The organism is Microbulbifer maximicatervae (SeqCode) (genome assembly GCF_052467615.1).
This window is the reverse complement of sequence record NZ_CP174319.1, coordinates 3,242,501-3,357,843: the sequence shown is the minus strand read 5'-3', so window position 1 is coordinate 3,357,843 and position 115,343 is coordinate 3,242,501. Positions and strand designations below refer to the sequence as shown.

Genomic DNA, 115,343 nt, shown 5'->3' with positions numbered 1-115,343 from the left:
ACGTTACTGTTGAGTTACGCAGTAACGTTGCATAGGTTTATAAGTAGATTAAGAAACTGATTTGGTTTGCCCTGATAGATAGTCTACTGAACTGTGCCTCTTTAGGTTCAGCACACCTTGTGTTACTTGCCATGTGGTAGCCAGTGCACCGACGATAAACACCACATCACCAATAGTTCGTATCCATCTTAGAGTAACTAGCGCTCCACTTTGCATTAGGGTTTCACTGCGGGCATACCAAAGGCCTTCTGAAGCGCTCGCCATAAACTGGATAATACCGACAGGTAAAAGGCTGGTGAACAACATTAAAGCCAAACCTATATTCATCCACCAGAATGCCGTTCTCATTAATTTCTCGCTAAATATAAACTGGGGACGAATATATCTAAGAACGAGTAAACTAAAGCCCAATGCCAAGAACCCATATACTCCAAACAATGCACCATGGGCATGTGTGGCCGTGGTATTTAAGCCCTGAAGATAATATAACGCTATCGGTGGGTTAATGGTAAAGCCAAGTACGCCTGCTCCTAACATATTCCAGAAAGCAACAGCCACAAAAAACATCAAAGGCCATTTGATTTTTACCATCCAGGGTGCACGATTTTTTAAGCTATAGTGATCCCAGGCTTCATAACCCAATAAGATAAGTGGGACCACTTCGAGCGCACTAAATGTGGCCCCTACCGCCATAACTGGTGTTGTCGTCCCTGAGAAATATAGGTGGTGAAAAGTTCCCGGTACCCCCCCTAGTAGAAATAATGACGCTGATGCTAGAGAAGTCACAGTAGCCATGCGTTTAGATACAAGGCCCATACTGAAGAAGATAAATGCAAGCGCAGTTGTAGCAAAAACTTCAAAGAAACCTTCTACCCATAAGTGCACTATCCACCAGCGCCAAAACTCCATGACCGATATGTGTGTGCGCTCGCCATAAAAGAAGCCTGCACCATAAAACAATCCTATGGCAATTACGGAGGCAGTAAACAGGGCTAGCAGGTTTTTATCACCTTTTTGCTTTAATGCTGGAACAATGCCGCGCAGCATTAATGCCAACCATAATACGATGCCGGTAAATTTACCGATTTGCCATAGTCTGCCAAGATCTACAAATTCATATCCTTGATGACCTAGCCAAAAGCTGAGTTCTGGTGGCAGAGTTTGCGCAATGGCTAGATAATTGCCGACAAATGATCCAATAACGACTGCTATTAATGCCCAAAACAATATATCAACACCAAGTTTTTGGAACTTAGGATCTTTACCACCGTTGATAATTGGAGCAAGAAATAGTCCGGCAGCTAAAAATCCTGTAGCTATCCAAAATAGAGCAGCCTGTATATGCCAGGTGCGTACCAGGCTGTATGGAAACCACTCCGATGTTTCTATCCCATAGAACCCTTGTCCTTCGACAGTATAGTGGGCAGTAAAACCACCCAAGAAAACTTGGAAAGTAAATAGTCCTACTATAGCTAGTAAGTATTTTCCAAGAGCTTTCTGTGAGGGGGTTAATTTGAAGGTGCTGATTGGATCTTGCTTGGGGGCAGTAGGGTGTTTGTCTTCAGTGCGTAGGAACGCCCATGCCCAAACTAGGGCGCCAATACCGGCAATCAATAAGACCACGCTAATAATAGACCAAATAATATTTTCGCTAGTTGGCTTATTATCAATTAATGGTTCGTGGGGCCAATTGTTAGTGTAGGTTGCGCCACCTGTTGAACGCTCGGTTGAAGCTACCCAGGATGTCCAAAAGAAGAACTCAGTAAGTCGCGCTCGGCGATCCGCATCGGGCAGTGTAACCTCTTTCATTGCGTAATTTGCGCGGGTTGGCTGTAAAGCGGGGTCACCTCCAAAAAGTGCATCATAATATTTTGCGGTTTGCTCTATAGCTGTGACTCTTCGCTTAGATAAAGTGGCAATTCCAGATTCGCTGCTATAGGTGTTGGTTCTATAATCTAATTTAAGATCATAGAGAAGTTTGTGTTTTTCCCTTTTGGATAAAGATTCATATGGGAGACCAAATTCCGCTTTTGACGCTATTGATAACCAATTAATTAGCTCTCGATGTAACCAATCAGCGGTCCAGTCTGGGGCCTGGTAGGCACCATGCCCCCAAATAGATCCCAGTTGCATTCCTCCAACGGATTGCCAAGAAGTTTGGCCATCTAAAATTTTATCTTTAGTGGTCAGTATTTTGCCATTTTCTGAGACAAATGCCTCAGGTATCGGGGGTGCCTTCCGATATATTTCACTGCCAAAATATCCGAGTATTGAAAAGGTTACAACTAAAACGCCGATCAATGTCCACCAAAGAGATTTGTAAGTTCTCATCAGAATTATCCTTGCCAATATAAATTGGCTTTTTTAGCAATATGCTATTTAAACTATTAATTTTCGTATATCCCCCTAGGCTGCTTGTAAAACAAAACATCGTAAACATCGGGTGTCTGTAATTATTCGGAGTGGATTTATGATGCCTGATTGAGTGTTAATAGGTTTTAAGCTTGACTCTTCGCATTCTTGCTTAGCTGTGTTGAACTCATGAGGTTGACCTCCAGTAGAGGCGTTAACTTGCAACAGAAAAAACATAAACTCTCCTTTTCCTTGTGTTGCTTGAATAAATCAAATTGAGAATGGGCTTCTCAAAATAATGTTTGGTCGTGTAATACATTGATTTTTAGGTGACCGATACCTTGTATTTGGGTAATAAAAAGTGGCCAATAATCGTTGTTAACCTGCCGCCCCTAGGCAGAGTTTCCGTAAGCGAACATGTCGATGTTCATTGCTTGGCCTCTTGAATTAATTGGCGGCCTTAAATTCAGGAAAGCAGCCTCTGAAATCAGGGCGCTTTCGCTCGAATCGCCTCTAATAGCTTTTGGGTCAGTCATGAATAGCACATTCGGCTGTAACCGTAGCCTAAGGGCTAGGTTGAACGAGCATTTGAGACTGAGCATTCTCTACCCCTTTATCTATACATGCATATAAGATGCATCTTTTGCATGGCAATTTACACCTAAATTTCAATGATGTAAACTAGATGCATCTTTAAATTTTCAAGGGATGAAAATTCTTGGCTTCACAATGAGGGACTTTGCCAATGAAGATCACGCAATTTACTGACTACTCTTTGCGAGTGTTGATGTACCTTGCTATACAGGATCGAGAGTTAGTAACCATCAGAGAAGTTGCTGAGCGCTACCAAATATCTAAAAACCACCTAATGAAGGTGGTACAAGAGTTGAATCTCAAAGGCTACTTGATTGCAACCCGGGGTAAATATGGTGGCATTCGGCTAAGCCGAGCTCCTGAAGACATTAATGTTGGAGAGTTAGTTCGATTATTGGAGCAAGATACCGTGTTAGTAGAATGCTTTGGGACAAATAATCAATGTGTCATAACTCCTGCGTGTAGGTTGAAGATAATGTTCGCCGAGGCTATGGAAAGTTTTTTTATTTGTTTGGAGCAATACACCTTGGAAGACCTGGTATCCGGCCCGAATCAGACTGACCTTATCAATATACTAGCTTTTCCTGCGAAAATTGAGAGGGCGTAGCAAGGTCCCTAGGTTAGGCTCATCTTATATTTGCTTGAGGGAGAAAAAGTACAGTTTTCTATTTAAAACCTGGAAGATTCATACTCCAGGGCCCTTATTACATAAAGGGCTTTGTTTTCCGCCAGGTGAAAAGCCTATCTTCAATTTCCTCTCACCCTATATCAGGTAGCCACCCAATGCACGTTGGTCTGACTTTTAGGTTTTAGGGGGTATTGGGAATGCTTCCTGGAGTAAGGAAATACTCAGCACAAATTTATTGCTCCTGCTCAAGCGCAATGCCTTTATCTGAGAGATGGTTACTGAATATCGTTATGAATGCTGTGGTAAAACGAAAGCGAGGATTGTGTCAATTTTGTCTTATAGAAACCAGTTTAATTGGGAGTCGGCTTCCCTGCCTGCCTCAGTAGTGCGAGTATCGAAGTACAATGATACCCGCAACATACTGATTAAAAACTTAAAAACAGCAGCGAATTAATAACGATAGTAGCGACCGCGATAACGATAGTAATCTCTGCGCTTTCTTTCCCTATCATAGAGGTAGCCTGCACCTGCACCAATAACCGCACCTGCGGCAGTGCCACCGGGGCGTCCGCCACTAATCAAGGCACCTGTTACTGCGCCTATACCGACGCCGGTGCCGATTCGGCGGTCGGTATCACTCATATTGGCGCAGCCCGTACCTCCAAGGCTTGCAGTCAATACTGCGGCCAAGCTGAGATATTTGATAGCTTTGATACGCATAGACACCTCTGTTACTGGAAGGTTGAGGTATAAAGAATCGGCGCAGGCCGACTATTTCGGAGCCAGTGTAGAGTCCGCATGCACTGGCAACAAATCCAAATTGGGAGTTTCATTCCCTTTTTTTGTCGATATTTAGGTGGTTGTTAAGGTGTTCGAAAAACAAGACTTGGTAGAACTGGCTCGACTCAAAATGCCATTTGGAAAATACTCGGGCCGGGTTTTAATAGATTTGCCTGAGGAGTACCTGCTTTGGTTCGCAAAAAAGGGGTTTCCAGAGGGGCGTCTAGGACAGTTGATGGCATTAGCCCTGGAGATAAAAGTAGAGGGATTGCAGGGGCTTATTGATCCACTGCGCTGACCTTTTAGCAGGTTTTCCCAGTATTGCAATCACCTTGGTCGGTTTGCTCTGCGGGACTTTGACATTAATATAGTAATGCCTAGGTGTGCTTTGCGGAGCGAAGCCCAAGAAAAAGCGGGCCGTAATGGAGACTGGACTGACCCGGAAATAGGCCCACAGCGGGTAACCACTGGTCTGAATGATTTCAGCGAGGTAGTAGCGGGAGTAGAGCCAGTCAGCTTAAAAGAGGGAGCGGTCGAAACGAATTCGGCCGCCACTCTTTTAAATTATTCTAAACTCAGTTCTCACCGACTAATATCCGCCGGCAATATTTTGTGAGAGAGTTGCCCGACTCGAAAGTCGGACGTAGCTATCTACTGACTAACTGATCAGAGTGGGATTCGGATAACAACACCACCCATAGTGTGGCCCAGCTCAAAGTCAGTGCGCGGGCTGTCTACGTGATCGTTGTGACAGCTCACGCAAGCAGGTGAAACACCTACATCCGCATATACTGCAGTGAAGTACTCGGTATCACCTAGTTTTTCGCGGCCGTAAAAGTTTTTCCCTGGGTTGTCGATTACGTACTGCAAGCCCTCTTTTTCCATCTCAGTGCGCGGTTTGTTTTGCTTGTTGATTGGCCACAGGGAGAGCAGGGCATAGTTAAAGCCAGACTCATTTTCGGCAACACGCTCAGCTCCCATACGCATCATCTGCGCGGGGAGTGGTAGCAATTTCTTATCTTGCCAGTGCTCATCAGCGTCGAGGATTTTCTCCTCGTTCTGCAGGCGGTTTACAACCTTGTTGGTGTAGTTGGCCCTGTCTGCCTCGATAACGGCAAAGATGGCATCCGCCATTCGCTCCGGAGCAACTCCCTGGTTTTTCTCACAGCCGGTGAGCAGTGCCAGTCCAGCGATAATACAAGCGGCAATACGCATATTTTCCCCTCCTATTGGGATTGATTTTGCTTGTTTTTGCTTTTGGTAATCCTTGCAATACGCTCGCGGATCAGCTCGAAGGTTTCATGCTTCTCTGCGGGTTTATGCTTGAAATTATTGTTAATCAGAGTTTTGTCAGCCAGGGCAGCCAGGGAGAATTCGGCTCCATGACAGCTCAGGCAAACGGGCATCATTTTTTCATTGGGGCGAAGGTTATGATTTTGATTATGGTTAACTACAACCTGTTCGCCATGGGTTTCCCGTGGTAAATGGCAGCTGGCACAGCTTACGCCACCCTCTGGGTTTGAATTCCAGGTATCGAAGTGAGGGGACTCTTTGTAAGAGAGACTGTGCTCATCACTGTGGCAACCCAGGCAAGCCTCTACAGCGGCAAATTGCAGATTTACTTCATGGGGCCCGTGACAACTAACACAGCTCAATTCATCCGTTGCGCTGGTATTCATGGGAAGGCGGGCCTGTTGTGGGGAGATGGCGCCGACCTGCTGGATAAAGCCCTCTTCCAGCTTGTTGGACATGCGCATTCCATGTTTTCCTTGAGTGAAGGATTCTTTTTGATCGCTGTGGCAACTAGCACATTGCTCGACAATCTCAACACTACTGAATTGCATTTGCCCATCGACGTGACAGCTGCTGCAGTTCACCTCTGTTTGTGCGTGAATACTCTGTGCCCAGACCGTTGCGATTTCTGCAGTCTGGCTAGAGCTACTAATGTCTGCTTCGCTAACTTTTAAAGGGGCTTTATCTGAATGCTCATTTAGCCAGGACTGAACTGCTGTACGAGCGGGAAGCTTTGCAGTTTCCAATAGATCAGGTTGATCAACATGGGCGATAAGGAAGTCTTCATAGAGGGAGCCATTATCGTGATAGTTGTGGCAGCCCGCACTTGCGCAGGTTTCAAATCCCAGGTCTTTGTGACTACTGCGCTCTTCGGCAATATCGCTGTGGCAGTGAAAGCAAAAGTCGCCCGCCAGGGTTACTCCCATCTCTCCGGTGATTTGTGGTTTGTGCTCAGTGTGACAACTTACACATAGCCGGGCGTCAAGAGTCTCCAGAAGTACAGCATTGCGCGGATCTAAAAATTTCTGCCGGGGGTGTGAGTCGTCTACAAGCTCCAGTTCTTCCGCATGGCAATTCAGGCAAGCTTGCTGAACAGCATCCTCACCGGCAAAGCCATCGGTATGGCAGGAAGTACAAGCCAGCTCAATTTGATGGTGACCGTGCGTGGCATCTCCACTGATAAATAGAGATTTATCGTCAACGTTAAGGTTGTATGCCACCGCAGAGCCGATAGCCAGCGTTAGCAATACACCGTAATGCCAGAATTTAAATTGATATGATTTCATCTAGAAGTAATAAACCGCAAAAATATGGTAGGCGAGAAGGACCGGTAAGGCCCAGAGCAGGGCATAGTGAACTCGGGACCACCATTTTCGGTGTTCGCGAAGTTTCAGGTCAGTCCAATGGTGGTTGCGCGCCATAAAAACGCCGACGAGAGAACCAGTTGCGGTTGCAGTTAGAAATACCAGCATCAATGCTAAATTCAGGTTTTCACCAAGGCGGAAGCCTGAATGTACAGCGAGTGCAAGTAGAGCGATTAAACCTGTAACGCTGTGTGCATAGCGCCAGTGATCGACATGCCCAAGGCTAAGTTTATTCCAACGTTTCCTGATACTGAGAGCGGCAGTAAACAGGCACATAGCGAGAATGGTATAGCCCGTAACCTGCTTCCAAAAATTGTCGTACCAGAGCTTTTCCCAAAAAAGTGCAGTCTGCACTGAGGAGGAAACTGGAGCTGGCGGCATCAGGAAAGCCAGGGCTATCAGGATTAATGACAGAACAGAAGTTATCAATATCCCCTTGGAGTGTCGCATTACCAAGTTGGGAGCTGGCACATCCAGAAGCTCAGCCATTAGCGGGCGGCAACTACCGCAAACAGACCCGGCTGTTGTCGCTTGTTGCAATTCGTTTAAATTGCGCTTCCCAGCGGAAATAGCCTTGCATAATTCCCCTTTGGTGACAGAGTTGCACTGGCAGACCAGATAACTATCGGGAAAATCTTTAATGCTATTGCCGCTTTTTTTGGCAAAAACTCGCCCTTCGCTTTCAAAGTCTTTCAGTGTGCGCAGAGAGATTTTTTGCTCCTGTGCTACGGTCTGGCGTAATTCATTGGCTTCATCCCAGCTGCCAATATAAATGGCCCCAACGATGTATTCGCCTTTGATAAATAAGCGTCTATAGATCCCCTTAAAGCGATTGCGATAGACATGGCTCTCAACGCCCTCTTGCTGATTGAGGTTTTCCGGGGTTACCTCTCCCATTATTCCGCAGGGAATATGGGCAATTTTCAGCTGAATATCGGTATAAGTGCCGGAGTAGGGCTGCGAGAGAGATTTACCGCTATGGTTGCGACGAATATGTGAGCAGCAGCTTTCAGCTTGTTCATAGCCCGGTCGGACCAATTGGTAGACTTTCTTGTCAAACTCAGCGCACTCGCCTACGGCGTAAATATCCGGGTCGGAAGTTTGCATCCATTCATTGACTACGATTCCGCGTTTAGTTGAAAGTCCGCTCTGTTCGGCCAGGCTAATTTCCGGCTTAATCCCTGTGCACAACACGATAGCGTCGACGGGAATTTTTTCGCCACTTTCAAAAGTGAGTAGGCGCTTGCTATCGCTCTCTTCAATGGATGTTAGGGAGTCCGAAATTTTTAACTCTACACCCAGTGCAGTGAGTGCGGACTTTAGGAACTCCTCTCCTTCTTCACCCAGGAGCCCGCTGAGTAAGTGTCCTCTGGATTGTAAAGTGATGTTGTTTTTAGGTGTTTTTAACGCGGTTGCAGCTTCAAGGCCCAGAGCACCAGCACCGATAACACAGATGTCTGCATTCTGCTCCCTTAACTCAAGTAAATCATTGGTGTTACGCAGACTTCGAAAAGGGTAAACACCAGGCAGATCCGCACCCGGAATCTTCGGAATAATAGGATTTGATCCAGTCGCTATTATTAGCTTGGAATAAGGTTGTATATTCCCTGCAGCATCGGTGACTGTTTTTTGGGAGCGATCAATAGAGACTATTTTACGGTCAATATATTCTGCCAGGCGGTGGTCACTTTGACTGAGAATAGGGTTATCAAGCTCCTCCAACTCTACATGGCTTGATAGATATTGAGAAAGTTTAACCCGGTTGTAGGGAGACTCTGTTTCTGCTCCATAGATAACAATTTGAGCTTCATCACAGAATTCTAATAATTTTTGTGCGCAACGCACACCCACCGGACCAGTACCGATAATTACATAAATTGGGTAACTGTTATCATTAGTGTGGATGCCGCTTGGTAATTGCTCGACAAGTGTGTCGTCTAGCTCAGTCATACCTCCCCCCGACTGCTTTGATTTTCTATTAGTCTTTGTATTTTTAATTTGTCTGCCAGATGGCCTGCTAATTTTCTTAGACTAATATCCCACTCTTTGGTGTTTTTTTGAATTCTAATCCCTATATGTTTAAACAAAATTAAATAAACGTCTAGTACCGATTAGAACATGACGATAGAGAATTGGGTGTAAAGTAAGGTCAGGTCGGAAAATAAGGCTGGATTTAACTGATGCGCACAGTTTTTTTGGGGGGCTAAATGTATCTTGCCCAAATTCAGTGCTTAAATTTAATTTGGCTGTGAAAAATTGGCGGGGTGAGGGGAGTGCTTTCCAGTTACTTTGTGACCGCTGAGCGGCCAAAAAATATGCGGCCCCGTCCTTGTGGGCTGCGGACTGTAAAATAGTATGCCTATTGTAAAGATTTGTTTCTTATCGGCATTCCTAGGTTAAATATCTCACTACTCCTGATAAAAAAACTAAACGTTGCTTTTAGGAGGGTTGGTAAAGGACGTAGAGTTCTTTTTCTTCTAGGGCAGTACGACGAGTTAGTGCTTCACCGATTTTCTGATAATCCATTTTGAAGTCGCGAACCATTTCAGGAGTGAAGGCTTCGTGGTTATAGCGCTTGCAAAATTGCACAACAGCATTTGCAATTTCATTCATATCGGTGCGGAAATCTTTAACTACTTGCAGTGTGTGGGCATCGCCAGCCAGTGCTTGCTCCAGGTATACGTAAAAACGTACATTTTCTTTGATTAGATGGGCCTGGAAGCCAGATTTAAATTGGGTCAGTAGCTGCGACAGCTGGCGGTAGTTCTGCTTCTCATAACCCTCTGACCACATGCGCTGAAAAATACTGATCAAGGTGCGGTGATCGTCTTCAAGGGCTTTAATTAGAGTGGGATCGTAAGAGATTGTGCGGGCACCTTTAGCTCCTGCATAAGAGCTGCGAGTATATTTTTCCTCAAGGTCCGCCGCGTCTTCTGTTTTGTTACTTCGGAACATTCCAGAAATAAAACTAAGCATGAATTTAGTCTCAGTAAATTTAAAGGTTTGTTATTAGGTCTGATCGCGCCGCGAAGTTGGGGGTAACTTAAAGAAAGCAAAGCTATTTGGGTCCCGGCGGGCGTGGCGGATTTTACATTGGATGACAGTTGGTTTAACTGTTATGGAAGGGGCGAGTAAAGCAAAATTTTCAAAGTGGGACTTGTGTCACATTTTAGGTCTTTGCTTTTTAATTTTTATCGAAATTCAGTTGATTATCGCCAGTGGAATCAAAATAAATTTAAATATCTAATTAATAAAAAACCCGGCATAGCCGGGTTTTTTAAATTGCTTTGAGCTTAGCGTTGCTCGAGCGGTACATAATCGCGCTGAGGGTAGCCGGTATACAGCTGGCGAGGACGACCAATTTTGTACGGATTGGAAATCATTTCATTCCAGTGTGCAATCCAGCCTGAAGTACGGCCGGTGGCGAAAATTACGGTGAACATATCGGTGGGGATACCGATAGCCTTCATAATAATGCCGGAGTAGAAATCTACGTTCGGGTAGAGTTTCTTCTCTACGAAGTAATCGTCCTCAAGGGCGATTTTCTCCAGCTTCTTGGCGATCTTCAGCAGAGGATCATTTTCTGCACCCATGGCGCCCAAAACTTCATCACAGATGCCCTGCATTACGCGGGAGCGAGGATCGAAGTTCTTGTAGACGCGGTGACCAAAGCCCATCAGGCGGAAGGGGTCATTCTTATCTTTGGCGCGCTTCACGAATTCGTCGATACGGCTTTCGTCGCCAATTTCCTGCAGCATGTTCAATACCGCTTCATTGGCACCGCCGTGAGCGGGTCCCCACAAAGTGGCAATGCCGGAAGAAATACAGGCGAACGGATTGGCACCAGAAGAGCCAGCCAGGCGAACAGTGGAGGTGGACGCATTCTGCTCGTGGTCTGCGTGTAGCAGGAAGATGATGTCCATTGCCTTGGCGACAACCGGGTCTATCTTGCTGGGCTCGCAGGGGTTGCCAAACATCATGTGCAGGAAGTTCTCGGAATAGCTGCGGCTATTGTCCGGGTACATGAAGGGCATGCCCTGGGAGTGCTTGTAGCACATCGCTGCCAGGGTTGGCATCTTGGCAATCAGGCGGTGGGCGGAAATCTCGCGGTGCTCCGGATTAGTGATATCCAGGGAGTCGTGATAGAAGGAAGCGAGGGCACCGACTACGCCACACATCATCGCCATTGGGTGGGCATCGTAACGGAAGCCTTTAAAGAAGCTCACCAGGGATTCGTGAACCATGGTGTGAGACATAATGGTGTCTACATACTTCTTCTTTTCTTCTGCGTTGGGCAGTTCGCCATTCATCAGCAGGTAGCAGGTTTCCAGGTAATCGGATTTTTCTGCCAGTTGCTCGATGGGGTAGCCGCGGTGCAGCAGTTGGCCCTTGCCGCCATCAATAAAGGTGATCTTGGAATCACATGAGGCGGTAGATACGAAGCCCGGGTCGTAAGTAAATAAGCCTTTACTGGTCAGACCGCCGACATCAATAACATCGGGGCCGAGGGTGCCGGAGCGAACTGGCATCTCAAGGGCGCCGTCGATACCATCGACTGTGAGGTGCGCTTTTTTATCGGACATTGCGGACTCCTAAAAATGTTCTTATGCCGGCCTTTTCCCGCTGTTTTCGGGAGCTAGCGGCCTTTTGAGCGGGGCCAAACTTAAGTGCCGCGCCGCAAATTGTCAAACCAAAAGGAATGGACGACCAGTCTATTGGCGACAGGATATCCGGTTCCGCTCCATACTCGTAGAGTATTTGTCTAGATAATGCACAGGAAAGTCTGAGGAAATCCCGCGATTCCCGATTTACTACGCGATACTGGTGGGAACCCGGCGTAATCGCAGGCGTTCGTTGTGTTTTGACTAGTGAATGCCTATAATCCGCGCGGCTTGCGCCATGGTACGGCTACTTTGTATAAGGCTTCATCAGGTCGAGTGCAAAGTAATCAGCAAGCAGCTCGTCCCTCCATTGAAAAGCTAACGGGCGCCCGGTCGTTCAGGGCAACAAGGTGTTTTTCCTGTGAACAAAAACAGACCTGTCAATTTAGACATTTCCACTATAAAGCTTCCCGCTACCGCTGTGGTTTCCATTTTGCATCGTATTTCCGGTGTAGTGCTCTTCGTTGTTGTTGCACTACTACTGTGGATGCTCGATGTCAGTTTGGAATCCGAGCAGGGATTCGCCGAAATTGCAGCGGTATTTAACAGTATCCCTGCCAAGCTCATTCTCTGGGCATCGCTGGCGGCACTTATTTATCACATTCTGGCAGGTGTTCGTCATCTGTTTATGGATATGGGAGTAGGTGAAAGTCTCGAAGGCGGCCGTCGCAGCGCTGTGTCAGTGCTGGTGCTGGCTGTAATCCTTATTCTTCTGGCGGGAGTATGGTTGTGGTAAAAACAGTAACAAGCTTTGGCCGTAGCGGTACTTTCGATTGGCTCTACCAGAGAGTCACTGCGGTAATATTGCTCGCCTATACCCTCTTTATAGTGGGTTTTATCTTTTTTAGTAAAGACTTCGGCTACCAGGCCTGGTCCGAACTGTTCGCCCAGCGCTGGATGCGTGTTTTCAGCCTGGTTGCCTTGCTGTCCACCATTATTCACGCCTGGATTGGCCTCTGGTCCGTGGTAACTGACTACATCACCAACCGGATGATGGGCGGTAAAGCCACTGTTCTGCGCTTGTTCGTAGAAGTGATTCTGGCTGCCGTTGCCGTGTTGTACGCGGTGTGGGGCATTGAAATTCTTTGGGGTGTATAAGCAATGGCGAACATGCGTACTATTTCATTTGACGGGATTGTAATTGGTGGAGGCGGTGCCGGTATGCGCGCTGCCCTGCAGATGGCCCAGTCCGGCTATAAAACTGCGGTTATTACCAAGGTATTCCCGACTCGTTCTCACACAGTATCTGCCCAGGGTGGCATTACCTGTGCAATTGCCAGTTCAGATCCCAACGATGATTGGCGCTGGCATATGTACGATACCGTTAAGGGTTCCGACTATATCGGTGACCAGGACGCTATTGAATATATGTGTTCCGTAGGTCCGGAAGCGGTATTTGAGCTGGAGCACATGGGCCTGCCTTTCTCCCGTACTGAGGAAGGTCGTATTTATCAGCGCCCCTTCGGCGGTCAGTCTAAAGATTTCGGCCGCGGTGGCCAGGCTGCACGTACTTGTGCTGCCGCTGACCGTACCGGCCATGCACTGCTGCACACCCTCTATCAAAACAACGTTAAGCACAAAACCGAATTCCTGAACGAATGGTTTGCGATTGACCTGGTGAAGAACCAGGACGGTGCTGTTGTGGGTGTGATCGCCATGTGCATCGAAGATGGCGAAGTGGTTTATATCAAATCCAAAGCGACTGTATTCGCTACCGGCGGTGCCGGTCGTATCTTCGCTTCCACCACCAACGCACACATCAATACCGGTGACGGTGTCGGTATGGCCCTGCGTGCCGGTATGCCGGTCCAGGATATTGAGATGTGGCAGTTCCACCCCACTGGTATTTACGGTGCCGGTGTACTCGTGACCGAAGGTTGTCGCGGTGAGGGTGGCTACCTGATCAATAAAGATGGTGAGCGTTTTATGGAGCGCTATGCGCCCAACGCCAAAGACCTCGCTTCCCGCGACGTTGTGGCTCGCTCTATGGTTCTCGAGATTCTCGACGGCCGCGGCTGTGGCCCGGAAGGCGATCACGTATTCCTGAAGCTTGATCACCTGGGTGAAGAGCTGCTCAACAGCCGTCTGCCCGGTATCTGTGAGCTGTCCAAGACCTTCGCCCACGCCGACCCAGTTAAGGTGCCGATCCCGGTAGTACCTACCTGTCACTATATGATGGGTGGTATTCCCACCAACGTTCACGGTCAGGCTCTGACCCAGGACGCTGCGGGTAACGACCAGATTGTTGATGGCTTCTACGCCTGTGGCGAAGTTGCCTGTGTGTCCGTACACGGAGCCAACCGCTTAGGCGGTAACTCCCTGCTGGACCTGGTGGTATTCGGTCGCGCTTCCGGCCTGTTTATTGAGAAGTCCCTGCGCGAAGGTATCGAGCACCGCGAAGCTTCCGAGTCTGATCTCGAAGCCGCTATGGCTCGCTTGAATCACCTGGAAACCAATGAGAAGGGTGAGAAGGCTGCCGACCTGCGCAAAGAGCTGCAGGGCGTGATGCAGAACCACTTCGGCGTATTCCGTCGCGGCGACTTTATGGCCGAAGGTGTGAAGAAGCTTGCAGATCTGCGCGAGCGTATTGAAAATGTGCGCCTCGAAGACAAGAGCCGCGCGTTTAACACCGCCCGTGTTGAAGCGCTGGAGCTGCAAAACTTACTGGAAGTTGCCGAGGCCACTGCAGTTGCTGCAGAGACCCGCACTGAGAGCCGCGGTGCTCACGCCCGTGAGGACTTCCAGGAGCGCGATGATGAAAACTGGCTGTGCCACTCTATGTATTTCCCCACGGAAAAACGTGTTGGCAAGCGTGCAGTAAACTTCGCGCCTAACACTATGGAAGCCTTTGAACCGAAAGCTCGGACTTACTGATTCGGGAGCGGAATAGAGTATGTTGAAAGTAAGCATTTACCGTTACAACCCGGAAACCGACAAAGCGCCTTATATGCAGGACTATGAACTGGACACCAAGGGCAAGGACCTGATGGTGTTGGACGTTCTGGAGCTGCTGAAAGCCGAAGATCAGACCTTGTCTTTCCGTCGTTCCTGCCGTGAGGGCGTTTGTGGCTCCGACGGTATGAACATTTCCGGTCGCAATGGTCTGGCGTGCACTACGCCACTGTCTGAAGCTGCCCCCAAGGGTAAACTGGTTCTGCGTCCGCTGCCGGGCCTGCCTGTTATCCGCGACTTGGTTGTGGATATGGAGCAGTTCTACGAGCAGTACAAGAAGATTGAACCGTACCTGCAAAACGATACTCCGGCTCCGGCCATCGAGCGTCTGCAGTCTCCGGAAGATCGCGAAAAGCTCGACGGTCTGTACGAGTGTATCCTGTGCGCCTGCTGCTCCACTTCCTGTCCGTCTTTCTGGTGGAATCCGGACAAGTTTATTGGCCCAGCTGGTTTGTTGCAGGCTTACCGCTTCCTGGCAGATAGCCGCGACCTGGCTACTGATGAGCGCCTGTCAAATCTGGATGACCCCTTCAGTGTATTTCGTTGTCACGGTATTCAAAACTGTGTCAATGTTTGCCCGAAAGGACTGAATCCGACGCGCGCGATCGGCCATATCCGCAATATGCTGCTGACCCGCGCCGTGTAGGGGATGCTGCGGCCGGTTATCGGCCCGCTGGGGTTCGCGCTCTGCGAACCCGGTGCCAGGTAGGGTGCCAAGCAAACGACAAAAAGCCGGTTCTAACCGGTAAAAAACTGAAAAGGGGAGGTGGCTTTGTGCGCCTCCCCTTTTGTGAGTGAAAGGAAAGCGCAGTGGCTCAAGAGAAGATAAGCACACTGCAATTGAGGTAGGCATCAACATGCACGAAAGTACCATGGAGCAGCTGTGGCGTAGCTCCCATATCTCCGGGGGCAATGCTGCCTACGTGGAGGAGCTTTACGAGACCTATCTGCACGACCCCAACGGTGTCCCCGAGGAGTGGCGCAATTATTTCGATAGCCTCCCCCGCGTTGAGGGCAGCAGCGATGTTTCCCACGCCGCTGTTCGCCAGCACTTTGAGCTGCTCAGCAAACACCGCGCGCGTCCGGTGGCCGCTCCCGGTGCGGCCGGCTCTGCCAATATTGAGCACGAGCGCAAGCAGATTAAAGTTCTGCAACTGATCGATTCCTACCGCCATCGCGGCCATAAAAAAGCGACCCTTGACCCCCTGGGCTTGATGGCTCGCGAACAAGTGCCCGACCTGCAACTGAGCTACCACGGCCTGACTGAGGGTGATTTCGATACCACCTTCAATACCGGTAGCCTGTTCCTCGGTAAAGAAGAGGCGACCCTGCGTGAAATCGTCGAGGGTCTGGAGAATACCTACTGTGGCAATCTGGGTGCGGAGATCATGCATCTCTCCAACCTGGAAGAGCAGCAGTGGTTCCAGCAGCGCCTTGAGCGCAGCCAGTCTAAAGCCAACTTCGGCACCGACATCCAGATTGAAATCCTGCAGCGTCTTTCCGCCGCCGAAGGCCTGGAGCGCCACCTGGATTCCAAGTACCCCGGCACCAAGCGCTTTGGTGTAGAGGGTGGTGAGAGCCTGATCCCGATGATGGACGCTCTGATCCGTCGCTCCGGCACCTACGGGGTGAAGGAAGTGGTGATCGGTATGGCCCACCGCGGCCGCCTGAATACCCTGGTTAATATCCTCGGTAAAAACCCTGCGGATCTGTTCCAGGAGTTTGAAGGCAAGAAGACCCTCGATACTTCCGGTGACGTGAAGTACCACCAGGGCTTCTCTTCCAACGTGATGACTCCCGGTGGGGAAGTGCACTTGGCCCTGGCCTTTAACCCGTCGCACCTGGAAATCAGTGCGCCCGTGGTAGTGGGTTCCGTACGCGCCCGCCAGGATCGCCGCAAAGATGCGACCGGTGAGAAAGTAATGCCGATCAACATCCATGGCGACGCGGCTTTTGCCGGCCAGGGTGTGGTGCAGGAAACCCTGCAGATGTCCCAGACCCGCGGTTACTACACCGGCGGTACTGTGCACATCGTACTGAACAACCAGGTGGGCTTTACCACCAGCAAGCGTGAAGATGCCCGCTCCACTGAGTACTCCACCGATCCCGCTAAGATGATCGATGCGCCGGTGCTGCACGTAAATGGCGACGACCCGGAAATGGTCGTATTGGCCGCGCTGCTGGCGGTGGACTACCGCTACGAATTTAAGAAAGATATCGTTATCGACCTGGTCTGCTACCGTCGTCGCGGCCACAACGAGACCGATGACCCCTCTGGTACCCAGCCGCTGATGTACCAGACCATCCGCAAGCACAAGACTACCCGCACTCTCTATTCCGAGAAGCTGGTGGGCGAGGGCATCCTGGACAAGGTTGCCGCAGACAAGCTGGCCAACGATTACCGCGATAAGCTGGATGCCGGTGAAGACGTTGCTACCGGTCTTGTGAAGAAGCCGGACTCCTCCATGTTTGTGGACTGGAGCCCCTATCTGGGCCACGACTGGCAGGTGCCTGCAGATACCGGCTATGCGCTGCCGAAGCTGCAGGATGTCGCCACTCGCATGACCAACGTGCCCGATGGCGTGGTAATGCAGCGCCAGGTCTCCAAAATTTATGAAGACCGCCGCAAAATGGCCGGTGGCGCCCTGCCTCTGAACTGGGGCATGGCGGAAACCCTGGCTTACGGCACTCTGCTGGAAGAGGGCTTTATGGTCCGCTTTACCGGTGAAGATGTGGGTCGCGGTACCTTCTCCCACCGCCACGCGGTGGTTCACAGCCAGAAAGACGGTCAGAGCTATGTGCCTTTGCAGCATATGTTTGAAGACCAGCCGCCTTTCTATATCTACGACTCGCTGCTGTCCGAAGAGGCGGTGTTGGCGTTTGAATACGGCTACGCCACCACGACACCAAAGTCCCTGGTGGTGTGGGAAGCCCAGTTTGGTGACTTCGCCAACGGTGCCCAGGTTGTGATCGACCAGTTCATCACTTCCGGTGAGCACAAGTGGGGCCGTATGTGCGGCCTGGTAATGCTGTTACCGCACGGTTACGAAGGCCAGGGCCCAGAGCACTCCTCTGCGCGTCTTGAGCGCTTTATGCAGCTGTGTGCGGAGCACAATATCCAGGTGTGTAACGCCACTACCCCGGCACAGATCTTCCACCTGCTGCGTCGCCAGGCGGTGCGCCCAATGCGCCGTCCTCTGGTGATTATGAGTCCAAAGTGGATTCTGCGTCACAAGTTGGCCACCTCCAGCCTGGAAGAGCTGGCAGAAGGTCGCTTCCACAACGTGATCCAGGACCAGGGTGTAGATCCAGACAAAGTGAAGCGTGTGGTTCTGTGTTCCGGCAAGGTTTACTACCACCTGCTGGAAGCCCGTATGGAGCGCGAACAGGAAGATGTGGCGTTCGTACGAATCGAGCAGCTGTACCCATTCCCGGACGAAGAGTTTGTGGAAGCGGTTTCCGCATTCAAGAAGATCAAGAGTGTTGCCTGGTGTCAGGAAGAGCCCATGAATCAGGGCGCCTGGTACTCCAGCCAGCACCACTTGCGTCGCCTGTTGTCGGAAACCCACCCGAAGCTGGATCTGGAATATGTGGGCCGCGCCCCATCCGCAGCACCTGCGGCGGGCTATATGTCCACGCACCTTGAAGAACAGAATAAGTTCATCAACGAGGCGCTGACCGTCAAATAACCGGCGGCAGTAATAAGTGAAGAGTCAATCTCAGGAAACAGAAAAAATGACGATCGAGATTAAAGCGCCAACTTTCCCTGAATCAGTTCAGGACGGAACTGTCGCCACCTGGCATAAACAACCAGGTGAAGCTGTGTCCCGCGATGAACTGATCGTGGATATCGAAACCGATAAAGTTGTGCTGGAAGTTGTTGCACCTGCCGATGGTGCCCTGACTGAAATCATCAAGGGTGAGGGCGATACCGTTCTCTCCAATGAGGTGATTGCCAAGTTTGAAGCGGGCGCTGGCGCAGCTGCTGCCCCGGCGGAAGAAAAAGCAGAAGCTCCGGCTGCCGAAGCCGCAGCTCCTGCGGCTGGCGACAAAATTGCCATGCCATCTGCCAAGAAAATGGCTGCTGAGAAGGGCGTAGACCTGGCCGGTGTTGAAGGCACTGGCAAGGGTGGTCGCGTTCTCAAGGAAGACGTAATGAAAGCGGGCACTGCGCCGGCTGCCGCTGCTGCACCTGCCGCCGCTGTTGCTGAAGTTGCGGTTGCTCCGGGTGAGCGCGTAGAGAAGCGCGTTCCCATGACCCGTATGCGCAAGCGTATCGCTGAGCGCCTGCTGGACGCTTCCCAGTCCACCGCCATGCTCACCACCTTTAACGAGGTGAACATGAAGCCGATTATGGACCTGCGCAAGAACTACAAAGACCTGTTCGAGAAGACCCACAACGGCACTCGCCTGGGCTTTATGGGCTTCTTCGTGAAAGCTGCAGTAGAGGCGCTGAAGCGTTACACCGCAGTGAACGCGTCTATCGACGGCAACGATATCGTTTACCACGGTTACCAGGATATCGGTGTAGCGGTTTCCTCTCCGAAAGGCCTGGTCGTGCCGATTCTGCGCAATGCGGAGAACATGGGCCTGGCGGATATGGAAAACAATATCCGCGATCTGGGTGTTCGCGCCCGGGATGGCAAACTGTCTATCGAAGAGATGACTGGCGGTACCTTTACCATCACCAACGGTGGTGTATTCGGTTCCCTGCTGTCCACTCCGATTTTGAATCCACCGCAAACTGCAATTCTGGGTATGCACAAAATCCAGGAGCGCCCGATGGCGGTAAATGGCAAGGTGGAAATCCTGCCGATGATGTACCTGGCGCTGTCCTATGACCACCGTCTGATCGATGGTAAGGAAGCGGTTGGCTTCCTGGTAGCGATCAAGGAAATGATCGAAGATCCAGCGCGTATCTTGCTCGAAGTTTAAACAATAAATCTTGGGGCCTGCGGGCCCCCTCGATCACACTGCATTAGAAATATCTGGAACTGATCATGTCCGAAAAATTTGACGTAATCGTAATTGGCTCCGGTCCTGGTGGTTATGTCGCTGCCATCCGTGCCGCTCAGTTGGGCTTGAAAACGGCTTGTATCGAAAAGTGGAAAAACAAGGAAGGTAAATACGTAAATGGCGGTACCTGCCTGAACGTTGGCTGTATTCCTTCCAAGGCACTGCTGGACAGCTCCTGGAAATACCACGAAGCCAAAGATGCTCTCGACGTGCACGGCATTGAAGTCGGCAAGGTCAAGATGGATGTGAGCAAGATGATCGAGCGCAAAGGCGAGATCGTTAAGAAACTGACCGGTGGTGTAGCAGGTCTGTTCACCGCCAATAAAGTGACCTCCATTTTCGGCACCGGCAAACTGCTGGCGAACAAGAAAGTGGAAGTAACCGACGACGAAGGCAACAGCACCGTTTACGAAGCTGAAAATGTCATTCTGGCTTCCGGTTCTGTACCGGTAAATATTCCGCCCGCTCCGGTAGACAACAAAATTATTGTCGATTCCACCGGTGCACTGGAATTCGCTGAAACTCCAAAGCGTTTGGGTGTTATCGGTGCCGGCGTTATCGGTCTGGAGCTGGGTTCTGTATGGAACCGCCTGGGCTCCGAAGTGGTTGTTCTTGAAGCGATGGACAAGTTCCTGGCGATCATGGACCAACAGGTTGCCAAAGAGTCCCAGAAGATCTTCAAGAAGCAGGGCCTGGATATCCGCCTCGCTTGCCGCGTAACCGGCTCCGAAGTGAAAGGCGAAGAAGTGGTTGTTACTTACCAGGACAAAGATGGTAAAGAGCACCAGGAAACTTTCGACAAGCTGATCGTTTGCGTTGGTCGTCGCCCTTACACCGAAGGCCTTCTGTCTGAAGATGCCGGTGTGAAGATGGACGAGCGTGGATTCATCTATGTCAACGACCTGTGCATGACTTCTGCACCGGGCGTATGGGCGATTGGTGACGTGGTACGCGGCCCGATGCTGGCACACAAGGCCTCAGAAGAAGGTGTTGTGGTTGCCGAGCGTATCGCTGGCCAGAAGCCGATGATGAACTACGACGTGATTCCCAACGTTATTTACACTCACCCGGAAATCGCTGCGGTTGGTCGCACCGAAGAGCAGGTGAAGGCCGATGGCGAGCCCTACAACGTAGGCAGCTTCCCGTTTGCTATCAACGGCCGCGCTATGGCCGCCAACGATACCCAGGGCTTTGTGAAAATCATTGCTCACGCGGAAACTGACCGCGTACTGGGTGCCCATATTGTTGGCCCGTCTGCCGCAGACCTGGTTCAGCAAGTGGCGATCGCGATGGAATTCGGCTCCAGTGCTGAAGACATCGGTATGACGGTATTTGCGCACCCGACTCTTTCCGAAACTGTGAAAGAAGCGGCGCTGGGAGTGAACGGCCATGCGATTCACACCGTAAATCGCAAGAAGCGCAAGTAAGAATATTTTTCGATTTCGGGGCACTAATTATTGATTAATTAGCGCCCCGGTTTCATTTGTGGAATTTGAAATTTGCAACGACGGAAATTTTAAATTTCTCTTTCAGGTGCAGAGTGATCTGCAATTAGTAAACACATTTTATATGTGAATTGGTATTGACTATGAACTTGCATGAGTATCAGGGCAAACAACTGTTTGCGGAATACGGATTGCCGGTTTCCAAAGGCATTGCAGCGGAAACCCCGGCAGCGGCAGCAGCAGCGGCTGACGAAATTGGCGGTGATAAGTGGGTAGTAAAGGCCCAGGTACACGCTGGTGGCCGCGGTAAGGCTGGCGGTGTAAAGCTGGTAGATTCCAAGGCAGAGATTGAAGAGTTTGCCAAGAAGTGGCTGGGCGAGCGTCTGGTAACTTATCAAACAGACGAAAATGGCCAGCCGGTTTCCCGTATCCTGGTTGAAAGCTGCACTGACATCGACCAAGAACTGTACCTTGGCGCCGTTGTTGACCGCTCCACCCGTCGTATCGTTTTCATGGCTTCCACCGAAGGCGGCGTTGAGATCGAGAAAGTAGCGGAAGAGACTCCAGAAAAAATCCTGAAAGCCACCATCGATCCACTGGTAGGCGCTCAGCCTTACCAAGCGCGCGAGCTGGCTTTCAAACTGGGCCTGAACCCGACTCAGGTTAAGCAGTTCACCAAGATCTTCCTCGGCCTGGCAAAAATGTTCCAGGAAAAAGATCTGGCCCTGCTGGAAATCAACCCGCTGGTAATCACCACCGAAGGCAACCTGCACTGCCTGGACGCCAAAGTGGTAATCGACAGCAACGCGCTGTACCGCCACGCTGACCTGCGTGAAATGCACGATCCTTCCCAGGAAGATTCCCGTGAAGCGCACGCTGCCAAGTTCGACCTGAACTACGTAGCTCTCGATGGCAACATCGGCTGCATGGTAAACGGTGCTGGTCTGGCCATGGGTACCATGGACATCGTAAACCTGCACGGCGGCAAGCCAGCTAACTTCCTGGACGTTGGCGGCGGCGCGACCAAAGAGCGCGTTGTTGAAGCGTTCAAGATCATCCTGTCTGACGAGAACGTAAAAGCCGTACTGATCAACATCTTCGGTGGTATCGTTCGCTGTGACATGATCGCCGAAGGCGTTGTGGGCGCAGTAAAAGAAGTTGGCGTTAAAGTACCGGTTGTTGTTCGCCTGGAAGGTAACAACGCAGATCTGGGCGCCAAGGTTCTGAGCGACAGTGGCCTGAACATTATCGCGGCTACCAGTCTGACCGATGCGGCTCAGCAAGTGGTTAAAGCTGCGGAGGGTAAATAATCATGTCAGTATTGATTAACAAAGACACTAAAGTAATCTGCCAGGGCTTCACCGGCTCCCAGGGTACTTTCCACTCCGAGCAAGCGATTGCTTACGGCACCAAGATGGTTGGTGGTGTAACTCCGGGTAAAGGCGGCCAGACTCACCTGGGCCTGCCAGTATTCGACACCGTTAAAGAAGCGGTAGAGAAGACCGGCGCTGAAGCTTCCGTAATCTACGTACCTGCGCCTTTCTGTAAGGATTCCATCCTGGAAGCGGCCAACGCTGGTATCAAGCTGATTGTTTGTATCACCGAAGGTATTCCGACTCTGGATATGCTCGACGCTAAAGTGAAGTGCGACGAGCTGGGCGTGCGCCTGATCGGCCCGAACTGCCCGGGTGTTATCACTCCGGGTGAGTGCAAGATCGGTATTATGCCAGGTCACATCCACAAGCCGGGTAAAGTGGGCATCGTTTCCCGTTCCGGTACCCTGACCTATGAAGCGGTTAAGCAAACCACCGACTACGGCTTTGGCCAGTCCACCTGTGTGGGCATCGGTGGTGACCCCATCCCGGGTTCCAACTTCATCGATATCCTGGAAATGTTCCAGAACGATCCGCAGACCGAAGCAATCGTTATGATCGGTGAGATCGGTGGCACTGCTGAAGAAGAAGCAGCTGCTTACATCAAGGAAAATGTTACCAAGCCTGTAGTTTCCTACATCGCTGGTGTAACTGCTCCTCCCGGCAAGCGTATGGGTCACGCGGGCGCGATCATCTCTGGTGGTAAAGGCACCGCCGATGAGAAATTTGCTGCTCTGGAAGACGCTGGTGTTAAAACCGTGCGCTCCCTGGCTCAGATCGGCGACGCTCTGAAGGAAATTACTGGCTGGTAAGGAATTGCCAACTTTTAGTTTTCAAAAAAGCCACCCATTGGGTGGCTTTTTTTATGGCTGTATAAAGTCGGGTCAAATTAGGCAGGGTTGCGCTGGGCTCCCCCAGTAAATATTTTTACCTATCTTTACATTTTCATGGTGTTTACAGTTTTATCTGTTGTTAAGTTTTCTTTTTTTCGCTGAAAGTTGATTTTCATTCTCTCTTCATTTTTGTACTTCTATCTATAGGTCACGTAAGTCTGCGTTTTGTAAGGCTTTTCTTGTGGTTCCTAGCTCTTTTGGTTGCTTGTTGAAAATATTTGAATATTTTTTATTACAGAAATCGATTTTGGTTTTGGTGTTTGGAAAAGGTTTTTTGTGATCTCTCCCCTCTTTTTGTTTTCTATTTCTGTCGGGTGAGTTTTGACTTGCCGAATTTGGTGCGGCAGTGTTGGTTCTCGTTATGGCAGCGAAAATAACTTTTCAGGAGGTGCGTCAGCATGGGGCTAGCTATAGATAAAAATATTCGAAAAATATCCTATAAGATAGACTTTGGTGGATTTTCTTTGGATAGGAATGAAGAGGTAGGTGGGGTTTGGCCGAATGGTGTGGTGAAATATTATGTGCCCTCCAATTTAGATTCCGGTTATGTTAATTCGGTAAAAAAGGCTATGTCTCATTGGGAAATTTGCATTTATCGAAAGTTCAGATTTGCAGCGATTAAGTTTCTGCAGGTTGGAGCGGCAGGCCGTGGAGTGGTTACCATTAAGGACGACCGCAGTAGTGCGACGGTAGGGTTTACCAATAAAACCGATCAATATTGTGGTGTAGATTGGAAAACTAATAGAGCAGCGATTGCCTCCCTTCCCCATGAAATCGGTCATACACTGGGTTTGGCCCACGAACACATGCGTGCCGACGCCCCTCTGTCAGTGAAGAACACACTGGACTCCTTGCAAAAGCAAACTCGGGTGCAAACCCTCACCCGGTTTTTAACACACAATTCTGCTTTTGATGGAAACTCCATCATGATGTATGACGACCAGGCAAGGGCACTGGGGATTGTAAAAAACACTCGTGAGGGAGGCTGTAAAATATCGGCCAATCAGGTGAATAGTTCTACCTGGAATCCCAGTGCTGGGGATTTGGATATGCTTTCTTATCTCTATGATGGCAAGCGTCAGACTCTGCCGAGATCTTTTGCCGGGCCTTTGATGTAGCCGAAAGAACTAGGGTGCGATGCGATTATTTTTTTTGAAATAAAAATAAGGGAGTTTTTTGCTCCCTTTTTTATGTTGCTACATGGTGTTGGGCTGAGCTGTAGCGGCTTCTTTAAAGTTCAATTTCATATCTATTAATTAAGAAAAGACTTTGTTGGGTTTTGCTAGGAAAAGATTGTCTTTTCGGGGCGGACAGATTATTAACTGTCAGCTCTTAATGTGGTGGATAAAAATTCATTATCGTAAGCCGTAAATCGTGGCGTCCTATTGATCTAAATTCTAAAGCGTAACTCTAGCTCATCTGTAAAATTTTAGCGGTCGGGGGTATAGGTAATATAGATGCCGCTGCTTTGCTAATTCTCCTTTGTTGTAGCTGGTGATATACACGACTTGCCCCCACTCCTATACTGCCGAAAACCAATTGTTTAGGAGCGAATATGACCAGGGCATTGATTGGGGTGATTGGAGGAAGTGGTCTTTACGATATGCCGGGGCTGACTGAGGTGGAGGAGGTCCATATCGACACTCCCTTTGGCAGGACTTCGGACGCCATTGTCTGCGGTAAGCTCTCAGGTGTGCCAGTAGCTTTCCTGGCCCGTCATGGTCGCAATCATCACCTGATCCCCTCCCAAGTGCCTTATCAGGCAAATATCCATGCCCTGCGCCAGCTCGGCGTGTGCTACATCCTGTCTCTCTCGGCTGTGGGCTCCCTACAGGAAGAAGTACGGCCACTGGATATGTTAATCCCCGATCAGTTCATTGATATGACTCGCCGGCGGCAGAGTACCTTTTTTGGAGATGGTGCGGTTGCCCATGTGTCCATGGCCGACCCTGTATGCTCTGCTGTCGCTGATAGTTTGGCGCGCGCTTTCACGCTGACCCAGGCAGAGCAGCCAATTGAGTTACACCGGGGTGGCAGTTATATCTGTATCGAGGGTCCCCAGTTTTCCACCCGTGCCGAGTCCCACTGGTATCGAAGTATGGGGGCGTCGGTTATCGGCATGACCAATATGCCTGAGGCCAAGTTGGCCCGGGAGGCACAAATTGCTTACGCCACGCTGGCCATGGCTACTGACTATGATTGTTGGCACCCTCGTGAGGAGGCAGTAACCGCAGAGGTAGCGATTGCGAATCTTCAACAAAATGCCACGCGCGCGCAGCAGATTGCGATGGAAGCCATACGTATTTTAGGCGCTGAGCAACCGGAGTCCTCCGCTCATACAGCACTGTTGAGCGGTCTGGTGACTCCCCTCGAAGCTATGCCTGAGGAAACACAAGCTGTAATAAAACCACTGCTTGCTCCGACAGAACCAGAGCTTGAAGAAATGGAGCAGTGATATCGATGCGTGAGACCTTACCCCTGCTGGAGCTATCGGACTTCCCCTCTCTGCACCGAGGGGCCATTGAGACCTTACAGGTCAATATTGGTTACCGTTGTAATCAGCGCTGTTTACACTGCCACGTCAATGCTGGACCTAATCGAACCGAGATGATGTCGGACGAAAATTTGGCGCTGTTATTGGAAGTTCTCACGGTCCGTAAACCCCGTGTGCTGGATGTGACTGGTGGGGCCCCGGAATTGCACTGGGGCTTTCGATCCCTTGTAAGAGGGGCGCGAGAGCGCGGAGTACATGTAATAGATCGCTGTAACCTGACAGTTCTTTTTGAGCCGGGCCAGGAAGATACTGCTGAATTCCTCGCTGAAAACCAGGTTGAGGTCGTTGCCTCCCTGCCGTGTTACTCAATCGATAATGTCGATAAGCAACGAGGTAAAGGGGTATTCGATAAGAGTATTGCGGCGCTACAAAAATTAAATGCATTGGGCTATGGCAAGCCCGGCAGTGGCTTAGAGCTCAACTTGGTCTATAACCCCCAGGGACCCTTTTTACCCCCGGAGCAAAGTGCTTTGGAGGCGGACTACCGAAGAGAGTTGGCGAACCACTTCTCCATTAAATTTAATCATTTGTTCGCTCTCGCCAATATGCCAATCAAGCGTTTTGGTTCCATGTTGGTTTCCAAGGGGCAGTTTCACGATTATATGGCGCTACTAAAAGACAGTTACAGTGCGGATAATCTCGCTGATGTTATGTGTCGCAACTTGGTTAGTGTCGATTGGCAGGGAAACCTATTTGATTGTGATTTTAACCAACAACTCAACATGCCTATTCCTGGCCGATTACATTTGCGAGATTTAATCGAGGTGGATCTGAAGGGGGCGGCAATTTGCGTTGCAGATCACTGTTACGGTTGTACAGCCGGGCAGGGCAGTAGTTGTGGTGGGGCTCTCTAGCTTTTTGTTATGGCGGATGGAGCCTGAAAACGATGAGTAAAAAAATCCTGCTGGTAGCCGCCATTGTTGTATTGGTGGTGGCTTTCTACGTGCTTAATCTGCACCACTGGTTGAGCCTGGAAAAGTTAAAGGATGGAGCGGAGGACTTTAAGCGCTGGCAGATGTCGTCGCCGCTTTTAGTCGGATTTTTGTTTCTGGTCTTCTATATTTTGGTGACTGGCTTATCACTTCCCGGGGCAGCAATTCTAACTATTGCAGCCGGCGCATTGTTCGGTCTTTTCTGGGGTACTGTAATCGTTTCTTTTGCTTCCAGTATCGGTGCCACCCTGGCCTTTTTAATGGCTCGATATTTATTTCGAGACTATATTCAGGGGCGTTTCTCAGAGCGGCTTCAAGTCGTCAATAAGGGAATTGAGCGGGAGGGGGCATTTTACCTTTTTGCGCTGCGATTGGTGCCGGCTTTCCCTTTTTTCCTAATTAATATCCTGATGGGGCTCACCCATATTAAAGTCTGGACTTTCTATTGGGTTAGCCAGCTTGGGATGCTGGCGGGTACGATAGTTTACGTAAACGCGGGAACTCAATTGATGAGAGTGGAAAATCTCAAGGATATTTTATCTTTGCCACTGTTGTTATCTTTTGTTCTCTTGGGTGTATTTCCCTTAATTGCAAAATATGCGCTCAACTGGCTTAAGCGCAGGCGTCAGGCTGGATGATCTAATTATGCAGAAACCTAAGAAGTTTGATCGTAACTTAATTGTCGTTGGTGGTGGTGCGGCGGGCCTGGTTACGGCTTACATCTCTGCGGCGATAAAAGCAAAAGTCACTTTGATCGAAGCAGGTAAAATGGGGGGAGATTGTCTCAATACCGGCTGTGTACCCAGTAAAGCATTGATTATGTGTGCGCGACAGGCCCATAGGGCAAGATGTGCGGGCGAATTTGGGGTTGTACTCCATGAGCCAACAATTAATTTTCCCCAGGTTATGCAACATATCAGGGAGTCGATTAAAACTATTGAACCCAATGATAGTGTGGAGCGCTATAACGAGCTGGGGGTTGAAGTGCTCAAGGGAACTGCAGAGCTTATCGATCCTTGGACAGTTAAAACCCAATTAAATAGTGGAGGGGAGAAAACCCTAACGGCAAGGGCTATTGTACTAGCCACTGGCGCCGAGCCGAGTGTTCCGCCTTTTCCTGGGCTCGATCAAGTGAATTACCTCACCAGTGATACTTTATGGGAGCGGTTTTCTCAGTTAAAAACCCCTCCCCACAGGCTGGTATTACTGGGTGGGGGAGCTATTGGTTGTGAGCTGGCACAAGCCATGGCCAGGTTGGGTTCGGAAGTGGTTCTGGTGGAGAGGTCCGACACTATATTATTGGAGTTGGATGCTGACGTATCTGCGGCCGTCGCTGAGGCGCTTACTCTGGATGGCGTTAAAATTTTGACAGACCACGAAGCTGTTGAGTTTGAAGGTGTTCCTGATCGAGAAGGAGGCATACTCATTGTAGAAAATAAGGGCGATAGGGTTAAGCTCGAGTTTGATGAGGTGATACTAGCTCTCGGCAGAAAGGCGAAAGTAACCGACGAAGGTCTCGAGAACCTGGACTTGCTGGATAATGGCAGGTTGAAACTTGATGGCTACCTGCGAACTCGCTATCCACATATCCTTGCAGCTGGGGATGTGGCAGGGCCATACCAATTTACCCATATGGCCTCACACCAAGCTTGGTATGCAGCGGTAAATGCCCTTTTTGGTGATATTAAAAAATTTGCCGTAGACTACTCTCTGGTTCCCAGTGCTGTATTTGTCGATCCGGAAGTGGCGACTGTGGGCCTTTCTGAAAAAACTGCTAGTGAGCAGGGAGTGAATTACGAGATAACCCGCTATGATATCGAGCATTTGGACCGAGCTATAGTCGATGGTGCGCGGCGAGGATTTGTCAAAGTCCTTACGGTGCCGGGAAAAGATAAAATACTAGGTGTTTCTATTGTTGGGGAAAATGCTGCAGAACTAATTGCGGAGTTTATTTTGGCGATGAAACATGGGCTGGGATTGAATAAGATACTCTCAACGATTCATATCTATCCCACGATGAGTGAAGCCAATAAATTTGTCGCGGGCAATTGGAAACGTGCTCACGCACCAGCAGCTATTTTACGTTTCTTAGAGGTTTTTAACCGCTGGAGGCGCAACTAATGCAATTCAGTGTGATAGTCCCTCTATTAAATGAAAAGGAACAAATAGCCTCTTTACTGGAGCACTTGCAGCAATTGAACGCGCAGGAAGATTGTGAGGTTATTGTCGTAGACGGCGGCAGTACCGATGGTAGTGTTGAGATCTTAGAGCAGTCTGGTTTGCAGCTGGTCCACGCCACTCGGGGTAGGGCGGTCCAGATGAATGCCGGTGCGTTAATGGCTAAAGGTCAGTGGTTAGTGTTTTTGCATGCCGATAGCCGTCTACCCGCAGATGCCCTCAAGTCCATCGCAAACCTCGAAAAGGAGAATGCCCACTGGGGGCGTTTTAATATTCAAATTGTCGGACACAGTTTTTGGTTTCCCTTGATTGCGACTCTAGTTAATTTGCGCTCTCGTTTTAGTGGTATTGCTACAGGGGATCAGGCCATTTTTGTGCGCCGTGGTTTGTTCGAAGCTATCGGTGGATTCCCTGCGCAGCCGTTGATGGAAGATATTGAGCTGAGTCGTCGTTTGCGCGGTTATTACTGGCCCTATTGTTCTCGGGAAAAAGTAGAAACCTCAGGGCGTCGCTGGGAAAAGTACGGCGTATTGAGAACTATTTTATTGATGTGGCGATTGCGTTTTGATTACTGGCGGGGCGTATCAGCAGAGAGTTTGGCAAAGCGCTATGAGTAGTTTTCTATTGCCGCCCATGCGTCTTGTAGTGATGGCCAAGGCTCCGTTGCCAGGGTATGCAAAAACTCGGTTAATTCCTACTTTGGGAGAGAAGGGCGCAGCCGCTCTCGCATTACAGTTATTACAGGATACATTGGCAGAAGCGGTGAAGGCAGATCTGGGCCCTGTCGAGCTACATGTTGCGCCTAACTCCCGGCACCCTTTCTGGCAGGAGTTTAAATTGCCTCAGGGGGTAAAGCTTTACAGCCAGTCAGAAGGTGATCTCGGTCAGCGCTTGTGGCGGGCTGCAAAAAGTTCTTACGCCGCTGGCCAGGGGCTCTTTTTGATGGGGACAGATTGCCCGGCATTAAATGCAGAAAGACTCCGAGCTGCGGATGTGGCCTTAGTGCACACGGACTCTGTTATGTATCCCGCAAATGATGGTGGCTACACCCTGTTGGGCTTGAAGTACCTGCATTCTCGCTTGTTTGAAGATATATGTTGGAGTACTGAAGTCGTTGCCCAGCAAACCCTGGAGCGATTTCAGGAATGTGATATGCAGTGTCAGCAATTGGATGTGCTTGCGGATATTGATGATCCTGAGGATTTGCAGTTTTTACCTAGAAATCTTTCGAGGCGTCTGGCAGATTTTCGGGAAGCAGATTAAAAGTAATCGAGAGTAAGAAGTATTTCTAGCTTGAACCAGGAAGTGCTGGCTCTAGGAATATAACTTCCCGCGTGACCTGCCAGCGCCCATCTTCATACACCAAATCTATCGCCAGTTTTAACAGTTGCTCCTGGCCAGCCAAATTATTTTTCCGCGAGAAGATTACTAAAGCACTGTTTTCATTTGCCACTATGTGGTGAATTTTTTTCCAGTCGTTGAGAGGTAGTTCACCCGCGTCACGCTTGGCTTTAAACATATTGATGAAGGCCGTTTTGTCTGCCACCGTAACCCGGTCCGAAGGGTCTAGTATGAAGACCTGCATTTCCCGGTGGTAGATACTTTCCAGTTCGTCTTCTCTGCAGTACACCCCGGCCTGCACGAGGTAGTCAATAAACTGCTCGATCTCTCTTACCATATCTGGATTATCCATCGCTCAGGCACTCCAATCGGGACCAGATGAATATAGATTAAGGTGGAGATATTTGGGGCTTTCTTCGGCCAGGCTAAGCTGGCCTAGAGGGGGATTAGAGAGCGGGGGCGGCGCTGGCTTCGGAATTCACTGCGCTGTTCTCAGCAAGGATCCCGCCGTTTTCATCATTGGCTGCGGCCAGTCGTTGTTCCTCGATGCGGCTACTCCAGCTCAGAAGGGCTTGATAGTGGCGGATATTCTGTACATAAGTCACCGGTTCCCAGCCTCGGGCATAGCCGTGTTTGGTGGTCTTATAATACTGACGCTTGGCCAGAAGGGGCAGGTGTTCGCGCACATCGGGCCAAAGATCTGGATTGCCGCCCATTCGTTCTGTCAGTACCCGGGCATCCTCAAGGTGGCCATAGCCTACGTTGTAGGCAGCCAGTGCCATCCAGGTTCTGTCGGGTTCGCGAATGCGATCCGGCAGTTTGTTGCGGATTTGTACGATATAGCGGGCACCACCCTCAATGCTCTCTTCGGGGTTTAGGCGGTTTACACCGAGATCTTTTGCGGTGTTCAGAGTCAGCATCATCAGGCCGCGTACACCGGTGCGAGAGCGGGCGCGCGGATTCCAATAGGATTCCTGGTAGCTGAGGGCCGCGAGTAAGTGCCAGTCGAGGTCATATTGGTCGGCAACCTTTTGCATGGTGCCGCGCCACTGGGGCAGGCGCTCGCGGCTGCGCTTGGCAAAGGCCTTGGCGCCGCCCACATTTAGGTCGCTGACGTGGCCGAAAAATTCTTCCCGCAACTGGGCAATCATGCCATTGGTATTGGCGCGCAACATAAAGCGGCGTGCACTGCGATAGAGGCTGTCGTCATCACTTTGTGGGAAGGCCCAGGAAACCGGCTGAAACTGGGTGAGGTTGAACGCAACCGCAGTGTTTGGGTAAAGGCCGCGGTGAACTGCATAGGCGTTGGAATCGACAATTGCATAATTGTATTTTCCTTCCTGCACCATCTCTACCAATTCCATGGCGTCCACGTCGGAAACTTCCTCCCAATCCAACTCGGTATAGCGGGCGGAGAGTTTCTTCATTTCTTCTGCGTGAGCACTGCCGGCAATGACGGCGACCTTTTTTCCTTCGAGATCGCTAGTTTTGCGCGGCCGCTGTTCGCCAACTCGGTAGATAACCTGTTGGCGAATCTCAAAATAGGATGGGGTAAAGCGGACTTGTTCGCGACGCTCTGGAGTTACCGTGAGGCCGGCAGCTGCGAAGTGCGCGCCACCCTCCGGGTCGCGCAGCTGATCGAACATTTCGTCCAGATCGTGCACGTCGCGAATTACCAATTTCACCCCCAGCTCCTCAGCAAATGCACGCAGCATGCCGTATTCAAAGCCTGTCGGGTTGCCGGAGGCGTCTTCGTAATAAGTGGTGGGGCCGTTTTGTGACAGGACAACCAATTCACCGGTGGCTTTGACACGCTCGAGTGTATTCGGTGCTTTACTGGCAACCAGCAGGGAGGCGCAGCAGGACAGGGCGATCCCTTTGCACACACGGCGGACGTAGCGCAGCATACGGCTTTTCATCATCATAGGCTGTCCTCTCTAGCTAGTCCGTTGGTTTATTTGCTGTTGTGCCTAAGGCCCTGTATGTCGATTTCGCTCTCAAATACGAGGGCAAAATTTGACGCAGTCCGCCAATTTTACATTATTTGACGACAATCTGCCCAGTTTGTCTTTTGAACACTGTGATCTGCGCGCTTGCAAAGCATTACAGACTTAGGTAGGCGAGCCTGGATTTGATACAAAGTTGGTTTATTTACAGCCAAGCTTGCTGGTCTTTTGAACATTCAGGTTACTAATTAGTTCATGTGTACCCAAGTGTCGGGCGGGTGTGTTGGAGTAGCGATGCTTCAGGTACAATTGCGCCTCTCAAATTTCCGGGGCCTTGTGCGAAATCCCATTCGCGCAATCTTTCTCATTTAGACAAGAGGCTATCTCCCGCAATGTTAGTTCTGCGTGGTGCTCCTGCACTGTCGAAATTCCGCCATAAAAACCTGCTCAATCAACTGCGCGCGCTGCAACCGACCATCGACGATCTCTACGCTGAGTTCGTTCACTTTGCAGACAGCGACTCACTGGATAACCAGGAGATGGCCCTGCTGGAGCGATTGCTCCAATACGGCCCAACCGAGGAAAAGCACGAGCCGAAAGGCGAGTTGATCCTGGTAGTGCCGCGTCCGGGCACAATTTCTCCCTGGTCTTCCAAGGCTACTGACATTGCTCATAACACTGGCCTGAACAAAGTTCATCGCCTGGAGCGTGGCATCGCCTACTACGTTACCGGTGTCGAGTTAACTGAAGCTGAACGCCTTGTGCTGGCCTCCCGCTTACACGATCGTATGGTTGAAGCGGTATTCACCGATTTTGCTCAAGCTGAGCAATTATTTGTGGAAGAAGCGCCGCGCCCGTTGCGCGGTGTGGATATTCTCGAGGGCGGTCGCGAAGCTCTGGAAGATGCCAATGTCACCTTGGGCTTGGCCTTGGCCGAAGATGAGATTGATTACCTGCTCACCAGTTTCCAAGAGCTGGAGCGCAATCCCACAGATGTAGAGCTAATGATGTTTGCCCAGGCAAACTCCGAGCACTGCCGCCACAAGATCTTCAATGCCTCCTGGACCATCGACGGCGAAGAAATGCCGCACTCCCTGTTCGGCATGATTAAGAATACGTACCAGAAGGGTGGTGACAATGTGTTGTCCGCCTATGCGGATAATGCAGCCGTCGTTACTGGTAGCGAAGCGGGGCGTTTCTACCCGGATCCTGACAGCAAGGAATACGGTTTCAGCACTGAAGCCATTCATCTGCTGATGAAAGTGGAAACCCACAATCACCCTACCGCGATTGCTCCTTTCTCCGGTGCTGGTACCGGGGCCGGTGGTGAAATTCGTGATGAAGGTGCAGTTGGCCGTGGCTCCAAACCAAAAGTGGGCCTGACCGGTTTTACGGTTTCCAACTTGCGCATTCCCGGCTGGGAGCAGCCTTGGGAAGCCAACTATGGCAAGCCTGAGCGTATTGTTACCGCTCTGGATATTATGATCGAAGGCCCGATCGGTGGTGCAGCATTTAACAATGAGTTTGGCCGCCCGAATATCTGCGGTTACTTCCGTACCTTTGAAGAAAATTTCGATGGCGAGCGTCGCGGCTATCACAAGCCGATCATGTTGGCTGGTGGTTACGGCAATATCCGCGAAGAGCATGTAGACAAGCCCGAGTTTTCCCCTGGCGCCAAACTGGTAGTGCTGGGTGGCCCGGCGATGTTGATTGGCCTCGGTGGTGGTGCAGCCTCCAGTATGGCCAGCGGCTCCAGCTCTGAAGATCTGGATTTCGCTTCAGTACAGCGCCAAAATCCGGAAATCGAGCGTCGCTGCCAAGAGGTGATCGACCAGTGCTGGCAGTTGGGTGAAAGCAACCCCATTGCCTTTATCCACGATGTGGGTGCGGGCGGTTTGTCCAATGCTTTCCCCGAGTTGGTGAAAGATGGCGGTACCGGCGGTAATTTTGAACTGCGCAATGTGCCCTGTGATGAGCCGGGTATGAGCCCGCTGGAAATTTGGTGTAACGAGTCCCAGGAGCGCTATGTACTGGCAGTGATGCCGGAAGATCTGGAGCGCTTCGAGCAAATCTGTGAGCGTGAGCGCGCGCCTTACGCCGTTGTCGGTGAAGCTACCGAAGACAAGCACCTGCTGTTAAATGACAAGCAATTCGAATCCAAGCCAGTAGACCTGCCGATGTCGGTGTTGTTCGGCAAGCCGCCGCGCATGCACCGTGAAGCAGAAACTCGCCAGGTGGAAAGTAAGGCATTTTCCACAGTAGATATCGACCTGAATGAAGCGGCTGAGCGGGTGCTGCGCCTGCCCACAGTGGCTAGCAAGAGCTTCCTGATCACTATCGGTGACCGCACTGTAACCGGTCAGGTTTCCCGCGACCAGATGGTTGGTCCCTGGCAGGTGCCGGTGGCCGATTGCGCGGTAACTACCGTTGCCTATGACAGCTACGCCGGCGAAGCCATGTCTATGGGTGAGCGCACCCCGGTGGCATTGCTGGATGCACCGGCCTCGGGCCGTCTGGCAGTGGGTGAGGCAATCACCAATATCGCCTGTACCCCGGTGAAGCAACTATCCGATATCAAACTCTCCGCCAACTGGATGTGCGCTGCGGGCCATCCGGGTGAAGAGGAAAAACTTTATCGAACCGTAGAAGCGGTGGGTATGGAGTTGTGTCCAGAATTGGGCATTACCATCCCGGTGGGCAAAGACTCCATGTCTATGCGCACTGCCTGGGAGGAAGAGGGCGAGCAGAAATCGGTTACTGCACCGCTGTCTCTGGTAATTTCTGCCTTTGCTCCGGTAACTGATGTCCGCAAGACAGTGACACCGCAGCTGCGCACCGATAAAGGTGAAAGTGAGTTACTGTTTATCGATCTGGGTGCCGGCAAAAATCGCTTGGGCGGCTCCTGTCTGGCGCAGGTCTACAACGAGCTGGGTGACAAGCCCGCAGACCTGGACGATGCCAAGAAGCTGAAAGGTTTCTTCGAGGTGGTACAGCAGGCTCTGAATGAAGACCTGATCATGTCCTACCACGACCGCGCTGACGGCGGTTTGTTTACAACCCTGGCGGAAATGGGCTTTGCCGGCCGCGTGGGTATGGATGTGGAAATCTACGAATTGGGTGAAGACCCGATTGCGGCGCTGTTCAGTGAAGAGTTGGGTGCGGTATTGCAGGTTCCCGCCTGTGAAGCGGATATGCTGGTACAGCGCTTTGCCGCTGTGGGTGTACCCACCCACAAGATCGGTTACCTGAACAATAACGAACACCTGTGCATCACCAATAACGGTGTTGAAATCTTCAAGCGCTCCCGTGCTGAATTGCAGCAGATCTGGTCGGAAACCAGCTTCCGTATCCAGTCCCTGCGTGATAACGCCGAGTGTGCCGAGCAGGAATTCGCTGCCATTGCCAAAGAAGACCCGGGCCTGACAGTAAACCTCACTTTCGATATCAACGACGATATCAGCGCACCTTATATCGTTAAAGGTGTTCGCCCGAAAGTTGCTGTACTGCGAGAGCAGGGCGTGAATAGCCAAGTGGAAATGGCGCACTCTTTCCACCGCGCTGGCTTTAACGCTGTCGACGTACATATGAGTGACATCCTGTCTGGCCGTGTAGCCTTGGATGAGTTCAAAGGTTTGGTGGGCTGTGGTGGCTTCTCTTACGGCGATGTACTGGGTGCCGGTGAGGGGTGGGCTAAAACCATCCTGTTTAACGATCGTGCCCGCGATCAGTTTGAGGGCTTCTTCAATCGCAACGATACCTTCGGCTTGGGGGTGTGTAACGGTTGCCAGATGTTCTCAGTGATCAAAGAGCTGATTCCAGGTGCGGATCACTGGCCGCGCTTTGTGCGCAACCTCTCTGAGCAGTATGAAGCGCGCTTCGCACTGGTAGGCATTGAAGACTCACCTTCCGTGTTGTTTAAAGGTATGGCGGGTACTTACATGCCGGTTGCCGTTGCTCATGGTGAGGGGCGAGTGGAGTTTGCTGACCAGCAGGCGCTGGAGAAGTGTGAAGCTTCCGGCACTATCGCGATGCGCTACCTAAATAACAAAGGGGAAATTACCCAAACTTATCCGGCCAACCCCAACGGCTCGGTCAATGGTATTACCTCCCTGAGTTCTGAGGATGGCCGCGTGACTATTATGATGCCGCATCCTGAGCGTGTTGCTCGAGCTGTCAGCAATAGCTGGCATCCAGATGAGTGGAAAGAAGATTCCGGCTGGATGCGCTTGTTCCGCAACGCGCGGGTGTTTGTCGACTAAGACAAGTCATTCCCTCGGTTTTTGCCTGCCGAGGTACGCGTAAAGATTGTGGTGGCCGTTTCAGGTCACCACAATCTTTAGTAAAAATAGAAATATTTCTGTAATATTTTCAGCCCTTTCATTTCTTGGCGTATTTTTTCCCTTCCTTAAAGTAGAAACTTCAGCTACTGCTATACTTAAACGATTATTCGAAATAACGTTTTTGCTATGGTGCAGTTATCTGTTGTATTTGCAGTTTACTTGCTCATTGCTCCATCCAATGTCTTGTTGGGATTAGGGTTCACATTTAATTCCGCTCGATTCTTTTCAAATTTCATCGTTTTTAACCTTTTCAGAAAAAAGCAGTTTCTGAGGGGGTATTCCTGCCTAGTAAAAGTGATTAAGGAGAAAACTATGGCGTACAGCGAAACTCTGGCTGAAAAAGTGCGCAAATTACTTCAGGGAAATGAAGGCCTCAGTGAAAAGCAGATGTTTGGAGGTCTCGCTTTTATGTTGAATGGCAATATGGCCTGTGGGGTTGTTGGAGAAGAGTTGATGGTCCGGGTTGGGCCTGATGAGTATCAAACTGCGTTGGCCGAACGCTATACCCGGCCTATGGATTACACCGGGCGCCCCTTAAAAGGCATGGTGTATGTGGAAGAAGATGCTGTCGCAGAGGATTTGGATAACTGGGTCAGTCGTGGAGCGGTATTTGCGGGCTCACTTCCTCCAAAATAATCGCTTATATTCACTGAACTTAGCAAATTAGTTTCTTTTTATTGCATGGTGAGTGATTAGCAGTCAGGAGTTGGCGTGAGTTCGCTGTTTTCTACGCGTTGACTTCTGTACGGCCTACACTCAGCGAAATAAACGTGACCCCGGTTCTATTCCCTCTTGGTCCTTGCTGATTTACCGCTCAGTAGTCTGAAAGGATATTGATTATGTATTTTCTCGAATTGAATAACGGTGTAGAGATACCTCAGCTCGGCATGGGAATGGCTGCGATTGGCAGCTGGCAGCAGGATGATGAGTATGTAACAGAAGTTATTTTGAAAGCCATGTCTGTGGGATATCGTCATTTTGACACAGGATCGGTCTATGGAAATGAGCGAGCTCTGGGAAGAGCGATCAAAGAATCCGGCCTAGCGAGGGAAGAGCTTTTTATTACCAGTAAAGTTTGGGATACGGAGCAGGGAACCAATAAAACTCACGATGCATTTGCCCGTAGCCTGGAGCGCTTGCAGCTGGAATACCTGGACCTATATCTGATCCATTGGCCTATGCCGGCCTATACCCGGGAGACCTGGGGTGCAATGGAGGCGCTTTACCAGCAGAAAAAAGTGCGGGCCCTGGGGGTGTCAAACTTTCGTAAACCTGATATTGAACAACTGGCGACTTTCTCGGAAGTGCGCCCTGTTTGTAATCAAATTGAACTGCACCCCTATTTCACTCAGCAGCCTTTAGTAGATTATTGCCAGTTTCATAAAATTGCGATTTGCAGCTGGTCTCCTTTGGGGTCGGGATCTACATGGAGCGGTGTCGAGGCTCATGAAAAACCTCTCATAGATCCAGTAATTGTGGACATTGCGAAAAATCACGGGGTGACTTCGGGGCAGGTTATCCTTAAGTGGAATATCCAGCAGCATCGCATAGTTATTCCCAAGGCGGAAAGCCTGGATCACATACGCAATAACTTCTTATTATCTGATTTTAATTTGAGCAATGCGGAGATCCAGGCAATTAATGGATTGAACTGCAATAAAAGGTTGGGCGGTGATCCCGATTATGTTAATAAGAAAAATATAATGGTCAAAGTGCCCGATTAAATTTTTTCCAACAAAGCATAGGTCGCTATAGCGCAGGCGGAAGTAACATTCATTGAGGAATTGATACCCTGCATAGGTATGTGTACCACAGCATCTGCCAGTTCCAGAAGTTCAGGGTTGACCCCATCTTTTTCAGAACCCAATACCAAACATATTTTATCCCCGTTGGAAACAGGAGTATCTTTGAGTTCGACGCTATTTGAGGCAATTTCCAGGCAAATTAATTGATAGCCCTTATTTTTTAAGGTTTGTGCGATATTGGCTGCAGATGAGTGATATTCGTAGGGAACGTACTTTTCTGTAGACCTGGAAACTTTTCGAATTTTGGAATTAGGTGGAACCAGGCTTTCACCGGTTAAATAAATTTTCTCTACGCCGAGTGCATCGGCGATACGAAATAGGCCGCCGACATTGCTCGGTGTACCGATATCGGTGGCTAAATAGCATAATGGGTAAGTGTCTGTGCTGGGTTGATGACTACTGTGATCTGTCTGCATTTTTCGGTTTGTTACTATAGGAAGTGGGGAAGTTACCACTTCCCCAGGAAAGTACTGCGGTATTGATGGGGGAGTTAGTGGCTGCTCTCTGCGATTTCGAGAGCCTCCTCGGCGACTCTTTGCGCAGCGGCCTGGCGATTACGCATCTGCTCTACCAGAGAGGGCTCTCGGTTGGCCTTTTGATTCTGGATATGCACCGCTTGCCTGTATACCTTATCTGACACAATAAACTCTTCCGCTCGCTGGTTGATTTCGCTGTAGCGTGTATTCAGTTCTGAGATCTTCTTGGATAGATGTTCAAGATCCAGGATATCGTCGAAGTAAAGGGCGATCAGCCGCTCGCACTCCCTGGCGATTGCAAGGTACTCGTTGCCTACCTGCCGGTGTCCCTCATAGTTCTTTTTAAAATTGAAGAAAGTCTGCACACCGCCCAATAGCGCGGCCAGCAGGGCCAGAGCCGCACCACTCCACTTGGTCCAATCAGGCAGCTCCGCATTGATCAAGGAGAAGAAAAGCGAACCGAGGAATAAGTTGACGACAACGATGGGCACCCCGCAAAGTACATGCAAATTGCGCCCCTTCATAGAGGCTCGAAAGTGGCTGTGTTTGCACAGGTGAGCATTCCAGCGGAGCTTCTCCAGGACTTCCACGGTATTGGGTATAGTGCTCATGATTCCTTTCCGCCCTCATTCTACTTCTAGCTATTGTGGGCGATAGTTTGACGGATGCCAGCGAGATGTACAGGGGAGATGACCAGATTCGAAAGTTTGGACTACGGGGGTGGCTCTAGATGTTCCGTTTTAAGCCTTGGGAGGAGGTATGTGGGTACTCACCTCCTCCCGAGGCCAAATGCTTTACAGGAATTAGAAGCTGTAAATGATTCCCAGTGCAGTGAAGTTAGCTTTCTCATCTTCTATTTCAAAGATGGTGTGCTCAAGGCCAATATCCCAAGTGCCAGTAGACCAGGATATCTCTGCACCATAGTAGGGATTACTGCTGCTCTCTTTCTCAGCATCCCAATCTCCAGACCAAGAGACGCTTTCTGACTCCAGGAGTTCTCCACTTGGGGAGTACCAGCTGCCGGAATAGGCGTAACTAGCTGTGCCACCAGAGGTTTTGCGCCATTGGTGGACTCCAAATCTGGCGCTTGCGCTTAGGTGTCTGTGCAATTGTGCTGTAAATGCAGTGCCGAGGCTGTACGATTTATACTCGGTTTTAGCGTGGCTAGTAGAAGAAACATCTACGATATATTTATAGCCATCAATGTCATAATCACCTTCATCGTGCAGTTCATATCTAGATTGCTGCTCTGTGCTACCCAGATCAGTCATTCCTGCTTCAATAGCAATATACTTATTGATGCGATACCCAAGAGTAAATCCATAACCAGTAGAGTCTAAGTCTTCCTTGGTCACATAGGCGTTATCGGAGGAGTCGAACTGTGTGAAACCCAGAGAAGCCTTCAGATAGAAAGGCTGTTCTTCGGCGTAAATACTGGAACTGAATAACGCGATAACAGCGGCGATAGCGGTGCGTTTCAAGGGGTACCTCATATACTAACTGGTTGTTTTTTATACTAGCCCTCACTTTAGGATGGCTGAGCATCTATTTAGTGCGGACTAAAAAGCTAAAAATAATGGAATGTCATTATTGTATATTTTTACCTATTTTTCTAAAAGTGTCCGCTGATAGATTTTCTTATTTGATGGGCTCTACTCAATAAGTGGTTACTTGCTTACACTACAACGCGAAGGTTAATACTGCGAGTGAAAATCAAGCAGTTGTGTTTACTCCATGTTGCTCCTAGACGCTTGTAGAATTTCTTCCTCTGAAGTACTGCGCAGACCGTCTACTTTCTTGTATTTTGTATGCCTGCCTGAGATGCGTTAACAGCTGCCTTTACTGGCCTGAATCCAGAATCTCAGGAAATATAAACTTATAAAAATCAACCCTTGAGTAGTTGGGGGCAGGTATGTCAATCGCGCGGCAGCGCTTTATAGTTTTGGGGCCTCTTTTTGCTGTGGCCTTCTATTTCTTTTTATCAGCGTTGGGGATGCAGTATCTACCGGCAGTAACTGCTGCAATTACCTTGTTAACAGTGATCTGGTGGATAACGGAGGCTCTGCCAATCCCCGCAACGTCACTGGTGCCTTTTGTCCTCTTGCCTCTATTTGGAGTAGCGGACCATCGGGAGGTGGCAGCTTCCTTGGGAAGTCATGTCATTCTGTTGCTGATGGGGGCCTTTATTTTGTCCAAGGCCCTGGAGAAAAGTGGGGCCCACGAGCGCCTTGCCCTGTATATGTTGCGTATTGTGGGCGTCTCCAGTGGCCGCAGGCTGGTGCTCGGATTTATGCTGGCAGCAGGCTTCCTGAGCATGTGGATTTCCAACACTGCTACCACATTGATGATGCTGCCTATAGCCCTGGCAATTCTCAGTAAGGTCGACAATGAGCGCTTAAGTATTGCCCTGATCCTGGGTATTGCCTATGCCGCAAGTCTGGGTGGGGTAGGTACTCCTCTGGGCACGCCGCCCAATGTTATTTTTATGGGAATATACGAGGAAGTAACCGGACGAGAGTTTAGCTTCCTGGGCTGGATGAAAATAGGAGTCCCAGTTGCTTTGGTGACACTGCCTATAATGGCCCTCTGGCTGACCCGTCATGTGCATCTGAAAAATGACATTGAGCCCCCTCAAGTGGGAGAGTGGAGGCAAGAGGAAAAGCGAACCTTAATGGTTTTCGGTGTGGCAATTCTCCTATGGGTTACTCGCAATGCACCGTTTGGCGGTTGGAGCGAATTGATAGGTATTGATGCTGCCGGTGACGGAACCGTGGCTCTAGCAGCCGTTGTCGCTATGTTTCTAGTGCCTAACGGTAAGGGAGGGCGGCTGCTCGATTGGCAGACCGCAGAGACGATCCCCTGGGGAATGCTATTACTGTTTGCCGGTGGTATAGCGCTAGCAAAAGGTTTCTCCAGTTCCGGACTGAGCGATATGCTCGGCAACGGTCTTTCTTTCCTGACGGCGATGCCACTGTGGTTGTTGTTGGTAATTCTATGCCTTAGTGTGACCTTCTTGACAGAGATAACCAGCAATACAGCTACGGCAACTCTACTTATGCCAATTTTAGCTGTAGCCGCCACTTCAGCGGGTTTTGAGCCCATGGTGCTGATGATACCTGCGGCGATGAGTGCCAGTTGCGCATTTATGCTGCCTGTCGCTACAGCGCCTAATGCGATTGCGTATGGAACCGGTAAAGTACGTATACAGGATATGGTTCGAGAGGGCGCGATACTCAGTGTGACGGCATCGCTGATAATAGCGGGGATGAGTTGGTTGATTCTGGCTGGTTAGTGTTCGCCAAGGCCATCAAAGTAGAGCTTAAATAGTTGTTAGAATATGTATTTAAAGGTTGGGCATTGGAATTCACACGCTGATTGAGTCTCTGAGGATCAAATTCAGACAATAAAATATCAATGGAACAAAGAAAAATAGGTAGGAGAGATAGAGTTCTATGAATAAAACCACAGCAACACTGTTGCTCACCCTTGGTTTAGTAGGGTGTGGCGAGACAGAAAATAACCAAGTAGCAGAGGACAAAACCTTGTTTAGCGAGCAGGCTTCCGCTCCTGTAGCCAAGAAAGTGCCTTATAAAATGGTTATGCATGGTCATGAGCGTATCGATAATTACTATTGGATGCGCGATGATGAACGAAAAGCGTCAGATGTTATTGCTCATCTCGAAGCAGAAAATGCTTATACCGATTCGGTAATGCACCACACCAAAGAGTTACAGGAATTACTCTTTGAGGAAATGACTGGCCGTCTGGAGAAAGATAAATCAACGGTTCCCGTTTACTATAATGGTTATTGGTATTACAGCCGCTATCTTCCCGAGAAAGAATACGCGATCCACGCGCGGCGTAAAGGTACCCAGGAAGCACCTGAAGAGGTTATGCTGGATGTGAATGCGCTGGCTGAAGGCCACGGCTACTTTAGTGTAGGGCGCCTGGCCGTTTCTCCCAGTAATCAATTAGTAGCATATCCTGAAGATAGCGTTGGACGTCGTGTTTACACGATTCGCTTCAAGGACTTAAAGACCGGTGAGATGCTGCCAGATAAATTGGAAAATGCTTCACCAGTTGCGGTTTGGGCAAACGATAACCAGACTGTCTTCTATATCAATAAAGACCATCAAACTCTGCTCGGCTATCAAGTAATGCGCCATAAGTTGGGCACGCCACAGAGTGAAGATGTTGTTGTTTACGAAGAGATGGATAAGGCTTTCTATACGTGGATTTCCAAATCCCGGGATGGAGAGCTGATACGCATTCACCATAGTTCTACAACTAGCAGTGGCCAGTCAATCCTGGACGCAAACACACCTCTCACGGATTTTGCGCCCTTATACCCCCGGGAAGAGGATCATGAGTATTCAGCGCTAAAGTTAGGGAATGATTTTTATATCATGACTAACTGGCAAGCTGAAAACTTCCGCCTTATGAAGGTTGCCATGGAGGATGCAGCGGATAAATCTAATTGGCAGGAAGTCATACCTCACAGTAGTGAGGTTTTGTTGGAAGATTTCACTTTATTTGATCATCATCTGGCAGTAATAGAACGAAAAGCGGGGCAAACGGGTCTCCGAATTATCAATTTAGAGAATAATAAAGACCTTCAGGTCGGGTTTAATGATCCAGTATACAGACTGGGCTTGAGTTCAAACCCAAACTTGGATTCAGAGAGTGTTCGAGTATCTTATTCGAGTTTAACGACACCAAATAGTGTTTATGAAGCCAAGCTGGATAGTGGCGATTTGGAATTGCTTAAGCAAGACAAAGTTCTGGGTGGTTTTGACCCAGAGCACTATCAGAGCGAGGGTATCCTGGTAGCGGCACGAGATGGTGTTAAGGTGCCGGTATCTTTGGTTTATCGTAAAGATAAATTTAAGAAAGATGGTTCTAATCCATTACTGCAATATGCCTATGGCTCATACGGTAGTACCGTTGACCCCTGGTTCCGCTCTTCAGTGGTGTCCTTGCTTGACCGAGGTTTTGTATTTGCTATTGCCCATATTCGTGGCGGCCAAAAGTTGGGGCGTGCCTGGTACGAAGATGGAAAGATGTTCAATAAAAAGAATACTTTCACTGATTTCATCGACGTTACTAAGGCGTTGGGAAAATTAAAATATGGCGCCCCTGATAAAATCTTTGCTTCAGGTGGTAGTGCTGGGGGGCTGTTGATGGGGGCGGTAGTCAATATGGAGCCGGATTTGTACCGGGGAGTTACTGCGGCGGTGCCATTTGTTGATGTGGTAACTACCATGCTTGATGAGTCAATTCCCCTGACTGTTAATGAGTATGATGAGTGGGGCAATCCTAATAATAAGGATAGTTATGAATATATGCTTTCCTATTCTCCCTATGACCAGGTGAAAGCTCAGGATTACCCCAATATGTTGGTAACCACTGGGCTACATGATTCCCAGGTGCAATACTTTGAGCCAATGAAATGGGTGGCAAAGTTACGCGAATTGAAGACCGATGAAAATCAGTTGTTATTCAATACCAATATGGAAGCAGGTCACGGTGGCTCTTCGGGTCGTTTCCGTCGTTATAAGGAGACCGCTTTACAGTATGCATTTTACCTCGATTTACTTGGATACAAAAATGGAGAAACTGATAAGAAGGTTAAGTAATAAATATGTTATGCTTATTTTAGAGATATAGGTCTGATTATGGGGAACTAATTATTCTTTATATCTCTACTTAAGTATCATGTAAATAAAGGGGAGCAAGCTCCCCTTTATTTGTTGGGGAAGTTAAAATGTCCTTTTGTTTTTCAGCTTTCTGAAATATTAACTTCTAGAGTCAGTTGGCTTTTTGCGTTGTTTGGGTAGGATAAACGCGCACCACCTTGTTAGTATTCCGCTAAAAATCCAAATACTTTGAATTTCTATTTATAGGCGTAGAATGGAGATAGATTTACTGGAAGGTCTGAATTATGCGTGAGTTCGCCGCCATTGAGGCACCTGTGATTGATCGATTTGGAGGATTAGATGGACTTCAGTCGAAGCTGGTGAAGCCAAAGCCTGCGCAGCTCTTGAGAGAGATACATGATAGTCAGTGGTTGTCATCGGCATCTCGGGCTGTTTTTCAAGCCGGTTTTAGTTGGAAGGTTGTTGAAAAAAAGTGGCCGGATATAGAGAAGATCTTTTATGGCTTTGATGTTTCGTTCTGTCGTTACTTACCGGAAGAGGCGTTAGATGACCTAATGCGGCAGGAAGGTATGATCAAGCACTGGACTAAAACTCGCTCCATTCAGAGAAATGCAGACTTCTTTTGGCATTTATCTAATGAGCATGGAAATTTGGGAGCGTATTTCTCTAGCTGGAATACAGACAACTATATTGAGAATCTTCTGTACTTGCGTAAAGGTGGTGATCGACTCGGCGGTAAGACTGCCCAAGTATTTCTAAGACGAATGGGAGTTGATACTTTGGTTTTTGCAAGTGATACCATTCGAGCCTTAATCCGAGAAGGGGTTGTCGACAAGTCTCCCTCCTCCAAGAAAGACTGGGCTGCACTAAAAGCAGCCATCGAAACTTGGCAGTCCCAGTCAAATCGTAGTTTGAATGAGATTAGTCAGATATTATCACTTTCGGTAGGTTAAACAACTGGGGTATTTAGTTGGTAGAAGTATCTATTTCACTCCTACCAACCTGAATGCTTGATCGAAAGTTAATCGGTTGTAGCTGACGGCACAACCTGAAAGTCCACGGACAACGAAGCCTCATACTGAACTTCGTCGAAGGAACTAACCTCTGTTTCTATATATGCTTCTGAAAAGCTATCTTCAAATTTACTGTTTCGAGTTCTGGATGCAGTAACGATAACCTCTTCTATTGCTCCAGCTCCCGCTGTCCCATGATAGCCGATATTATTTGTACGGACATTAACTGGTGTTAACTGAATACTCAGGGTTCTCTCATAGTCAGCTTTTTGTTCCATGATTTTGGCTAGTGCCTTAGATCGGACCTTTTTTGTATATTCAGATACTTCTGAATGCTCAAAAGAAGTACTCACTATTTCTATTTCTTTATTTTCATCGGTTAGCCTTGCGATAGACTGTAAATGTCCCTCCTTGTTAATAGTTATTGCGACCCTGTTAATAACTTTATAGCTAGAAGGATTTTTGCCTAGCCAACCAAATTGTGGGGAAGATGAAAATTTTGAATTTTTAATCTTAGCTCGGTCTATGCCAGCCTTTATTAAGCTCTCGGTTAATTGTTCACGCAAAGAACTATTACTGGCAATGGCGTCTGATAGGAGAGGCTCTTCAGTGGTGACAATAATATTGATTATAGCTTGGTCTGAATAAGCCGTTTCTTTTGCACTGCCGTGGAGAGTCACAACTCTTGATATTGGGTAAATTAGGTCGCGTAAGTCCTGGGGGGAGCCTTTAATCTCCGGAGTTGCCATTGAAAGGCTGGGAATGATTAGCGAAGCTAAAAGAGCAAGTCTTTTCATATTGACACTTCCAAGCTGTGAATAAATGACAATCTATCAGGAAACTGGCTTATTGCCGATCAATAGCACTATATCGGCTTTCCTAGTTTCTATCCAATTGTTGCAGCTGAAACCGTTCATTGTAGTTGTATATTCGTAAAGTATCGCCCAATTACCATTCATGATACGACTATTACTGCTTTGGTATTTTAGTACCGTTTATCGCTGCAAAATTACCACTTATCGGTCTCAGCCAGGTTCTAAAACCAGTTCACAGACAATCGATTGCATCACTTTAAAGTGCGCACTTGGTCATCTATTGAGGATAAAAATTCAATGGATGACAGCAAGCAATAACAAATTATCTTAGTGACATACGAGTTGGGCAGAGCTGATGGGTTTACTGATAAATAAGAAGTTAATAGCGCTTTCTTTGACGGCATTGCTGGCCGCGTGTGGAGGTGGTGGAGGGAGCTCCTCTTCGGATTCGGATAACCCCTCTTCAGATAGTAGCGGTAGTGGTAATAATAGTGGCGGTAGCGGTAGCGGTAGCGGTAGCGGTAGCGGTAGCGGTAGCGGTAGTGGTAGCGATCAGGGTTCGTCCGGCAGCGATGATAATCCGATCTCGGATAATGTGGGCACTACAGTTGTAGTGGGGGACGTAGAGCATACAGATTTAGGCTTCGCCTCTTTGACTGCCATTGACGTAACGTTGCCAGAAGGTATGAACAATGCCCGTGAGGTTTACCAGATGGCGCACTATATAGCGCGCACTGACGGGGAGCAGGATGAAGAGGATATTGATATCCCGATTCGTAGTTATACTGCGACCTGTGCAACAGATACCGATACTCCGAGAATGTTTGTTTCCACTACTTTGTCAGAGGGGGACACTGCTGCGGATACAACTCACGGTTCTGTTTATGAGCTACAGTATGATCCAGATACTTCCAGTTTTGAGCCAACGGGTAATGCAACGCTGTTAAATCAGTGTTATGAATCCCACGGTGTGGCTGTAAGCTCTGATTGCTCCACAGTAGCAGTTCTATGCAATACAGATTATCAAGCCAATGAGCGTTATGAGGTTGAAGCTGACCTTGTTGAACAATACGGTTCAACGTGGATGAAAATGGAAGATAACATTGACACCATTGAATCCCGTATTGCGAATGAAATTGGTCTTCTGGTTGCGACCAACCACGGTAAATATATCGACTTCTTTACTGATCACCCTACGCTGACGTTTGACGATTTTCTTGCTGGTTTGGAGGCAAACTTTCCAGATACTGATTTTGGGGATTCGCCATCCTTTACTACTATTAAAGGGTCCGATATGCAAGAGGAGATGGAGTATATTATTTCCAGTCTTTCCTCTGGCGACTATGACGATTTACTGCAGCACATTCGAGATGCCAGTTACAGCTATAACGAGCAGATTTGGCTGCTAGAGTGGGAAAATCAGCCTTTAAGTGAAGTTCCTGATGCTTACGTAGTAAATAAAATGCACGGCGGAACTCATCTTGGCGCACAAGAGCTGATTTATGTTGAGGATGACAGCCAGGGTCGTAGTAGCTATGGTTTCTCAGTTTCTGCACGGGTATTTGATGGAAATGGGAGTTCTCACTATTCGGCAGGCTTAACGGTTATTGACCGTAATAATTGGTCCCTGGATATGAGCAGCTCAGATAATCGCGGTTGGTATTGGGCCTGCGGCGATGGTCATGTAGTAAACATTCGCTCATTCTATAATCCAGACAATGAGATGTTTGGTGCAATTTGTACCAGTGATTGGAACGACTGGATAGGTAGCACTCATGGGCAACTCGGAACCATTGCAGTGAAAATGGAAACTTCCAGTTCGTCTACAGAAGGGCGCTTTAATCACTTCGTACCATCAACGTCTGCGATGGTATCAAATGGTGGCGGTCATACTGTTGTACCAGTGGATGCCAATACGAACCTTTCTTTGATTGTCTCGCCTAAATATATTGAAGATGCGGATATGGACCGCTTTCTTCAGGACGAAGTCGGTATTGATCCATCTGGGGAAGGCCCGTTTGATGATGATTGTGCAGATTACGACACCACAAACTGTTTCCTGTCCTACATGAGTTATAACTATTGGGAAGATGACGATAGTTTCTCCACAATAACAAGGCAGGGACTTTATTCCGGTGATGCATTAGACTCCAGCTCTTTAACCCGTATTGGTATCGCCAAAGTCAGCTCTACCGGTAGTATGGAAGGCCAGGGTTTTAATTGGTTGGTTGAGGATGATGATTGCCAAATTAGTGATCCACAACTTATTGATTTAAAAAATGGACGTTACTTATTTGGGTATGCAAAGTTCCAGTGTATTTCTGATAACCTGGCCTATAACCGTATTTATGCCGACAGCGGCTCTAAAAGATTATTAGTGCCAAAAGCCTTTTATGTAATGGAAGTCGATGCAGATCTAAACGTACTTGAAGGGCCAATCGAGTTACCTAATTATGGATGGGGTGGTTTGGATGAACCTATGTACTTAGGCGATGGAAAAGTGGCTTGGACTTATATTAAAAACCCCACCTATGACAACTATGTGAGCGGTCAGCAAAATGTTTGGCAGGCTATGATTTACCACTCAAATAGCGTTAATTAATTTTTTCTCCTGAACTGTTGTAATGATACTGGGAGATAAATTTGGTAAGGGGGCTCCCCCTTACCTCCCTACTATTTTTTTTACTGGAATTCGTCCTGATTTCTGAAATATGGCCACGTATATGGGGAATAAAGAACTTACTTTTTTGCTATCAAAAAAATTGATTCTTTACTAGGCTGCCACTCCTGATCAATAAGAAAACCAACTCGTGTAAGCTTGTCTAAAAGCTCCTGCCTGTCGATTTTGTGGACATAAGGGGCCAGGTTTATGCGTTGCATCACTGGGATCAAGAATCGCCAATTGCTTTTCTTAATTAATACAGTGCTTGATACAAATATGCCCCCGGGTTTTAATAAATTGTAAACTCGCGCGATAGCACCATCTATATCCTCGATAAGGTGCAATATATTTAACCCTAAGATGGCGTTAAAACTATCTGGTTCGAATTTTAGTGAACCTAAGGTGCCTTGTTGAAAACTTATATTTTTAATAGCGGCACTTTTTACTTTTTGCTTGGCAATATCCAGCATCTTCTCGGAAATATCAGTGGCAGTTATACTGTTTACATAGGATGAGTGATGAATGGCGGTGCTACCGGTACCGCATCCGAATTCCAATACAGACCAGTCTGCCTGCAAATATTCTTGTGTTATAGCCAGTTTTCTCTTGTAACTTTTTAAATCTTTTATAGGGCTTTTGGCATAGCGCGCTGCAGTTTTATCCCAAAACCTTTTTGGCTCTATCATTTTTCCCTTCCTATCGTAGATGTTCAATGAGTATGCATTCGATCGGTGGATAACCTACTACTAGATGATTACCTTTTGATTTTAAGTATATGTAGTATATTTCCCGAGTCGTTAGACTCTAAAAATTATCTCCGTAGAGGTGCTCATATATTTATACCTTGTAATTCTTGCTGCATGTTTTAATTTAGTGCCACAATTTTTTATGGAAAGGGTGCATAACGTGTCATAGGTATATCGATAGAAAAGTGGCTACGATACTTGTGTGCTACGATAGGGGTTGATCAAAAGTTAAACGATTTCAACCTTTTCTTTACGTAAGTTATTTCTTCGAAAAGATAGCTTGCTCCAAAAGTTTTTTGGAAGTGCTCACTCACCTTTAGCTTCATCAATACTGTGACCTAGAGCGAAGTCGCGGTTCTTAGTTTTTGCAAACTATGTCACATTCATCTAAACCTCCATTTCTTTATGACTGAAAAGTCATATTGCTTGTCGCCCTAAGATTCTATTTGGCGCTATTAGTCATATTCTTGGCACTTATTAACCGGATACCTTTCGCAAGCCATAAAACAGTCTCGGCAACATAAAAAGACAATTTAAAAAATTGGGACCAAGCCCGAGCAAAAATAAAAGGACATCACAATGACACTTTATCAACGATTGGGTGCGAGCTTCTCTTTACTATTAGCGGGGCTTTTGGGATCAGCCTCTGCAAGTGCGGATAACTGCTACATCCTGGTTCATGGCCATGGTACTGAGGGCCATATCAAGCAGCGTACTAACTCCCAGGGTAATCTTGAGCAGCCGGCTTTAGATTATTGGAGTGAGGCCTACTTCGATGAATACGCGGGTAGTGACTTTATTGAACAGTTACGCGTAAATGGCGGCAATTACGGTGTGGTTGGTTACAACTCCACCGATGAGGGCGAGATGCCCTACTGGCATGACGGCACCGCGGGTGAAATCGCTCGGCAGATAATCGCTATTCGCAATGGCGAAGGCGATGATTATGAGCATGAAAACCAGTGTGCTGCCGATGATACTTTCTACGTGATCGCCCACAGTCAGGGCGCCACCCAGATGATGTACCTCGCGGGCAATGCCGTACCGGGGTCCCCTTACTATAACCGTGCTTACAACCAGCTGGATTCCAATACTGTGACCGAAACCTCGAAGGTTTGTACTGGCTCCTGGTTCTGGAAAAGCTGTAAGAAGAAAACCGAAACCGTTAATGTCGCAGGCCTGAATGATAGCTACGCAGTTGAAGTGGACTTTGATACTGCCATTAGCGGTATCGCGGCAATCTTTACTACTGGTGGTGCAATCACCGGTACTGAAGGGGTTGATCGACTGTGTAACGGTAGCTGGATCGAAGATTTGATCAACGATTGGTTTATCGGTCGTGAGTGCGCAGCAGTACGTTACCTGCAAACCAATGATGTCTATGCTGTACGCAACTATGTCGGAACCAACCTGGCTGCACCGGTTTATACCATTGGAGGCTACGCCGGTTTCCCAGGTATTGAGAGTGCTAGCTCTTTGCTGTTGGGCGGTGAGGACGATGGTTATATCAATCTGGCTTCCCAGATGAACTGCTCTGGTTCTGCTAAGCGCAACTTGTGGTCAAATCTGAAGGAATACAAGACCTTCTTGGGTATTGCTTACGGAAGCGCTATCTTCTCCTGCGATAATGACAATAAGGGGACAGCGCGTTCCTATAACCTGGCGAGCATTTATACCGATCATGACGCTCAGCGTAACGGCGGTATTATGGCCCCAGACTACACCGGTATCCCCGATGGCCTGAACTGTGGTGCCGGTAAAAATACGGCTGGTCGTATTGCTGCCTGTACAGAGTAATTAACTCATCGTTTTAAAAAAGCCCGCTTTTAAGCGGGCTTTTTAGTTTGCGGGAATCATATATTTACTTCTATTAATTTTTAGCTCTAGTGATCCTCTACCTCTTGCAAATTGTTCTCTGCCTTCATACGAGATATTTCGATCTCTTCCGCAAAAATCTCATGGATTCCGAAACGGTAACTGTCAGTACTATTTGCCGCATGGGTACCGCCTGGAATCGTTGTAAATGCAATGCGCCAGGGAGTGTTCCCTCGTTCTTTCCAGTGCTTATGCCAGGAGAGTGCATCATTGCGTAGGTTTGGCATGTCTTTGGAGCCACTGGTTACTGCCAGAGTCAGATCTTCTCTTGTTGCTTGTACAGGTTCCCTATGGAAAAACTCCTGTTGTGGAAGAAAGGTGGCGTTACTAGCTATCAAGCCTCGAAATAAGTCGGGCTTAGTAAAGGCAGTGTACAGCACAAAATATCCCCCTCGACTTTGGCCGAAGAGAACCCGTTGTCGAGGGTTTACCGCGTAGCGGCTTTCAACTGCTGGCAAGAGCTCCTGCTCTAGAAAGTTGAGAAACTGCGGTGCACCGCCATACTTAAGTGTGTCAGTGTCAGTGTCAGTGTCAGTGTCAGTGTCAGTGTCAGTGTCACTGGGTAGTGAAAAGTCAAAACTGCGATGATTGATCTCAGGTTTAAATGAGCCGTAAGCAATACCAACGATAATCGCCTCGGGGGCGTAATCATCGTAATGCATAAACAGGTGATTAGTAGCCAAAATTGGGAACAGGGAATCCCCATCAAGGAGATAGATGACCGGGTAAGTTGTATCCTCGTTTGGATTATAGCCCTCAGGCAGGCGAGTATAGATATGGTAGGGGCGCCCAATAATCGCTGAATCCAGCTTAAAGTAGTCCCCTTTCAGGGCAGGCAAAAACTCAAGAGGCTGGGAATGACTTTCAGGAGAAGAGTTACTTTGGTGGTTAGCAGGGCAGCCACTTAGCAGTCCGGCTGCTAATAGCGTTGATAGAAAACGAATAAGGGGCTTTTTCATCGAGTCTCCTATACTAACGGTGGGATTCATTGGTTGACTAAGTCTCTTCTTATATTCTCAAGTGGGGTGCTAATGAGCAATATAAAGCTTGCTGCTGGTATCGATTTTCCTGCAATAGAAGTAAAGCGACTTGGTGGAGGTGAGTTGGTACTGGGGAAGCCCGAAGGTAGTTTCCTTTGGCAGATGGTAGTCGTTTACCGAGGTAAGCACTGCCCTCTTTGTACCAAGTATTTGCGTGTATTGAGTGTGTTACTACCCCGCTATCACGCGGAGGGTATTGATGTGGCCGCTGTCTCTGCCGATACAGAGGAAAAAGCTTCTCTGCATATGGAAACAATCCAGCCGGGATTTACTATCGGTTACGGTTTATCAATACCCCAAATGCAGCAGCTTGGGCTCTATATTTCAAAACCCCGCTCTCCTGAAGAAACAGATAGGCCCTTTGCTGAACCGGGTGTTTTTGTCATCAACGAATCTGGAAGGCTGCAAATAGTCGACATTTCCAATGCACCTTTTGCGAGGCCTGACTTGCAAACGCTATTGGTGGGTATCGAGTTTATCCGAAATCCTGATAACCATTACCCAATTAGGGGAACATATTAAGATTTTTTAAATACCTTGCTAATTCAAGGAACTATATTTTGGTTTATAAGTTTGTAGTAAAGTTAGAGGTCTGGAATTTAAGGGGGTAGGGTAGTGACGAACGCTTTTCTCTCTGAGGTGAATAACTTCAAGCTTAATCCAATTGATAATAGTAAAGTCGTATTAATTGATGGCTCCAACCAAAGAGCTATACCCGTTTATGGTAGAGAGATTGTTGCTCAATACCAATTTCTCGATAAAGTGTTAGTTATCCTACATGATTGGTGGTCTCTGGATCAGGGAGTTAATATCTACCTGCTCTCTAGAGGAAGAATTTTGGATTTTGCTTTGAGTTCGGATATCGACTTATGGGGAGATTTAGATGACGTGAAAGTTATGCAGCCGGATACTATTTGCTTTTCTTTTCCGAATGCTTTGCACTGGCGACTGCGCTGCTATAAGCGGGCAAGACCGGCTTTATATCTTTCTCTTCCTTATAGTTTTTGGTGGCGTCGAAACTTATTTTATTCCTGGTTTTCATTGCAACGCCTCAAGTGAATGGTATATATAAATATCAGGCGGCGAATCTGTAATTGTACATTACCCAAGTAAGATAACAGGTGTTTACCCTGTTATCTTATTTTTATTCAATAGAGCTGAACTTTTTCTGTCGGATTTTTGAAGCGGTAGCTTCAACGTGAGTAGCCTATTAGAAGTTGTTCAGCTCTTCCCGTAGATCGGTCTCTAACTCCTCTGAGTTAGTAATCCATACACTTTTGTCCGGCGCAGGAAACACACCAATTTCAATGCCGTCATTTCTTAAGCCAGAAAGCCACTTCTTTAAAAACTGTGGTAAGGGAATACTTTTAGGCGTGAGGTCTGCTTCATTTTCAGCATAGGCTTGGGCAAATTCAGCGCTTGGCCATACTGGCAGATATTCAAAGCCACCATCTTCATCGGTGTGTATTTTAAGAAAGCAATTTTGGCTATCGATCAGTATCCAGATCTCCCGCTCTTCTCCGGCTATGCTCAGAAAATACTCGTAGCGATCTTCACAGCTGAGATTAGTTATTTCACTTAAATCTGGGGTGCTCATATATCAATTCATTGTAGCTAGGTAATAGGCGAGTAGGGATAACTGAAGGCCTGCTCATCTAGAGGCATAGTTGTTATACCAACTAATGCGGGGCATTATGCGCGAATACAAGCCGCTATCCAAATGCTTTGCCGAGATGGTCAGCGGCAGGGGGAGAGAAAGAGTTTCTATAGAACTTAAGTCTATGGTTAGAGTGAAGAGGAAACTGGAATGCTCAAAATAAAAAAAACGGGCATTAAGCCCGTTTTCAATACTTCTCTTCCTGTGAGCGACTACTTTCTCCTTTTTAGTAATTCGCTAACCAGGAAGCGCTTACCACTGCAGTGCGCCGCCGGTTTGGTATTCGATAACGCGGGTTTCAAAGAAGTTTTTCTCTTTGCGCAGGTCCATAATTTCAGACATCCACGGGAATGGGTTCTGAGCGCCAGGGAACTGCTCTTTCAGGCCCAGCTGGCTAAGGCGGCGGTTGGCGATAAACTGGAGGTACTCCTCCATCATATTCGCATTCATGCCGAGTACGCCGCGGGGCATAGTGTCGCGGGCATAAGCTACTTCAAGCTCCATACCCTCGAGAATCATCTGGGTGACTTCCTGCTGGAATTCTGCTGTCCACAGGTGTGGGTTTTCCAGCTTAATCTGGTTGATGACGTCGATGCCGAAGTTCAGGTGCATAGACTCGTCGCGCAGGATGTACTGGAACTGCTCGGCAACACCGGTCATTTTGTTGCGGCGACCCATGGACAGAATCTGGCTGAAGCCACAATAGAAGAAGATACCTTCAGTGACAGCGTAGAAGGCGATCAGGTTGCGCAGCAGCTCCTGGTCGGATTCAACGGTGCCGGTTTTGAAGTTGGGATCACCGATGGCCTGGGTGTGGGACAGGCTCCAGGCCGCTTTTTTGGCAACCGCTGGCACTTCGCGGTACATATTGAAGACTTCACCTTCGTCCATACCTAGGGACTCTACACAGTACTGGTAGGCGTGGGTGTGAATGGCTTCTTCAAAAGACTGACGCAGCAGGTACTGGCGGCACTCAGGGTTGGTGATATGGCGGTAGATCGCCAATACCAGGTTGTTAGCAACCAGGGAGTCTGCGGTGGAGAAATAGCCCAGGGAGTATTCCACGATGCGACGCTCGTCCTCGGTTAGACCGTTGGGGTCTTTCCACATGGACACGTCTTTGTTCATGTTGATTTCCTGGGGCATCCAGTGGTTGGCGCAGCCGTCCAGGTATTTTTGCCAGGCCCAGTCGTATTTAAAGGGAACCAACTGGTTGAGGTCAGCGCGGCAATTAATAATGCGCTTTTCATCTACCTGGATACGGGCCGCACCCATTTCCAGTTCTTCCAGGCCGGGAGCCGGGTCCATATTAGCAACTGCGGCACGGGCGGCATCAACGGCAGTGGAGCCGCTTTGGGCCGCAGGCGACGCCGGAGCGGCTGTGTAGGAAGCGCTGGGCTCCTGCACGGATTTTGCCTGGGCCTCCGGCGTCGGTCGCGGTTCGGTTGCTTTTTCAGGTTGTTGGGGCTTGGTGTCGATGTCGTCCCAGCTCAGCATAGTTGGCCCTTTTGATCGGTCTCACTATCGAAAGTTCGATAAAAATTCTTAAATCTTCCTGGTGTATTACTCACTAATTGTGTGCAACCAGGGATGACATACCGGTGATATTTTTTACCGGTAATAATTCATTACAGGCTCGTATTTTTAACTCGCCTGGGCACAGAAAATCCTGTGCCAGATCAATTTTTGCTGCGCTTTTGTGCATTTATTTGCACTGAATTTTCGCTGGCAATTGCACTGGGTTTTCTCGGGAAAATAAGCCGCAGCCGATCCCCGGTCCCTATGGTATTACCCACTATTAAAATAATGGGTGGACCGGGGTCGCTGCGCATGGTCATGCCCGCACTTGCGGTTACGACGCTCTCCCCCGAGAGTCAGTGCAGCCCCTATAAAAAAGGGGGCTTAAATTTTACTGGCAGGCCTCGCAATCCGGGTCGTCCAGTGAGCAGGCCTGAGGTACTGCGGCCGGTGCAGGAGCAGCTTGCTCAGCAGGTGCTGCCGCAGCCATTCCGTTGCTACCGCCGTGTGCACTTACCGCGTTCAGGGTGCCGCTATTTACCGTAGATTTCTCTGTGGTAGTGGCAGCCAGTGCGCGCAGGTAGTAAGTGGTTTTCAGGCCGCGGAACCAAGCCATGCGATAGGTTAGGTCCAGCTTCTTTCCGTCGGCGCCGGCAATATACAGGTTCAGGGACTGGGCCTGGTCGATCCACTTTTGGCGACGGCTGGCGGCGTCCACAATCCAGCGCGGCTCCACTTCAAACGCGGTGCAGTATTTCGCTTTCAGGTCTTCCGGTACGCGATCGATTTTCTGTACAGAACCTTCATAGTATTTCAGGTCGTTAACCATGACTTGATCCCATAGGCCGCGATCTTTCAGATCGTGTACCAGGTAGGGGTTTACTACGGTGAATTCGCCGGACAGGTTCGACTTCACATACAGGTTTTGATAAGTCGGTTCGATCGACTGGGAAACCCCGGTGATATTGGCAATGGTCGCAGTAGGAGCGATCGCCATTACGTTGGAGTTGCGCATACCTTGGGCTTTTACTTTCTCGCGCAGGCCGTCCCAGTCCAGAGTGGAGCTGGTGTCCTGTTCGATAAACTGCTGGCCGCGCTGCTCAGCGAGGATCTGGATGGAATCCAGTGGCAGGACACCTTTGCTCCACAGGGAGCCTTCGTAGGTCTGGTACTTGCCGCGCTCGGCAGCCAGGTCGCTGGAAGCGGAGATGGCTTCGAAGCTGATCGCTTCCATGGTGTTGTCGGCAAAGGCGACGGCTTCGTCGCTGGCGTAGGCGATACCGGCCTTGTACAGCGCATCCTGGAAGCCCATCAGGCCCATGCCAACAGGGCGGTGACGCATGTTGGACTGACGCGCACTTTCAACTGCGTAGTAGTTGATGTCGATAACGTTATCGAGCATACGCACCGCAGTTTTTACGGTATTGGCCAGCTTGGTGCGGTCGAGTTCACCGTTCTCACCAATGTGTTGAGCCAGGTTGACGGAGCCCAGGTTACACACGGCGATTTCGTCGTCGGCCTTGGTGTTGAGAGTGATCTCGGTGCACAGGTTGGAGCTGTGAACCACACCGGCGTGTTGCTGCGGGCTGCGCAGGTTGCAGCTGTCTTTAAAGGTGATCCAGGGGTGGCCGGTTTCGAACAGCATGCCCAGCATCTTGCGCCAAAGGTCTAGTGCGCGGATCTTCTTGAACAGACGCAGCTTGCCTTCGGCAGCCAGTTGCTCGTAGTGGTTGTAGCGCTCTTCGAATGCGGTGCCGAACAGGTCGTGCAGGTCCGGGCAATCGGCCGGGGAGAACAGGGTCCACTCTTTGTCTTCGAACACGCGCTTCATAAACAGGTCGGGGACCCAATTGGCGGTGTTCATATCGTGGGTGCGGCGGCGGTCGTCACCAGTGTTTTTGCGCAGCTCGAGGAATTCCTCGATATCCAGGTGCCAGGTTTCCAGGTAGGCACAGACAGCACCTTTGCGCTTACCGCCCTGGTTGACGGCTACTGCGGTGTCGTTGGCCACTTTCAGGAAGGGCACAACACCTTGGGACTTGCCGTTGGTGCCTTTGATATAGGAACCCAGGGAGCGCACCGGCGTCCAGTCATTGCCGAGACCGCCTGCCCACTTGGACAGCATGGCGTTATCGCGGATTGCGCCGTAAATGCCGTGCAGGTCGTCCGGTACCGTGGTCAGGTAGCAGGAGGACAGCTGCGGGCGCAGGGTGCCGGCGTTGAACAGGGTCGGGGTGGAACTCATGTAGTCGAAAGAGCTCAACAGGTTGTAGAACTCTACCGCGCGCTCGTTTTTGTTCTCTTCATTAATGCTGAGGCCCATGGCGACACGCATAAAGAAGATCTGCGGCAGCTCGAAACGAATATCGTCGCTGTGCAGGAAGTAGCGGTCGTACAGAGTCTGTAGGCCCAGATAAGTGAACTGGTGATCGCGCTCGCCTTTTAGAGCTTTGCCGAGTTTTTCCAGGTCGAAGGTGGCCAGTGCAGGGTCCAGCAGGTCCAGCTCGATACCCTTTTTCACGTAAGTGGGCAGGGTAGAGGCGTACAGCTTTTCCATCTCGTGCTGAGTGGCGCGCTCGGCAACACCGAGGAAGCGCAGTGCTTCGGAGCGCAGCTTGTCCAGCAGCAGGCTGGCGGTAGCGAAGGTGTAATTGGGCTCCTGCTCAACCAAGGTGCGCGCAGTGATTACCAGCGCGGTATTGATATCGTTTTCGGAAACACCGTCGTACAGGTTTTTCAGGGCTTCGTTAAGAATTGCCGCGCTGTCGACATCTTTCAGGCCTTCACAGGCTTCTTTGACAACGGTGCGCAGGCGTTCCATATCCAGGGGGGCAAGGCTGTCATCGTCCTGCTTTACACGGATGCTGGGGTGGGCATCGACAGCTTGCTCGGCAATTTGAGCGGTTTTTTCTTTCTCTGCGCGCAGGCGGGCGTGTTCTTCACGGTAGAGTACGTAGTCGCGGGCAACCTTTTGTTCACCGGCGCGCATCAGGGCCAGCTCTACCTGGTCCTGGATCTCTTCAATGTGGATAGTGCCGCCAGAGGGCATGCGGCGTTTGAAAGTGGCACTGATCTGGCCGACCAGTTCTTCAACTTGCTCGTGGACACGGCTGGAAGCAGCGGCGGTGCCGCCTTCAACAGCGAGGAAGGCTTTAGTGACGGCGACGGCAATTTTGCTGTCGTCGTAGGGTACAACGGTGCCATTGCGCTTGATTACGCGGATCTGGCCCGGTGCAGTAGCGGCCAGAGTCGTGCCGCCAGTCGCCTGGTCGCTGGAGGTGCCTGATTTTTCCGCAGGCACGGCTTGAGAGCGCCCTGTCTCTGTGTGCATGTAAATCTCCGAAAGGTTTGTTCTGTTGTCTGTCCGCGTGCGCTCAAAAGAACGGCGGCCACATGACTGTGTGGCATGGCGGAGCGTGTCCTTCGCTTTGCCAGTGTTTATCCACAGCTGTGGACACTGGAAACAGGCGGCTTGTCACCGGCTAGCTGAAAAGGTTTGCCAGCTGCTGCCTGTGGCGGAAATTCCATTCCGCCCGCTTACCTCTGATTCTGCTTTGAAAAAAGCAGCGCCTGACGCCCACCGCCAAAAAGTGTGGTGGTGCGCCGGAATTTGCCCCACATAATGGGGGTGCTCTTGAGCCTCTACCCCAATATATAGGGGGTCGGCCTCGAGTGCGCTACAAGATAATGCGGTAGGCGGGTCAGTTCAAGGCGAATAACTATGTAGTTGTTTGTGGATAAATTGTGGGTAGAGGTGCTGAGTCAGTAGCCACTTTCGCGGCAGAGCCCGCCAGCCCTGGGCTGCAAAGGAGTGGGTGCCGGGAAAGAACGCTGGGTACAGTGTCTTACAATTTTTTTTAATAGCTAGAGCGCTGTAAATTAACAACGGCAATAACCATTTGCAAATGGCTGCTCTTTGAGCAAAGTGGTACTCAATTGCTCAATTTACTGACGCTTATTTAATTCTGACATCTTGGCTGGCTGTAAATTAGTCGTTGGCGCCGATTGCTAAATTTAGCGATCTCTTGGATTTTTTGTCGCCAATCGCATCTTTTATATATTGTCGGGAGGAGAGGCGCAGGGGAGTGAGTACAGGTAGCAGGGTACAACCGCAGGAGTGGCTGTACCCTTTTAGGGTTTATCGACCGTGGTCTTGGAGGAATTCCATCAGGGCTTTTTGCGCATGAAGGCGGTTTTCAGCCTCATCCCATACCACCGAGATGTTGCCATCCTCTAAAAGTTCGGCACTCACCTCCTCTCCACGGTGGGCGGGCAAGCAGTGCATAAAGATGGCATCGCTATTGGCGTGGCTCATCAGCTCGTGGTCCACCAGGAAGCTCTCGAAGGCTTTCAGGCGGATCTGTTGTTCAGTTTCCTGTCCCATGGAAGCCCACACATCGGTGGCCACCCAATCGGCCCCTTTAACAGCCTCCACCGGATCGTGTACTACGGTGACCCGATCACTTGCCGAAGCGAGGATATTGGCGTTGGGCTCGTAGCCGGGCGGGCAGGCTATGCGAAGCTCAAAATTGCACAGGCGGGCAGCATTAATATAGGAGTGGCACATATTGTTGCCATCGCCGACCCAGGCGACCACCTTGCCCTCTGGACTGCCGCGGTGCTCCACAAAGGTTTGGATATCTGCGAGCAGCTGGCAGGGGTGGTAGCTGTCGGAGAGGGCATTAATCACCGGTACCTTTGAATATTCTGAGAAGCGCTCCAGTACCTGGTGGCCAAAGGTGCGAATCATCACCATATCCACCATGCTGGAAATTACTCGGGCGCTGTCTTCAACGGGTTCCCCGCGGCCTAACTGAGTATCGCGGGGAGATAGGAAGAGGGCGCTGCCTCCCATCTGTGCCATACCGGCCTCAAATGAAACGCGGGTACGAGTAGAGGATTTTTCAAAAATCATCCCCAGCACTTTGCCGCGAAAAAGGTCAGTATTTATTCCTTGAGTGCGCAGTGTTTTGAGTTCGATCGCGCGCTCAATAATTTGCTTGAGCTCTTCCGAAGACAAGTCTGTCAGGGTGAGAAAATGTCTGATCGCCATAAGCTGTTCTCCTTTTTTTGCATCAGACCGCTTGCAGTGCAAACTGGTGAATCAGTGAGCTGACATCGTTTGCCAATTGATGGCACTCGTCGTCGCTGAGTGTGAGTGGGGGGAGCAGGCGCACTACATTGCCGGCTGTAACATTGATCAGCAATCCGCGCTCGCGGGCTATGTCCACCAGTTTGGCACAGGGCTGCTGCAATTCTATTCCGATCATCAGCCCCAAGCCCCGCACCTCTTTGACCTGGTCGCAATCGGATAACTGCTGTTTGAGTTGGTGCTGCAGGCGTTGCCCCAATGCCTCGGCGCGCTCTAACAACCATTCACTTTCCAGCGTATCGATCACTGCCAGTGCGGCACTGCAGGCTAGAGGGTTGCCGCCGAAAGTGGAGCCGTGGGTGCCCGCAGAAAATAATTGTGCGGCAACTCCCCTGGCCAGGCAGGCTCCGATAGGGACACCGTTACCCAGCCCTTTGGCAGTGGTCACTACGTCGGGCAATATGTCCGCATGCTGGTAGGCAAACATTTTGCCGCTGCGGCCGTTTCCGGTTTGCACTTCATCCAGCATCAGGAGCCAGTTATGTTGATCGCAGATTTCGCGCAATTGCCCCAGGTAGTTGGAAGTGGGCACGCGTACACCGCCCTCTCCCTGAACCGGCTCAACCAGCACTGCGACAATATCGTTGCGCTCACCTGCGAGCTTTTCGATGGCTGCAGTATCGTTAAACGGCACACGCAAAAAACCCTCGGGCAGAGGACCGAAGCCCTCTTGGATTTTTTCATTGCCGGTTGCTGTCAGGGTAGCCAGGGTGCGGCCGTGGAAAGCGCTTTCCATTACCAGGATTTGAGGGGTCTCAATGTTGCGGCTATTGCCTAGCCGCCGCGCTAATTTAATCGCTGCTTCATTGGCCTCAGCTCCAGAATTGGAGAAAAACACATTGTCCATACCGGATAGCTGTACCAGCTTGTCTGCCAGTTTCTCCTGCGCAGGGATATTGTAGAGATTGGATACATGTAACAGGGTCCGAATCTGCTCGTGCAGGGCCAGGGTCACTTTGGGGTGGCAGTGGCCAAGGCCGCAGACGGCGATTCCAGAGATTGCATCCAGGTATCGTCGGCCCTGATCATCCCATACATAATTGCCTTCACCCCGCACCAGTGTGAGGGTTCGATCGCCATAGTTTTGCATGAGTGTCGGGGTGGCCACCGGGGCATCTCCTTAAATATTGACTATTTGAACTATCTATTTTCCGCAGAAAGTTCTGTTTAAGCTTTATAATCTGCACTTTATATCGATTGGGGCAATGGTATCACAGCCTTTATAAGCTGTGTGCTATCTGGCTGGCTGAATTTTCAACATGGTATCCGGTGTTGCAGATCTGCGGTTTTTGCTTTCATCGAGGGGATGGTGTACTTATTGCCGGCCCCACTGGGGTACAATGGATGCCGGCGCGCTATACCAGATGATGGTATGGTGCCTGTACACTTACTTTTTGCTTCGACCACCTGAGGTTTTTCACGCTTATGGATACACTGGAGAACATCAAGCAGCAGATCGCTGATAACACCATTCTGCTTTATATGAAAGGTAGCCCTAATGCCCCCCAGTGCGGCTTTTCCATGCGGGCCTCCCAGGCGATGATGGCTTGCGGTAAGCGCTTTGCCTACGTTGATATTCTGGCTAACCCGGACATCCGCGCTGAGCTGCCTAAGTATGCGAACTGGCCGACCTTCCCCCAGCTGTGGGTTAAGGGCGAGCTGATCGGTGGCTGTGACATCATTATGGAAATGCATGAGAACGGTGAGCTGAAAACCTTGATTGATGAGGCATCAGCGGAGAGCGAAGGCGAGGATTAATTTCCGCTTTTGCTCCAATATGTCTGCTGCTATAGATGGTAGGCATACTGTAGAAACAAAAAAACCGCAGCGGAAGCTGCGGTTTTTTTATGCCTGTGAGAGGACTTAAACTACTTGCCAGAGTGGCCGGCTGCAGTTTCCATTTGAGTTTGCAGGTAGTTTTGAATGCCAACTTTGTCGATCAGCTCCAGCTGGGTTTCCAGCCAATCTACATGCTCTTCCTCAGACTCGAGGATTTTCTCCAGCAATTCACGACTGCCGTAATCCCGAACGGACTCGCAATAGGCGATGGCTTCACGCAAGTCGGGAATGGCCTTGGATTCAATTTTCAGGTCGCACTTGAGCATCTCTTCGGTATTTTCGCCGATCAGAAGTTTGCCCAGGTGCTGCAGGTTGGGAATACCTTCGAGGAAAAGAATGCGCTCGATCAGCCAATCGGCGTGCTTCATTTCATCGATGGATTCGTGATATTCCTGTTTGCCCAGCTCTTTTAAACCCCAGTTGTCGTACATGCGGGCGTGTAGGAAATACTGGTTAATAGCTACCAGTTCATTACCCAGTACTTTGTTTAAATGCTCAATTACCTTGGGGTCGCCTTTCATAGCCTGTGCTCCTGAAGCCCTGCCAACTCAATAAGGTTTGCAGAGAGTTCCTATTTGTTAGTCGCTAGAGATTAGTTGATATTTTTAGTTACTAAAGTTTATTAGTCACTAAAGTCTGCGGCTGCCTGATTTACCTAATTTTATTTTAGGGTTTAAGCTGCAATCGGGGCTGAGTTTGCGTTGCGATTTGCGGCAAGTCAAGAAATAATTTTTCTTGCGGAATGCAGGAAAAACAAGGGTTTTAACGCAAATTTAGCCGAAAATGGCAACGAAAATAATTATCATTTAGGTTGTGTGAGCAATACAACAATAAGTCATTTATTTTGAATATTAACCCTTGTTATTGGTGGTTTGTGCATTTTAGTTGAGGTTAATGTTTTCATGTTTGGTATTAATAATGCTTCTTATTTATATATGCGGGTGAAACGCTTGCAGTTATAAATTGAGCCAAAACCTTTTCTAGTATTCGAATGGCGCTTGAATAATTAATTTTTTTCTAAATTAAATAATCCCACCTTTTGATAGTTTGCCATTTGACCGACGCATTGAATGGTTACCTGGAATATAAAAGTGATTGAGTTGATATTTTGTTGATGGACTCATGCCCTGAATTGATGTTGACCACTGTCGAATGTCACGTGGATTGCGAAGGGGTTAACAAAGCGGTGTCTGAATAAATCCGTAATACTTTCGGGCTTCTGAAGTCAGCAGATTTTAGGTGCGTCGCTGCGAGTGCCTTGTCTAACAGGGCCGACCCTACAGGCTTTCATAGCGATTTACGCTCTGTGCTGTAAAAACCAAAAATATCACGGAGTTGTTTAGAGGCTTTCTAAAACAGATTTTCTCAATATCCAACTTTTCCGATCCAAGGGGTATTGCAGTGAGGCCGGAGGGGTCAGTAAATCGGAGGGCTAGAGTTTGGCGAGCATTTAAAGCCGGGAGACGCGTTTGCAGGTTGAGATTTATAGCTGCCCAAGGTTGGCCGATATGTGTTCAGGTTGAGAGCGGAGATAAAGACAGTGGAGGCACGCTAGTTCGACTTGGATGGGAGTCTTATACAGGTTTTTAAGCTTTTACGAAGAGCTGGAGGGCTGGGTAGATAAAAGTGGTAGAGGCCACCAGAGGAGGGTGGCCATATTGGACGGTCAGCTGGCGGAGTAGAAGAGGCCGTTGTTGGCAGAGGACACCATCCCACCGCTCATGGTCTCGTCGATGATCTCCTTGGTCTGCTCGGCACAGCGTCCACATTGAGAAGAAACGCCCAGCTGGCGTCTCAACGCCTTCACCGAAGTGGAGCCATCATAGATCGCCTCTTTAATCTGGCGGTCAGTTATGCCCTTACAAATACATACATACATGGCGGTGGCTCTGTTCAACTCTTACTCAATAGTAGTCAGGTAGGAATCCTATTGCAATTGAGAATGAGTGTCAATAAGATTCCGGAATGGTCGCATTTTGCCCTCTTTGTTTGCTATTTGTACATTTTTGCGGGTAGGTCATCCTATTTTGGGTGTTAGTTCACGCATAGCCGTTCTGCTATCAGCCTGATTTAAAAAATTTATGGGCCTGAAATATGTGGGTGTGTATCATAGCGGCCCACTATTAATTCCCATTCGATTTATAGCTGTTGCTCATAAATTGAACACTCTACGTATCATCAACAACCCATCATTGGATTGAGGAGGTTTTCATGGCAGTTCTGGTAGGCAAGCCGGCTCCGGATTTCACCGCTGCAGCGGTATTGGGTAACGGCGAGATCGTCGATACTTTTAACCTGAAAGAAGCAATCAAAGGTAAGAAGGCTGTAGTTTTCTTCTACCCGCTGGACTTCACCTTCGTATGTCCTTCTGAGCTGATCGCTTTCGACCACCGTTTCGCTGAGTTTGAAAAGCGCGGTGTTGAGGTAATCGGTGTATCCATCGATTCCCAGTTCTCTCACAACGCATGGCGTAACACCTCCGTCAACGACGGTGGTATCGGCCCGGTTAAGTACACCCTGGTTGCAGACGTTAAGCACGAAATCTGCCAGGCGTACGACGTAGAAGCTGACGCTGGTGTTGCTTTCCGCGGTTCCTTCCTGATCGACGAAGAAGGCAATGTACGTCACCAGGTAGTTAACGATCTGCCGCTGGGCCGTAACGTTGACGAAATGCTGCGCATGGTTGACGCTCTGGCGTTCCACCAGGAGCACGGTGAAGTTTGCCCCGCCGGCTGGCAGGAAGGCGACAAAGGTATGAACGCTTCTCCGGAAGGTGTAGCGGCTTACCTGAGCGAGAACGCTGAGAAGCTGTAAGACGCTTTTTGCGCTGGGGTCTCCGGACCCCAAAAAGAAGAACCGCCGCAAGGCGGTTTTTTTGTTTGTACAAGCCTTGTTGCGCTGACCTGCGCTGATTGGCATGGCCGTCCGCGCGCCGGAGAAAAGTGCAGACTAGAATTCAGCAGTCAGTCCTGCGTGGCGCCTAAATAGAGTTTTTGCCCGCTGGCTGCTAGTCTTATCTGCAACTACCGGATTGCTTTGGCGGCTCGATTTGCTTATGAGACCTGCAATTCTTTCAAATATCGTCTACGTCATGCGCGCCTCTATGGCACGTTTATTTCTCTTCCTGTTGATTCTGGGGAGTCTGTCCCTGCCTGCGCAAGCGGCTGATATAGACGACAGGGCCAAACAGTTTGGCCGATACTTCAAACAGATGATGGCGGGTAAATCTATACCCGGCGGCGCCTATGTCATCGTGGATGGCAACCGGGTGGTCGCGATGGATACCTATGGCGTCAGGGTCAGGGGTAAATCCGGCAAGGTGGATCAGGACACGGTGTTCCGTCTGGCCTCGGTATCCAAGACCTTCGCTGCCAGTATGGCCACTATGTTGGAGCATGAAGATCGCTTCAAATGGGATGACAAGGTGGTCAACTATGTGCCGGACCTGAGCTTTAAGACGCCTTCACTGTCTCGCCAGCTTCAGGTGGAGCACCTGCTCAGCCATTCCTCGGGCCTGACCCCCAACGCCTACGACAACTACCTTGAGGACAACAAGCCTCTCAGCAAGATATTGCCCAAGTTTGCCAATATCGATCCGCGCTGCACGCCGGGAAAATGCTACGGCTACCAGAATGTGTTGTTCAGCCTTATTGAGGATGTGATTTTTGAGGCGACCGGGGTTTCCTTTGCCAGCCAGCTTAAGAAGAGAATTTTTGTCCCGCTGAAAATGCAGAATGCATCGGTTGGCTGGGAGAGCTTTATGGCCTCCGACAACCGTGCGGCACCCCATATCCAGACTGGTAGTGGTTGGCGCCCAGTGAAAGTGGAGAAGGAATACTACTTTGCTGCACCGGCGGCGGGAGTGAATGCCAGTATCTCCGATATGGCCCAGTGGTTGAAAGCGCAGATGGGCTACTACCCGAAGGTGCTGTCACCGGAAGTGATCGCCGATATGACAACTGAACGAGTCGCTACCCAGCGCCATATGCGCCATCGTATCTGGAGAGATTACCTGTCTCATGCGGGCTACGGCTTGGGCTGGCGCCTCTACACCATCGGTGATGACCGCATTATTTACCACGGCGGTTGGGTTGCGGGCTTCCGTGCGGCGGTGGCCTACTCGGAAAAGTTGAAAGTGGGTATCGCTATCCTGATGAATGCGGAGTCCCGTGTGATCTCAGATCTCACTGCCAATTTCGTGATCGATATTACTGGCAAAGGTAATATCGCTACCGCTCAAACCAGTGGAGATCGCTGATCTCCACTGGTAAGTGATTGTCCCTCCCCCCCTTGAAACCTGCTGGCTGATCCCAATATTTGCTCCCTGTTCCGATTGACGTTTACGGGGAGACCGAATAGATGACCGTTGAGGCCCAAAAAGAGAGCCATGGATTCCAGACGGAAGCCAAGCAACTACTGCACCTGATGATCCACTCGCTCTACTCCAATAAGGAGATTTTCCTGCGCGAGCTGGTATCCAACGCTTCTGATGCCGCCGACAAGCTGCGTTTTGAATCGTTGTCCAAGCCCGAATTACTGGGTGAAGATGCAGACCTGCGCATTCGCATCGAGTTTGACAAGGAAGAGGGCACACTCACCATTACCGATAACGGTATTGGTATGAGCCGCGATGAAGTTATCGAAAACCTCGGTACTATCGCCCGCTCCGGCACCTCTGCGTTTATGCAGCAGCTGACCGGAGACCAGAAGAAAGATGCGCACCTGATCGGCCAGTTCGGTGTGGGCTTTTACTCCGCCTTTATCGTCGCTGACAAAGTGGACGTATTCACCCGTCGCGCCGGCTTGAATTCCGATCAGGGTGTGCACTGGGAGTGTCATGGTGAAGCGGAATACTCCGTAGAGACTGTTGAATGGCCTCAGCGCGGCACCCGAGTGGTCCTGCACCTGAAAGAAGAAGCGAAAGAATTTGCCGATAGCTGGCGCCTGCGCTCCATCATTAAAAAGTACTCCGATCACATCGCCATTCCGGTGGAGATGTTGAAAGAGGAAATGCCGGCGGCGGAAGAGGGCGAAGAGCCGAAAGAAGAGAAGGCGCCTGAGTTTGAAGCAGTAAACGCTGCCCAGGCCCTGTGGACTCGTCCCCGCTCCGATGTGAAATCTGAGGAGTACAAGGAGTTCTACAAGCATATCTCCCACGATTTCGACGATCCCTTAACCTGGAGCCACAACCGCGTAGAGGGCAAACAGGATTACACCAGCCTGCTTTACATCCCTGCGCGCGCACCGTTTGATCTGTACCAGCGCGATGCCGCTCGCGGCCTCAAGCTGTATGTACAGCGCACTTTTATCATGGATGATGCGGAGCAGTTCCTGCCGCTGTACCTGCGATTCGTGAAAGGCGTTCTGGACTCCAACGATCTGCCGCTGAACGTATCTCGTGAAATCCTGCAAAAAGATCGCAATACCGATGCGATCAAGAGTGCGCTGACCAAGCGTGTTCTGGATATGCTGGATAAATTGGCGAAGAAAGATGGCGATGAATACCAGAAATTCTGGGATCTGTTCGGCAATGTATTGAAAGAAGGTCCGGCTGAAGATTTCTCCAACAAAGAGAAAATTGCCAAGCTGTTGCGCTTTGCCAGCACCCATACCGATACCGAGAAGCAGGATCAATCCCTGGAAGATTATGTGGGTCGCATGAAGGATGGCCAAAAGGCGATCTACTACGTGTGTGCCGACAACTTCGCTACGGCCAAGTCCAGCCCCTACCTGGAAGTATTCCGCAAGAAGGGTATCGAAGTGCTGCTGCTCACCGATCAGGTGGACGAGTGGTTCGTGGGCCATATGAACGAGTTCGACGGCAAGCAGTTCCAGGACGTGGCCAAAGGTGCGCTGGATCTGGGTGAAGCCGAGAGCGATGAGGACAAGGCTGAGCGCGAAAAAGTTGAGCAGGAGTCCGGTGCCCTGGTTGAGCGGGTACAGGAAGTTCTGGAAGGTCGCGTTGAATCCGTACGCGCAACCACTCGCCTGGTGGACTCCCCAGCGTGTCTGGTGGTGAGCGAACAGGATATGGGCCCGCAAATGCGCCGCATCCTGGAACAGGCCGGCCAGGCCCTGCCAGATGCCAAGCCGATCTTTGAAATCAATCCGTCCCACCCACTGGTACAGCGTCTGGACCAGGAGGCGGATGAAGATCGCTTTGCGGATCTCACCAATATCCTGATGGATCAGGCTAACCTGGCCGCCGGTAACCAGTTGGCAGATCCGGCGGATTATGTGCGCCGCCTGAACACGCTGTTGCTGGAAATGCACGGCTAAGTCAGCGCTATTGATTGGTGCTAAGCGATGGCCAGCGGAGTTGTTTTAGACTTTGCTGGTCCCAGAAGCGGCCCCTGCCGGATCGAGCGGTGTTTTATCGGTTGGTCAAGGCAGAGGGCCGTTTTTGCTATTTACTGTGCCGTTTCGCACAATTGGCAGAAGTTTAAAACAAATTGACCCCATTGGGCTCAGCGGGTCATGCCTCTATAATCCGCAAGTCTTATAAGAAGCTTTATCGGTGTGACAATGCAAAAAGAAACTTCCAACCCCCTCGCTATTGCCGTATTGGGCGGCGGCAGTTTCGGAACCGCGATTGCTAACATTGTGGCGGGCAACGGCCACGACACCCGCCAGTGGATGCGCAGCGCGGAGACGGCGGCTGAGTGTCGCGACACTCGAGAAAACCATAAATACCTGCCCGGCGTGCCGCTGCACCCGGAATTACAACTTATCAGCGACCTGGAGCAAGCGGTCGATGGTTGCAGTATTGTTTTTGTCGCGATACCCAGTAAGTCCTTTCGCGAGGTGGTAAAAAAAGTAGCGCCGCTGTTGGCGCCGGGCACCATGCTGATCTCCACTACTAAGGGAATCGAGCACGACAACTTCCACTTAATGAGCGATATCCTGCGCGAGGAAACCACCGACATGCGTGTCGGGGTCTTGAGCGGACCAAATTTTGCAAAAGAAATTGTTGCGGGGCACTACACTGCAACGGTGGTGGCCAGTGAAGACGAGGCACTTTGCAAAGCGATTCAATCGGCGCTGCACTCGGAGACTTTCCGGGTTTATTCCAGTAACGATGTGTTTGGAGTCGAGCTTGCCGGTGCGCTGAAAAATATCTACGCGATTATCACTGGTATGGCTGCGGCACTGGAGCGCGGGCAAAATACCATCAGTTTATTGATCACCCGCTCCCTGGCAGAAATGATGCGTTTTGCCGAAGCGATGGGTGCCGATCCCATGACGTTTATCGGCCTCGCCGGTGTTGGCGACTTGATTCTGACCTGTTCCTCAGACCTCAGCCGAAATTATCGGGTGGGGTATATGGTCGGTAAAGGCAAGCAGCTCGATCAGGCTGTCGCAGAAATCGGTCAGGTGGCCGAAGGTGTGAATACGGTTCGTCTGATTAAACAGAAAGCCGACGAAATGGGTGTCTACATGCCCTTGGTTTCCGCGATTCACGCCATATTATTTGAACAGCGGCCGATTCCTGAGGTGATTCGTAATTTGATGTCGGGCGCGCAAACTTTTGATGTGGCCTACTCGGCCAAGCCTTAAATGGAAGCCTCATATGAAAAATGACGATCTAAAGCGCAATCTTACTTCCGGCAACCAGTGGGTGCGCCTTATCTATATGGTGCTGTTTGCAGTGTGCCTTCAGGTTGCCGCGTGGTTACTGATGGCGGTAGTGATACTGCAATTCCTGTTTTCGATTATCAGCGGGAAATCCAACGATAATCTGCGTCGCTTTGGCGATCAGCTCGCCTCCTATGTTTACCAGGCGATCCAGTTCCTGATCTACAACTCCGACGAAAAGCCTTTCCCGTTTGCCGAGTGGCCTGAATCTGAAGTAGAGGATTTGTCTGGTTACGAGGGCGCCGAAGATGTTTCTGCAGAAGTGGTTTCTACGGAAGTAAAGCGTGAAAAGGACAAGGCTGAAGACGAAGCCGAGGATGCTATTATCCTGGGTAGCTCCGAGCCCGAGAGCAGTGAAAAGCCCGAGCTGGTAGAGGAAAGTGCCGACGACGCCGACAAACCTGTCGACAAGAATTGATCGCTTTTCCTATCGCTAATTTATCCGGTGCCTTATCCGTGGGCACCGGATAAATATCCGCAGCCCTCCCTACGAATATTCCCGCAGATATCGATAAAGTAACAACCCATCCTTGAGGAAGCCCCATGCAGCTGTTTATTTTGCGTCACGGTAAAGCGGAGCCCATGCTCGCCAATGATGCAGAGAGAGCCCTGACAGAGCGCGGGCGCAGGCAGGTTGCACAGGTTTGTAAAAAACGCGCCGAGGAACTGGCGGCGGTAAAGGCAATTTGGGCCAGCCCATTTGTACGCACCCAGGAAACCGCTGAGATTGCTGCCGCCCAATTGGGATTGCCCGTTATTACCGAACCGCTGCTGATCGGCAATATCCACCCACAGCAACTGCTCGACCATTTGCAAACCCAGGATACCTTTCCGCTTCTGCTGGTTAGTCACCAGCCTCTGGTGGGCAGTCTGCTCAATGGCCTCTGTGGCAGCGGTAACGAGCACCCGATGGGCACTTCCAGCCTCGCCTGTGTCAGTGCGGATGTATGGGCTAATGGCTGCGCTGACCTAGAGTGGTTGCAGCACGCAGAGTAACTTTTCCGGTTGTGTCTGCCAGTAAATCCCTATTGCGCTGATCACAACTGTCATTGCGGATGTTGTTGGTGGGCCGCACCATTTCACCACCTGTTTTTAGTCACTATCCGGTGGATATCACTTTGGCGACAAATCAAATCACTCCCCGTGAAATCACCCTTGAGTTTGATCACAAGTCGATTGCCGCACGCCAGTGGGGCGATCCGGAGGGAGAGCCGGTAATTGCTCTTCACGGCTGGTTGGATAACTGTGCCACCTTCAGTCGGCTGGCTCCCCTGCTGAGCGGAATTAATCTGGTAGCGATAGATATGCCGGGCCACGGACGCAGCTATCACCGCTCACTCGATGCCAACTACAACATCTGGGAAGAGGCGGAAGATATTTTGGGGGCGGTGCACGCGCTCGGCTGGCGCAAGTTCTCCATTGTGGCGCACTCCCGAGGTGCTATTGCCGGGGTGATTACCGCTGGTGCTTTTCCCGATCGGGTAAAGCGCCTGGCACTGATCGATGGCCTGGTACCTCCCTCCACCGAAGATGAAAAAGCTCCGGAGAACCTGGCCAAGGCCATTGCCCAGAGAGCCCGTTACGGCACGCGCAAGCTGCGGGTATACGGTACCTTCGAAGAGGCGGTCGAAGCGCGAAAGAATGGCATGTTCCCGCTAACTGAGTGGGCTGCGCAGGTACTGACCGAGCGGGGCACCCGGGAAGTGGAGGGTGGCTATATGTGGAGTAATGATCCCCGGCTGATGGCGGCTTCCACGGCCAAGCTCAATGAGCCGCAGATTAAAGCTTACTTATCCCGATTGAAGATGCCGGTGCAGTTGGTTCTCGCTGAAGACGGTATCGCAGATATGCTCAAGCGCCTGCGCCCTGTACTGCAAGAGTTTCCGGGTATTGAGGCACGTGAGATTCCCGGAAGCCACCACTTACACTTGGAGGAGAGTGGTGCCCAGGCGATTGCAGAGTGGTTTGGGCCTTTCTTGCGCGGTGAAACCGCTTAGAAGGGAACCCGCTTGGAATAGCAGCTGGCATCCATCTCCCGCACCTCTACCGAGACTGCGGGAACTCCCTCGGCAAATTGGCACAGGCTGTTAAAAACAGCCGAGCTCAATGCCTCCCTTTCCCGCGTAGAGCGCCCTTCAAGCAAGCGGATCTCTGCGTGGATAAAGCTGTTGCCATTGTCCCCAGCGATAAATTGGTCGTAGGACTTGGCGCGGGTCTTGATATTGTGGGAGGCGAACAAACCGGAACGGTGCATCGCCTCCTGAGCCGAGCTGACCAGTGCAGCGACAGAAATCTTCTCTTCCAGATTTTTCGCATACTCTATGATCAGGTGAGGCATAGCGGTCACTCCTCGGTCAAAGCGGCCCTGGCGGCCGCTGGGTACCTGTGGCGTTTACTGGCGCAGCAGGGAGAGGAACTCGTTGCGGGTGGCCTGGTTGCTGCGGAAAGTACCGAGCATAGCCGAAGTCTTCATCACAGAGTTCTGTTTTTCCACACCGCGCATCATCATGCACATATGCTTGGCTTCGATGATCACGCCGACACCGGCAGCACCGGTAACGTTTTGCAGGGTCTCGGCGATCTCTACGGTCAGCTGCTCCTGGATCTGCAGGCGGCGCGCAAACATATCCACAATGCGTGCTACCTTGGACAGGCCAACGACCTTGCCATTGGGAATATAGGCTACGTGGGCGCGGCCGATAAACGGCAGCAGGTGGTGCTCACACAGGGAGTAGAGTTCGATATCCTTAACCAACACCATTTCGCTGCAGTCGGACGGGAAGAGCGCGTCGTTGACTACATCTTCCACGGTCTGTTTATAGCCGCGGGTCAGGTATTCCATGGCTTTGGCGGCGCGCTCCGGGGTGTCTTTGAGCCCAGGGCGTTGCGGATCTTCGCCGATTGCTTCAATAATTCGCGCGTAATGTTCGTTCATGCTGCTCTTTCCAACATCTCAGCCCGAAGGGCGGGTGCGCTACCCTAAGCGTTTGTAACCCGAGAGTAAAGATCCACGCGGCCCGAGGAGCTTGTTAGCTGTTATTTGACGACCACTGACGAAGGCTATTTTGTTAGCAGGGCGGAGCGAAGTTGGGCGGAAAAATGGCTTAGGGCCTTTAGGTAGCAGCTGTAAAATGGCCACTTAACCTTACTCGTCGCTTATTTGGTGTGAGCAAACTACACTCCCCGGGCATTGATTGGCCCCTCTGCAGCAGCAACAGAGGGCACCCGCTAGTGACAGTGGGCCCCGACGAGATACAAAGCACTTAAGGATAGATTGATGATAGAAAGGCGTGAAACAAGCCTCCACGAACTGACCACGGTTTTGGACTATATCCGCTGGGGGACCAGCCGATTCAATGAGGCCGACCTCTACTACGGCCATGGCACCGACAACGCCTGGGACGAGGCCGTTTTACTGGTAACCCACGCCCTGCATCTCCCCCCTTACAGTAAGCCGGAGATACTCCAGGCCCGTTTGACCATGGAGGAGCGCCGCGACGTACTCACTATCCTGGAGCGGCGCTTTAGCGAGCGGGTACCGGCGGCCTACCTGACCAAGGAAGCGCACTTCTGCGATATGACATTTTATGTGGACGAGCGGGTACTGGTACCCCGTTCACCGATTGGCGAGATGATTCGCCACAACTTCCAGCCCTGGCTCAATGTTGAGCCCCTAGCGATTCTGGACCTCTGTTGTGGTAGCGGTTGTATCGGTATCGCCTGTGCCGAGGCCTTCCCGGAAGCGCGTGTCGATGTGAGCGATATTTCCGAGGACGCGATCGAAGTTGCACAGATCAATATCAATCGTCACGAGTTGAACGAACGCGTGCGCGCAGTGCAGTCGGATCTATTTTCCGGCCTGCACGGAATGAGTTACGAGTTGATCGTGTGCAACCCGCCCTATGTCGATGCCCGCGATCTGACTGAAATGCCCAAGGAATACCACGCTGAGCCGGATATAGCCCTGGGCTCTGGCGATGACGGTCTCGATTTTACCCGCCGCCTGCTGCGCGAGGCTGCCAACCACTTACAGCCCGACGGCCTGTTGATCTGCGAAGTGGGCAATAGCTGGGAAGCCCTGGAAAAAGCCTTCCCGGAGGTGCCGTTTATGTGGCCCGAGTTTGAGGATGGTGGCCACGGTGTTTTTGCCATCAGCCGGGAAGAACTGCTCGCCTACCAACCCTACTTCGAAAAGGAATAATTCCTTTTGCCTCCCCGGCAATCTCGGTTGCCGGGTTATGTGTACAAGCCCGGTTCTGCGGACACTTGTGCTTTTTGCCCCAGTCTGCGCACTGGGGCGGGCAGATCATTTATAATGCGCGCCCCTATTGTGGGCCATCCTGTTTTACCACCTACTAGCTGGAAAAGTCGTCTATGTCGGGCAATACCTTTGGCAAGCTGTTTTGTGTCACCACCTTTGGCGAAAGCCACGGCCCCGCGCTCGGCTGTATCGTCGATGGATGCCCTCCGGGTCTGGAGATTAGTGAAGAAGAAATTCAGCGAGAGCTGGACCGCCGCAAGCCGGGCACTTCCCGCTATACCACCCAGCGCCGCGAGCCCGACCAGGTAAAAATCCTTTCCGGTGTTTTCGAGGGAAAAACCACCGGCACGCCTATTGGTCTGTTGATTGAAAATACCGACCAGCGCTCCAAGGACTACAGCAATATCGCTGAACAGGTAAGGCCAGCCCATGCCGATTTCACCTATTGGCAAAAATACGGCATTCGCGACTACCGTGGGGGTGGTCGATCCTCCGCCCGTGAAACTGCCATGCGGGTTGCCGCTGGGGCCATCGCCAAAAAATGGCTAAAACAAAAATATGGCATTGAAGTGCGCGGTTATCTCTCGCAATTGGGCCCGATCAAAGTACAAAAGCTGGATTGGGACCAAGTAGAGCAAAACCCCTTCTTTTGCCCGGATGCTGATCGGGTCCCCGAAATGGAGACCTATATGCAGGAGCTGATCAAAGAGGGGAACTCCATTGGTGCGCGTATCTCAGTACACGCCAGCGGCGTCCCAGCCGGACTGGGTGAACCTATTTTTGATCGCCTGGATGCAGATCTGGCCCACGGCTTAATGAGCATTAACGCGGTAAAAGGCGTGGAAATTGGAGCTGGCTTTGACAGCGTGGAGCAAAAGGGCACTGAGCACCGAGATGAGATCACTCCAGAAGAAGGGTTCCTGTCGAATAATGCGGGTGGTGTGTTGGGTGGTATTTCCAGTGGCCAGGATATCATTGCCCATATCGCCCTGAAGCCGACTTCCAGTTTGCGCATTCCCGGCCGCAGCGTTGACCGCTCCGGCAATCCCATTGAAGTCGTTACCAAAGGCCGCCACGACCCCTGTGTTGGTATTCGAGCAACGCCTATCGCCGAAGCCATGATGGCCCTGGTTCTGATCGATCACGCACTGCGCCACCGCGCGCAAAACGGAGATGTAACACCGGGATAATTCGATCGGCTTTTTTCTATTGGATACCGGCGAAAGCCCGGTATCCAATCTCTTCGCTACTAAGATGCAGCCAATAAGCCAAGCCCCTGGGCTTCCCCCACCTTGCTCCCAGCAAAATAGTTAGCTCCAGCCTCCTCAATTTTATTAATGTTGCGCAGTCGGTCTGAAGGGCTTAAAACGCCTTTATTTCCCCGATTTACGACATGGGTATAAATTTCAGTAGTACTAACATCCGAATGCCCTAGCAGTTCCTGAATCGTGCGCAGGTCATAACCCGCTTCGAGCAAGTGAGTCGCAAAGCTATGGCGAAATGCATGGCAACGAGCCGGTTTGTTGACTCCCGCCAGCTTGACAGCTATACGAACCTGGCGCGCTAAAGTTGACGCGTGCATATGGTGCCTTCTGTTTTCACCGGAGCGAGGACATTGGCCGATGGTGCTGGAAGGGAAAAGGTATTGCCAAGCCAGTTGTCGGCTTGCACTTGGATACTTTCGTTCCAAAGCGTTAGGTAAATAAACCGAACCAAAACCAGCCAAAAGATCTTGTTGGTGTAATAGGGAAACAGACTCCACCTGCCTATGTAGCTGCACAATTAACCCATTAGGTAATATCGTAGTGCGATCCTTATCCCCCTTACCACCTCGAACAAAAATATTATTGCTGTCGAAGTCTATATCCTTTATACGCAAAGAAAGCAGTTCGGCGCTGCGAAGGCCGCTACCATACATTAGCTCAACCTGTAATCTGTAGGTGCCTTCAAGGTGATCCAAAATTGCTGATATTTCTCTACGGCTATAAACCACGGGCAAGTACTTTTGTTGTTTTGCCAGTTTAAAGTCCAGAGCCTGAATATCCCTACCTAAGAATCTCTTGTACAGATATATCAAAGCGTTCAGAGCTATTCGCTGTGTATTTGCTGAGCAAAGGCCCTGAACTGCAAGGTGAGAGAGAAACGTCTCAATCTCAACAGCTCCCATATCGTCAGGGTGCTTCTTTTTATTGAAATGAATAAAGCGTTTAATCCAATGGGTGTAAGTTTGCTCTGTTCGGTACGATAGTCCCTGCTTTCGAATATGAAATCGCAGATTGTCCATAAATCGTTCAGGCTTACCTGGGATTTTGTGGCGAATGTCGTCCATGATATTGCCCTTAGACTGTTTTTATATACAGTATTTGCTCTTTTGTCCTGCTGTCAATATCAGAATTCAAGAGAAGCTTCTCCTATTTCTGGAGGTGACGATCTATCTCTTTGATTTTTATAGGGTTGGTAATGTTATAAAGAGCAGAAAAAGCAGGTAGATATATAGCGCCTGCTATATATCTACCTGTTGAGAAATATGCCAAAGTTCTTAACTTTTTGATATTATTGGGTTTTTGAGGTTATCTTGAAAGAAGTGAGTAGAATTATATAGAAGGGTGATATAAAGACGCTTCTTTTGAATTAACTGTTAAATAGTTTATGAAATATTTATACACCCTGTTAATGATAGTTTTTCTTTGCTCTTGTGAGATTAGTAATGAAGGACCAAGAAGAGTTGAGTACTGGAAGACAGAAATAGAATCTATCAAGTCACATAGGTCGAAAATTGGTTATCTAATGGTTAAATATAAAGCGTTTGAGCCTATTTTTAACCCTTCTGAAAATACATTAACGATTGTTGACTCTGGTGAGGCTAATAGTATCGTCTGTAGTAGATGGCACTATATCATCACATTCAAGGCGGACTCTAAAGGGGTAGTTACTGAATCTACAATAGAGCAGGCTGGGACATGTTTGTAGGCCAGCTATTTAACAAAACCAAGCAGGCTCGTCCATCCCCTTCAGGTCTGGACTGGACAGCCTACGCTGCGTGCCTTGCACGCAAACGCTCCGGCTGCCCCTGTTGGCAACGTTATGTGTAAGGTCACCCATGATCGATTCGAACCAAATTTAAGCCTTGTACGAAAGTGAAAGAAGACAGGACCTTCTTGATCTATTGCTAGAGGAATCCCAATACACGATTCCTTTGAGGGATTATGATGGTGATGAAACAAGGCTGACGTTAGAAGAAAAAGAGTTGCGTGGATGTGCTATCGATCATTTGCGATTCGTCATCAGCTATGGTTTCGTACAAAGCGTGGTAAATGATAATGGTAAAATATACGCACCACGCTACCAAGAGTTCGAGAATTGGTTAAAAGCTGGATGTCCGGGGCTAATCAGCCTAGAAGTAGAAGCGTATTTAAATGATAACTCAGTCAACACATAACAAGCAGCGGCAGAGCGACAGCCAACGCTACGCACCTTTTGTGTTACTCGCTGGCGCTCAAACATTAACACAAATTGCGCTCCGCGCTGGCTGCGCCTGCGCTGAGCGTTATGAGTATTGATAGTATGGAAATGATCATAGAAAGCTCAGAAATATATAAGGCTCTTTCATTAAATTACAATAATCTAGAAATTTGGGATGATGATTTTATAGAAGATGGCTGGTCTTACTGGAATATAGTTTCTAACAATTCCGGTATAGTAAGAAAACTAGCATATTTAAGAATCAAAGATAATGCAGTTCAAAAGAGAACTTACGATGAGCAAGGTGATGACCTATGGGTTTCTGTAAAGTAGCTACTCATAACAAGTTGCTGCATTTCGTTCCGCCGCTTTCAGCGGCTACACCGGACTCGCCTTCGGCTCGCCGATGAGCAAGGCGTTATAGCTTCCAATCGGATCGAGATATTTAATGTTCAAACAAGTATGGAAAGGCTGGACTGCTAGTGTCTCAGTAATATTTACACCACTAATCTTAATTGCTGCCCTAATTCAGCCTGATGCCCCAGAAAATCTGCTTCTGGCTGTGCCTCTAGTTCCGGTCATTGCTGCTGGGCAGGGTGTTCTTATTGGTGCACTGGTGTGCTTTGGTCTCAAAATATTATCGTTTAAAAATTAGCATGGGGGCAAAAAGCTCTAACAAGTACAAGCAGGTTGCTATGGGCCTTTGGCCCTTCGCGAGACGGCCTACGCTTCGCTCCAGCCGCCCCTGTTGTAATCGTTATGTGCAAAACCAGATATGAAATTTGAAACGATAAATGTGAGGGATCTAAATCTCTCAGAGGCAAATGAGATTCAGTTTTTATATCCGTCAGAGCCTGATTGGAAGGCAGTTTCAGATGATACTCTGGTGGCTCTTATAAAGGATTATGTCTCAGAGCCAAATTGTGCAACTATCGCACTAGGCAAACTGAGCATTCGAAATCATCCGCTAACGAAGCCTCTTGCTAAATGGTTGCTGCAAGAAAAGCAAGCTGATGAATGGCTAAGGGAATCAGCGCAGGATACATTAGATGATGAGTAGCAGACACATAACAAAACGCTCAACTACACTCCGGCCGCAAGCGGCCTCCGTCGGACTGCCAAAAGCGTGCTTCGCACTGGCTGCCGGTTAGCTCAGCGTTATGTTTCACCATGAATGAGTTGTTAGCATATTTAGAGCAATGGAAAACCTCCAAATTAAAAATATTTGAGGCTGGGGACTATGCCGTCTCTATCACCGAGGAATTGGGGAATACGGTCAAATTTCGATACATCGAAATCGATGGAAACGGCCTTCTAGCAAGAGCAACACTTTGGAAAAGTGGTAGCTTGGTAGTTGAGGCAATCGATATTGAGTCAGAGAACCAAGTTTTTCAAAAGTCATTTGAAACACCTGAGCAATGGCAGCTAGATGACAAACTAAATTGGTGGCTAAGTGAGGTGGTTACGTATGAAGCTTAAAAACATAACAAAGCCAAGCACGGCCGCCAGCAAAGCTGGCTGGACCTACATTCCGCTGCTTCGCAGCTCCATTTCGGCCCGTGTTGGCGGCGTTATGAATAAAAACTATGTCTAATCTCAAAGACCGCCGATGGCGTCGAAAAGGCCTCGATAGAAAAATCGAGACTCCTTCATGGGGGGAGCTTGCTTTTGGGAAAAAGCTTTTCAATTTGCGGCATATGTTACTAGCTGTATTTACTAGTGGCTTCATATCTTTTGCAATGCTATATCAGCTTATAACCTATGGGCATTGGGAGGCCAAAGGAGCTAAAGTAGATGGTGCCGTGGGCTATGGTGTTGCCTTTTTCCTTCTAGTAATTTTCATAGCCCTACTTATTGCAACTATTAAAGACTGGCGGAGAGGCTAATGCATAACAAAAAGCAGCACGATTGCCCACAAAATATGTGGGCTGGACGGCCTACGCTTTGCTTCGGCCGCCCGTGTGCTAGGCGTTATATTACTCCATGAATTCAAAACTAAAGAAAAATGTTTTAGCCATAGTGGGGGTTGTAGGATTACTTCTCTGTGGGTTAGCTTTAATAAATATGCCGGTAGAGTTGCCCACGGAGCACCGAGGTGAATTTAGCGTTGTTGGGAAAATCGACTCTTGCGATTTCAAAGGCTTAACTAGACACTCGCCAAAATTTTTTGTGGGTATAGCTTTGCAAGATTCTGAAGAAATATATCGAGTTAACCCTTTGCATAAAGAGCGAAAGTTTTATGAATCTATTTGCTCTTCCAAGAGCTATGTACATATAAAATTCAGTGCTATAAAGCGTTTGGTTGGTCCAATAAGATTTTGGGTAACCCATATTAAAGCAACATAATATAACAAGCAGCGGCAGGGCGATAGCCAACGCTACGCACCTTTTGTGTTACTCGCTGTCGCTCAAACATTAACACAAAATGCGCTCCGCGCTGGCTGCGCCTGCGCTGGGCGTTATTGTGGCGGTCATTTTTTAGATGGTTTGTAGTTGCAGCAAGTAACACTCTCTACCTGAACACGCTTCGCCAGAGAGTTCTCCTTCAAACTGGTACCGCAGTTTCGTTCAAGTGCCTTCGTTTAAAGCCAACAAGTTCTGCAAGCCAGCTGCACCATTGTGGAGTGCCAATCAGCTAGTTAACTGGTGGGGAAAGTATGGTATTTTTCCCTGTAAATTTATCGGGCAGTGGCCAGCCAAAGTTGGCTGGCAGAGAGCAAGTAGGTCGTTCAGAGCGCGCCAGCTATAACCAGGCCAGGCAAGATCGCCTAGCCGGTGGCTGGGCTGGACAGCCTACGCTTTGCTTCGGCTGCCCTTGCTGGCAACGTTAAGCATACAAATCATGAGAATAACTTTCGAAAAAGACGATTCTGAATATATTGCTTCCGATGATGCTGATGGTAGATTTTATCTAGATAAAAACGGTGTTGTTCTATATTTAGGGCCAGATGAGTTAGAACCATGGAGCGTTAATACAAGAATCGAAAATTTTCGTCATTCGGTTGAAGCTTACAATAAATACGTAATTGAAATTGAATCTAAAGAAACAGAGCAAGAGCAACTAATAATTGTTACCAAATTTAATGAGGCGATTCTAGCAATCGAAGATTACAGAGGCCACAATAAATCATATTGGTCTTGTATTATTCAGCAAGCGGAAGCGGGGCAAATATAAGTGCTTAACAAGGCCAGGCAAATTGCTCCGGGCCTTCGGCCCTTCGCGGGACAGCTTATCTTGTGCACCTTTTGCGCAGGTCGCTTTGCTCCCATTTTTGCGCAAAATGCGCACAAGATAAGCTGCCCCTGCTGGCGGCGTTATGTGCAAAACCAAAATTAGAGAAAAAGATGGATATTGAAGTCGCAAGACACGTAGTAAAAACCGCCTTTAGAAGCTCGTCAGAACTTACCAATCTCTATGCTTTCATAAACGAGCACTGCGATGATGAGACTCTAAAAGAATCTCTAAAGTCATCTCTGGCCCAGGTTATTGCCGATATCGGATACAATTTCAACAAAAAAATCACTGATATACATCCAGAGGTTCAAGAAGAAATTGATCATAGCATTGAGACTTATGGCTTTCTTATTAGGCAGTAGACACATAACAAGTCAATGAACTTCGCGCCTTCGGCGCCGGACAGCTTACACTGCGCTTCGCTCCGTTCCAGCTGCCGGTTATTGAGGCGTTATGTGTAGTCGTATAAATATTTCAATATAAGGGGGAGGTTACATGGCAAATGTTCCAGGACCACAGCCGGATATTCAACACTGTCCTGTATGCAGGCAGTTACTAAGAAATGTGCCGCGAGCTGAAATGGCGTCACCGGGTTACCGCCGAGCAGATGGAACTGTATCAGAGCATACACACACATATGATTGTGCATCTTGTGATAATCGGTTTGAGATTAATCAAAGCAGGTAAGCACATAACAAGCGGTTGTAGTCGCAGCGAAAGATGCGGCTGGGACGGCCTACGCTGCGCTCCGGCCGCCCCTAAACCGAGCGTTATGTGTAAATCGAAATGAGAATATTACTTCTATTTTTAATAATTTTATTAATCGGATGTTCAAGCCAAATCACGTATGAAGATGCTTTGCGAGCGGCTGAAGTACAGGAAGATCAACTCGGTGATGGTTGGTATTCTAAACATCCGGGCTTTGCTGAGTGTATTGCAGCCAAAGTGCAAGAGTCAGAAGGACTTTGCCGTGATTCTACTGCTGGGGAGAGAAATGAGATTATGGTCATAGAATTTAATGAGAACGGTCGGGTGATAAATACTTTCTATGAAGGTAAAGATCAGCATCTCAGATGTATGGAAAAAGAAACCATCGACATAGTGTGTCCGAACCCTCCACTGCCTAATTTGTTCGGAATATTAGAAGTAGACGTATCGTACAGCGAGTAAAAATACACATCACAAGTTTGTCCAGTTGATGTGTTGGTCTGCGCTTCGTTTTGAGGCGGCTTCGCCACTTTACTCTAAAACTACACTACAACCAAAGCACAACTGACAAAGCTGTTATATTTTAAGGCAGCTAACATGAAATATATAATTACCCTCATCTTGGTTGTATCAACTCAAGCAATAGCAAATTCAGCTTATATCAATGAAATCCCTGACTTCACTCAAACGGATATCATTCAAAAAAAGTATGGCTATGGTAAACAGCTATGTGGCCCAGTAGCAGCATCAAACTCTCTTTTCTGGCTTAACAACCAGAGACTGGATCAAATAACATTGATTAAGAGACTTGCATCAAAAAATTACATGAATACCAGTTTAAACAATGGAACTGGTACAAGCGGCATGCTACGAGGTATTGATAAAATTTCTAATGAATTATTTGGGAGAGTTAAATTACTTGAATATCAAGGTTGGAGAAAGCATCCAGCCCAATATTCAAATGGCGCTAAAGTTCCATCAGTTCAATGGCTTAAAGAAGGTGTTAACAGTAATTCGACTGTGTTGATCAATGTTGGGTGGTACAAACTAGATGGTATTGATACATATAAAAGAGTGGGTGGTCATTGGGTCACTCTTGTGGGTTACACCTCAGGCTCTTTAATTATCCACGACCCTGCACCTCGAGCTGGTTCATCATTCGCTAATGAGTATGTTAAGGTTTCAACTATCCAAAGTGGCACTCTAACTGGAAACAAAAAAGGCCTACCAAGACCAGCTATAGGCTATATCCAACTTGGCCAAGGTATGCATATTAAAAGTAGCACAGACCTTGCATTAATTGATGGTGCAATAAAGTTAAAAATCTAAACATAACAAGCGCGTGAATTTCATTCCAGCCCTACGGGCTTTCACCGGACTGGGCACGCTCCGCGCGCCCAGTCGATTATGCGGGCGTTAAGCAGCACTAATATGGAGAATCTCGCTAAAGCAACAATTAACGCATTGATGTTTTTTGAGTTATGTGAGGATGAAGAACTCGATCCTGACATGGCTTTGAAAATGTCGGAAAGTCTGCTAGCTGAGATTGATAGTGCTTCTCCCCAAGAGAAAGAGGCACTGCTTGAAGCTGTAGGTGAGCTATTGGAGCACGAGAAGTCTGGCTCTAGTCGTGATGACCTAGTTGAGTTTTTGAAAGGTTTTGATAAAAGCTATTTTCCAAACTGTTAGCTATGAGTCACCATATCTGCTTAACAAGCTTGGCCATGCCAAGGGCGTTATGTGGCTAAATCAAAATAACCATGAATATAAAGTTTGCTGAAAAATCAGATATTGAACAGATATTGCCTATCTTCAGAGAGTTGGAAGAGTATTATTTTGGTGATAAAGCCGCTTCTTTAAGAGAAATTGAAGATTACTTCCAAAACAAAGTCTTCTCAGAAGTATCAGGAGTTCAAGTCCTCCTAGCAAAGGATGTGTCAGACAAGGTTGTTGGTTTCGCAACAATCGCTGTCTTATATCCTGCTCCAAAGCTTTCTGGTCAAGTCTATATGAAGGATCTATTTACATCTTCATCATCGAGAGGTCTTGGAGTTGGAAAGCAGCTTATGAAATTTATTGCCAAATATGCTCTTGAAAATGACTGTAATCGTCTTGACTGGACAGCGGAAAGTTCAAACCCAGCAGCTGGCGAGTTCTATGTTTCAATTGGTGCAGAGCAAATCAAAGAAAAGCAATATTTCAGGTTCGAGGGTTCTGCTCTCAACACCTTTGCAACCGCCACATAACAAGTGGGTCAAGGTGACTGCGCCTGCGGCGCAGCACCTTACCCAAGCGTTAGCAATAATAAGTAATTTGGAGTTTTTATGAATGTGTCAATGGGGAAAACCAAGTGGCAAAAGTTCGAAAATTATGCCCTTTTAATTATCTTGGTACTGGTAGGCTTGGGTTATGCTGCTTCAAAAATACCATCTTTGTTTTCTCCTGATGAGCGGCAAGTTGCTGTATCCGGTTACATTACGAATGCACAACAGAAGGGTATTTCTTGTAGTTATTCGGGCTTTGTATTTGATCGTAAATCTAAAGTAGAGAGAACATTTCTTACTTGCAATCCCAATAGTGTTATTCCTGGCGAAGTAAACTCCAAGGAAGAATTATTTAGTTCAATTGGTGAGCATGTGATAACTCCAGCTATTGAGTATCTCCCAAAAAATGAAATGGGCTTTGTTATCGCTATTACACAAATTGATCAAAACATGGTCGTTTGTACTAATGTCGAGCGTCAGGAAATCACGCAACAGTGGTTGGACTCTTATGACAATTACTGCATGCCTGGATAAAATTACTAACAAGGCGTTGCAGTGGACTCCCAAAGCTATGCACCTTTTTTGTGTAATTCGCTGCGCTCACATTATACACAAGGCGGTGCGCCGCTTCGGTCGCCTCTGAACGCGGCGTTATGTGTAAGGTCACCCATGATCGATTCGAACCAAATTAAAGCCTTGTACGAAAGTGAAAGAAGACAGGACCTTCTTGATCTATTGCTAGAGGAATCCCAATACACGATTCCTTTGAGGGATTATGATGGTGATGAAACAAGGCTGACGTTAGAAGAAAAAGAGTTGCGTGGATGTGCTATCGATCATTTGCGATTCGTCATCAGCTATGGTTTCGTACAAAGCGTGGTAAATGATAATGGTAAAATATACGCACCACGCTACCAAGAGTTCGAGAATTGGTTAAAAGCTGGATGTCCGGGGCTAATCAGCCTAGAAGTAGAAGCGTATTTAAATGATAACTCAGTCAACACATAACAAGCAGCGGCAGAGCGACAGCCAACGCTACGCACCTTTTGTGTTACTCGCTGGCGCTCAAACATTAACACAAATTGCGCTCCGCGCTGGCTGCGCCTGCGCTGAGCGTTAGGCGATGAGGGTTAAATAAAACCATGAATCGAAGATTTTATAAATCGTATGCTGAGGGCATGGAAGGTGAGGAAGGTGCATTCCTTTGTGAAGTTGTAGACCAGCTAATCGTGAGGCAAATTTACGTTATCGATGGATGCCATTTTTGGGCGACACCTGACACCGAAAATAATGAGGTATACTTTTTTACTGATCAACCGGAGTTTCCTGAGGGAGATATACCTCGTCTTGAGAAAGAGTTTGATCTTGTAGAATTAACGGAAGAAGAGTTTCTGAAAGTGTGGGAAATTGCACAGAAAGAAAATTATTGAACCGAGTTATGGGAGCAGCCGCCTAACAAGGCGTTGCAGACGGACAGTTTGTTCCACTGCTCAAATGTGTTGTCGCTACGCTATAATACATTTGCTCCGCTCCACAAACTGCTGCTGAACTTGGCGTTAAGAGTCAAAACATAGATATTCAATGAGTACTAATAAAGAGTTATTTTTACATGTAGTAAAGGTCTTAGGTTATCTGAATTTTGGGCTATTTATTCTGGGTTTCTTTAACTCAAAAGGTGGGAGTGACACTGTTGTACTGCTTCTGCCGGCCAGTTTAATCTTAGCAACAGCCGTCACTCTTGTTTATATTTTTGGCTTTAAGTATCTTCATTTGACTGGAAATAGCATGGACTATTGGTTTTGGTTCAGATCATATGTTTGGCTCATAGTAATTTTTGTATTCCTTGTAATTAGTATTGCTTCTATTGGGCACTTCGGAAATGAGAACTCTTAACAAAGTCAAGCACGATCGCCAGCAAAGCTGGCTGGACCTACATTCCGCAGCTTCGCTGCTCCATTTCGGCCCGTGTTGGCGGCGTTCAGTATCAGACAGAATTCCAGCTTAAGGAGTAGAGTGTGTCATTGTTAGATTCGTACCGTGGAAATGTGACAAGAAAGCGAGAAGAAATCGCAAAGCTGCAGCAGGGAAAAGCAAAAGAGCAAGCTAAGATTGCCAACCTCTCAGGGAAAATAAACTCCGCTTCACAAGCATTGTCCCGCACTAGTAGTGCAAGTACTGCAAAATCTAAGCTACGTGAAATCGAAAGACACCAAAAGGATCAGGCGACAGCCGAAAAGAAAGTTGCTGATTTAGATAACAAAATAGCACGAAAGCAGAAAGAACTTTCCGACGAACAAAAGAAAGTGACAAGGGAAGAGGAAAAAGAGAGTAAAAAAAGACTAAGGGAGTCGGATCGACAAGCTAGAGAGCACCAATCCCGAATGAATCAGATAAACAGAACTCTGGACAAGCATGAGGGGTTGCATCAGAGCACCATTGCTTCACTGAAAGCACTTCAAGATCTTCCTGAGAAAATAGTAGTTCTATTTTTAGCCTCGAATCCAGCAGATGCCCAACAGTTGAGGCTTGATGAAGAAGCACGTTCAATTGGCGATATGATTAGAAAAGCCAAGCACAGGGATTCGGTTTCATTTGAGAGTAGATGGGCAGTCCAGCCAATGGATATCCTGCAAGCAATAAATGAGTTAAATCCAACAATAGTTCATTTTAGTGGCCATGGGTCAGATTCTGACGAAATAGTATTTCAAGACACTAATGGCAATGCGAAGCTGGTTAGCAAAGAAGCTATAGTTCAAACCATGATGGCCTCATCTAGTGATATTCGTTTAGTCTTCTTTAATACATGCTATTCCTATAACCAAGCAGAAGCGGTCACCCATCATGTTGAAGCGGCCATAGGCATGAATACCAGCATTGGTGATGAGGCGGCTAGGATATTTTCATCACAATTCTATTCCGCTATAGGGTTTGGGCTTTCGGTCAAAAAAGCGTTTGATCAGGCTAAAGCCTTGGTGATGATGGAAGGTTTGGATGAAGAAAACACGCCAGAGCTTTTTGTTCAAGAGGGTCTGGACTCAAGTGATTTAATTATTGTACGGCCAGAGAACCTAGAAGAAAAATCTTTAGAACCGGCAGAGTAAATACTGAACAAGGCCATGCACCAGACTCCAGCGCTATCGCGCCTCCGCTGGTGATGGCGGCGTTCAGGCTGTAGAAAAACTAATTTATGTCTTTGTTTTCTTAGGTGTGATCAAATATTGACGACTAATGGTGGTTTTACGTGAATTCTGATCTAGCTTTAACTGATGAACAGGCTATTTTTCACGTAGAAGCACAGAACAAAAAGAGGGCTGAATTTTCTACACCCTCGTTATATTTAGTTTCAAGTAATGGAGTTTTTAAAAATGAAAAAAATATTGTTCGTATCAATAGTTGGAATGGTTCTTACCGCATGTGTGAATGTTCAAGCTGTTAAGAGCCTATCCGTGGAGGATGCTCGAAATAGTGATCCTATCAATGGCGCAACAGCAGGATGTTCAAGTTTTGGTGTATCCAAGGACTGTAACATCATTAGCGGCGCTACTAGAGTTGTATCCATTGAAGGTAGCAAGATGCGTATCGCTGGAAGTGAGGATGGAAGAACTGTAATGATCATGCATGATTCTGACGAGTGCGGCATAACAGAAACTGACTGCCAGACTAAGGTAAATAATCGTAACTATGCGGCTATAAAAAAATACTATTCAAGTATTGGTGTTTCAATATCATCAGTTAGGGCAATTGCTGCAGCAGACTTTATTGGAGGTTATTCGCTGACTCTAGATAATGATGGCTACTCAGTCTTTGAGAAATTGTGAGTAAAATATAATAAAGCAATTAACTATGCTGCGGCCGCAAGCGGCCTCCGCTGGATGCGCTAACACGCGCCGGTTATTGCGACGTTATGAGCCTCTCAAAGTATGAGTATTTTTAGAGTAATTTTTATAGCTTTATTAATGACATCTTGTACAAGCCCCGAGAATTACCGAGAGGGTTTTGACTGGATTTTACACGCTAATCCAGAGAGCGAGGCTATCTCTGCAGCTGATAATGGTGATTTACGGCTGATTGGCCTTACGGGCATGCTTCTAAACGAAGTTCCTCTCATTGATAAGAGCTGCGAGTATGGCAGGAATGTTAGGTATTTAAAGATTGACGACGTAATAGATAGCTTCGCAGAAAGAAAGTATCAAGTAATTGCGCCAGTTTATGCAGAAGCATATAACTATCATCTCATCACCTATCTTAGGAAAAAGGGTATTGATATATGCAGCTCATAACAAGGTACTCAAACATCGTTTCGGCCGAAAAACAGCCTCCACTAGACGCGCGAAAGGCGCGCGCCGTTATGCGTTGAAGTAGTCTTAGAATGAAAACTCTCCTGCAATTTATACTTTTAATCCTAATTTCTTCTTGTGCAACTCAAGAAAACATGGAGCACACAAGAGATGTAGCCTGCAGCGAGAAACGAAAAGAGCAGGAGAGCACCTGGCATCAAATACATAGAGTAAGGTGCTACCTCCATTTTGGTAGAGTAGCTGAAGCTAAACAGCAATTAGAGGCAGCAAAGCTCTCTATAGCTAATAGTCCAGAGGATGAGCAAGTCTCTTACCTAACTGTTCTTAATGTCTATCAGGAATCTATATATTCAGGAAAATATAAAAAGCTTCAAGGAGTTAACCAGCTAATTGACGGAGATTTCTGGTTAATCCAAAAAAGTAAAGAATACTATCCCAGAGATGCGCTAGAAAAGAAGATTGAGGGATATGTATTAGTTGAATTTACGATTGGAATAAATGGCGAAGTTAAAGATGCCATAGTTCTCGAATCTAAACCAGCTGGTATTTTTGATAGAGCTGCTTTGTTTTCCGTTTCCAATGACAAGTATTTACCACGAGTAATTGATGGCAAAGCCTATGAGGTAACGGGCGTTAGAAGTAGAGTAAATTTTGGAATTCCGGAAGAGTCGGTGAATTAAGTTCACATAACAAAGCAATGCAGTCGACGTTTTACTTAGTGTACTTCTTACACGGTCGCTGCGCTCCCATTTTTGAGCAAAAAGCACACAAAATAAGCCGCATCTGATTGCGGCGTTAAATGTAAGAATTACCCACGTTTAGTACACACCCTGTATAGTTAGGTTTAGGCCTAACACGGAGGTGTATCATGGGTAAGAAAAGACCTCAGGCGTATATGGAGGAGTTCCGTAGAGAAGCAGTTAAGAGAGCGGAAAATCCTGGAGCAACAACGGCTTTTGTGGCGCGAGAGCTAGGCGTCAGCGCATAGCAGATCTACAACTGGCGTCGTCAATTTAATCGACTGTCTGATAAGCAGTTCAATAGTTGAGATGGTGTCGACTATTCCAAACAGGAACGCGCTGAAGTTCGCAAGCGCAAGAAGGAGCTGCATGAAGCTCGACAAGAGGTTGAGTTTCTTGAAAAGGTAGCTGCGTACTTTGCGAACCACCAAGAGTAAAGTACGCACTGATACAAGAGCATTTAGGGGTATTCTCGGTTAGCTTGATGTGTCGGTGTTTAAAAATTTCAATATCGGGTTATTATCGTTGGCGGGGGCGGTTGCCACCTTCTGTGCTTTGCTATTCGGGTTATGCCTAGTGAGTGTCAGTCACATTCATACTTGTTTACGGTCTTTATAAACTGGTTCAGCAGAGAAATTTGGCATACAAGGCCTTCGGTGGCCGCCGAAGATGCGGCTCAATTTATCCATGAGTGGAACGGGTTTTCAAAATTAGAGTTAGGCAAGAATAAATATATAAACGTATATTGTTTTCCTCTATTGCAGCTGGGCAATATATGTTATGTACCAGTTGCCGCAAATATGAATGTTGGAGCTAATATTGGAAGATAAATATCTTATTTTTTACCAATAATAAAGAATTGAGTAGTTTAAGAGTTAAAATGCTATTTTGTAAATTACTGGGAAGTGAAGTTTTGAGATTTTTATTGTATTTTTTTATTATTTTGACTGCTTCTTGTGCTACTAAAGTTAGTAATGGTTCGGGATGGGTAAAGCCAGAAACTACAACTATCAGCTGTGAAGACTTTCACAATGTACCTACCAAGCTGGGTATCTTGACTAATAACGTCTGGAATAAATATGCTGCAGAAGATGACCCTTGGTCCCAATGCTTGGAGAAACGGCTGGTAGAGGGGGAGTTACAATTTGGTTGGTCATGGTCTTGGCCTTTGGGGCGACGGGTAATTTACTCCCAGCCACAAATAAAAATAGGATCTTCCCCCTGGGCGCCAGAATCTAAGTTTGATGATACATTCCCCTTAAAGATATCCAGTCTGGCGAATCTTGATATTTCACATCATACAGAAAGTAAGTCCAGTGGAGATTATAATACGGCTACGACGATGTGGTTAACTTCTGAAGCTTATAGAGGGCGTAAACCAAATCGTTCGGTAATTGCGGCTGAAATTATGATCTGGACATATTTTACTGGTGGACATTTCAATCCTGCGGGGATAAAACATAGTGAGGTATCGATTAATGATTCAGTATGGGAGGTTTGGTACCATAAAAATTGGAAGGATATGTCGGGAGTAAATGATAATAATTGGGTGTATGTATCATTTAGGGCCAAGCAACCTTCCATGATTGCCACTATTCCTGGTTTGGAATTACTTAATTACGCAGTTCGAAATAGTTTAATCCCTAAGGGGCTATTTATTGCCGATATAGAACTTGGGAATGAAGTTATGAGTGGCTCTGGAATTACATGGGTAAAGGATTTTACAGTTGATTATCAGCTGAGAGAATTGTGAATTTGTAGATATTGTTGATTATATATTGCTACAAGTTTCTTTTCTTTTGAAGGTCGAGATACCTATGCTGCCAGATTAAATCTATTTAATTGATAAATCCAAGGAGCTTGTGGAAGCTTGGAGTGAAGTATTTGAAGATGTTGAAATTGTAGACGTTATCGAGGGTGATTTTTTCCGAGTCAGCTGATGCTATGGTTAGCCCTCTCAATAGCTTCGGAATTATGGATGGTGGGTTGGATTTGCCATTTAGGGATAGGCTCGGTTTTAAAGTAGAGGATCAGGTGGAAGAGCGGATTGAATCTGACTTTCATTGCGAGCTTCCGGCAGGATCAGCAGTAGTAGTACCTACCTCCCATGAGAATTGGCCATATTTAATATCAGCTCCAACTATGCGAGTGCCGGAAGAGGTTTCCAATACGCTAAATGCATATTACGTTTTTCGAGCAATCTTAAACTCTGTGCAGCTATTTAACCGATCAAACTCCTCGGAGAGAATTAACTCGATTCTATGTCCTGGCCTGGGAACAGGTATAGGTAACTTATCGGCTAGGCGTTGTACAGGCATATGTGAGCAGCCTATAACTCCTAATCAAGCCTTCAAGAATACCCAGTTATACAGAAATACATGCAACATATAGAGGGCTGCAATTAGCTTACTAGTGCATAGTAAGTATCTTTATAGAAAGTGAGTGAAAAATAGTCAGGAAAGCCTTAAGCTGCATTGAGTTGAGAAGTATATCTTCTTTTAGCAGATTAAGGCTTTAGGCATAAGTACCAGTACTAAGGGGATACTCTATGGCGTTTGATTACGGCTCGATTGATTTGGGCCTGAAGAACCCTTTTAAGAAAGAAGGCCGGGTTACCGCAATTAGGGGGGGAGTTCAGTTTCTTGTAGCCCTAATCTTGCTGTTTATCGCTGCTGGCCAGGTGAAGTCGGACCCCGTAAGTGGTTGGGTGCTTGTCGTGGTGGGGGCAATCCTACTGGTCAGCGGTATCAGAGCTCTATCAGGTGGAATTTTGGCCTTATTACGCTTCTTTGTTGGTCGAAATCATCCGGTATCATTAGCTTTTAACCACTCGAAATCTGAAACGAGTACGGCATCAGAAGAGAAAAATGAAGTGGCTTATACCGCTTCCGGCTTAGAAGAGATGTTAGTTGGCCGTAAGAATCCAACCTTTCTAGAGCCTAAGGGCTTCTTGGCTCGGGTATTACACAGTATCTTCCCTAAATTGCTTTATATGCCATACCCCATTCGAAATATGGCTCAGGCACAGTTTGGCGCATGGGTAAGTACATTAACTGTCTTGCTCTCTTATGTCATTGTCGCTTTTATTTGTCTCAGTGGTTTTGCTGGTGATATGGGAGAAAAGCTATTCCCGATGTACTCTGCCATCGCTTTACTTTATACATTGATTGTATGGCACTCTGCGAGTAAAGGTATTTCACGGGAAGCCCAGAAAAGTGTAGCGAGCCTTACGGGGGGAAGTATTGCAAAAACGATATTATTCTCGATTGTGGTGCCTCTGTTGCTAGGATTGGGGTTAAGTTTAGGCGTTGAGGCTTTTAAGGGGGAAGGTACTACTTCCCTAGATGAAATAATCAGTGTGTCCGGCGTATTGACTGAAGCTTTACCGAGCTTTAGCCCGTTCTTGTATATTCTTGGGGTTATATTTGTAGGCGCTGCTTGTAGTTTTGCTGTTGTCTATATGCTGCGCTTTAGAAGCGAAATAGCAAACCCAGTCACTGAGGTTTCTGAATTAAGGGATAACTGGCAGGAATCGGTTCACCCGAAGGAAATCTTTATAAACTTGGATAACCTTGTGATGGCAAATCGTCGTTATAAGGAAGTGCCTAATCGTATTTACAGAGAGCTTGATCCAAAACTTGAAGAGCAAGTGGATGGTAAAGGTTCATTCAATGGGGAAATGATCCAGGAAGTACAACCTACCGTTCGTCCTGTTGATTTGGGTGAAAAATTCAGGCTGATTCGCGATATTAGTCTTTTCGCAGGTAATGCGCTTTATATCGTTGTTACTGCGCTAGCTATTTGGCTGGCATACTCTTTGATTGATGTTATTCACTTCTTTCAGCCGGAATCTATTACAGCCATTAAGCAGGAGTTTGGCGCCTTAGAGAGGGAAGCTGGCCGCTTAGCTCTGCTAGAACAGTATATTTCAGCAGGTGGCGCGCTCTGTATGACGCTAATTCACCTGCTTTTGATAGGATTTATTCTTAATACATTTGCTCGATTGTTGGTCAATGCGGCACATATCTTCTTTGCTGAGATGCAGTTTGAATCACTATTGGTGTATTTTAAATGCGAAGGGACATTCACTGAGTCTAAGATCTCAACGGGCACTGGAATACATGACAGTACTCGTTCTGAAAATGTGCTTGTCAGAAGTTCGATTACGCCTTGGGTGATTGTAACCAGGGTTGTCTCCAGTACATTTGCCGCATCTGGCATGAGAAACTTGGAGTATCCAAGGCATATACTTGAAATGCATAAGTCTGAACGCGATTTATCTGAAATCAGGGATGACGTAATTAGTTTCTTGAAAGATAGAGAGTCTATTGCCTCCATTACAAGTAGCAGAGACTTGGAAAACACTTCGAATATTCATGCTATTAATCAGCAAAGTCGTGCTCTGCCAATGACAGAACAGGGACAATTAGCTCAAGATGAAAATGCGGCTGGTTATTTGAGGCAAGAAGATAAGGACACGATTGAGTAGGGTTTACAGCCTTTTCTTAGATTCTACTGTCACTTACTTTGAGTCAATGTGATAAAAAAAGCTGGCAAGGTTCGGAGTCTCTGGACCAGAAAGAGAATTCCTGGTACCCCTTGCCAGCTGAGGGTACTAGGCTAGCAAATTACGTATTTTTAGTAATACTGAGCCCCTAAGATTGACCGTATTTGCTGGTAGAATTACAGAAAAGTACTGTTTTATCTTTATTGTTAGGTACACAAGACCACTTTTGTTGGTATTTAACAAGCTAGGTTATTATTCTGGAAGCAGCTCTAGCACTGTGTGAGACTCTTCTTTTGTGATTTTCAGGTTATAAGATTTGCTCAGACAGAGGACGGTATCTTCTATATGATTCAGGTCATAAACTCCACTAACAAGTAGTCTACTAGTGTTCTGATCTCTCGTCACAAGTGGGGTATTTGTAAAGCGATTTAGCGATATTAGGAGTTCTGTTAATCTGATGTTATCAGCCTTTGTAAATCCACTTCCCCAATCCTTATAGCTGGAAACCTCAAAATCTTTGATTGCACCGGTGTTGTGCTCAGTTACTTTGAGCATCTCCCCTTTCTTTATTTCGGCGCGATTTTTATTTTGTTTTATTGGGCTGACAGTGATACTCCCTTTGAGAACAGTGACTTCTGTTACTCCATATCGCTGGTCAATATTGAAAGTGGCTTTATGTGTACGGATCAATGCTTGTCGTGATTCTACTATAAATGGCCAGGTTACCTCTTTACAAATGCTTATTTGGGCCTCCCCATTTAATAGACGTATGCGTCTGCGTGTCTCTGAATAATTGACGAGTACTTTAGTTGTGGCGCTCAACTTTATATGGCTACCATCGGGGAGGGTTTGTTTAGATATTTCCTTGGGGGCTGTTTGGTAACGGCATTTAAATGGCTCCCGTGTCTTTAAATCTTCCATACTTTCCCCCTCGGCTTGGCTCGAAATCAGAACTGGTCCTTATAGGTGGGACCTTAGTTCGCTTTATATATTTTATTGTTAGCGCCTGACTTTTTATTATTCCACCTGGTTGGGGAATTAATAGGGCATGCTTGTCTCCGATACTGGCTGTTATCTTGCGATGCTTTCTTTTCTTTTTTAAGGGGGATTTGTTGTGATTTTATTAAATGGTAAAGATATTTCGCTGTGGTTTTACCGTACTACGATAAATTTTATCTGCTTGGAGGTAGGTTATCTTGGCCTGAACCGGGGATTGTTGCTGTTTTGTGAAATAAACAGGGGGCTTATTAGGGTGGCCTGGGTTACTTTGTGATAGGCGATTCAGAGAGTTTCCACGGGGACATTTACTTTTTCGATGTAAAAGAGCTTTAAACGCCATCAGGGACTAAAGTTCGAGACGTATGAGTTTGGTACATGTGTGATATTTGGCATAAAGATTGCTCCTTTTATCTTGTGGGTAGAAGTTCATATTGTGGGAATCGTAAAGGAATTGTTCATCAAGGGAGCTGAAAATGTCGTCACTCTATTTTTCATCGCATGCCATGCCACTTAGAGTCCCAAGTTACTGCTGCTTTGAACTTGGGTCCTGCTCGGACATAGAGTATGAAAGTTATAAGATAGCCCTGTTTAAAAAGGGGATTGCGCTTATCCATCTCAAATTTTCTGATGATTCTGCTGAAGTGATGGAGGATATTGTCAATACCATTGGGTTGGTACATGAGCATGATTCTATGGGGCGAACGGTTTGGGATGTGAGGATTGGTGGTGAGACAGGCGATGAGGCATTGGCTATATCTCATAGTGATAGAGAATTCTTCTTGCACAATGACGGTGCTTTTGAATCGGAGATGCCTGGCTACTTTGGTCTCTTCGTTGTGCACGCTGATATGCATGGAGGCGGAGAAAATATTCTTGTCTGTGCCGACAGGATAATCGAGAGCCTCTCCGATAAAACCTTCCAGGTGCTTTCACATAGTAAGTTTAAACTGCGTGTTCCTGAAGAATTTCGCAAGTCGTCTGAGTTTATAGAGGCATCCTTAATTGATGAGAGCCATGGTTTCAGATACAGGTATGATATTATCGAGCGTGAGTATTGCTCTTCAGACGAGCTTGATGCTTTACGTGAACTGGAGCTAAAAATATCGTTGCCACATAATATGTTTAAGGTTAGGTTGAATAATAATCAGATATTGTTATTGGATAATCGACGATACCTTCACGCAAGAACTGGAATAAAGGATAGGAAAAGGCACCTTAAACGAATACGTTTTAATATGCCTGCTATATCGAGGGTTGCTTAACGGGTGGTCATAGAGATAGTTATAGTTGGGTTGTTGCTTATTCTGGTAGCAGGTATGGCTCACGGAGCATTGGGATTTGGTTTCCCAATGCTTGCGACGCCTATTCTGGCACTTGCTTATGATTTGAAAACGGCGGTGGTGTTAACCATCTTGCCGTCGCTTATGGTAATTATATCCAGTCTTTATAAGTGCCGAGATTATAGGATTAATTTTTCTAAATATAGTTTAGTAATATTATTGGTGTCTCTTGGAAGCCTTGCCGGAACATGGCTGTTAACCTGGGCAAATCCGGATATTCTCAAGTTGTTACTGGCGGTATCAATCTTAATTTACCTGTTTTCCAGTCGTTTAAGGGGTTATCTGTCCAAATTCTCCAGTCGGCCAGTATTTTTTCCTATCATTATGGGCGGTTTGGCTGGGGTGATTGGTGGCGCGACTAATGCGATTGCGCCTCTACTAATGATTTATTTATTGGAAGTTGCCAAGTCTTCAAAGGAAGTAATCCTTATTTCCAATATTTGTTTCTTGATTGGCAAGCTGATACAGCTTTCTGTGCTTTCAGTTTACTTGAGTTTTGATGATTTGGAGTTGATGTCGCTATCTGCAATTACCGTATTTGCATATTTTGGACTTGTTATCGGATTTAAGCTTCAATCGAAGATTGATGAAGAACGATATCGATCGATTATTCGGTATGCCTTATCAATTTTTATGTGTGTGCTGACTTATCAGGGAATTTCTAATTTGGTATTTCCTGATGGTGCGATTGTTTAGGTTCTCTGTTTGAGGTCTCACTGACTGTGATAACCAAATGCCCTAAGCTGGCTCTACTGAATAGCTCTGCTGTTGCAGGCTAATCATCTTTTCAAATGGTTGCAGAAGCTTGGAATACTCATTTTTATCTTCAAGTTGAGCCATAGCCAAGGCAAGACTTTCAATGGTTGATAGACCATCGGCAACAGTGGTTTTCCGAATAGCGTAGTTGGATTTCAAGTCCCCACTGAGATTGACTCTTGGAAGCTGTTGTAGCTTGGGGTTCAGATGAAGAATCTTTTTAGATTTTTTCCAAGTCGCATCAATAACAATTAGCTGTTCAATCTTTTCCAGCTGATTTTGGTGGCTAGGGGTATTGTTCCCTTCAGCTAATTGGGGTGTTTGGGGTAGCCATGATAGTGACGGATAGAGTAGAGCGCTGGGTGTATCGAGTAGCCTGTCCAGCTGATGATTAGGAAGGGTTTCAGAGATAAGCATTTCGCTGTTATTTAAACACAGGTGCGCCATACGCCCGGTATTGAACGGGTGCTTCTCTTCTTGTGGGTGCTGTATGATCACCACCTTTACGGTATTGGTCAGGCTCACCAACGCACTGCAGTAGCAGACATTGGGCGGGCGCAGGCAGGTGCTACAGGTCTCTCTGGGCATTTTTCTACTTCAGGGGTACAGGGGCAGGTTTATGGCGAAAACGCAGCCTTCTAATAGTGTTCAGTGGCTGGCAGATATAGAGATTCCGCTAGCGAACAAATTTTATCGCATGTATGGATTTCGTGGCAAAGCCAAACGCCATGAGGACTGCGGGATAGTACGCGGCGAACGGGGGGAGGTGATTGCCTGCGGTTATTTGCGGCGCTATGAGAGCTTTAAGCTCCTGGCCGGAGTTGCTGTTGCACCAGATCATCAAGGGCAGGGTGTTGCAAGGCAGCTGTTGACGCTCCTTGCTGAACGTTTTGATAGTGACACCTATACATTTCCCTACGACCACCTAGAGCCATTTTACTCCTCTTTGGGGTTTGAGAGGGTTGAATTGAATGAGCTAAGTGGTCCTGTTGGGGATTTATTCTGCGGTTACGTGAAGCAGGGGCGCTCGATTCTAGCGATGGTCTACCGCTAGCCTTGGGAAGATTATTATTTTCGGGTTGGATTTGAATTAGAAAGAATTACTGTGCAAAGGTGTGGAGCACCTCTAGCTTTGGAATTTTAGTTCCTTCGGGGACAGATTATAGGCAGGGCAGCACTGTAAAAGTGCTGCCCAAGTTGCTACTACCAGCTGCAATTAGTAAGTGCTAATTTCCCAAATGGAGTAGCCGTACACGGTATTGCGTTCGGTGCAGTCAATCTTCAGGTAACGGTAGTTTCCCTCTACGGTGATTGCGTCGGTGCGTTCACCGGTTCCCATTCCAGAAAATGACTCAACAGTTGTCCAGTTGCTGCCATCGGTACTGCCGAGCAGAGTGTAGGCAGCCGCATTGGCAGTTTCCCAGTCGATATTGAGGGTGCCAATGGACCGCACAGAGCCGAGATCATAAGTCAGGCTGACATTGTCCACACCGTGGGCACTCTCCCAGCGGGTATTGCTATCTCCGTCGATTGCCAGTTCAGCACTTTGCAGTTCAGAGGTTGCAGAGATACTTGAAGCCTGACCGTCGCCACCAGTTAAGCCCAGCTCCCAGATGGAGTAGCCATAGCTTGTGCTGCGCTCAGTGAAGTACAGGCGCACATATCGATAGTTTCCACTTAGAGAGTGCTCATCGGTTCTCTCTCCGGCGGTACCGTCACTAAAGTTGGCCAGCGTAGTCCAAGAGGCTGTGTCGTTACTGCCTTCCACCGTATAGGCTGCAGCGTTGGCGGTTTCCCAGTCGATAGTTAGGGTGTTCAGAGCTTCTGCTTCACCCAGATCCAGAAGTACCCACACTGAGTCACCGCCATGGGCGCTTTCCCAGCGGGTGCTGCTGTTGCCATCAACGGCATTAGCTATGGATTGGACCTCACTGCTGGCGGTGACGATAGCTTGGGCAATTAGGTCTTGGTCGCCGGCTTCGCTGTTGTCACTATCGTCGCCGCTATCTGAGTCATTTCCAGAGTCATCACTACTTCCGTTACCGCCAGCGAAGTGGATATTGTCGATCTCGATATCATTGATATCGCCATCTACACCTAGCAGTTCAAATAGCTGGATAACGTCGGACATGTCAACTTCATCACTGAAGTCGGATACTGGGATGGATATCTGGTGCCATTCACCGTCTCGGGTAAAGCCGTAGGGATCTGAGCCATTGGTAAACTCAATCCACTTCTGTCCAATATCACCGACGCTGCCGCTCTTCATGCCGATCTGGAAAGTCGTTGTCGAGCTGCTCTTCAGGGCGAAGTTGAGTGTGGCAGTATCGTGGTCGAATGCTGATAGGTCGTAGTAATAATCAGCGGTAAAGGCCATGCCGAACCAGCCTGCACCGGATGATGTGTAGGATAGGGATTCAGAGCCTTCATAGGGGGAGGGGGAGGTTTCAATTAGGGTATCTCCCCAAATGTACAGATTACCATCGGTACCCAGCTCGAAAGTGGAGTCGGCTTCGGTAGTTTCGCTGTAAATAGAGAAGGTACCTGTTGGTGCCGTCTTATCGACGCTTTCACTAAAGTAGATATCATCGAAGGATAGGGTAAAGGCTTCTGATGGTGCGTCGCCACGCACCATAATTGCCTGGCTGATGGTGTTGAAGTCCACTCCGAATTTGCTTAGGGGAATGCTTACTTCATGCCACTCGCCATCGCGCTCAAGTCCAAAAGTGTCTCCGTCAACGCTCAGGTCTACCCAGGCATCTCCACCACTGGTGCTGGCAATGCCGATTCCGATGGTCTGCTTGGTGGTCGTTTTCATCAGGAAGTTCAGGTGACCATTTTGATAGTTCATCAAATTCAGGTCGTACTGCATCCATACACCCATGCCGAACCATTCGCCAGTACCCACTTCAAATTCAAGTGCGTCACTGCTGTCCTGGCTTTCCATGTTGTTCCAAACATAGAGCTCGGAGTCAGTGCCAAATGTTAGGGATTCGGAAAATTCACTACTATCACCGTAGACACCAAGGTTGCCACTTTTCGCAGTATCGGCTGCGAAGGAGAGTTCAGTGCTGTAGCTGCTGTCATCGTTGTCATAGATACGCACGTAGTCTACATACATCTTGGCTGGCATGGGCGCAGTGATATCACTATTGGCGTAAAGTTGTGGGAATATACCGCCAACCGCGAGGTTGAGAATTAAAAAGTGATGTTGTTGGAATTCATCAAATGCAGGGTCATCGGTGCCAATGCTGATAACCTCATTGGTTTCATCGTCTACCCACATAGCAATGCTTTCAGGTGTCCAGGTCATACCGAAGATATGGTAATCCTCAGTCAGGTCGGTACTGGAGCCAAAATCTTCAACCAGGTTCTTGGATTCACCATAGTCTGCTTGTCCTGTGTAATCATCGGACTCGTGCCACCAGTGGAAGGCCCCAGATACTTCAGAGTTTACAATGCCGGCTTCAAGCGCTTCGGCCATACCGCCTTCGAGAATATCCAGCTCACCACACGCGGGCCAACCAACCTGGCCGTAGTCACTGCCTAACTGCCAGAAGGCCGGCCATAGGCCTGCGTCCATATCTGGCAATTTAATACGGGCTTCGATAGTTCCATATTTGTAGGTTAGGCGGCCAAGGGATTTAAGGCGTGCCGAGCTAAAGCTGCCGTCACTTTCCTCTACGGCCTGAATAATTAGGTTTCCATCTTCGATGTAAGCGTTGTCGCTATCATCGGTATAGTTTTGTAATTCGTTGTTGCCCCAGCCGGAGTTGCCAACGTCGTAGGTCCAGACGGAAGTATCGATCGTGTCCCCGTCAAAATTATCTTCCCAGACCAGAGTTTTTGAATTGGCCATTGAGGACACAATTGTGCCGACAATAGCGGCTGCTATCGCTGTTTTTTTAATAATCATGATTTTCTTTCGTTGTTAATTATTTATAAGAATAAAATGCCTGATAGTGATGGTGTGACACAGTTAAATACTATTTGTAAATCTAGTGAATGCTAGATACTTAAATTGCAGTTTCCTTCAATTCATTTGAAAATCGGGCGCTGGCCACGAGCAAAGCCTAGCAAAACGATTGTTCTACAGGGAAGTGAATTTAGGCCTCTCGTCGTAGTTGTGGTCCTGCTTGTCGCATACATCGGAAAGATAATTTCTTGTAATTTTTTTACAAAAGAAAAAATTTTTTTTTGTGTTTTTGTTCGCAAATATTTTGTGTGGAAATTCTTTTCCCGGCCCTACTGCATTGAACAAAATTGTAAGCGATTTAATCTGGATTTATTGTTTTTATGCTTTGTCTTACGCCGGGTCATATCCTAAAAGGTAATATCTGTCGGCAAATAAGGCAGGTTTTGATATTGGTGAAAAAGATTGAGTGGTGTAATAAAGAAAGGGGCGCTGCTATTTGGCAGCGCCCTTGTATTTTTAATGTCTACGGGGTCCCTGTGCGCATCGTGCAGGTGGAGTGCAGTTTCCATGGCGATGCTTGTGCCTTTTATGATGAGGGTGGCACTTATGGGAGTGTGGGCGACAGTTGTCATTACTATCGCTGTCTGAGCTTCCGCCGGAGAAATAGATATCGTCAATTTCAATATCGCTGATATCTCCATCGACGCCCAGTAGTTCAAATAACTGAATAACATTTGACATATCTACCTCGCTACTGAAATCAGTAACGGGGATTGATATTTGGTGCCACTCGCCATCCCGCGCGAATTCATAAGGATCGGAGCCGCTGGCAAATTCAATCCACTGCTGGCCAATATCGCTGACGCTACCGCTCTTCATGCCAATCTTAAAGGTGGTTTCTGAGCTGGTTTTCAGGGCGAAATTCAGCGTTGCAGTATCATTATCGAAGGCGGATAGATCGTAGTAGCTGTCGGCAGTAAATGCCATTCCAAACCAGCCGGCCCCGGAGGAGTAATAGGAGAGGGATTCTTCACCTTCGAATGGGGTTTGAGTGGCCTCCAGCAGGGTGTCGCCCCAAATATACAGGTTGCCATCAGTTCCCAGTGTGAAAGTTGAATTGGCCTCTGTAGTTTCGGTGTAGAGAGAAAAGACATCGGTCGGGGCTGTTTTTTCCACACTTTCGCTAAAGTAGATGTCGTCAATGGACAGAACAAAATCTTCAGAGGCGGCATCACCTCGAATCATAAATGCCTGACTGATAGTGTTGAAGTCCACTCCCAATTTACTCAGGGGAATACTTACCTGATGCCATTCGCCATCGCGCTCCAGGCCGTAGGTACTATCACCATCCACCAAGTCTACCCAGGCATCTCCGCCACCAGTACTGGAAATACCAATGCCGATAGTTTGGCTGCTGGTGGTTTTCATTTTGAAATTGAGATGACCGTTTTCGTAGTTCATTAGGTTTAGGTCATAGTGCATCCAGAAACCCATACCGAACCATTCACCAGCGGTAATATCAAACTCGAGGGCTTCATCACCCTCGGCAGCTTCGGCGCTGACAGTAGCTGACATGCTGTTTTGGTTCCAGACATACAGCTCGGTATCGGTGCCAAGCTCCAGGGATTCGGCGAGGTTGCTACCCTCGGAAAATACGCCGATATCACCTGTTTTGGCAGTGTCTTCTGCCAGGGAGATTTCTGTACTGTAGCTGCTGTCGTCGTTATCGTAGATGCGAACATAGTCCACATACATTTTGGCGGGCATCGGTGCGGTGATTTCACTGTTAGCGTAAATCTCCGGGAAGACGCCACCTACCGCTAAGTTCAGGATCAGGAAGTGGTGTTGACGGAACTCGTCAAATGCGGGGTCTTCACTGCCGATGCTAATAATTTCATTGGCTTCGTCGTCGACCCACATGGCGATGCTATCCGGTGTCCAGGTCATACCGAAAATATGGTAGTCCTCAGTGAGGTCAGTGCTGGAGCCGAAGTCATCAACAAGGTTTTTCGATTGACCGTAGTCCGCCTGGCCGGTGTAATCATCGGATTCATGCCACCAATGGAAAGCGCCGGAAACTTCTGAGTTGACCGTGCCGGCATTGAGCGCGTCGGCCATGCCCGCCTCAAGAATATCCAGTTCGCCGCAAGCGGGCCAGCCCACTTGGCCGTAGTCGCCACCCAGCTGCCAGAAGGCGGGCCACAATCCGGCATCCAGGTCAGGTAATTTAATGCGGGCTTCAATGGTGCCGTATTTATAAGTCATACGACCTAGGGATTTCAGGCGGGCGGAAGTAAAACTGCCGTCGTCGTTTTGCAGTGCTTGAATAATAAGGTTGCCATCTTCGACATAGGCATTGGCGCTATCATCGGTGTAGGTTTGCAGCTCATTGTTACCCCAGCCTGAGTTACCCACATCGTAAGTCCAAACGGACTTATCAATACTGTTGCCGTCGAAATTATCTTCCCAGACCAAAGTTTTTGAATTGGCAAGTGAGGACACACAGGCGCCTACAATAGCAGCCGCGATCGCTGATTTTTTTAAATTCATGATTTTGTCTTTCTTTAATTATCTATGGGGGTGCCAACTTCATTGTATTTTTATAATGGCGGTGATCTGCCACGATGATTAATGCTTGTTGGGCTTGGGGATTTATCTGCTTTTTTATTGTGATATTTATATATTCAGTACAGCAGTAACAGACTAACAAAAAGCCGATTGTTGCATAGGGAAAGCCCGGGCCCTTTATCGTGAGACTGGTCCAGCTTATCGCATATACAAAATTTTTCTGCTTTAAAATTAGAATCAGCCAGTGCGTATTAATGTGTTTTTACATTGTTTACGTTTTTATTTTTAAATTTGTTGTTGCTTATTGGGTTGCCCGCTTGAAATTATTTGCTGATTTAAGACCCCTTTTAAAATTTAAATTCTAATTTGAAGGTGGGCCGGCGGCGGAAATTAGAATTGGCAATTTGGCTCCCATAGGTAGTTTTATTTTCTAGAGTGCTGCCGCCGCTTGCGAGCGCTTCGACAGCGTGAGGTTTATCTTTTGGTGTCGGCGCCGGTGTGCAGCCGGCGTGGATTGAGTTTTTAAAGGGGTTGCGGCTTCACCACTGAGGGGCGGTTGTATATTCGGTATGGGGCAGCTTACTTAGAATGGAATTTGCAAGATTGCCGCAGGTCGGCACCCAGAATAAGAGCCCGCTTCTGTGCTGTAATATTCGGTTGTGGCCCTGGAGCGGTTGAATAGGAAGAAACGGTGGAATACAGAGAGATAACTGAGCTTGCCGGAGAGTTGGGCGGGGAGCTGGAAAAGAGAGATTGGCGTGTGACGTCGGCAGAATCTTGCACCGGTGGTGCGATTGCGGCGGCTATTACCTCTATAGCAGGTGCTTCGAATTGGTTTGATGGATCGATCGTGAGCTATGCGAATCGCATCAAGAACGGTGTTCTGGGTGTCGACAACGATGATCTCAAGCAGTTTGGGGCAGTGAGTGAACCGGTCGCCCGGCAGATGGCTTGTGGGGTTCTGGCGATGATGGATGCCAATCTCGCCGTTGCGGTCAGTGGTATCGCGGGGCCTGATGGTGGCACTGCCGAGAAGCCGGTAGGTACGGTTTGGATTGCCTGGGCCCATGCGGAGGGGCAAGAGCCAGTGCAGATTGATGCGAAGTGTTTTCTGTTCAGTGGTAACCGGGCAGAGGTGCAATCGCAGACGGTCGTTGAGGCGATGAAGGGAATGTTAAGGATTGTTCGTGAGCACCCGGTTTGAACTTGTCCGCTGGGTCAATCTTTGTTCGTTTGCCCCGGCTTTAGGCTTCTTTTTGAAGTGAGGCTCACTCAGTCTGAAGCTGGTACTCAGTATATGGAATTACTGGTTGCCTATACAGTAATCCTTCGTTAAGCTTGCCACCACTCAATTCAGCTCAGAAATACGGGAATGGTCATGGATTCCAATAAAGACAAGGCATTAAAGGCGGCGCTATCTCAGATTGAACGTCAGTTCGGTAAAGGCACTGTGATGCGTATGGGAGACAAGGAGCGCGAGCGTATTCCTGCGATCTCCACCGGCTCCCTCGGCTTGGATGTGGCCCTGGGTATAGGCGGCTTGCCGCGTGGCCGTATCGTTGAAATCTATGGACCAGAATCTTCCGGTAAGACCACCCTCACCTTGCAGGTGATTGCCGAGGCCCAGCGCAAGGGTGGCACTTGTGCTTTCGTGGATGCAGAGCACGCCCTCGACCCTATCTACGCTGAAAAACTGGGTGTTAACGTCGATGAGCTGATCGTATCCCAGCCGGATACCGGTGAGCAGGCGCTGGAAGTTGCCGATATGCTAGTGCGCTCCGGTGCCGTTGATGTGCTGGTAGTAGACTCCGTTGCGGCCCTGACCCCGCGCGCTGAGATCGAAGGTGAGATGGGTGATTCCCACGTGGGCTTGCAGGCTCGTTTGATGTCCCAGGCTCTGCGTAAGCTCACTGGTAATATCAAGAACACCAACACCCTGGCGATCTTCATTAACCAGATTCGCATGAAGATCGGTGTTATGTTCGGCAGCCCTGAAACCACCACTGGTGGTAATGCCCTCAAGTTCTACTCTTCTGTACGCTTGGATATCCGTCGTATCGGCTCCGTTAAAGATGGCGATGAGGTGGTCGGTAACGAAACCCGAGTGAAAGTGGTTAAGAACAAGGTAGCTCCTCCGTTTAAGCAGACCGAGTTCCAGATCATGTATGGCGAAGGCATTAACATGATTGGTGAAATCGTCGATTACGGCGTGAAGATGGGACTGGTGGATAAAGCTGGGGCTTGGTACAGCTACAAGGGCGACAAGATTGGCCAGGGCAAGGCGAACGCTACCAAGTTCCTGCGCGATAACCCCGACATTCGCAACGAGATTGAAGGTCAGTTGCGTGCGCAGCTGCTCGGTGATTTAGTGCCTGCGACCCCTGAAGAGGCTGCGGAATTACCGGAAGAGTAAATGCCGTACTCAAAAGCGGATTTTTCCGCTGATCCAGCTCAAGCGCTTTTCAGCGCGGCGCTTGAGCTGTTGACCCGCCGCGAGCACTCCCGCCATGAATTGAGGCAAAAGCTCGCGGCAAAATTCCCCAGCGCCGATTTCGACACGCTTTTTGAGCGCCTACACGAACTCAACTATCAATCCGATCAACGCTTTGCCGAAGTTTTTGCCCGCTCCCGTGTCCAGCGCGGTCAGGGGCCGATGCGTATTCGCCATGAGCTACAGCAGCGCGGCGTGCGCGGTGAACTAATTGCCCAGGCGCTGGATCAGTTGGAAGTGGATTGGTTTGAGTTAGCTGCGGAAATGCTTCAGAGAAAATACCGGGCCCCTATGAGCGCAGAGCTTCCACGGGATCAGTGGATGAAGGAGCGAGCGCGGCGCCAGCGATACCTGGCTTACCGGGGCTTCCCCACAGATGCGATTAGCTGGGCGCTGGACGGCAATTAATCGGGCTTATACTCTGACTACTACCTGAATGACTGGTCGATAGGTTTCGGCCATTTTTCAGGTACAGAAAGAGGCTAAAAGAATAAGCGCGAGAACCCTATGATCCTGTCTATTGACCAGGGCACCACTGGTACCACAGCTTTTATCTTCGATAGTAAGGGCCACCTGATTGGTCGCAGTTACTCGGAAATTCCCAATCGTTATCCCCAGCCTGGCTGGGTTGAGCAGGATGCGGAAGAGATTTGGTCGGTAACTCTCCGGGTCTGTGCCGCAGCACTCCAGCGCGCTGGTGTTCGCGCGTCGGATATCACCGCAGTGGGAATTACTAACCAGCGCGAGACCACGATCGTCTGGGATAGGTATACCGGCGAGCCGGTTTTTCCTGCGATTGTGTGGCAGTGCCGGCGCTCGGCGGAGGTATGCCGGGAATTGGGGGAACTCGGCAGGTCTGATTGGCTGCGAGAGCGCAGTGGCCTATTGCTGGATGCTTACTTTTCCGCAAGTAAGTTGACTTGGTTGTTCCGCCGTAACCCGGATTTACTAACCCGAGCTCAAAATGGCGACCTGTGTTTCGGCACCGTAGATAGCTGGTTGATCTGGAAAATGAGCGGTGGCAAAGCCCATCTCACCGATCACACCAATGCCAGTCGTACCCTCCTGTACAACATAAAAGATAAAGCCTGGGATAGTGAGCTGCTGGATTTTTTCCAGTGCCCTGAATCCATTCTTCCAAGAATTCTACCGTCGGCTGGCCACTTTACCGATACAGACCCCCACGCTTTTCTCGGCACATCGGCTCCGATTTGTGGTGTTGCCGGGGATCAGCAGGCAGCACTGTTTGGCCAGGGTTGTACCGAGCCCGGTAGTATAAAAAACACCTATGGAACCGGCTGCTTTATGTTGGCTTTTGCCGGCGAGGATCGCCCGGAGCTTCCCCAGGGGTTGCTGGCTACAGTGGCCTGTGATGCACAGGGTAATCCGGCCTATGCCGTAGAGGGTTCAGTTTTCACAGCGGGCTCCGCTATACAGTGGTTGCGGGACGAGATGGGAATGATCCAGCAGGCGGTGGATACCGAAATTATCGCCCAGAGTATTCCTCATACCCGCGGCGTTTATCTTGTGCCTGCATTTAGTGGACTGGGTGCGCCGCACTGGGACCCATCGGCACGGGGGACTATTTGCGGCTTGAGTCGGGGGGCTGGTCGAGCTGAGGTGGTGCGTGCCACTTTGGAATCTATAGCTTACCAGAGTGATGAGCTGGCCCGCTTGATGGAGCAGGCCCTGGGCTTGCCGATTACCCATATGCGTGTGGATGGGGGTGCTTGCGCGAATAATTTCCTGATGCAATTCCAGGCGGACATTTCCTCTTTGCGTGTTGAACGGCCCCAGCAGATTGAATCGACGGCTATTGGTGCTGCGTTGCTGGCTGGTATTGGCAGTGGAACTTGGCGACCAAGGGAATTACCGGAGTGTTTGCAGGAAATTGAACGGGACTTTATGCCGGCAATGACTCAGGCGGAGAGGGAGCAGTTGTTGGCTGGTTGGCGGAGGGCGGTAAAAGCCTGTAAAGCTTTTTAGGCTGGACCGCCTATCCTCTTAGCGTAATAACCTAAGGGAGGGGTAGAGATGTCACATATCGATATGCTGGAGGAAACTGTAGCAACATTGGTCGATGGTCAAAGAGGCATCCTGGCTGCCGATGAGAGTGGCGGCACTATTGCAAAGCGCTTTGCCACGATTGGAGTGGATTCCACTGAGAAAAACCGGCGCGACTACCGTGCTGCGCTGCTGTCCTGTAAGGGGTTGGGTGAATGTATCAGTGGCGTTATTTTGTTCGAGGAAACTCTGGGGCAAAAAGATACTGAGGGCCAGCCCTTGCCCCAAGTCGCTGCGTTACAAGGGATAGTGCCGGGCATTAAGGTGGATAAGGGCAAGGGCCCCCTGCCTGGAGCGCCTGGGGATATGATCACCTACGGGCTGGACGGGTTGTCTGAGCGCTTGCAGCAATATAAAAAGCAAGGAGCTCGCTTCGCCAAGTGGCGTGAAGTCTATCCTATAGGCCATCACAACCCCACGCGCCTGGGGCTTACCGCAAATGCTGAGATGTTGGCCCGCTATGCAGCGGTATGCCAGGCCGAAGGGGTGGTTCCTATTGTCGAGCCAGAGGTTCTGATGGACGGTGAGCACGATATAGAGCGCAGTGCGGCGGTAAATGAGCGGGTTTGGCACTCTGTGTTCCACGCCCTCCACCAGCACGGGGTAATACTGGAACTGATGTTGCTCAAGCCCAGTATGGTAACCCCAGGTGCGGAGGCGGAAACGGCTGATCCTGAGCAGGTGGCTGAATACACCCTGCGCAGCTTGCGGCGAACGGTCCCCGCAGCAGTGCCGGGAATTAATTTTCTTTCCGGGGGGCAGGGACCAGAAGAGGCCACGGCCAATCTCAATGCAATGAATCAGCAAGGTGGTGGCCCCTGGCAGTTGAGCTTTTCCTATGGGCGCGCACTACAAGAGCCAGCACTCGCTGCTTGGCAGGGGCGCCCGGAGAATGTTGAGGCAGCCCAGGAAGCGCTACTTAAACGGTCCCGCATGAATCATTTGGCCATGCTGGGCAGGTACCGCGAAACCCTGGAATAGCGATTAGCTAGCAAAATAATAATCAATAAGGAGATTGCAATGGAGTTTGTCACCAGGGGAGTGACGCTGTATTACCGGCGCTGGTGGGTAGAAGAAGCTGTGGGTGTAGTGGTTATATCCCACGGGTTGGGCGAGCACAGTGGGCGTTACAGTGAGCTGGCGGAAGATCTCAATCGAGCAGGGTACAGTGTCTATGCCTTAGATCATTATGGCCACGGATTGTCGGATGGGAAGCGCGGGGATATTGAGGATTTTGCACTTTATAGTGAGGATCTAAATGAATTTATCTCTTTGGTAAAAAGTGGAAACCCCGGGCTTGGGATGCATCTTCTTGGCCACAGTATGGGAGCTGTTATCGCCTGTGGCTGTGCTATTCGATATAAATCTGTCGACAGCTTAAATCTTTCTGCACCGGGCTTTCGCGGTAAAAGTGAGCCCAAAGGCCTTCTGTTATGGCTCGCGCTATTTTTGGCTCGCTGGCTTCCGGGGTTGGCTCTTTCCAATCAGATAAATAGTCAGTGGATATCTCGTAGTCCGGATGTGGTCAAGCGGTATGTCAGTGATGAACTTGTACATCACAGTATCTCTCTGCGCTGGTTTAAGACTTTTTTGCAGGAGCGGGAGTTTTTATCTGGCCGGTTGGATGGGATATCCATGCCTTGCCTTCTGTTATTGCCGGAATCAGACCATATTGTCGATGTGGAACTCAGTCGCAAGTGGTTTGGGCAGGTGGGGTCAAAAAACAAGCAATTACACTGTTTCTCAAGGTCTTACCACGAGGTATTTAATGAAATAGAGGAGGGACGTTTAGCCCGGGAGCTGCTACTTAGCCATCTCAATTCTGTTTCAGTAGAGACTGCTTCTGTCATATAAGGGTAAAAAAGCGCAAAGCTAACAGGTGGCGCAGCAGAAGCTATGGCGAATACCGTGTAAAAGCGTATGAAGCATTGTATGATACGCGGTCATTTTTGCCCATCGGAAGTATTACCGAGGGAAAATAGTGGGGTGGAACATGGATAAAAAGTTGCTGAGCCTGTTGGTATGTCCGGTGAGTAAAGCGCCGCTTGAATACCGGGAGGACACACAGGAGCTGGTCTGCAAGGCCAGCGGTCTAGCCTATCCGGTGCGGGACGGTATACCGGTAATGCTGGAATCTGAAGCGCGGCAGCTGACAGCCGAGGAAAAGCTGGAAAAGTAAACCAATGGGTGAACCCAGCGTTTTCAGTCAAATTATCTCGGGAGATATCCCTGCTGAGATGATCTACGAGGACGACCAATGTGTCGTTATTGAGGATCGCGCGCCACAAGCGCCGACCCATCTCCTCATTATCCCACGCAAACCCCTAGTGAATTTATCCGCTGCTCAGGCTGAAGATAAATCCCTGCTCGGCCACCTTATGTGGCTGGCGGCAGAACTGGGGCGCAAGCTGGGGCTCGAGGGCTATCGACTGGTAGTTAATAACGGTCGAAGCGCAGGTCAAACCGTATTTCACCTGCATGTTCACCTGCTTGCCCAAAAAAGAATGCCCGAACAGGGGCTGGCACAGTAGTGGAACAGAAGTGACACCGTGTCACTGACGCCAATCAAATAAAACTCAACTAACGAAGTGGAATTACGCCGGATGAAAAGCGCACAGATTCGCGACGCCTTTCTGAATTATTTTGCTGAGCAGAGCCATGCCATTGTGCCCTCCAGCTCCCTGGTTCCGGGCAATGACCCGACGCTGTTATTCACCAATGCCGGCATGGTGCAGTTTAAGGACACCTTCCTGGGGCAGGAAAAGCGTTCCTACAATCGCGCCACCAGTTCGCAACGCTGTGTACGTGCAGGAGGCAAGCATAACGACCTCGAAAATGTCGGTTATACCGCACGTCACCACACGTTCTTTGAGATGCTTGGTAACTTTAGCTTCGGCGACTACTTCAAGCGCGAAGCGATTCGCTTTGCCTGGGAGTTCCTGACCAAAGTATTGAACTTGCCGGAGGAGCGTCTTTGGGTAACCGTACATATCAGCGATGATGAAGCCGCTGATATTTGGTTGAAGGAAATGGGGGTGAGTGCCGAGCGCTTCTCCCGTCTCGATGAGGATAACTTCTGGCAAATGGGTGACACTGGTCCCTGCGGTCCAAGTTCTGAGATTTTCTACGATCACGGTGCCGATGTGCCCGGCGGCCCTCCCGGTTCCGATAATGACGACCTCGATCGCTATATCGAGATCTGGAACCTGGTATTTATGCAGTATGAGCGCACCGCTGATGGTGAACTGCACCCACTGCCCAAGCCCTCAGTGGATACCGGCATGGGGCTGGAGCGTATTGCCGCTGTAATGCAGGGAGTACACTCCAATTATGAAATTGACTTGTTCCAAGCGCTGCTGAAGGCGGCGGGAGAAGTGGTTGGCTGCAGCGACCTGGAAGAGAAATCCCTGCGAGTGATCGCCGACCATATCCGCTCTTGTTCATTCTTGATTGCCGACGGCGTAATGCCTTCCAACGAAGGTCGTGGATTTGTACTTCGCCGCATTATTCGCCGCGCAGTGCGCCATGGCCACAAGCTTGGGCACAAAGACACCTTCTTCTACAAGCTGGTAGAAGCGCTCGCCGAGCAGATGGGTGACGCATACCCGGAGCTGCGTGAAAAGCAGCAGGTGATTGAGAATGCGTTGCGCAAAGAGGAAGAACAGTTTGCGAAGACTCTGGATAAGGGAATGGCGCTGCTAGAGGATGCCCTGGCTTCCCTCGAAGGCAGTGAGATCCCCGGTGAGTTGGTATTTACTCTGCATGATACTTACGGCTTCCCGACAGACCTAACCCAGGATATTGCCCGTGAGCGCGGTCTATCCCTGGATATGGATGGATATGAAGCTGCTATGGAAGCCCAGCGTCAGAGAGCTCGCGCTGCCGGTAAATTTAAACAGGACTATACCGATGTCCTCGAACTGGAAGGGGCTACAAAGTTTCTCGGTTACAACGCGACCGAGGCAACAGGCAAAGTGTTGGCCATCGTTAAAGGTGGTGAGCAGGTTGAACGCTTGGAAGAAGGTGAAGAGGGTGCAATTGTTCTGGATCGGACACCCTTCTATGCAGAGTCCGGTGGTCAGGTAGGTGATAGTGGCTATTTGAGTTCCGGTGATGCCCGCTTTGAAGTGCGCGACTGCACCAAGCAGAGCGCGCACCATTTGCATACTGGTAAGGTGTTGAAGGGGGGCCTCGCTGTGGGCGAAACCCTTGAGGCAGTCGTATCTGCAGATGTTCGACAATCCACCGCCCTGAATCACTCTGCAACCCATCTATTACATGCCGCCTTGCGCAAAGTGCTGGGCGAGCATGTTACCCAGAAGGGCTCCCTGGTGGACTCGGAGCGCCTGCGCTTTGACTTCTCCCACCCCGAAGCTGTAACTGCAAAGCAGTTACACGCGATTGAGTCCCTGGTTAATAGTCAAATTCGCGCAAATACCCCAGTTGAAACCCACGAAACCGATATTGAGTCTGCAAAAGCGATGGGCGCTATGGCTCTGTTTGGCGAAAAATACGGCGATACTGTGCGTGTACTTTCCATGGGCAAATCCGATGACAAGGCTTTTTCCGTTGAGTTGTGTGGCGGTACTCACGTGAAGCGCACCGGTGATATTGGTTTGATTCGCATTGTTGGGGAAAGCGGCATTGCTTCCGGCCAGCGTCGAATCGAAGCGGTTACTGGCGCTCACGCAATGTCTCTGTTCGATCAGGCACAGCAGCGTCTGGAGCATGTAGCGACTCTGCTTAAGGCGCGTCCGGACTCCTTGGCTGACAAAGTTGAACAGCTGCTGCTTAACAATCGAAAGCTGGAAAAAGAGATTGCCCAGTTAAAAACCAAGTTGGCCAGCGGTGCTGGCGGAGACCTTTCCGCTCAGGCCATTGAGTTGGCGGGCTTTAAGCTGCTGGCAACCTCTATTGACGGAGCTGACCCCAAATCACTGAGAGATTTGGCGGATCAAATGAAGAACAAGCTAGGCAGCGGCGTGGTGCTGCTGGCAGCTCCGGGCGATGAAAAGGTGGCTTTGGTTGCCGCAGTTACCCAAGACCTGACAGATCGGCTTTCTGCTGGTGACCTTATGCGCTTTGCTGCCGGGAAACTGGGCGGTAAGGGTGGCGGTCGAAAAGACATGGCCCAGGGTGGTGGAACCGATGTATCTGCGCTCCCTAATATGCTGAAAGAAGTGCCAAATTGGATAGAGCAATCCTTAAACTAGTTAAGTTTTGTCAAATTAGTGGTCTGAATTCGTAGTTGAGTTGATTTCGCAGAGGTTTGGTGATTAAGTGCGCGCCTGCACGAGTTGGGCAGGAAGCGTACTTATTGTGGAGCTAAGGAAACACAGTAAGTTATGAGTTTGTTCGTGCAGAAGTATGGCGGGACTTCAGTTGGCTCAATTGAGCGAATTGAAGCTGTGGCCGATAAAGTCGCCGCGTTTCGCGCTCAGGGACATGACATGGTTGTCGTTTTGTCTGCCATGAGTGGTGAAACTAATCGCCTGATTGATCTCGCTTATCAAATCCAGGAAAAACCAGACCCCAGAGAATTGGATGTTCTGGTTTCCACAGGAGAGCAGGTCACAATTGCCCTTTTGAGCATGGCTCTGAAGAAGCGTGGTTATGACGCCTGTTCCTACACGGGTGGGCAGGTAAAAATTCTTACGGATAATGCTCATACCAAAGCTCGCATTCAAAGTATCGATGTGGAGCGAATGCGCACCGATCTCGATGAAGGCAAAGTCATAGTTGTGGCTGGTTTTCAGGGAGTGGATGACGATGGCAATATCACCACACTTGGGCGCGGTGGGTCTGATACGACGGGTGTGGCGTTAGCTGCGGCGTTAGATGCTACCGAGTGCCAGATTTATACCGACGTGGACGGGGTCTATACCACTGACCCTCGAGTGGTCGACAGTGCACGCAGACTCGATCGAATCACATTTGAAGAAATGTTGGAAATGGCCAGTCTTGGCTCCAAGGTTCTGCAGATCCGCGCCGTAGAGTTCGCCGGTAAATACAAGGTTCCCCTGCGCGTACTCTCAACTTTTGAAGAGGGTAACGGAACCCTGATTAGCCTGGATGAGGAAGATAACGATATGGAACAGCCAGTTGTATCCGGTATCGCGTTTAATCGCGATGAAGCAAAACTGACAATTCGCGGAGTGCCGGATACCCCTGGGGTTGCATGCCGAATCCTGGCACCGGTCGGCGCTGAAAATATCGAAGTCGACGTTATTGTTCAAAATATCAGTGCTGTCGATGGCACGACTGATTTCACCTTCACTGTTCACCGCAATGATTTAGGTAAGGCTCGTGATGTTTTAGAGCGAGTTTCTGCGGAACTTGGTGCGCGAGAGGTGATCACAGACGACAAGATCGCCAAGGTTTCTATTGTTGGCGTAGGTATGCGTTCACATGCAAATGTGGCAAGTCGTATGTTTAGTGCCCTGGGTGAAGACAATATCAATATCCAAATGATCACTACTTCTGAAATTAAGATCTCAGTGATTATTGACGAACGTTATTTAGAGTTGGCTGTTCGGGCGCTGCATAGCGAGTTTGAGCTTTCAGACAAAGAAAGGTAACGAGATTTTATAGCCGGCCTGCAGGCGGAAAAAACAACCAATTACAATTCAGTGGCTCGACGTAGCATGCAACCTGTTGAGATTTTGTTCGACTGGTCAATACTGAAGAGTGTGAAGGTTAGTTTTTAGCCTTTTGTGCACCGCCATCCGGTTATGATGACCAAGTAAGAGCAGTTCCAGGGGAACGCCGGCTGCTCTTTATCACAGGATGATCAAGGAGAAGTAGGTAATGTTGATTTTAACCCGCCGAATTGGCGAAACGCTGATGGTTGGCGACAATGTCACGGTTACCGTGCTGGGGGTGAAAGGCAATCAGGTGCGTATTGGTGTCAATGCCCCTAAAGAAGTTGCCGTGCACCGTGAAGAAATCTATCAGCGCATCCAGCGCGAAAAGCAATCCTCCGAGGAGGGTGGCAACGAGTAGTGAAACAGTTCCCTAAAAAAGGCCGGCTTTCCGGCCTTTTTTATTTTGTGCTGTAGATATTTTCACCGGTGACTTTGGCGGAAAAGTCTTTTTTTTGAACGTCTTGCCCATTTCCTGTTCGAGAAGACAAAAAAGTGCAAAAAGTTATTGATTCCCCATTGCTTTTTGCCGAGCCGTTGGTATTATGCCGCCCACTTTCA

106 protein-coding genes are annotated in these 115,343 nt (G+C 48.7%); 77 read left to right on the top strand and 29 right to left on the bottom strand.

What is annotated here, in order from left to right:
• Window positions 1–48: 48 nt before the first annotated feature.
• Window positions 49–2,331, bottom strand: a complete 2,283-nt coding sequence (locus tag ACJJIM_RS14845; RefSeq protein WP_444911364.1) for a nitric-oxide reductase large subunit — start codon at window positions 2,329–2,331, stop codon at window positions 49–51.
• 766 nt (window positions 2,332–3,097) lie between these two features.
• Here ACJJIM_RS14845 and ACJJIM_RS14840 point away from each other — a divergent pair.
• Window positions 3,098–3,553, top strand: a complete 456-nt coding sequence (locus ACJJIM_RS14840; RefSeq protein WP_444911363.1) for an RrF2 family transcriptional regulator — start codon at window positions 3,098–3,100, stop codon at window positions 3,551–3,553.
• 471 nt (window positions 3,554–4,024) lie between these two features.
• On the opposite strand, the gene ACJJIM_RS14835 is transcribed toward ACJJIM_RS14840, so the two are convergent.
• The gene (locus ACJJIM_RS14835; protein ID WP_108734168.1) at window positions 4,025–4,294 is read right to left on the bottom strand and encodes a hypothetical protein; all 270 of its coding nucleotides are present in this window, start codon (window positions 4,292–4,294) and stop codon (window positions 4,025–4,027) included.
• 148 nt (window positions 4,295–4,442) lie between these two features.
• On the opposite strand from ACJJIM_RS14835, the gene ACJJIM_RS14830 reads away from it, so the two are divergent.
• Window positions 4,443–4,652, top strand: coding sequence for a DUF3820 family protein (locus ACJJIM_RS14830; protein WP_282933831.1), 210 nt, complete (start codon window positions 4,443–4,445; stop codon window positions 4,650–4,652).
• Window positions 4,653–5,020: 368 nt separating this feature from the next.
• Here ACJJIM_RS14830 and ACJJIM_RS14825 read toward each other — a convergent pair whose 3' ends face one another.
• The 5 genes from ACJJIM_RS14825 to gltA all read right to left on the bottom strand — a co-directional run bounded on the left by ACJJIM_RS14825 (window position 5,021) and on the right by gltA (window position 11,594).
• A complete protein-coding gene (locus tag ACJJIM_RS14825) occupies window positions 5,021–5,569 on the bottom strand; it encodes a Tll0287-like domain-containing protein (protein ID WP_282933830.1) in 549 nt (182 codons plus the stop codon).
• Window positions 5,570–5,580: 11 nt separating this feature from the next.
• Window positions 5,581–6,933 (bottom strand): cytochrome c3 family protein, encoded by a 1,353-nt coding sequence (locus ACJJIM_RS14820; RefSeq protein ID WP_444911362.1) that lies wholly within the window; start codon window positions 6,931–6,933, stop codon window positions 5,581–5,583.
• Window positions 6,934–8,961 (bottom strand): FAD-dependent oxidoreductase, encoded by a 2,028-nt coding sequence (locus ACJJIM_RS14815; RefSeq protein WP_444911361.1) that lies wholly within the window; start codon window positions 8,959–8,961, stop codon window positions 6,934–6,936.
• Between the two features lie 489 nt (window positions 8,962–9,450).
• A complete protein-coding gene (locus tag ACJJIM_RS14810; RefSeq protein WP_413662988.1) occupies window positions 9,451–9,987 on the bottom strand; it encodes a hemerythrin domain-containing protein in 537 nt (178 codons plus the stop codon).
• Between the two features lie 317 nt (window positions 9,988–10,304).
• The gene (gene gltA, locus ACJJIM_RS14805) at window positions 10,305–11,594 is read right to left on the bottom strand and encodes a citrate synthase (RefSeq protein ID WP_413662987.1); all 1,290 of its coding nucleotides are present in this window, start codon (window positions 11,592–11,594) and stop codon (window positions 10,305–10,307) included.
• Window positions 11,595–12,033: 439 nt separating this feature from the next.
• Between gltA and sdhC the strand changes: the two genes are divergently transcribed.
• From sdhC to ACJJIM_RS14725, 16 genes are all read left to right on the top strand, one after another.
• On the top strand, window positions 12,034–12,408 hold the full coding sequence (gene sdhC / locus ACJJIM_RS14800; RefSeq protein WP_282933825.1) for a succinate dehydrogenase, cytochrome b556 subunit: 375 nt from the start codon (window positions 12,034–12,036) through the stop codon (window positions 12,406–12,408).
• Window positions 12,402–12,770 (top strand): succinate dehydrogenase, hydrophobic membrane anchor protein, encoded by a 369-nt coding sequence (gene sdhD, locus ACJJIM_RS14795; RefSeq protein WP_282933824.1) that lies wholly within the window; start codon window positions 12,402–12,404, stop codon window positions 12,768–12,770. The genes sdhC and sdhD overlap by 7 nt, the downstream gene beginning before the upstream one ends.
• 3 nt (window positions 12,771–12,773) lie before the next feature.
• A complete protein-coding gene (gene sdhA / locus ACJJIM_RS14790) occupies window positions 12,774–14,546 on the top strand; it encodes a succinate dehydrogenase flavoprotein subunit (protein ID WP_282933823.1) in 1,773 nt (590 codons plus the stop codon).
• 19 nt (window positions 14,547–14,565) lie between these two features.
• Window positions 14,566–15,270 (top strand): succinate dehydrogenase iron-sulfur subunit, encoded by a 705-nt coding sequence (locus ACJJIM_RS14785; RefSeq protein WP_282933822.1) that lies wholly within the window; start codon window positions 14,566–14,568, stop codon window positions 15,268–15,270.
• Between the two features lie 211 nt (window positions 15,271–15,481).
• Window positions 15,482–18,313, top strand: a complete 2,832-nt coding sequence (locus tag ACJJIM_RS14780; RefSeq protein WP_282933821.1) for a 2-oxoglutarate dehydrogenase E1 component — start codon at window positions 15,482–15,484, stop codon at window positions 18,311–18,313.
• Window positions 18,314–18,359: 46 nt separating this feature from the next.
• Window positions 18,360–19,559 carry a 2-oxoglutarate dehydrogenase complex dihydrolipoyllysine-residue succinyltransferase gene (odhB, locus tag ACJJIM_RS14775; protein WP_282933820.1) on the top strand — a complete coding sequence of 400 codons (1,200 nt, stop codon included), beginning with the start codon at window positions 18,360–18,362 and terminating at the stop codon, window positions 19,557–19,559.
• 65 nt (window positions 19,560–19,624) lie between these two features.
• Window positions 19,625–21,067: a dihydrolipoyl dehydrogenase gene (gene lpdA, locus ACJJIM_RS14770; protein ID WP_282933819.1), complete on the top strand. Its 1,443-nt coding sequence runs from the start codon at window positions 19,625–19,627 to the stop codon at window positions 21,065–21,067.
• A gap of 161 nt (window positions 21,068–21,228) precedes the next feature.
• Window positions 21,229–22,395 carry an ADP-forming succinate--CoA ligase subunit beta gene (gene sucC, locus ACJJIM_RS14765; RefSeq protein ID WP_282933818.1) on the top strand — a complete coding sequence of 389 codons (1,167 nt, stop codon included), beginning with the start codon at window positions 21,229–21,231 and terminating at the stop codon, window positions 22,393–22,395.
• A gap of 2 nt (window positions 22,396–22,397) precedes the next feature.
• Window positions 22,398–23,270 carry a succinate--CoA ligase subunit alpha gene (gene sucD, locus ACJJIM_RS14760; protein ID WP_108734154.1) on the top strand — a complete coding sequence of 291 codons (873 nt, stop codon included), beginning with the start codon at window positions 22,398–22,400 and terminating at the stop codon, window positions 23,268–23,270.
• A gap of 479 nt (window positions 23,271–23,749) precedes the next feature.
• On the top strand, window positions 23,750–24,469 hold the full coding sequence (locus tag ACJJIM_RS14755) for a M12 family metallopeptidase (protein WP_444911360.1): 720 nt from the start codon (window positions 23,750–23,752) through the stop codon (window positions 24,467–24,469).
• Window positions 24,470–24,906: 437 nt separating this feature from the next.
• Window positions 24,907–25,806 carry an S-methyl-5'-thioadenosine phosphorylase gene (gene mtnP / locus ACJJIM_RS14750; protein WP_444911359.1) on the top strand — a complete coding sequence of 300 codons (900 nt, stop codon included), beginning with the start codon at window positions 24,907–24,909 and terminating at the stop codon, window positions 25,804–25,806.
• A 5-nt stretch (window positions 25,807–25,811) separates the two neighbouring features.
• Window positions 25,812–26,759: an arsenosugar biosynthesis radical SAM (seleno)protein ArsS gene (gene arsS, locus ACJJIM_RS14745; RefSeq protein WP_444911358.1), complete on the top strand. Its 948-nt coding sequence runs from the start codon at window positions 25,812–25,814 to the stop codon at window positions 26,757–26,759.
• A gap of 32 nt (window positions 26,760–26,791) precedes the next feature.
• Window positions 26,792–27,475 carry a TVP38/TMEM64 family protein gene (locus ACJJIM_RS14740; RefSeq protein ID WP_444911357.1) on the top strand — a complete coding sequence of 228 codons (684 nt, stop codon included), beginning with the start codon at window positions 26,792–26,794 and terminating at the stop codon, window positions 27,473–27,475.
• 7 nt (window positions 27,476–27,482) lie between these two features.
• Complete coding sequence (locus ACJJIM_RS14735; RefSeq protein ID WP_444911356.1) at window positions 27,483–28,958, top strand: dihydrolipoyl dehydrogenase family protein; 1,476 nt, start codon at window positions 27,483–27,485, stop codon at window positions 28,956–28,958.
• Window positions 28,958–29,632: a TIGR04283 family arsenosugar biosynthesis glycosyltransferase gene (locus ACJJIM_RS14730; protein WP_444911355.1), complete on the top strand. Its 675-nt coding sequence runs from the start codon at window positions 28,958–28,960 to the stop codon at window positions 29,630–29,632. The genes ACJJIM_RS14735 and ACJJIM_RS14730 overlap by 1 nt, the downstream gene beginning before the upstream one ends.
• Window positions 29,625–30,278: a TIGR04282 family arsenosugar biosynthesis glycosyltransferase gene (locus ACJJIM_RS14725; protein WP_444911354.1), complete on the top strand. Its 654-nt coding sequence runs from the start codon at window positions 29,625–29,627 to the stop codon at window positions 30,276–30,278. The genes ACJJIM_RS14730 and ACJJIM_RS14725 overlap by 8 nt, the downstream gene beginning before the upstream one ends.
• A 25-nt stretch (window positions 30,279–30,303) precedes the next feature.
• On the opposite strand, the gene ACJJIM_RS14720 is transcribed toward ACJJIM_RS14725, so the two are convergent.
• On the bottom strand, window positions 30,304–30,708 hold the full coding sequence (locus ACJJIM_RS14720) for a hypothetical protein (protein ID WP_444911353.1): 405 nt from the start codon (window positions 30,706–30,708) through the stop codon (window positions 30,304–30,306).
• Window positions 30,709–30,802: 94 nt separating this feature from the next.
• Entirely contained in the window at window positions 30,803–32,281 is a 1,479-nt protein-coding gene (gene mltF, locus ACJJIM_RS14715) for a membrane-bound lytic murein transglycosylase MltF (protein WP_444911352.1), read from the bottom strand.
• Between the two features lie 413 nt (window positions 32,282–32,694).
• Here mltF and purL point away from each other — a divergent pair, with 413 nt between their 5' ends.
• From purL to ACJJIM_RS14700, 3 genes are all read left to right on the top strand, one after another.
• On the top strand, window positions 32,695–36,561 hold the full coding sequence (gene purL / locus ACJJIM_RS14710) for a phosphoribosylformylglycinamidine synthase (protein ID WP_413662974.1): 3,867 nt from the start codon (window positions 32,695–32,697) through the stop codon (window positions 36,559–36,561).
• Window positions 36,562–36,954: 393 nt separating this feature from the next.
• Entirely contained in the window at window positions 36,955–37,278 is a 324-nt protein-coding gene (locus ACJJIM_RS14705; RefSeq protein ID WP_282933807.1) for a TfoX/Sxy family protein, read from the top strand.
• A 203-nt stretch (window positions 37,279–37,481) separates the two neighbouring features.
• Window positions 37,482–38,366: an aldo/keto reductase gene (locus tag ACJJIM_RS14700; RefSeq protein WP_413662973.1), complete on the top strand. Its 885-nt coding sequence runs from the start codon at window positions 37,482–37,484 to the stop codon at window positions 38,364–38,366.
• Here ACJJIM_RS14700 and ACJJIM_RS14695 read toward each other — a convergent pair.
• The 3 genes from ACJJIM_RS14695 to ACJJIM_RS14685 form a co-directional block, all read right to left on the bottom strand.
• Window positions 38,363–38,863 (bottom strand): TrmH family RNA methyltransferase, encoded by a 501-nt coding sequence (locus ACJJIM_RS14695; protein WP_413662972.1) that lies wholly within the window; start codon window positions 38,861–38,863, stop codon window positions 38,363–38,365. The two genes, ACJJIM_RS14700 and ACJJIM_RS14695, sit on opposite strands and share 4 nt — an antisense overlap.
• Before the next feature lie 74 nt (window positions 38,864–38,937).
• Complete coding sequence (locus tag ACJJIM_RS14690) at window positions 38,938–39,534, bottom strand: SLATT domain-containing protein (RefSeq protein WP_413662971.1); 597 nt, start codon at window positions 39,532–39,534, stop codon at window positions 38,938–38,940.
• 192 nt (window positions 39,535–39,726) lie between these two features.
• Window positions 39,727–40,404 carry an outer membrane beta-barrel protein gene (locus ACJJIM_RS14685; protein ID WP_413662970.1) on the bottom strand — a complete coding sequence of 226 codons (678 nt, stop codon included), beginning with the start codon at window positions 40,402–40,404 and terminating at the stop codon, window positions 39,727–39,729.
• 431 nt (window positions 40,405–40,835) lie between these two features.
• Here ACJJIM_RS14685 and ACJJIM_RS14680 point away from each other — a divergent pair, with 431 nt between their 5' ends.
• The 3 genes from ACJJIM_RS14680 to ACJJIM_RS14670 all read left to right on the top strand — a co-directional run bounded on the left by ACJJIM_RS14680 (window position 40,836) and on the right by ACJJIM_RS14670 (window position 45,533).
• Complete coding sequence (locus tag ACJJIM_RS14680) at window positions 40,836–42,215, top strand: SLC13 family permease (RefSeq protein WP_444911351.1); 1,380 nt, start codon at window positions 40,836–40,838, stop codon at window positions 42,213–42,215.
• Window positions 42,216–42,375: 160 nt separating this feature from the next.
• Window positions 42,376–44,559: a S9 family peptidase gene (locus ACJJIM_RS14675; protein WP_444911350.1), complete on the top strand. Its 2,184-nt coding sequence runs from the start codon at window positions 42,376–42,378 to the stop codon at window positions 44,557–44,559.
• 305 nt (window positions 44,560–44,864) lie between these two features.
• Window positions 44,865–45,533, top strand: coding sequence for a DNA-3-methyladenine glycosylase I (locus ACJJIM_RS14670; RefSeq protein WP_413662967.1), 669 nt, complete (start codon window positions 44,865–44,867; stop codon window positions 45,531–45,533).
• A gap of 68 nt (window positions 45,534–45,601) precedes the next feature.
• On the opposite strand, the gene ACJJIM_RS14665 is transcribed toward ACJJIM_RS14670, so the two are convergent.
• The gene (locus ACJJIM_RS14665) at window positions 45,602–46,390 is read right to left on the bottom strand and encodes an SIMPL domain-containing protein (RefSeq protein ID WP_413662966.1); all 789 of its coding nucleotides are present in this window, start codon (window positions 46,388–46,390) and stop codon (window positions 45,602–45,604) included.
• A gap of 373 nt (window positions 46,391–46,763) precedes the next feature.
• On the opposite strand from ACJJIM_RS14665, the gene ACJJIM_RS14660 reads away from it, so the two are divergent.
• Window positions 46,764–49,010, top strand: a complete 2,247-nt coding sequence (locus tag ACJJIM_RS14660) for a hypothetical protein (protein ID WP_444911349.1) — start codon at window positions 46,764–46,766, stop codon at window positions 49,008–49,010.
• A gap of 137 nt (window positions 49,011–49,147) precedes the next feature.
• On the opposite strand, the gene ACJJIM_RS14655 is transcribed toward ACJJIM_RS14660, so the two are convergent.
• A complete protein-coding gene (locus tag ACJJIM_RS14655; RefSeq protein WP_413662964.1) occupies window positions 49,148–49,756 on the bottom strand; it encodes a class I SAM-dependent methyltransferase in 609 nt (202 codons plus the stop codon).
• Between the two features lie 639 nt (window positions 49,757–50,395).
• Between ACJJIM_RS14655 and ACJJIM_RS14650 the strand changes: the two genes are divergently transcribed.
• The gene (locus ACJJIM_RS14650) at window positions 50,396–51,613 is read left to right on the top strand and encodes a hypothetical protein (protein WP_413662963.1); all 1,218 of its coding nucleotides are present in this window, start codon (window positions 50,396–50,398) and stop codon (window positions 51,611–51,613) included.
• 86 nt (window positions 51,614–51,699) lie between these two features.
• Here the strand turns inward: ACJJIM_RS14650 and ACJJIM_RS14645 are convergent, their stop codons facing one another.
• Window positions 51,700–52,650, bottom strand: a complete 951-nt coding sequence (locus ACJJIM_RS14645; protein WP_444911348.1) for an alpha/beta hydrolase — start codon at window positions 52,648–52,650, stop codon at window positions 51,700–51,702.
• A gap of 72 nt (window positions 52,651–52,722) precedes the next feature.
• Here ACJJIM_RS14645 and ACJJIM_RS14640 point away from each other — a divergent pair, with 72 nt between their 5' ends.
• Together ACJJIM_RS14640 and ACJJIM_RS14635 are read left to right on the top strand one after the other, a co-directional pair.
• Window positions 52,723–53,253: a redoxin domain-containing protein gene (locus ACJJIM_RS14640; protein WP_413662961.1), complete on the top strand. Its 531-nt coding sequence runs from the start codon at window positions 52,723–52,725 to the stop codon at window positions 53,251–53,253.
• Between the two features lie 93 nt (window positions 53,254–53,346).
• Window positions 53,347–53,790, top strand: a complete 444-nt coding sequence (locus tag ACJJIM_RS14635) for a hypothetical protein (protein ID WP_413662960.1) — start codon at window positions 53,347–53,349, stop codon at window positions 53,788–53,790.
• 151 nt (window positions 53,791–53,941) lie between these two features.
• Here the strand turns inward: ACJJIM_RS14635 and ACJJIM_RS14630 are convergent, their stop codons facing one another.
• From ACJJIM_RS14630 to ACJJIM_RS14610, 5 genes are all read right to left on the bottom strand, one after another.
• Window positions 53,942–54,328, bottom strand: a complete 387-nt coding sequence (locus ACJJIM_RS14630) for a DUF2750 domain-containing protein (protein ID WP_413662959.1) — start codon at window positions 54,326–54,328, stop codon at window positions 53,942–53,944.
• Between the two features lie 312 nt (window positions 54,329–54,640).
• A complete protein-coding gene (locus ACJJIM_RS14625) occupies window positions 54,641–55,885 on the bottom strand; it encodes a ribonucleotide-diphosphate reductase subunit beta (RefSeq protein WP_108734126.1) in 1,245 nt (414 codons plus the stop codon).
• A gap of 412 nt (window positions 55,886–56,297) precedes the next feature.
• Window positions 56,298–59,237 carry a ribonucleoside-diphosphate reductase subunit alpha gene (locus ACJJIM_RS14620; RefSeq protein WP_444911347.1) on the bottom strand — a complete coding sequence of 980 codons (2,940 nt, stop codon included), beginning with the start codon at window positions 59,235–59,237 and terminating at the stop codon, window positions 56,298–56,300.
• Window positions 59,238–60,044: 807 nt separating this feature from the next.
• Window positions 60,045–60,959, bottom strand: a complete 915-nt coding sequence (gene argF, locus ACJJIM_RS14615; RefSeq protein WP_444911346.1) for an ornithine carbamoyltransferase — start codon at window positions 60,957–60,959, stop codon at window positions 60,045–60,047.
• Window positions 60,960–60,981: 22 nt separating this feature from the next.
• Window positions 60,982–62,166 carry an acetylornithine transaminase gene (locus ACJJIM_RS14610; RefSeq protein ID WP_444896447.1) on the bottom strand — a complete coding sequence of 395 codons (1,185 nt, stop codon included), beginning with the start codon at window positions 62,164–62,166 and terminating at the stop codon, window positions 60,982–60,984.
• 317 nt (window positions 62,167–62,483) lie between these two features.
• On the opposite strand from ACJJIM_RS14610, the gene grxD reads away from it, so the two are divergent.
• Complete coding sequence (gene grxD, locus ACJJIM_RS14605) at window positions 62,484–62,816, top strand: Grx4 family monothiol glutaredoxin (RefSeq protein WP_282933784.1); 333 nt, start codon at window positions 62,484–62,486, stop codon at window positions 62,814–62,816.
• A gap of 110 nt (window positions 62,817–62,926) precedes the next feature.
• On the opposite strand, the gene bfr is transcribed toward grxD, so the two are convergent.
• Both bfr and ACJJIM_RS14595 read right to left on the bottom strand, forming a co-directional pair.
• Window positions 62,927–63,418: a bacterioferritin gene (bfr, locus tag ACJJIM_RS14600; RefSeq protein ID WP_020412720.1), complete on the bottom strand. Its 492-nt coding sequence runs from the start codon at window positions 63,416–63,418 to the stop codon at window positions 62,927–62,929.
• A gap of 1,145 nt (window positions 63,419–64,563) precedes the next feature.
• Window positions 64,564–64,794 (bottom strand): bacterioferritin-associated ferredoxin, encoded by a 231-nt coding sequence (locus ACJJIM_RS14595; RefSeq protein WP_413662956.1) that lies wholly within the window; start codon window positions 64,792–64,794, stop codon window positions 64,564–64,566.
• A gap of 314 nt (window positions 64,795–65,108) precedes the next feature.
• Here ACJJIM_RS14595 and ACJJIM_RS14590 point away from each other — a divergent pair, with 314 nt between their 5' ends.
• From ACJJIM_RS14590 to ACJJIM_RS14560, 7 genes are all read left to right on the top strand, one after another.
• Window positions 65,109–65,711 carry a peroxiredoxin gene (locus ACJJIM_RS14590; protein ID WP_143730920.1) on the top strand — a complete coding sequence of 201 codons (603 nt, stop codon included), beginning with the start codon at window positions 65,109–65,111 and terminating at the stop codon, window positions 65,709–65,711.
• 241 nt (window positions 65,712–65,952) lie between these two features.
• A complete protein-coding gene (locus ACJJIM_RS14585; RefSeq protein WP_444911345.1) occupies window positions 65,953–67,155 on the top strand; it encodes a serine hydrolase domain-containing protein in 1,203 nt (400 codons plus the stop codon).
• 101 nt (window positions 67,156–67,256) lie between these two features.
• Window positions 67,257–69,176, top strand: a complete 1,920-nt coding sequence (gene htpG, locus ACJJIM_RS14580) for a molecular chaperone HtpG (protein WP_444896450.1) — start codon at window positions 67,257–67,259, stop codon at window positions 69,174–69,176.
• Between the two features lie 246 nt (window positions 69,177–69,422).
• Window positions 69,423–70,454 carry an NAD(P)H-dependent glycerol-3-phosphate dehydrogenase gene (locus ACJJIM_RS14575; protein ID WP_444911344.1) on the top strand — a complete coding sequence of 344 codons (1,032 nt, stop codon included), beginning with the start codon at window positions 69,423–69,425 and terminating at the stop codon, window positions 70,452–70,454.
• Window positions 70,455–70,467: 13 nt separating this feature from the next.
• Window positions 70,468–70,950, top strand: a complete 483-nt coding sequence (locus tag ACJJIM_RS14570) for a DUF4389 domain-containing protein (RefSeq protein WP_282933779.1) — start codon at window positions 70,468–70,470, stop codon at window positions 70,948–70,950.
• A 125-nt stretch (window positions 70,951–71,075) separates the two neighbouring features.
• The gene (gene sixA, locus ACJJIM_RS14565; RefSeq protein WP_444911343.1) at window positions 71,076–71,528 is read left to right on the top strand and encodes a phosphohistidine phosphatase SixA; all 453 of its coding nucleotides are present in this window, start codon (window positions 71,076–71,078) and stop codon (window positions 71,526–71,528) included.
• Window positions 71,529–71,596: 68 nt separating this feature from the next.
• Window positions 71,597–72,529 (top strand): alpha/beta fold hydrolase, encoded by a 933-nt coding sequence (locus ACJJIM_RS14560; RefSeq protein ID WP_444911342.1) that lies wholly within the window; start codon window positions 71,597–71,599, stop codon window positions 72,527–72,529.
• Here the strand turns inward: ACJJIM_RS14560 and ACJJIM_RS14555 are convergent.
• Together ACJJIM_RS14555 and folE are read right to left on the bottom strand one after the other, a co-directional pair.
• Complete coding sequence (locus ACJJIM_RS14555; protein ID WP_282933776.1) at window positions 72,526–72,870, bottom strand: 5-carboxymethyl-2-hydroxymuconate Delta-isomerase; 345 nt, start codon at window positions 72,868–72,870, stop codon at window positions 72,526–72,528. The two genes, ACJJIM_RS14560 and ACJJIM_RS14555, sit on opposite strands and share 4 nt — an antisense overlap.
• Window positions 72,871–72,924: 54 nt before the next feature.
• Window positions 72,925–73,467 carry a GTP cyclohydrolase I FolE gene (gene folE, locus ACJJIM_RS14550; RefSeq protein WP_282933775.1) on the bottom strand — a complete coding sequence of 181 codons (543 nt, stop codon included), beginning with the start codon at window positions 73,465–73,467 and terminating at the stop codon, window positions 72,925–72,927.
• A gap of 342 nt (window positions 73,468–73,809) precedes the next feature.
• On the opposite strand from folE, the gene prmB reads away from it, so the two are divergent.
• Both prmB and aroC read left to right on the top strand, forming a co-directional pair.
• Window positions 73,810–74,733, top strand: a complete 924-nt coding sequence (gene prmB / locus ACJJIM_RS14545) for a 50S ribosomal protein L3 N(5)-glutamine methyltransferase (RefSeq protein WP_444911341.1) — start codon at window positions 73,810–73,812, stop codon at window positions 74,731–74,733.
• A 173-nt stretch (window positions 74,734–74,906) separates the two neighbouring features.
• Window positions 74,907–75,983, top strand: a complete 1,077-nt coding sequence (gene aroC, locus ACJJIM_RS14540) for a chorismate synthase (protein ID WP_108734111.1) — start codon at window positions 74,907–74,909, stop codon at window positions 75,981–75,983.
• 59 nt (window positions 75,984–76,042) lie between these two features.
• On the opposite strand, the gene ACJJIM_RS14535 is transcribed toward aroC, so the two are convergent.
• Complete coding sequence (locus tag ACJJIM_RS14535; protein ID WP_444911340.1) at window positions 76,043–77,122, bottom strand: integron integrase; 1,080 nt, start codon at window positions 77,120–77,122, stop codon at window positions 76,043–76,045.
• An 837-nt stretch (window positions 77,123–77,959) separates the two neighbouring features.
• Here ACJJIM_RS14535 and ACJJIM_RS14530 point away from each other — a divergent pair.
• The 25 genes from ACJJIM_RS14530 (at window position 77,960) to ACJJIM_RS14410 (ending at window position 93,989) form a co-directional block, all read left to right on the top strand.
• The gene (locus tag ACJJIM_RS14530) at window positions 77,960–78,232 is read left to right on the top strand and encodes a hypothetical protein (protein WP_444911339.1); all 273 of its coding nucleotides are present in this window, start codon (window positions 77,960–77,962) and stop codon (window positions 78,230–78,232) included.
• Window positions 78,233–78,342: 110 nt separating this feature from the next.
• The gene (locus tag ACJJIM_RS14525; RefSeq protein WP_444911338.1) at window positions 78,343–78,588 is read left to right on the top strand and encodes a hypothetical protein; all 246 of its coding nucleotides are present in this window, start codon (window positions 78,343–78,345) and stop codon (window positions 78,586–78,588) included.
• A gap of 115 nt (window positions 78,589–78,703) precedes the next feature.
• On the top strand, window positions 78,704–78,910 hold the full coding sequence (locus tag ACJJIM_RS14520) for a hypothetical protein (protein ID WP_444911337.1): 207 nt from the start codon (window positions 78,704–78,706) through the stop codon (window positions 78,908–78,910).
• Window positions 78,911–79,030: 120 nt separating this feature from the next.
• On the top strand, window positions 79,031–79,315 hold the full coding sequence (locus tag ACJJIM_RS14515) for a hypothetical protein (protein ID WP_444911336.1): 285 nt from the start codon (window positions 79,031–79,033) through the stop codon (window positions 79,313–79,315).
• A gap of 110 nt (window positions 79,316–79,425) precedes the next feature.
• The gene (locus ACJJIM_RS14510) at window positions 79,426–79,734 is read left to right on the top strand and encodes an immunity protein TriTu family protein (RefSeq protein ID WP_444911335.1); all 309 of its coding nucleotides are present in this window, start codon (window positions 79,426–79,428) and stop codon (window positions 79,732–79,734) included.
• Window positions 79,724–79,849: a hypothetical protein gene (locus ACJJIM_RS14505; RefSeq protein WP_444911334.1), complete on the top strand. Its 126-nt coding sequence runs from the start codon at window positions 79,724–79,726 to the stop codon at window positions 79,847–79,849. The genes ACJJIM_RS14510 and ACJJIM_RS14505 overlap by 11 nt, the downstream gene beginning before the upstream one ends.
• Window positions 79,842–80,141 (top strand): hypothetical protein, encoded by a 300-nt coding sequence (locus ACJJIM_RS14500; protein ID WP_252082806.1) that lies wholly within the window; start codon window positions 79,842–79,844, stop codon window positions 80,139–80,141. The genes ACJJIM_RS14505 and ACJJIM_RS14500 overlap by 8 nt, the downstream gene beginning before the upstream one ends.
• Before the next feature lie 97 nt (window positions 80,142–80,238).
• On the top strand, window positions 80,239–80,601 hold the full coding sequence (locus ACJJIM_RS14495; RefSeq protein ID WP_444911333.1) for a hypothetical protein: 363 nt from the start codon (window positions 80,239–80,241) through the stop codon (window positions 80,599–80,601).
• Between the two features lie 496 nt (window positions 80,602–81,097).
• Entirely contained in the window at window positions 81,098–81,430 is a 333-nt protein-coding gene (locus ACJJIM_RS14490; RefSeq protein ID WP_444911332.1) for a hypothetical protein, read from the top strand.
• A gap of 170 nt (window positions 81,431–81,600) precedes the next feature.
• The gene (locus ACJJIM_RS14485) at window positions 81,601–81,852 is read left to right on the top strand and encodes a hypothetical protein (protein WP_444911331.1); all 252 of its coding nucleotides are present in this window, start codon (window positions 81,601–81,603) and stop codon (window positions 81,850–81,852) included.
• Between the two features lie 424 nt (window positions 81,853–82,276).
• The gene (locus ACJJIM_RS14480) at window positions 82,277–82,660 is read left to right on the top strand and encodes a hypothetical protein (RefSeq protein WP_444911330.1); all 384 of its coding nucleotides are present in this window, start codon (window positions 82,277–82,279) and stop codon (window positions 82,658–82,660) included.
• 135 nt (window positions 82,661–82,795) lie between these two features.
• The gene (locus ACJJIM_RS14475; RefSeq protein WP_444911329.1) at window positions 82,796–83,527 is read left to right on the top strand and encodes a C39 family peptidase; all 732 of its coding nucleotides are present in this window, start codon (window positions 82,796–82,798) and stop codon (window positions 83,525–83,527) included.
• Between the two features lie 102 nt (window positions 83,528–83,629).
• Window positions 83,630–83,887 (top strand): hypothetical protein, encoded by a 258-nt coding sequence (locus tag ACJJIM_RS14470; RefSeq protein ID WP_444911328.1) that lies wholly within the window; start codon window positions 83,630–83,632, stop codon window positions 83,885–83,887.
• Between the two features lie 71 nt (window positions 83,888–83,958).
• Complete coding sequence (locus tag ACJJIM_RS14465; RefSeq protein ID WP_444911327.1) at window positions 83,959–84,444, top strand: GNAT family N-acetyltransferase; 486 nt, start codon at window positions 83,959–83,961, stop codon at window positions 84,442–84,444.
• A 78-nt stretch (window positions 84,445–84,522) separates the two neighbouring features.
• Complete coding sequence (locus ACJJIM_RS14460; protein WP_444911326.1) at window positions 84,523–84,996, top strand: hypothetical protein; 474 nt, start codon at window positions 84,523–84,525, stop codon at window positions 84,994–84,996.
• A 135-nt stretch (window positions 84,997–85,131) separates the two neighbouring features.
• On the top strand, window positions 85,132–85,470 hold the full coding sequence (locus tag ACJJIM_RS14455; RefSeq protein ID WP_444911325.1) for a hypothetical protein: 339 nt from the start codon (window positions 85,132–85,134) through the stop codon (window positions 85,468–85,470).
• Between the two features lie 134 nt (window positions 85,471–85,604).
• The gene (locus ACJJIM_RS14450) at window positions 85,605–85,892 is read left to right on the top strand and encodes a hypothetical protein (protein WP_444911324.1); all 288 of its coding nucleotides are present in this window, start codon (window positions 85,605–85,607) and stop codon (window positions 85,890–85,892) included.
• Between the two features lie 585 nt (window positions 85,893–86,477).
• Window positions 86,478–87,563 carry a CHAT domain-containing protein gene (locus ACJJIM_RS14445; protein WP_444911323.1) on the top strand — a complete coding sequence of 362 codons (1,086 nt, stop codon included), beginning with the start codon at window positions 86,478–86,480 and terminating at the stop codon, window positions 87,561–87,563.
• Window positions 87,564–87,827: 264 nt separating this feature from the next.
• A complete protein-coding gene (locus ACJJIM_RS14440) occupies window positions 87,828–88,280 on the top strand; it encodes a hypothetical protein (protein WP_444911322.1) in 453 nt (150 codons plus the stop codon).
• Window positions 88,281–88,382: 102 nt separating this feature from the next.
• Window positions 88,383–88,742, top strand: a complete 360-nt coding sequence (locus ACJJIM_RS14435; protein WP_444911321.1) for a hypothetical protein — start codon at window positions 88,383–88,385, stop codon at window positions 88,740–88,742.
• 89 nt (window positions 88,743–88,831) lie between these two features.
• The gene (locus ACJJIM_RS14430) at window positions 88,832–89,440 is read left to right on the top strand and encodes an energy transducer TonB (protein WP_444911320.1); all 609 of its coding nucleotides are present in this window, start codon (window positions 88,832–88,834) and stop codon (window positions 89,438–89,440) included.
• 188 nt (window positions 89,441–89,628) lie between these two features.
• Entirely contained in the window at window positions 89,629–89,748 is a 120-nt protein-coding gene (locus tag ACJJIM_RS14425; protein ID WP_444911319.1) for a transposase, read from the top strand.
• Between the two features lie 611 nt (window positions 89,749–90,359).
• Window positions 90,360–91,253, top strand: coding sequence for a GH12 family glycosyl hydrolase domain-containing protein (locus ACJJIM_RS14420; RefSeq protein ID WP_444911318.1), 894 nt, complete (start codon window positions 90,360–90,362; stop codon window positions 91,251–91,253).
• Between the two features lie 191 nt (window positions 91,254–91,444).
• A complete protein-coding gene (locus tag ACJJIM_RS14415) occupies window positions 91,445–91,891 on the top strand; it encodes a macro domain-containing protein (protein WP_444911317.1) in 447 nt (148 codons plus the stop codon).
• Window positions 91,892–92,048: 157 nt separating this feature from the next.
• Complete coding sequence (locus ACJJIM_RS14410; RefSeq protein WP_444911316.1) at window positions 92,049–93,989, top strand: hypothetical protein; 1,941 nt, start codon at window positions 92,049–92,051, stop codon at window positions 93,987–93,989.
• Between the two features lie 270 nt (window positions 93,990–94,259).
• Here the strand turns inward: ACJJIM_RS14410 and ACJJIM_RS14405 are convergent, their stop codons facing one another.
• Window positions 94,260–94,928, bottom strand: coding sequence for a FecR family protein (locus tag ACJJIM_RS14405; protein ID WP_444911315.1), 669 nt, complete (start codon window positions 94,926–94,928; stop codon window positions 94,260–94,262).
• A gap of 551 nt (window positions 94,929–95,479) precedes the next feature.
• On the opposite strand from ACJJIM_RS14405, the gene ACJJIM_RS14400 reads away from it, so the two are divergent.
• Both ACJJIM_RS14400 and ACJJIM_RS14395 read left to right on the top strand, forming a co-directional pair.
• Window positions 95,480–96,268 (top strand): TauD/TfdA family dioxygenase, encoded by a 789-nt coding sequence (locus ACJJIM_RS14400; protein ID WP_413662893.1) that lies wholly within the window; start codon window positions 95,480–95,482, stop codon window positions 96,266–96,268.
• A 3-nt stretch (window positions 96,269–96,271) separates the two neighbouring features.
• A complete protein-coding gene (locus ACJJIM_RS14395; RefSeq protein WP_444911314.1) occupies window positions 96,272–97,042 on the top strand; it encodes a sulfite exporter TauE/SafE family protein in 771 nt (256 codons plus the stop codon).
• A gap of 42 nt (window positions 97,043–97,084) precedes the next feature.
• On the opposite strand, the gene ACJJIM_RS14390 is transcribed toward ACJJIM_RS14395, so the two are convergent.
• Window positions 97,085–97,690 (bottom strand): tRNA-uridine aminocarboxypropyltransferase, encoded by a 606-nt coding sequence (locus ACJJIM_RS14390; RefSeq protein WP_444911313.1) that lies wholly within the window; start codon window positions 97,688–97,690, stop codon window positions 97,085–97,087.
• Between the two features lie 31 nt (window positions 97,691–97,721).
• Here ACJJIM_RS14390 and ACJJIM_RS14385 point away from each other — a divergent pair, with 31 nt between their 5' ends.
• The gene (locus tag ACJJIM_RS14385; protein ID WP_444911312.1) at window positions 97,722–98,156 is read left to right on the top strand and encodes a GNAT family N-acetyltransferase; all 435 of its coding nucleotides are present in this window, start codon (window positions 97,722–97,724) and stop codon (window positions 98,154–98,156) included.
• 162 nt (window positions 98,157–98,318) lie between these two features.
• Here ACJJIM_RS14385 and ACJJIM_RS14380 read toward each other — a convergent pair whose 3' ends face one another.
• Both ACJJIM_RS14380 and ACJJIM_RS14375 read right to left on the bottom strand, forming a co-directional pair.
• Window positions 98,319–101,018, bottom strand: a complete 2,700-nt coding sequence (locus ACJJIM_RS14380) for a discoidin domain-containing protein (protein WP_444911311.1) — start codon at window positions 101,016–101,018, stop codon at window positions 98,319–98,321.
• 516 nt (window positions 101,019–101,534) lie between these two features.
• A complete protein-coding gene (locus ACJJIM_RS14375; protein WP_444911310.1) occupies window positions 101,535–103,568 on the bottom strand; it encodes a glycoside hydrolase family 16 protein in 2,034 nt (677 codons plus the stop codon).
• Between the two features lie 709 nt (window positions 103,569–104,277).
• On the opposite strand from ACJJIM_RS14375, the gene ACJJIM_RS14370 reads away from it, so the two are divergent.
• The 11 genes from ACJJIM_RS14370 (at window position 104,278) to csrA (ending at window position 115,143) form a co-directional block, all read left to right on the top strand.
• Window positions 104,278–104,790 carry a CinA family protein gene (locus ACJJIM_RS14370; protein ID WP_444911309.1) on the top strand — a complete coding sequence of 171 codons (513 nt, stop codon included), beginning with the start codon at window positions 104,278–104,280 and terminating at the stop codon, window positions 104,788–104,790.
• A 174-nt stretch (window positions 104,791–104,964) separates the two neighbouring features.
• Window positions 104,965–105,999: a recombinase RecA gene (recA, locus tag ACJJIM_RS14365; RefSeq protein WP_444911308.1), complete on the top strand. Its 1,035-nt coding sequence runs from the start codon at window positions 104,965–104,967 to the stop codon at window positions 105,997–105,999.
• Entirely contained in the window at window positions 106,000–106,485 is a 486-nt protein-coding gene (locus ACJJIM_RS14360) for a regulatory protein RecX (protein WP_444911307.1), read from the top strand.
• A gap of 99 nt (window positions 106,486–106,584) precedes the next feature.
• Window positions 106,585–108,063, top strand: a complete 1,479-nt coding sequence (glpK, locus tag ACJJIM_RS14355; protein WP_444896478.1) for a glycerol kinase GlpK — start codon at window positions 106,585–106,587, stop codon at window positions 108,061–108,063.
• 48 nt (window positions 108,064–108,111) lie between these two features.
• On the top strand, window positions 108,112–109,122 hold the full coding sequence (locus tag ACJJIM_RS14350; RefSeq protein ID WP_444896479.1) for a class I fructose-bisphosphate aldolase: 1,011 nt from the start codon (window positions 108,112–108,114) through the stop codon (window positions 109,120–109,122).
• 39 nt (window positions 109,123–109,161) lie between these two features.
• Entirely contained in the window at window positions 109,162–109,995 is an 834-nt protein-coding gene (locus ACJJIM_RS14345) for a lysophospholipase (protein WP_444911306.1), read from the top strand.
• A gap of 139 nt (window positions 109,996–110,134) precedes the next feature.
• Entirely contained in the window at window positions 110,135–110,320 is a 186-nt protein-coding gene (locus ACJJIM_RS14340; RefSeq protein WP_108734085.1) for a Trm112 family protein, read from the top strand.
• Window positions 110,321–110,324: 4 nt separating this feature from the next.
• Window positions 110,325–110,672: a histidine triad nucleotide-binding protein gene (locus tag ACJJIM_RS14335; RefSeq protein ID WP_413662882.1), complete on the top strand. Its 348-nt coding sequence runs from the start codon at window positions 110,325–110,327 to the stop codon at window positions 110,670–110,672.
• A gap of 72 nt (window positions 110,673–110,744) precedes the next feature.
• On the top strand, window positions 110,745–113,354 hold the full coding sequence (alaS, locus tag ACJJIM_RS14330) for an alanine--tRNA ligase (RefSeq protein WP_444911305.1): 2,610 nt from the start codon (window positions 110,745–110,747) through the stop codon (window positions 113,352–113,354).
• A 132-nt stretch (window positions 113,355–113,486) separates the two neighbouring features.
• Entirely contained in the window at window positions 113,487–114,719 is a 1,233-nt protein-coding gene (locus tag ACJJIM_RS14325; RefSeq protein WP_413662880.1) for an aspartate kinase, read from the top strand.
• A gap of 229 nt (window positions 114,720–114,948) precedes the next feature.
• Window positions 114,949–115,143, top strand: a complete 195-nt coding sequence (gene csrA, locus ACJJIM_RS14320; RefSeq protein WP_091391203.1) for a carbon storage regulator CsrA — start codon at window positions 114,949–114,951, stop codon at window positions 115,141–115,143.
• Window positions 115,144–115,343 lie beyond the last annotated feature (200 nt).

Bases quoted from the DNA above. Each gene is read 5' to 3' on its own strand.
- ACJJIM_RS14695 (WP_413662972.1), bottom strand. From the start codon at position 38,863: ATGCAGACAGATCACAGTAGTCATCAACCCAGCACAGACACTTACCCA.
- mtnP (WP_444911359.1), top strand. From the start codon at position 24,907: ATGACCAGGGCATTGATTGGGGTGATTGGAGGAAGTGGTCTTTACGAT.
- ACJJIM_RS14620 (WP_444911347.1), bottom strand. From the start codon at position 59,237: ATGCACACAGAGACAGGGCGCTCTCAAGCCGTGCCTGCGGAAAAATCA.
- ACJJIM_RS14690 (WP_413662971.1), bottom strand. From the start codon at position 39,534: ATGAGCACTATACCCAATACCGTGGAAGTCCTGGAGAAGCTCCGCTGG.
- ACJJIM_RS14465 (WP_444911327.1), top strand. From the start codon at position 83,959: ATGAATATAAAGTTTGCTGAAAAATCAGATATTGAACAGATATTGCCT.
- ACJJIM_RS14375 (WP_444911310.1), bottom strand. From the start codon at position 103,568: ATGAATTTAAAAAAATCAGCGATCGCGGCTGCTATTGTAGGCGCCTGT.
- htpG (WP_444896450.1), top strand. From the start codon at position 67,257: ATGACCGTTGAGGCCCAAAAAGAGAGCCATGGATTCCAGACGGAAGCC.
- ACJJIM_RS14455 (WP_444911325.1), top strand. From the start codon at position 85,132: ATGATCGATTCGAACCAAATTAAAGCCTTGTACGAAAGTGAAAGAAGA.
- ACJJIM_RS14535 (WP_444911340.1), bottom strand. From the start codon at position 77,122: ATGGACGACATTCGCCACAAAATCCCAGGTAAGCCTGAACGATTTATG.
- ACJJIM_RS14515 (WP_444911336.1), top strand. From the start codon at position 79,031: ATGAAATTTGAAACGATAAATGTGAGGGATCTAAATCTCTCAGAGGCA.
- ACJJIM_RS14410 (WP_444911316.1), top strand. From the start codon at position 92,049: ATGGCGTTTGATTACGGCTCGATTGATTTGGGCCTGAAGAACCCTTTT.
- ACJJIM_RS14640 (WP_413662961.1), top strand. From the start codon at position 52,723: ATGAGCAATATAAAGCTTGCTGCTGGTATCGATTTTCCTGCAATAGAA.
- ACJJIM_RS14475 (WP_444911329.1), top strand. From the start codon at position 82,796: ATGAAATATATAATTACCCTCATCTTGGTTGTATCAACTCAAGCAATA.
- ACJJIM_RS14555 (WP_282933776.1), bottom strand. From the start codon at position 72,870: ATGCCTCACCTGATCATAGAGTATGCGAAAAATCTGGAAGAGAAGATT.
- lpdA (WP_282933819.1), top strand. From the start codon at position 19,625: ATGTCCGAAAAATTTGACGTAATCGTAATTGGCTCCGGTCCTGGTGGT.
- ACJJIM_RS14570 (WP_282933779.1), top strand. From the start codon at position 70,468: ATGAAAAATGACGATCTAAAGCGCAATCTTACTTCCGGCAACCAGTGG.
- arsS (WP_444911358.1), top strand. From the start codon at position 25,812: ATGCGTGAGACCTTACCCCTGCTGGAGCTATCGGACTTCCCCTCTCTG.
- ACJJIM_RS14485 (WP_444911331.1), top strand. From the start codon at position 81,601: ATGGATATTGAAGTCGCAAGACACGTAGTAAAAACCGCCTTTAGAAGC.
- ACJJIM_RS14390 (WP_444911313.1), bottom strand. From the start codon at position 97,690: ATGCCCAGAGAGACCTGTAGCACCTGCCTGCGCCCGCCCAATGTCTGC.
- folE (WP_282933775.1), bottom strand. From the start codon at position 73,467: ATGAACGAACATTACGCGCGAATTATTGAAGCAATCGGCGAAGATCCG.
- ACJJIM_RS14720 (WP_444911353.1), bottom strand. From the start codon at position 30,708: ATGGATAATCCAGATATGGTAAGAGAGATCGAGCAGTTTATTGACTAC.
- ACJJIM_RS14435 (WP_444911321.1), top strand. From the start codon at position 88,383: ATGAGTATTTTTAGAGTAATTTTTATAGCTTTATTAATGACATCTTGT.
- ACJJIM_RS14675 (WP_444911350.1), top strand. From the start codon at position 42,376: ATGAATAAAACCACAGCAACACTGTTGCTCACCCTTGGTTTAGTAGGG.
- ACJJIM_RS14490 (WP_444911332.1), top strand. From the start codon at position 81,098: ATGAGAATAACTTTCGAAAAAGACGATTCTGAATATATTGCTTCCGAT.
- ACJJIM_RS14630 (WP_413662959.1), bottom strand. From the start codon at position 54,328: ATGAGCACCCCAGATTTAAGTGAAATAACTAATCTCAGCTGTGAAGAT.
- ACJJIM_RS14335 (WP_413662882.1), top strand. From the start codon at position 110,325: ATGGGTGAACCCAGCGTTTTCAGTCAAATTATCTCGGGAGATATCCCT.
- ACJJIM_RS14780 (WP_282933821.1), top strand. From the start codon at position 15,482: ATGCACGAAAGTACCATGGAGCAGCTGTGGCGTAGCTCCCATATCTCC.
- ACJJIM_RS14660 (WP_444911349.1), top strand. From the start codon at position 46,764: ATGGGTTTACTGATAAATAAGAAGTTAATAGCGCTTTCTTTGACGGCA.
- ACJJIM_RS14510 (WP_444911335.1), top strand. From the start codon at position 79,426: ATGAATGAGTTGTTAGCATATTTAGAGCAATGGAAAACCTCCAAATTA.
- ACJJIM_RS14785 (WP_282933822.1), top strand. From the start codon at position 14,566: ATGTTGAAAGTAAGCATTTACCGTTACAACCCGGAAACCGACAAAGCG.
- sucC (WP_282933818.1), top strand. From the start codon at position 21,229: ATGAACTTGCATGAGTATCAGGGCAAACAACTGTTTGCGGAATACGGA.
- ACJJIM_RS14730 (WP_444911355.1), top strand. From the start codon at position 28,958: ATGCAATTCAGTGTGATAGTCCCTCTATTAAATGAAAAGGAACAAATA.
- ACJJIM_RS14645 (WP_444911348.1), bottom strand. From the start codon at position 52,650: ATGAAAAAGCCCCTTATTCGTTTTCTATCAACGCTATTAGCAGCCGGA.
- ACJJIM_RS14345 (WP_444911306.1), top strand. From the start codon at position 109,162: ATGGAGTTTGTCACCAGGGGAGTGACGCTGTATTACCGGCGCTGGTGG.
- ACJJIM_RS14755 (WP_444911360.1), top strand. From the start codon at position 23,750: ATGGGGCTAGCTATAGATAAAAATATTCGAAAAATATCCTATAAGATA.
- ACJJIM_RS14655 (WP_413662964.1), bottom strand. From the start codon at position 49,756: ATGATAGAGCCAAAAAGGTTTTGGGATAAAACTGCAGCGCGCTATGCC.
- ACJJIM_RS14725 (WP_444911354.1), top strand. From the start codon at position 29,625: ATGAGTAGTTTTCTATTGCCGCCCATGCGTCTTGTAGTGATGGCCAAG.
- sucD (WP_108734154.1), top strand. From the start codon at position 22,398: ATGTCAGTATTGATTAACAAAGACACTAAAGTAATCTGCCAGGGCTTC.
- ACJJIM_RS14415 (WP_444911317.1), top strand. From the start codon at position 91,445: ATGGTTAGCCCTCTCAATAGCTTCGGAATTATGGATGGTGGGTTGGAT.
- bfr (WP_020412720.1), bottom strand. From the start codon at position 63,418: ATGAAAGGCGACCCCAAGGTAATTGAGCATTTAAACAAAGTACTGGGT.
- ACJJIM_RS14385 (WP_444911312.1), top strand. From the start codon at position 97,722: ATGGCGAAAACGCAGCCTTCTAATAGTGTTCAGTGGCTGGCAGATATA.
- ACJJIM_RS14585 (WP_444911345.1), top strand. From the start codon at position 65,953: ATGAGACCTGCAATTCTTTCAAATATCGTCTACGTCATGCGCGCCTCT.
- ACJJIM_RS14380 (WP_444911311.1), bottom strand. From the start codon at position 101,018: ATGATTATTAAAAAAACAGCGATAGCAGCCGCTATTGTCGGCACAATT.
- ACJJIM_RS14350 (WP_444896479.1), top strand. From the start codon at position 108,112: ATGTCACATATCGATATGCTGGAGGAAACTGTAGCAACATTGGTCGAT.
- ACJJIM_RS14840 (WP_444911363.1), top strand. From the start codon at position 3,098: ATGAAGATCACGCAATTTACTGACTACTCTTTGCGAGTGTTGATGTAC.
- ACJJIM_RS14505 (WP_444911334.1), top strand. From the start codon at position 79,724: ATGAAGCTTAAAAACATAACAAAGCCAAGCACGGCCGCCAGCAAAGCT.
- ACJJIM_RS14740 (WP_444911357.1), top strand. From the start codon at position 26,792: ATGAGTAAAAAAATCCTGCTGGTAGCCGCCATTGTTGTATTGGTGGTG.
- odhB (WP_282933820.1), top strand. From the start codon at position 18,360: ATGACGATCGAGATTAAAGCGCCAACTTTCCCTGAATCAGTTCAGGAC.
- purL (WP_413662974.1), top strand. From the start codon at position 32,695: ATGTTAGTTCTGCGTGGTGCTCCTGCACTGTCGAAATTCCGCCATAAA.
- ACJJIM_RS14525 (WP_444911338.1), top strand. From the start codon at position 78,343: ATGAGTATTGATAGTATGGAAATGATCATAGAAAGCTCAGAAATATAT.
- gltA (WP_413662987.1), bottom strand. From the start codon at position 11,594: ATGTCCGATAAAAAAGCGCACCTCACAGTCGATGGTATCGACGGCGCC.
- ACJJIM_RS14845 (WP_444911364.1), bottom strand. From the start codon at position 2,331: ATGAGAACTTACAAATCTCTTTGGTGGACATTGATCGGCGTTTTAGTT.
- ACJJIM_RS14495 (WP_444911333.1), top strand. From the start codon at position 80,239: ATGAATTCAAAACTAAAGAAAAATGTTTTAGCCATAGTGGGGGTTGTA.
- ACJJIM_RS14500 (WP_252082806.1), top strand. From the start codon at position 79,842: ATGTCTAATCTCAAAGACCGCCGATGGCGTCGAAAAGGCCTCGATAGA.
- prmB (WP_444911341.1), top strand. From the start codon at position 73,810: ATGATAGAAAGGCGTGAAACAAGCCTCCACGAACTGACCACGGTTTTG.
- ACJJIM_RS14440 (WP_444911322.1), top strand. From the start codon at position 87,828: ATGAAAAAAATATTGTTCGTATCAATAGTTGGAATGGTTCTTACCGCA.
- ACJJIM_RS14625 (WP_108734126.1), bottom strand. From the start codon at position 55,885: ATGCTGAGCTGGGACGACATCGACACCAAGCCCCAACAACCTGAAAAA.
- ACJJIM_RS14470 (WP_444911328.1), top strand. From the start codon at position 83,630: ATGGAGAATCTCGCTAAAGCAACAATTAACGCATTGATGTTTTTTGAG.
- glpK (WP_444896478.1), top strand. From the start codon at position 106,585: ATGATCCTGTCTATTGACCAGGGCACCACTGGTACCACAGCTTTTATC.
- alaS (WP_444911305.1), top strand. From the start codon at position 110,745: ATGAAAAGCGCACAGATTCGCGACGCCTTTCTGAATTATTTTGCTGAG.
- aroC (WP_108734111.1), top strand. From the start codon at position 74,907: ATGTCGGGCAATACCTTTGGCAAGCTGTTTTGTGTCACCACCTTTGGC.
- ACJJIM_RS14520 (WP_444911337.1), top strand. From the start codon at position 78,704: ATGTTCAAACAAGTATGGAAAGGCTGGACTGCTAGTGTCTCAGTAATA.
- ACJJIM_RS14480 (WP_444911330.1), top strand. From the start codon at position 82,277: ATGAGAATATTACTTCTATTTTTAATAATTTTATTAATCGGATGTTCA.
- ACJJIM_RS14650 (WP_413662963.1), top strand. From the start codon at position 50,396: ATGACACTTTATCAACGATTGGGTGCGAGCTTCTCTTTACTATTAGCG.
- ACJJIM_RS14670 (WP_413662967.1), top strand. From the start codon at position 44,865: ATGCGTGAGTTCGCCGCCATTGAGGCACCTGTGATTGATCGATTTGGA.
- ACJJIM_RS14700 (WP_413662973.1), top strand. From the start codon at position 37,482: ATGTATTTTCTCGAATTGAATAACGGTGTAGAGATACCTCAGCTCGGC.
- ACJJIM_RS14405 (WP_444911315.1), bottom strand. From the start codon at position 94,928: ATGGAAGATTTAAAGACACGGGAGCCATTTAAATGCCGTTACCAAACA.
- ACJJIM_RS14820 (WP_444911362.1), bottom strand. From the start codon at position 6,933: ATGAAATCATATCAATTTAAATTCTGGCATTACGGTGTATTGCTAACG.
- recA (WP_444911308.1), top strand. From the start codon at position 104,965: ATGGATTCCAATAAAGACAAGGCATTAAAGGCGGCGCTATCTCAGATT.
- ACJJIM_RS14430 (WP_444911320.1), top strand. From the start codon at position 88,832: ATGAAAACTCTCCTGCAATTTATACTTTTAATCCTAATTTCTTCTTGT.
- sdhA (WP_282933823.1), top strand. From the start codon at position 12,774: ATGGCGAACATGCGTACTATTTCATTTGACGGGATTGTAATTGGTGGA.
- ACJJIM_RS14835 (WP_108734168.1), bottom strand. From the start codon at position 4,294: ATGCGTATCAAAGCTATCAAATATCTCAGCTTGGCCGCAGTATTGACT.
- ACJJIM_RS14575 (WP_444911344.1), top strand. From the start codon at position 69,423: ATGCAAAAAGAAACTTCCAACCCCCTCGCTATTGCCGTATTGGGCGGC.
- ACJJIM_RS14325 (WP_413662880.1), top strand. From the start codon at position 113,487: ATGAGTTTGTTCGTGCAGAAGTATGGCGGGACTTCAGTTGGCTCAATT.
- ACJJIM_RS14680 (WP_444911351.1), top strand. From the start codon at position 40,836: ATGTCAATCGCGCGGCAGCGCTTTATAGTTTTGGGGCCTCTTTTTGCT.
- ACJJIM_RS14340 (WP_108734085.1), top strand. From the start codon at position 110,135: ATGGATAAAAAGTTGCTGAGCCTGTTGGTATGTCCGGTGAGTAAAGCG.
- ACJJIM_RS14825 (WP_282933830.1), bottom strand. From the start codon at position 5,569: ATGCGTATTGCCGCTTGTATTATCGCTGGACTGGCACTGCTCACCGGC.
- ACJJIM_RS14425 (WP_444911319.1), top strand. From the start codon at position 89,629: ATGGGTAAGAAAAGACCTCAGGCGTATATGGAGGAGTTCCGTAGAGAA.
- ACJJIM_RS14665 (WP_413662966.1), bottom strand. From the start codon at position 46,390: ATGAAAAGACTTGCTCTTTTAGCTTCGCTAATCATTCCCAGCCTTTCA.
- sixA (WP_444911343.1), top strand. From the start codon at position 71,076: ATGCAGCTGTTTATTTTGCGTCACGGTAAAGCGGAGCCCATGCTCGCC.
- ACJJIM_RS14735 (WP_444911356.1), top strand. From the start codon at position 27,483: ATGCAGAAACCTAAGAAGTTTGATCGTAACTTAATTGTCGTTGGTGGT.
- argF (WP_444911346.1), bottom strand. From the start codon at position 60,959: ATGGCGATCAGACATTTTCTCACCCTGACAGACTTGTCTTCGGAAGAG.
- ACJJIM_RS14400 (WP_413662893.1), top strand. From the start codon at position 95,480: ATGTCGTCACTCTATTTTTCATCGCATGCCATGCCACTTAGAGTCCCA.
- ACJJIM_RS14590 (WP_143730920.1), top strand. From the start codon at position 65,109: ATGGCAGTTCTGGTAGGCAAGCCGGCTCCGGATTTCACCGCTGCAGCG.
- mltF (WP_444911352.1), bottom strand. From the start codon at position 32,281: ATGATGATGAAAAGCCGTATGCTGCGCTACGTCCGCCGTGTGTGCAAA.
- ACJJIM_RS14460 (WP_444911326.1), top strand. From the start codon at position 84,523: ATGAATGTGTCAATGGGGAAAACCAAGTGGCAAAAGTTCGAAAATTAT.
- ACJJIM_RS14705 (WP_282933807.1), top strand. From the start codon at position 36,955: ATGGCGTACAGCGAAACTCTGGCTGAAAAAGTGCGCAAATTACTTCAG.
- ACJJIM_RS14815 (WP_444911361.1), bottom strand. From the start codon at position 8,961: ATGACTGAGCTAGACGACACACTTGTCGAGCAATTACCAAGCGGCATC.
- ACJJIM_RS14450 (WP_444911324.1), top strand. From the start codon at position 85,605: ATGAATCGAAGATTTTATAAATCGTATGCTGAGGGCATGGAAGGTGAG.
- ACJJIM_RS14360 (WP_444911307.1), top strand. From the start codon at position 106,000: ATGCCGTACTCAAAAGCGGATTTTTCCGCTGATCCAGCTCAAGCGCTT.
- grxD (WP_282933784.1), top strand. From the start codon at position 62,484: ATGGATACACTGGAGAACATCAAGCAGCAGATCGCTGATAACACCATT.
- csrA (WP_091391203.1), top strand. From the start codon at position 114,949: ATGTTGATTTTAACCCGCCGAATTGGCGAAACGCTGATGGTTGGCGAC.
- ACJJIM_RS14810 (WP_413662988.1), bottom strand. From the start codon at position 9,987: ATGCTTAGTTTTATTTCTGGAATGTTCCGAAGTAACAAAACAGAAGAC.